Genomic DNA, 115,343 nt, shown 5'->3' on the forward strand with positions numbered 1-115,343 from the left:
TTCCGCCAGCATCCAAAGACCTGCCACCGCCGAACTGACAAACGTCTTTGTCGCCGCAACGCTCAGTTCGGGACCCGCCTGAATGTCGATGGGATGCGCGCCGGCCGAGGCGAGCGGAGAACCGGCGTCGTTTGTCAAAGCGACGGTCAAGGCCCCGTCCCGTCCGGCATTGCGCGCCATCGCAAGGATATCTGGGCTTTGGCCGGACTGCGACACCGCCAGGCAAAGGCTGTTTTGCAGCTTCAAGGGCGCATCATAAATCGACGCGACCGACGGGCCGACCGAGGCTACGGGCACGCCCAGAAGGATCTCGGACGCATATTTCAGATAGGTACACACGTGATCCGACGAGCCGCGCGCAACGGTGGTAATGAAGGTCGGATCAAGGTCGCGCGCGACAGCGGCGACAGTGTATACATCCTTTTGGCCCCGGCTCAGAAGCCGCTCGATGGCCAGTGGTATTTCGTCAATTTCCCGGCGCATCCGGGTGGTTTGCTGTGGCATAGAATGTCCTAGCTGTTGGCCAAGCGCAGTTCTGCGACAAAGTCATACGCATCACCGCGATAGATTGAGCGGGTGAATTCCACGACCCGCCGGTTGGACAGGTACGAGGTGCGCACGATGCGCAGCCCCGCCGCGCCGGGCTGAACGCCCAGAAGGTCGGCATCCTCGCTTTCCAGATTGATCGCCGAAATACGCTGCAGAGCCCGGACAGGCCGGTTCCCGCTGCGCTCCAGCACTTCGTACAGCGAAGATTCCACCTGTTGCGGTTTCGGCAGTATGTCGATGGGCAGCGAGGCCCGTTCAATCGCCATCGGCCTGTCATTCGCACGGCGCAGGCGTGAAATGCGCGCAACGGCTTCCCCGGACGACAGGGCCAGCGCGATCACCTCTTCGGGTGAGGGCGTATGAATGCCCCGATCCAGCCATTCGCTGGAAGAGTCCAGACCGCGCCGCGACATATCCTCGGTAAACGAGGTCAGCCGTGACAGCGACTGTTCTACCTTCGGCGTTCCGTCCGCGACGAAACTGCCCGAACCCTGCCGCTGAATGATAATGCCCCGATCGACCAGATCCTGCATCGCGCGGCGCACCGTTACCCGCGACAAGCCGGTCAGGCTGGCGATTTCCCGTTCCGCAGGCAGTGGCGCGCTTTCGCCCAGCAGTCCCAGTTCGATGCTCTTTTCGATCCGCTTGCGCAGACGCACATATCTGGGACCGGTCGCATCATGCATCCAGCCATTGTCGCCCAGGAAGTTTTCGATGGTGTCCAAAGTCATGCTGCCCCGACCTTTGCCCGTTCGGCCAATCGCCGCGCCAGTTTCAGCGCCCCGTCGATGGCCGTGCCTTGTGGTTCTGTCAGCGCCTGTTGCATCCCGTCCGGCAAATAGCTTGCGTAATGCGGTGCGACGCCACCCACTGCACAAATCGGCTCTGCCTCAGACCAGCCAAGCGCGTGCAACCCGCCGATGATGTAATCGGCGCCCTTTTGCATCAGTGTATCGGCGACCTGGTCGCCCTGCTTGGCCGCAGCGATGATCTGCGGGGCGAGGTCGGCAATATCGGCTGGCCGGGAAGCGCCCGAAAACGCCACGATCTTCATCGGGTAGTCATTGAAACGGGCGCTGATGTCCCGTGTCAGTGGGCTGGGTTGCTCAATCCCGTCGGCAGCAAGAAGAACATGTCGCAGAAGCAGCGTGCCCAGCCAGTTGCCCGAGGCCTCATCCCCGATCAACGGGCCATAGCCGCCGATAAACTGAATGCGTTCGCTTGTTTGCCGCGCCAGAAACGACCCCGTTCCGATGCCGATAAGACAGCCATCCCGATCCCCTAGAGCGCCCACAACGGCGGATCGGCTGTCATCCTCGACCTGCACGATCCGGGACGGCAGGTGCCGCGCGACCTCGGATGCGGTTTCCGCATCAGTGACACCGGCAAGGCCCGCGTAGATCGGAATACCAGCCAGTGCATCCTGCGACAGGCCCGCTTCGCTCATCAATGCCTCGAGGCCCGCGTTCAATGTGCTCAGCGCGGTCTCACGGTCCGAGAACACATTGGCACTGCCAAGGCTGACCGCCGTCCGGCCTGCGGGTGTTTCCAAAGCAAACCGGCAGCGGGTGCCGCCGCCATCAATAGCGATGAGATATGGGAGAGACTCGGCCATATAGATACCTTTACAATACCTTTAGTCCGAAAAAAAGACCTTTGCGCACTATACACGACTATTTCTGTGTTTTTTTGAGCCGAAACGAGAGAAATCAAACAAAAGGTAGACAAAAGGTATTGTATAGGTATTAGATAGGACACCAAAGGGGAATCAAATGCTGCCGCAAACCGAAATGCTGCGTGACGGGGCCGAAGGCCTGGACCTGCGTCCTGACGCCGACATTCTCGCGCGCTTGCTGACTGCGCAGAAAGAGGCATTGGCGGGCCTGGATGCCTGTCTGGCCGACCTGTCGCAGGGAGCCGGGATTCTGACCGCAACGGTAAAAAACAACGGTCGCATCTACTATGCGGCGGCCGGGTCGTCGGGCCTGATGGGGCTTGCGGACGGGGCCGAACTGCCCGGCACCTACGGCCTGTCCCCGGACTCCATCGCGATCTGCATGGCCGGTGGCGTGCCCTCGGGTGCCGCCATGCCCGGCCACACCGAGGACGATGCCGAAGCGGCTGAGGCGGCCACGGCCATGGTCAAACCCGGCGATGCGGTGATCGCCATATCGGCCAGTGGCTCGACCCCCTACCCGCTTCAATTCGCGCGCAAAGCCCGGGCGGCGGGGGCCAAGACCATCTGCATCGCCAATAACGAAAAGGCGCCGCTGTTCGACCACGCCGACTGCGCGATTTTTTTGAATACGCCGCCCGAGATCATTGCCGGTTCAACCCGATTGGGGGCCGCTACCGCGCAAAAGGTCGCCTTGAACATGATGTCCACGCTGATGGGTATCCGGCTGGGGCATGTGCATGACGGGATGATGGTCAATGTCATCGCCGACAACCACAAACTGCGCCACCGCGCCGAAAGCATCATAACGAAAATTACCGGAGTGTCCGAAGCCGAGGCCGGTTCGGCGCTGGACGAGACTGCGGGTGATCTGAAGCAGGCCATTTTGCTGGCGTCGGGAGCCTTTGACACCAAGCAGGCAGAGCAATTGCTCAAACAATCCGACGGGCATCTGCGCCCCGCGCTTCAGGAACTTCAAGAAAATTCAGTTCAATAAGGAGGAAAACCATGAAAAAGACGTCGCTCAGCGCAATTTTGCTGGCCTCATCGGCTTTGGCCACGACCGCCTATGCGGAAACGGAACTGCTCATCGAAAGCTGGCGCAACGATGACCTTGCCCTGTGGCAGGAAAAGATCATCCCGGCGTTCGAGGCGCAGCACCCGGATATCAAGCTCAAGTTTTCGCCGCTGGCTCCGACCGAGTATGATGCCGCCCTGAATGCGAAGCTCGAGGCCGGGTCCGCAGGCGATATCATCACCTGCCGCCCGTTCGACCGCTCACTGGGCCTCTATGATGGCGGGCACCTGTCCGACCTGTCCGATATGCCCGCGATGAGCAATTTCTCGGATGTGGCAAAGGCCGCGTGGCAGACCGACGACGGTTCTGCCACATTCTGCGTTCCGATGGCGTCGGTGATCCACGGCTTTATCTACAACAAAGACGCATTCAACGAGCTTGACATCGAAGTGCCGACGACCGAGGCCGAGTTCTTTGCGGCATTGGACAAGATCAAAGAGGACGGCAGCTATATCCCGATGGCGATGGGCACCAACGACCAGTGGGAAGCGGCCACGATGGGCTATAACAACATCGGCCCGAACTACTGGAAGGGCGAAGAAGGCCGTCTGGGCCTGATCGATGGGTCGCAGAAACTGACGGATGAGCAGTGGGTTGCGCCCTATGAAACGCTGGCCAAGTGGAAAGATTATCTTGGCGACGGGTATGAGGCGCAGACCTATCCGGACAGCCAGAACCTGTTCACGCTGGGCCGGGCCGCGATCTACCCTGCGGGAAGCTGGGAAATCTCGGGCTTCAACACGCAGGCCGATTTTGAGATGGGCGCCTTCAAACCGCCGGTCCGGAATGCGGGCGACACCTGCTATATCTCGGATCACACCGATATTGGGATCGGCATGAACGCGGCCAGCGAGAACGCAGAAGCTGCGCGCACCTTCCTGGCCTGGGTGGCCTCGCCCGAATTTGCGAAAATCTTCGGCAACGCGCTGCCGGGCTTCTTCCCGCTTTCGAATGAGCCTGTCGAACTGGAAGACGCGCTGGCCAAGGAATTCGTAAGCTGGCGCGGCGAGTGCGAGACCACCATCCGCTCGACCTACCAGATCCTGTCGCGGGGCGAGCCCAATCTGGAACTGGAAACCTGGAACGCCTCAGCCAATGTCGTCAAAGGCACGGAAAGCCCGGAAGACGCCGGGAAACGCCTGCAGGATGGCCTGGCGGGTTGGTACGCGCCACATCAGTAAGCCACTCACCCCACCAACGGTTCCGGCCTGACGGGCCGGAACCAACCTGAACTTTCGAGGCATGTTATGGGCACCAGCCGGATCAAATGGCACATCGTGGTCTTTCTTGCGCCTGCTGTGCTTGTCTACTCGGCCGTCATGGTCTTTCCGCTGTTCAACACACTGCGGCTGGCGCTGTATACCGAGGTGGATCAGGCGCGCGTTTTTGTCGGGCTCGAGAATTTCCGCACCCTGTTCGGCGATCCGCTGTGGTCCGATGCGTTCTGGAACGCTCTGGGCAACAACTTCTGGTTCTTCTTCATCCATATGTTGGTCCAGAATCCAATCGGCATCGCACTGGCCGCCATGCTCAGCAACCCGCGCCTGCGGTTTGCCGCCTTCTATCGCTCGGCGATCTTCATCCCGACGATCCTGTCCTTCGTCATTGTCGGCTTTGCGTGGAAACTGATCCTGTCGCCGATCTGGGGCATTGCGCCCGATCTGCTGGCCTCGGTCGGGCTCAAATCGCTCTATTCGCCCTGGTTGGGGAAAGAGGAATACGCCCTGACCACGCTGGCGCTGGTCTCGGTCTGGCAGTTCGTGGGCATCCCGATGATGCTGATCTACGCCGCCCTTCTGTCCATCCCCGAAGAGATTCTGGAGGCCGCCGAGGTCGAAGGCATCACCGGCATGGCCGCCTTCTGGAAAATCAAACTGCCGCTGATCCTGCCGTCGATCGGCATCATCTCGATCCTGACATTCGTGGGCAATTTCAACGCGTTCGATCTGATCTATGCCGCGCAAGGCGCGCTGGCGGGGCCGGATTACTCGACCGATATCCTTGGAACGTTCATGTACCGCACCTTCTTTGGCTTCCAATTGCAACTGGGCGATCCGCATATGGGGTCTGCCATCGCAACGGGCATGTTCTTCATCATCCTGACCGGGGTTTGCCTGTATCTGTTCCTGATCCAGACCCGCATCCGCCGGTATCAGTTCTGAGAGGGCGCGAGACATGAACAAAGCCCGCAGAAACCCGTTCAACCTCGCCGCAATGCATGGCGCGCTGATCCTGTACACGCTGATCGCGCTGTTCCCGGTCTTTGTGATCCTGATCAACAGCTTCAAGACCCGCAAGGCGATCTTCCGCGAGCCGCTGGCCCTGCCGGATGCCGAGACATTCTCGATGATCGGCTACCAGACGGTGATGAAACAGGGTGATTTCTTCCTGTATTTCCAGAACTCGATGATCGTCACCGTGGCGTCGCTGTTCTTCATCCTGCTGTTCGGTTCGATGGCGGCCTTTGCGCTCAGCGAGTACCGGTTCAAGGGCAACACGCTGATGGGGCTCTATCTGGCTTTGGGCATCATGATCCCGATCCGTATCGGCACCGTGGCCATTCTTGAGATGATGGTGGCGACCGGGCTGGTCAACACGCTGATGGCGCTGATCCTCGTCTATACGGCGCAGGGCCTGCCGCTGGCGGTGTTCATCCTGTCGGAATTCATGCGGCAGGTCAGCGACGACCTGAAGAACGCGGGCCGCATCGATGGGTTGAGCGAATACACGATCTTCTTCCGTCTTGTCCTGCCGCTGGTCCGTCCGGCGATGGCAACGGTGGCGGTGTTCAACATGATTCCAATCTGGAACGACCTGTGGTTCCCGCTGATCCTTGCCCCGGCGGAAGAGACCAAGACCCTGACGCTGGGCAGCCAGGTCTTCATCGGCCAGTTCGTGACCGACTGGAACGCCGTTCTATCGGCGCTGAGCATGGCGATCCTGCCTGTCATGATCCTCTATGTCATCTTCTCGCGGCAACTGATCCGCGGCATCACTTCGGGGGCGGTCAAATGATCCGGGTTCTTGTCGCAGGTCTGGGCAATATGGGGCTGAGCCATGCGCTGGCGCATCACCACCACCCGGATGCAGAAATCGTGGGGCTGGTGAACCGGTCGGGCGCGGTCGATCACCCCGATCTGCAAACCTATCCGGTTTTCACCGATTTCCACGCGGCTTTGGCCGAAACCACGCCCGATCTGGCGGTCATCGCCACCTATTCCGACAGCCACGCGGATTACGCCTGCGCCGCGATGGAGACTGGGGCGCATGTGTTCGTCGAAAAACCGCTGGCAACCACCGTCGAGGATGCGCGCCGCGTGGTCGCCAAGGCGGTCGAGACCAACCGCAAGCTGGTCGTTGGCTATATCCTGCGGCACCACCCCTCGTGGATACGCCTGATCTCGGAAGCGCGCGATCTGGGCGGACCTTATGTCTTTCGCCTGAACCTGAACCAACAATCCACCGGCCCAACATGGGAGACGCATAAGGCACTGATGCAAACAACCTCGCCCATTGTCGATTGCGGGGTGCATTACGTGGACGTGATGTGCCAGATTACTGACGCGCTGCCCGTCCGCGTCAACGGCATGGGCCTACGCCTGTCCGACGAAATCGCCCCCGACATGTACAATTACGGCCAGTTTCAGGTTGTCTTCGAAGACGGCTCGGTCGGTTGGTACGAGGCCGGCTGGGGACCCATGATGTCGGAAACCGCGTTTTTCGTGAAAGACATCGTCTCGCCCAACGGGGCCGTGTCGATCACCGAAGGCAACAAGGGCGAGTCGGATGATGTGGACGGCCACACCAAGGTCGGCGGCATTCTGGTGCACAAGCCCGATGGCGACACCCTGATCGAGATGGCGGGTGAGCCGGGCCACCAGCAGCTTTGTGACGCCGAACAGGCCTATATGCTAAAAGCCATTGCCGAAGATGTCGACCTGACCCGCCATATGAACGATGCTGTGCAATCCCTGCACATCTGTCTTGCTGCCGATCACAGCATCCGGACCGGCCAGCCGGTCGACCTGAAGGAGACGTAACGTGACCGCCCTGACCCTCTCCAACGTTTGTAAATCCTTCGGGGACGTCGACGTGCTGAAGAACATCGACCTGACCGTCGAGGAAAACGAGTTCGTGGTGTTCGTCGGCCCCTCGGGCTGTGGCAAATCCACCCTGTTGCGGGTGATTGCGGGGCTTGAGGATGCAACCTCGGGCACCGTGGAAATCGATGGACAGCAGGTGAACACCGTCCCGCCCGCCAAGCGTGGCATTGCCATGGTGTTTCAATCCTATGCGCTTTATCCGCACCTGACGGTTCGGGGCAACATGGCGCTGGGTCTGAAACAGGCGGGCCATGCCAAGGACGAAATCTCGCGCCGCATCACCGAGGCCAGCCGGATGCTGTCGCTGGAGGAATATCTGGAGCGCCGCCCCGCCGAACTGTCCGGTGGTCAGCGCCAGCGCGTTGCCATCGGCCGGGCCATAGTGCGCAACCCAAAGCTGTTCCTGTTCGACGAGCCGCTGTCCAATCTCGACGCCGCCCTGCGCCTGAATACGCGGGTCGAGATTGCCAACCTGCATCGCCAGATCAGCGCCAGCATGATCTACGTAACCCATGACCAGACCGAGGCCATGACGCTTGCCGACAAGATCGTGGTTCTGCGCAATGGCCGGATCGAGCAGGTCGGCACCCCGATGGAATTGTACAACAACCCCGCAAACCGGTTTGTGGCCGAATTCATCGGCTCTCCGGCAATGAATTTCGTTCCGGCCGAGATGATTGGCGGCAATACCGGCACCGTCTTCGGCATCCGCCCGGAATACGCCAGATTGGGCGACGCCGGGCCCTTGTCGGGGACTGTCGTGCATGTGGAAAATCTTGGGGCGGACACCAATGTTCTGGTCAATATCGGCACGGACAAACCCTTCACGATACGGGCCTTCGGCCAGCACCGCGTGTCGCCCGGGGCCGAGGTCGGCATCAGCTTCGAGCAAACCGATATGCTGGCCTTCGACGGCGACGGCCAAAGGCTCTGACTACCGGGGAAGTCGATTGGACGGGCAACTGCATCAGACGTATAGGAGTGGTCCAGACCACCCGTTCGCGGAAGGACCTGCCCCATGAAGGCCGTGCTGTACGAAAAGTTTCAGGAAGCCCCTAAAGTGGTCTCGGTCGACGATCCCACGCCCGAACCCCATGGCGTTGTCCTCAAGGTGGAAGCGACCGGTGTGTGCCGCAGCGATTGGCATGGATGGATGGGGCATGACAGCGACATAGACCTGCCGCATGTCCCCGGCCACGAACTCGCCGGTGTTGTCGAGGCCATTGGCAAGGACGTGAACAACTGGAGCGTCGGCGATCGGGTGACCGTGCCCTTCGTGTGCGGTTGCGGGTCCTGTGCCGAATGCCACGCAGGCCATCATCAGGTTTGTCTTCGGCAGCAACAGCCAGGATTCTCCCATTGGGGCAGCTTTGCCGAATATGTCGCCATCCATCAGGCCGATCTGAATCTGGTGGCCCTGCCGGACAGGATGGATTTTGCCACTGCCGCCAGTCTGGGCTGCCGGTTTGCCACCGCGTTCCGGGCGGTGGTGGATCAGGGCAAAGTCTCTGCCGGTCAATGGGTTGCTGTGCATGGCTGCGGCGGCGTGGGCCTGTCGGCGGTGATGATCGCCAGTGCCGCCGGGGCTAATGTGATCGGGATCGACCTCGACCCCGCCAAGTTGAATCTGGCCCGCGAGCTTGGCGCAGTCGCAACTGTTTCCGGGGCCGAGGCAAATGTTCCCGAAGCGATCCGCGAGATTACCAAGGGCGGTGCGCATGTGTCGCTGGACGCTCTGGGGCATCCCGTGACCATGACCAACTCGATACTTGGCCTGCGCCCCCGAGGCAAGCATGTTCAGGTCGGCCTGATGCTGGGCGATCACGCTGCGCCCGCAGTCCCAATGCCCAAGATCGTCGGGCAAGAGATCGAATTGCTCGGCTCGCATGGGATGCAGGCGCATCGTTATGGCACAATGCTGGATATGGTGGAAAGCGGCAAACTTGACCCCGCCCGCCTTGTCGGGGATCGGATCAGCCTTGACGAAGCACCGAAGGCACTGATGGAAATGGACAAATTCCGCTCAATTGGCGCAACCGTGATCACAAGTTTCTAGGCTTGCGGCCCGAAAGCCGGTCACGCCCGCGGGGCATTTGCCCACCAATGCAGAACCTCTCGGGGATTCTAAATTCGTCACGTCTGAACGCCAACGCCGATTGTCATCAAACATTACCTTGCGTTACCTTGTTCGCATGACCCTGACCCGCCCCACCGGCCTGCAGGCCGGTGTTCTGAGCATCTTCTTGCTGTGCCTGACATTCTGGGCGACGCAGGCCCACGCCTCGGGCCGGGTGGCGTTGCTTATTGGCAATTCCGACTATGCGTCCCCGGACATGGCCCTGCGCAACCCGGTGAACGATGTCACCGCGCTGAGCAGCGCGTTGCAAGATCTGGGTTTTGCCGTAACGGAAGCCACCGACCAGAATGCAGACGCGATGCAGCAAGCGCTGGATCAATTCGGCGCAGCGGCTGAAGGTGCCGAAATGGCGGTGTTCTTCTATGCCGGGCACGGGGTTCAGATTGGCGGCGAAAACCATCTGATCGGCACCGATTTTGCAGGCAGCAATCTGCAGGCGCTCAGGCGCAGTTCGCTGACGCTGGACCGGGTGCGGGATGTGATCACCAAAGCGGGTCCCAAGGTGGGCATCCTGCTGCTGGACGCCTGCCGGAACAATCCGTTCTCGGACCGGGGCATGGTCGAACAGGGCCTTGTCAGAATGCGCGGCGGAGCCGGGCTGCTGATCGCCTATGCCACCGATCCCGGCAACGTGGCCTATGACGGAATTGGCGACAACAGCGTATTTACCTCTGGCCTGCTGGACCATATCGCAACGCCCGATCTGGATGTCCGGCTAATGTTGGGGCGGGTGCGCCAGCAGGTGGTTCTGGAAACCGACGGGCTTCAGATACCCTGGGTCGAGGAATCAGTGCTGGATGAACACAGTTTCGCGCCGGGTCTACCGGGTGAGACCGCCGACGACGAAACCGCAGCCGATCTGGCGCATTGGCGCGGCATAGCCTCCAGTGCGGATGCGTCTGATTTTGAAACCTACCTGCGGGCTTACCCCAACGGGTTGTTTGCCGCTTTCGCCCATGATCGCATCGACGGTCTGAAGGTCGGATCGCCCGGATCGCTGGCCCCGGTCAACGCCTCACTGGCCGAGGCCAACCCAGAGCAGCTTGCGACTGCGCTGGTGGCTCTGGGGCACCTCAATGACGGACAGACACGCGATCTGGGTCCGGCTTTGGACAGTTATCGCCGTCGCCTGCCCGCGCAGGAGGTCGCCTCGGCCGAACGTCTGTTTGAAGACGCGGCGCAGGTTTCGGTCTTTCTGGCCGCGACCACTTTGCAGCGATTGCGCACCGACATCGTGGCCCTGCGCAGCGTCGAGCGCACATTGGGGATCGCCGAGGATGCACTGGCGCAGATCGAAGAGATTGCCCGAACCAACGCTGACGCCCTGCCCGTTCTGCAACAGGCTCGGAACGATGTTTACGATATCTACCGGTCACGCGGCATCATCCTGCGGCGTCTGGACCAGAGCCGCAGTTACTATGACGAAGTGCTGAATCGCTCTGTCATCTTTTTCCCTCCCGACATTGACACGTCGATTATCAGCGCGGCCTCGGGCTCGCGCGACCTGACCTATGCCGATGCGCAGCTGAACAACGACGCCGCCCTGTTTCTGCGGCATGTTGCGCAGGCGGAAGACAGCAAAAAAGGAAGTTACCAATGGCTGGCCGATCTCATACCTCCCGACTAAGCGCGGCATTCATCGCGGTGTCCCTGACCCTTACGGCCTGTGGCGGAGGTAGCGATGAGCCGACAGCCGCGCCCGAGACGACCCCCGGCGGGTCGTCGCAGGCCGAGGCCGATCTGGCCAAACAGGCCGCCGCCATGCAGAAGACCATCCTGCAAGGGGCGGTTGCAGGCGGAGTAACCGGCGGCGCGATCGGGTTTGGACTGGGCGGCAGCGACGATGTCGGCACCGGGATATCCCTGGGCCTAGGGGCCGGGGCGCTGGCGGGAACCTATGTGGCCTATGTTCAGCGGAACTATGCGGGGCGCGAATCCCGTCTGCGGCAGATCAAGAAGGATCTGGACAGCAACGCCAGCGAAATGCAGACGACGCTGAACGTTATGAATCAGGTCCTTGCGGCGCAAAAGGCCGAACTTGACGCGCTGAACGCCGGTGTTGCCGCCGGAACCGTGGACGCGGCCCAGTTGCAACAGGAACTTGCCGAGGCCAACGGCAATCTGACCCAGATGGAGCTTGCCATCGATGGCGCAACCAAGCGGCAGGCCGAGTTCACCGAGGCGCGCAACCTGACCATATCCCGTGGTCAGACGGCATCGCCCATCGACGGCGATCTGGCTGCGCTGTCAAATCAGATCACGCAGATGCGCGGGATCGCCGGCGATCTGGCCTCATCGCTGTGAACGGGGGCCACATGATCCGTTTTGCCGTCTTCCCCTGCCTTCTGCTGACCGCCTGTCAAACCACCACCGACCCGGCAGAGGGCGGCTTCTTCTCCGGGGTCTCGGGCATTGCCACCGGCGCCTATGACGACCGCATCCAAGCCGCCGAAGGCGATGTTGCCGCCGCGCAGGCGCGAAACGATACCCTTGCGGCGCAGATCCGGTCCTCGGAATCGGAACTGGCCCAGCTGAAGCTGAAAATCCTGCAGCAGCGTGACGCCATTGGTGGCGGCGATGCGGCCACCGCATCCCGCATCGACAGGGTTCTGAATGACTCACCCCAAGGGGACACGCCCGATGCAAAGCTGGCCGCCCTGCAGCGCAGCATTTCCGAGGCCCGCGCGCTGAGCGCTGATCTTGCGAAACTGTCCGGTTAAGGCGTTTTGCGGTTTAGCTGAGGCAGTTCCATCGAAATGCGCGTTTGACCTAAGGGATAGGCAGCGTATTTCGATTCAAATCAAACGCAAAACGCTCTGGCCTAGCCCTGACACCCGCCCAAAGCCCAGCGGCGCATGTTGACCTTTAGCCCGCCGCCATAGGGGTGTTGCTTTGCAACATTTCCAGCGGCTGGCCGTTTGACATAGGTCTGGGCCTGATCGCACAGGGTTTCCGCTGTCCACTGATGGCAGTTGGAACATTGCTGGTCTTTCCAAAGCTCTTCTGGCAGCCCTTCCAGCGGTGGAAACTGCGGCGAGCCTGCCACCAGTTCCTTGATTGTCTGGCCGCGCACATAGGCGTTTCCAAAGCTCAGCGGCGTGTCCAGCGTCAGCGTCTCATCCACCGCGATGGCGCCATCGGTTTCCGCCTCGGGTATCTTGGCGGTGGGCTCGGCCTTTCGGGTCACGGTCTCTTCCCCGAGACGGAGCGCGGAAAGCCGTTCGACGGCTTCGTTCGAGAATGCCCCATCCGGGAAGCTGTGCAGATACACCTCGTAGGAATGGACCGTGTCGTCGGCCAGCGCCAGTTCATACATCAACCGGTCGGTTTCTGTCGCCTCAACCACCTGTTCCTGCTGCTCCGGCTGCGAAGCGCCGGATGGCGGAGCGGTTCCGAAGGATTCAGCCAGAACGGTCTGCAACAGGTCGCTTGCCTTGTCGGCGTGAATGCTGTCGGGATAGGCGCGCATGAACAGCATGATCTGCACCGGATCGCGGGTATTGACCGCTTCCTGCCACAGGTCTTCTTCGTTGCGGTGCTGCACGATCTTCGTTTCCGTCTCAATCGCGAAGGCAAAATCCTGTGTCAGCGACGACGTGTCCCAGGGCGTCTGCAGGCCGCGGGTTTCTTCCAGAACATCGACGCGCACTTTCTTGAACAATTGCTCGATCGCCATGCCCGGCGTTTCGATATGTTCCGCCAGGCTCAGCGTGAAGGGGCTGTTGCCCACCTCACCATCCAGGGCAACGCCGCCCGGATCGGTGGCATAGGCCAGAAACGTCCCCGTCGGGGCTTTCATTTCGGCCAGACCGTTGTCGTCCATTTCGGCAAGCTCTTCGAACGGATTGTTCCGGCAGGCATCCAGAATGACGATGTTGGTCTTGTTATGGGCCGAGGCCATCTGATGCAGCACCGACCGCGCCTCGACCGCCATCAGGTCCAGATCAGCCGGATCGTTCAGCGAAATATCCACCGGCAGAAGGTAGTTCGACCCAAAAGACTGCACACCGTGACCGGCATAATAAAACAGGCCCACCGCATCCTCGCCGCCCTTTCGCAGATCACGGCCGAATTGGGAAATGGCGCGTTTCATCTCGATCTGATTGCTGTCCGACAGATGCCGGACCTCGAACCCAAGGCCGGTCAGCTTTTCGGTGATCAGCTTCGCGTCGTTCGCCGGGTTGTCCAGCGCCGAAACGGATCCATAGGCCGAGTTCCCGATGACCAGTGCAATGCGCGGCTCGGCCACTGCCTGAGCGGTCCACAATATCAAGATCATCGCAATCAGAGCTTTTACTTTGCGAAGCACGTCAGATCCTCTGTTTCCGTCATCCCACCGAGCCCCGTGACTCTGGGGCATCATGCCGGTTCGAATTTTACTACACAGCTTTTTTGGCTTTCTTGTGGCCACCGCCTGACATATCCCGAATTAAGGATCAAGCATAGGAACAGGTTCACACATGCCGCGCTCAACCCCAATGCGAAACTTTTTTGCCATAGCCGGATTGCTGCTGGCAAACAGCGCATGGGCCCAAAGCGCCGATCCGTTCGAGCATGGGTGGAAACTGGACGCCGAAGCCTCGGAACTTCAATTTCTGTCGGTGAAGAAAAACTCGGTGGCGGAAAACAGCGGATTCGCCACCCTTTCAGGCGTGATCAGCGCCGAAGGGGCCGCCGATATCCGGGTTCAGATGGACAGTGTCGATACCAGCATCGACCTGCGCAACGTGCGCATGCGGTTCCTGTTCTTTGAAACCTTCAATTTCCCCGAAGCGGTCATTACTGCGCAGCTTCCGCCCGAGGAACTGGTCGATCTGCATCAGACGCGCCACAAAATCATCGACCTGCCATACACCCTATCGTTGCACGGCGTGACCAAGGACAGTGTTGCTCAGGTCGCCATAACATTGGTCGACAATGACCGGGTCGCGGTAGCAAATACCACCCCGATTGCCATCGCCCTGCCCGACTTCAATCTGGAAGAAGGGCGCGGCAAGCTGGAAGAGGCCGCAGGCGTCGATATCCTGCCCTTCGGCTTCATCAGCTTCGGCTTTGTGTTTGACCGCGCCAAGGCCGGAACCCCACCGCAGCTCGAGGTCGCATCTGCTGCACCGGGGGCCGCCGCTCTGGAAACCAAGGGCGATCTGGACCGTGAGGCTTGCGAAGGGCGGATGGAAATTCTGTCGCGCACCGGCAACATCTATTTCAACTCGGGCAGCGCCCGCCTGAGCGACGCGTCTATTCCGCTGCTGGCGAACCTGCACGACATCGTCGACCGCTGCCCGGACCTGACCATCGAGATCGGCGGCCATACAGACAGCGATGGCTCCGACGCCGCAAACCGGGTGCTCAGCGAGCGGCGGGCGCAGGCTGTGAATAACTATCTGGTCGATCAGGGCATCGCATCCGAACGTCTTGTGACCGTGGGCTACGGCGAAAGCCGCCCGGTGGTGTCGAACGATACCGCAGAGGGCAAGCGCCGCAATCGCCGGATCGAGTTTATCCCGGTGAACTGAACCGAACAGGCCGTGGGACGATCAGTTCCCGGCCAGAATGATGGGATCGAACCCACCGCTGCGCCATTGTTGCAGGGCCGATATGAAGTTCGGCCCCGGCACGCCGTCAATGGCGCTGGAATAGTAACCCGCTTTCTGCAGCAGTTTCTGAACCTCCATCACGGTTTCCCGCGACCACTGGTCCGAGGCCAGAGACAGTTGATTCAGGATCGAACCATCGTCTTCGGCAGCCCCACGCAGCAACATACGGGCCGCTTCTAGCGGATCGCTGGGAACGCCGCGGCCTTCATCCAACAGGATCGCGGCGGCCAGATAACCCTGATACTCGCCATTCCGCGCGGCTTTCTGGAAATAGCCAAGCGCTTGTGCCGGTGCCCCGGCAATGCCGTCTTGCGCCAGAACGCCAAGATTGAAGGTCGCCTTGGCCGACCCGCCCTCGGCGGCACTTTGCAGCAGCGTGATTGCCCGCGCCTCATCTTTGGGAACAACCTGACCTTCAAACAGGGTGACCGCCAGATTTATCATAGCGTCGAAACTGCCCCCTGCCGCCGCACGTTCGTACAGGTCCATCGCAGCGTTCACATCCTGCGGCACACCGGTTCCGCTTTCGTGCAGTTGGGCCAGCGATACCATTGCCCGCAAATCCCCCTGATCAGCCGCCTGTTTATAGAGCGTAACGGCCCGATCAACATCCCCTGCTGCAATCGTTGCCCGCGCCAGCAAAGCCACGTAGTGCGACAGATCAGGCGTCTGCGCAGCAGCGGCGCTGCAGGCCTGAATGGCGGTCAGCGCGTTTTCCTGCAGGCGGCTGAACGGCACGCCGGGAATGCTGGCCGTCCGGTCCCGAGGATGCGTGGCCAGACGCTCACAGATACCGCCCGGAGTGCTGTCTTCCGGACGGGGGATCGAGGCGATCAGGCGGCGCGCCTGATCCACATGGTTTCCGTCGGGGTATTGCTCGATATAGAATTCCAGCAAGGGCCGCATCCGGCTGCGCTGCGCCAGTTTCCACAGCCGTTCTGCCTGTTCGTCCTGATCCTCGACCGACAGGGCCCGGGTCAGCGTCTCGCCCTGCCCGGCGCGGTCCAGAAAGGCCACAACCTCGTTCACATGCGCCCCTTGCGGGTAGCGGTCCATATAAAGCTGCATCAGTGACGCATCCTGCGCATTGGCCGCGACCTGCCACAGCAGGGTTTCTTCCGAGGCCGTCACCGGGCTGTTATCAAACCGGAACTGCCGGGTCAGCGATGAGTTGTCCCACGGAATCTGCCGCCCGCCGGTCGAGGCCAGAACATCCTTGCGGACCGAGATCATCAGGTCGGAAATATCCTGCCCCGGCGTGTAGATATGGCTCAGCAGCGCCTCGGTGAAGAAACTGTTCCGCCCGGTGCCGTCATAGGCCACATTGTCGGGCTGCGTGGCATAGGCGAACATGAAATCCGCCGCACTGCCGACCCGCGCCAGCCCGTCGCCGCCGACATCCAGCCCGGTGCCCTCAAAGGGATTGTCGCGGCAGGCGTCCAGAAACACCAGCCGGATACCGTCGGACCGTTCCATCCGGCCAACAAATTCCTGCATCGGTATGGTCTGTTCCGGGATGTCTGCGGGCGTCGAGATTTCCGCATCGACCGGCACCAGATAGTTACGCCCATCCACCTGAAACCCGTGCCCGGCATAAAACAGCAGCGAAACATCGGAAACCGCAGCCGTGGCACCGTAGGATTCCGCCAGCGAAAGCATTTCGTCGCGGTTCAGATCGGTGCCCAGGAAGACCTGAAACCCCAGCCCCTCAAGCGCGATGGCCAGGTCCGACGCGTCGTTGATCGGGTTGTCCAGCGGGCTGACATATGCGTAGTCCGAGTTGCCGATGACAAGCGCGACCCTCTTGTCGGCCAGCGCCATGCAGGCGCTGAACAGCGTCAGGAACAGGGCCGAAAGGCAACGTATTGCAAACACAGGCAAAACTCTCTGACAGATCAAAGGCCGATGGCGCGTGTCAGACCGATTTCGGCTTGTCCGACCGCAGCTACAATCGTGTCTACCTGCTGGTTCTGGATGATGGCAAGTTCCGGATCGCTCGCTCGTATCAATGTGATGGCTTTGCGAATCTCACGCTGGGCATCGCGGATCTGCCGCCGCGCCTGCTGGACCGCCTCACGACGGATCGCGGCGCGTTCCGCCGCCGTGGTGGCCAGCGCCAGCCTCCGGTTGGCGTTCTCGCCCGCCTCGCGAATACCGGCACTGGCCCCGCGAATGATATCACCGATGGATTCCAGCCCCGGCGGCAAGCCGTCCACGATCTGATCGAGGTCGGACGCGTAGTCATCCATCGCATCCGCCAGACAGGCCAGATACTCGCTGACATTGTCACCGCTGCTGGCACAGGACGAAACCTCGCCATCGAAATCCTGCGAGACGTTTTCGACGGTCCCAAGCGCCGTCTTGGCTTCGGTCACGGTGGTGGTGGCCGTACCGCCGACGCCTCCTCCGGTAATCGTAGTGTCAACCGTCGGCGTAATGGTGATCTGCGGGGTCGGGGGAACCGGTATGATGGTCGTTCCACCGCCAATGACCGCAGCACCGGGCAGGGCCGCAACGGTGAAGGTCTGACCGGCCGAGCTGCTGAGGCTGGATGTATCGACCGTATAGGTCGTGGCCCCTGCCGCGGTGTTGGCAAAGTTCAGCGTCTGGAATATCGGCGATGTGTTGAGCGAATCCGATGCCGGACCGAACCTGTAAGAGGCCGGGCCGCCATAGACATTCCCCGTTGCCGTCGCGGTCGATGTTGTTCCCGCAGGAACCGCCAGACTGTCCGGTATGGCAAATACGACGGGCGACGTGGTGTAATTCGCCGGGTTCGTACTGCCGGTGCCGGGGGCCCAGGTGGTTGTGAAATCCCAACCCTGCGCAGAGGCCAGCCGGTAGAATGTCACCGTATCCTGTAGCTGCGCCGTGGTCAGACCCTGCCCCCCACCTGCGCTCGTGGTCAGACCCGATGTGGAGGTGTTCCAGAACGAGCCGTTGACCGAGCCGGTGTTTTGGCCGACCAGACCGCCAAGCGCCGGGGTGTTGCCGCCGGAAAAACCGACAGAACCGGTCGAATAGGTCCGGGTTATCGTTCCGCCGTCGTTGAACCCGACCAGACCACCCAGGCTGGCGGGCTCGGTGGTGGAGGATACCGAATTGCTGCCGAAAACGCTCGCCGTAGAATAGGAATCCCGGATCAGGCCGGTGTTCTCGCCAACCAGCCCGCCCATGGTGAACCTGATAGCATTCGATCCGGTCACGGAACCGGAGCTGTTGGATCGGATGATGTTGCCCGAGTTCTGCCCGACCAGACCGCCGATAAACGCAGTGCTGGATTCAATCGGGTCCACCGACACATCTGCGGTCGAATAGCTGTCGATCACGGTTCCATTGTTGATTCCGACAAGCCCCCCGGCGGGCGCATACCCGCCGCTGAGTATATCACCCGAGACCATGACGCCCGACACCGTACCTGAATTGACGGCGGCCAGAATGCCGCCCTCGCCTACCAGAACATCGGCGTTGGTAATGGACAGGTTCTGAACCGTTCCGCTTAGACTGTTGAAGAGACCACCCGCATTGAAACTGTCGTCTATGAACAGCCCATCGATGGCAAACCGGTTTCCATCCAGCGTTCCCGAGAAATTCATCGGATTGAAACCCCGGAACCAGCTGGTCGTTGCCGAAGCATTGATGTTGTTCACCAACTCATAGTTCAGCGTGGACAGGGCCGAGCCGCCGATCCCCTGCAAGCCGTAGATATCTGTCAACTGATAAGGGTTTGAGCTTGTCCCGCTGCCGCCGGTCACTCGCAGGAAATTGGCCTGTGTATCGATGTCGAAATCTGTTGCCGCAAAGCTAGGCAGACTCGACGATATTTGCCGCCAGAAGCCGGCGACCAGCGAAAAGACCCCGACATTGATGTCACCTCCCGCGCCGGTGGTGATCAGGCCCACGCCATCGACCGCCCCGAGCGCGGTCAGGATCAAGCTGCCGTTGGGGCCGTTGATCGCCCCGTTCAATGTGATGGCATTATCGGCGTTCAGGATAAAATCGTTCGTCGACGTCCAGTCGATATCGGCATTGATCGTGATGTTGCCGGCATCCGGCCCCGAGCCCGAGGTGTCGAGCGTCACGTTCGCCGTGGAAAGCTGGGCTTCAAGCCCGGCTTCGGTAAATGTGCCCGGAACCGTTATGTTCAAAGGGTCAAACAGCAGATCGCCGGTTTTGCCATTGGGTGCGCGCAGGTCGGCAAAGCCGCGATAGACCAGATCGGTTTTGCCCGAAACCTCGACAAACCCGCCATCCCCCGACTGTGCGCCCCCGCGGGCCGAGATATTGCCATGGAATGTCGTCAGGTTGTCCGACCACACGATGATCCGCCCGCCGTCGCCTTCGTCGCCGCCATTCGCGGTCAGCGTTGTGTTTGCATCTGCGCTGGTAGTCTGCGCCGTCTGCAGGTTTCCACCGCCCTGATAATCGCCGCCGACCCGGATCGTACCGCCGTCACCTGCCCCCGCCCCGCTCGCGTTCAGCGTGGCACCGGCCAGAGCGATTGCCTGACCCGTGATCGTGATCGATCCGCCGTCCTGCGCCCGAACTTTGGGCCGGGGCGAACTGGCGACAAGCGTCTTGCGGGCAGAGGTGTCGATGTCACCGCTCACCTTCACGCCGCCACCGCCGCCGCCCAACACAACTGCGCCGGATACACCGCCGACGGACCGGGCCTCGATCACGCCGGACATGTTGATCACCTGCCGCGCTGCATTGCGCGCGCTTGCGGCTTTCAGGTGGACGACCCCTCCGTCCGCTTCGATCCGCCCGGAATTGGTGACAAGCGCCTCCATCGAGGCGTCATCGCTGTTCGACGGCACGGCAACCTGAAGAAACCCATCGCCCGCGACGTCCAGCGTCACCTGCTCTCCGGCACCCAGACCGACCTTGCCCAGCGGCACCCGGATCAGGCCCGAATTGGACACTCTGCCGCCGATCAGCGCCGCATATCCGCCCGGCACGACCGAGATGGTTCCCGCATTCTCAACCGCAGCGGAGTTGCCGTTGCCGTTAAAGCGGTATCGCCCGTTCAGGAAGTCATCGTCCGAGATATCCAGCGTCGAGGCGACAAAGCCCGCCGTGTTCACGTGTCCGTTCGGCCCGATGAAGATACCGTTGGGGTTCACCAGAAAAACCTGACCATTTGCGTTCATCTGGCCGTGGATCTGGCTGGTGGTGTCGCCCGTCACCCGGTTCAGGATCACGCTTTGCTGACCCGGCTGGTAAATACTTACGGTCGAGCCGGACCCGACCGAAAACCCGTTCCAGTTCACAATCGCGGCCCCGGATCCCTGCGTGATGTCCAATTGGGTGCCGCTGGGCTGCGTGATGGTCACATTCCCGGCGGCCACGGCGGCTCCGTTCGGCAAGGACTGCGCCAACGCCGTAGTGCCCATCAGAAACGCCGAGGCCGAAAGCAGCGCGCCCCGGATCAACATTTTCGGGCCTTCAGAACCTGCGACTTGCAACAATGCTGAAACGGTTTCCGTCTTCGCCAAGGTCATCGCGTTCCCCTCTGCCATATTCCACTCGTAACGATCCGGACCGATAGGCCGAATCTTCAATCGTAAACAAATCTGCGCCAATGCCGTAAGCATAGGCTGTGGTCGTGCTTTGCTCAAAGAATGTGGGTTGTTCCAGACCCAACTCGCCATATGCGCCGAACACATAGGGTTTGAAAATCAACGGAAAGCCCGCCACCGAAACCTGCTGCGACCGGCCCGCTTCCGCGCGCACGACCCAACCGTCATCGCCGCGCAGCTCGCCTGCGTCAAAGGTGGACAGCTCGCTGGAACTGGCAATGTTGAACTGTTCCGACGTGACCAGCGGATCACCGAAACTGGTCTGGACACGGCCATTCAGGCTAAGCGACCAGTAGGCGTTCAGCGGGCGCTGATATTGCGCCGACAGGACAAGCTTGGTGAATTCCGCGCTGGCCCCTTGCCGCGACAGCGGGGTGTCGCCCGGCCCCACCGATGTGCTGGCCCCAAAGGCATCCAGCCCGCGCGACAGGATGGCGCTGCCGCGCAGGAAAGACCCGTTTTCGTAGTTCCGCGTGGCGTCCAGAGTTGCGCGCAGCACGCTCAGATCGTCGTCATATATCGGCAGCCGGAACGAGCCCACCAGCAGGTCCTGCGTATCGCTGACCCGGTCCAGGATCAGTTGCGACGACAGGTTGAACTTCCGCGATCGGATCCAGGGGTAATAAAGCCGGATCGACAGCCTTTCGAATTCACTTTCGTTCGGTACAAACACCGAATCCGGGCGGGCTTTACTGGACGTGACCTCGACATTAAACGTCAGGCCGTCATACCCGATCGGGAACACCGTGCCCGCGGCCAGAATCCGGTACTTCGCATCGTCCGAGAAATACCGCGTCGGCGACCCACCCGCGTTGAAATAGAACGTCTCGCCCATCTCAAGCGCGCCGTTGATCTCGAGCCCAAGGTTCAGGTTCACAGGGCCAAGATCATCCGACAGCGTGTTGTCGAAGCCGTAAGAGCCCGTAAACCCTTTGAACTGACCATCCAGCGTCAGCACCGTACCGCCAGCGGCATCGCCCGCGGACAGGGTCGAGGCCAGACGCAGCCCAAACGTATCGCCCGCCACCAACAGCGCCCGCTCGATCTGCTGCAGCTTGATGCCGCGCTTGCCGATCAGGGGCCTGGTGATTTCCACCACCCGGTCCCGGGCCTGCTCGGGAACTTTTTCCGCATCGATCCGTTCGATGAAGCCATCGACCACGACAATTCGCAGGGTCCCGCCATCGCGCAGGGTCTGCTGGGGCAGCACCACGCGGCCCAGGACAAAACCGGCGTTGGTATAGGCGCTTTCCAGCCGGTTGGTCGCAGCGAAGATTTCAGACACCGGAACGCGCTTACCCGACAGTCGTTCGACAAAGGCGGCATTTGCGGCCTCCATCTGTGGCAACGCGCCTTCGATATCGACCTGGCCAACCGTTACGAACAGCTTGTCCGCACCTTCCGGGATCGGCGCACCGGGGTCGCGCGCGACGGTAACAGGTCCCGTACTGCGTTGACTTTGCGGCTGAAATGTCGCCGGGGCAAGGTTTGACGCGCTTTGGGCCAGCGCGGATTCCACCATGCCAAAGCTGGTACCGGCGACAAGCGCGGCTATCAATTTGAAACGTCGGTCATACATCATAGAACAACGGGGTGAGACATCATCAGCCGACCATGGTGGAAGAGTGGAACAGCGCTTAGAAAAGCGCAGCCCGCGCAGCAAAGCAAGATTGTATAGAACATTACCCGGTGCCTGTTGGAATTGTCCCACATCGTATTGAGCGTTTTTACGCCAGCGTCTGTGTCGGACATCACAAATGCCGATCACATCTGCCGCCGCTACAGGAGGCCCTGTTCAAGCCATTCCTCGATCTTGTTGCGGCTAACCTCGAAATGCATCGAATCCTCGCGCCCCCAGGCCGCGCCCCAGACCCAGCCTTCCTGCCGGAAGAAATCGGCGAGGATTGTCAGGCCCAGCTGCGTTTTCCCATCCCCCAGCGTGTCCAGAACACCGTCGATATTCAGATCGACGGCCAGACCATAGGCATGGGCCGAGGCCGAGGATGTCGCCCCGCGAATGCGGCGCACGCACAGCGACCCGGCCGTGTTGATGCGCGCATAAAGGTCTGGATCGGTGCGGCGAATATTCTCGAAGACAGCGCGCAGCGAATCAACCGCAGGTTTTAGCATCCGCACCCGGACCGGCCCGACCTCTTCCAGCACCAGCTTCTCTTCCAGCCGGGGGTTCGTCATCGACTGGCATTCATCCGTCAGATCCTCGCGCGGCAGGCCGAATGTGTTCTTCAGGAAAGACGACCCCGCCAGTTCAAGATCCTTGTTCACGTTGTTTCGGTTGGCGATCAGGACGACCTGCGCATAAGCGTCGATGATCTCATTCGGCGTCGTGCTGTCATATCCGAAGCTGTCCGCATCCTCGTTGCCCTGCTGAAAGATGGGGCCACCGTTTTGCGAACGTGAGATTTCCAGCGACAGTTGTTCCAGCTGGTTGCGCATATCGTCAATCTGCTGGCTGAGCATTTCAATCTCGATCCGCGCGCCCGAGTCGATTGCGGGCCCTTCGAAATTGTCCTCCGTCGGAACGATCAGCGGGAACACATACCAGATGATCGGGGCAAGTATGATCGCCACCCCTAAAATTATCGCCGGAACGATACGCATTTGCCTTGTTTTCCCGTTTCCTGCCGCCTTCGGGCGTAAACCTAGAAGGCGCGGGGCGGGATGTCACGCAATTGCCCCAAAATTGTGCTTCACAAGTGTGACTTTCTTCATTGTCGCCCGTCAGACGCAACGGTACTCTTTGTGTCAAACAGGAAGGACTAAGGTTATGTTCGCACTTTCATCTTTGAAATTCATCGGAGCTTCGGCTTTTGCGGTTGTGTGTACAACGCAGCTTGCGCTGGCCCAGACAAATGAACTGACGGCTGACGAGATCACCGACGCGTTCAACAAGCAAAAGACACGTGGTCTGGTTATCGTGCCCTCGAATACCGGCGACACTACAACGGAAGATACAGCTGAAACAACTGTTGCCGCAGCGCCCACCGAGTATCAGCCGGTGGCTGCGGAAGATCAGGTGAACATCCAGATTCGGTTCGATTTCGCCTCGGCTTCGCTGCGGCCCGATCAGAAACCAAAGCTGAGCTCACTGTGCCAAGCGATGAAAAACGTGGATGTGAGCGTTTTCCAGATCATCGGTCACACTGACAGCGCCGGCTCTGCCGAATACAACCAAAACCTGTCGCTGCTACGCGCGAAAGAGGTCAAGCGCTTCCTCGTCAGCGATTGCGGTATTGCCGAAACACGGCTGGAAGTGCTGGGCGTCGGCGAAGCAGAACCTCTGAACAAGGACAATCCGCGTGCAGACGAAAACCGCCGCGTTGAATTCCAGGCTCTCGGCTGATTTAGTATCTGCTAACCACAAGAATTTCCGAGGGCAGCATGACCGAATCCCGCGCAGGCGACCTGTTTCAGCCGGGCGATCTGGTAAACAATACATATCGGATCGAAGCCATCCTTGGGCGGGGCGGCACATCTGACGTCTACCGGGCCCGCTCTGAAATTTCGGGGCGGCTCGCCGCGTTGAAGGTTCTGAAGGCAGAATTTTCCAGCAATGACGACTATCTGGTCCTGCTGACCCGTGAAGAAGAAATCCGCGACATCCGCCACGACGCGGTTGTCCGCTATTCTGAGAACAACCGCACGGCGGACGGCCATGTCTATCTGGTGATGGATTACGTCGACGGCCCGGGGCTGGACCAGAAGCTCAGCGAAGGGCCGATGTCGGCGGCTGACATTCTGACCGTCTGCAAACGGGTTTGCGAAGGACTTGAAGCCGCCCATGCCCGCAAAATCGTGCACCGCGATCTGAGCCCCGACAACATCATCCTGCGCGATGGCGATCCGGCGCAGGCGGTGATCATCGATTTCGGCATCGCCAAAGACACCAATCCCGGCGCGGAAACCATTGTCGGCGGCGAATTTGCGGGCAAATACGCCTATGCTGCACCCGAGCAATTGTCGGGCAAGACCGACCAGCGCACCGACATCTACTCGCTGGGCGCGCTACTGCTGGCCAATTTCCGGGGCCAAAAAGCCGATGCCGGGCGCAACCTGCTGGAGGTTGTTGAAAACAAGAAATCGCCGCTGGATACGGCCTCTGTCCCGGAGCCGCTGAAATCGATCCTCGACAAGATGACCGCGCCCGATCCCGACGACCGGTATCAGACGGCCAGCGACGTTCTGCGCGCGCTCGCCTCGGCGCGGTCGGGAACGGTCGAGCAAGCCCTACCGGATGTGGACGAAGACGCGACCGTGATTGTGCCTAAAAGCCAGTCCGCGACACCGGAACTGGTCATGGCACAACCGGAACCGGTACAAGGTTCGGAAGCTCCTGCGCCAAAACCGGCCCAACCCGCGCCCAAGACATCGCGCGGTGCGCTTGTGCCCATCCTCGGTGTTCTTGCCGTCGCGGGCATTGGGGCCGGTGGCTATTATTCTGGTGTGTTCGACAGCTTTCTTGGGCCGAATTACCCGGTGGCCGCCCCTTATACGCTGGTGGCCGACAAACGCGATGGACTGCCCCCGCGGGCCGTGGGGTTCGTGCCGTCTGAATCCGCCCGCGACACCATGACCAGCGAGATCACCGCCGAAGGCGGTGAGGTCGATCTGACGCTGGCCTCCGGCGACATTTCGGAAACATGGGGCAGCGCGGTCACCGATGTGATCGGCTCGGTCATGGAGATGGATGAATGGCGGCTTGTGGTGAACGGAAATGACGCCAAGCTGACAGGTCTGACCACGAATGAGGCTTTGCACGCCGAGTTGGAACAGCTCTATTCCGCCGGTCTGCCCGCCGGGTTGCAGGGAACGGTCGAGTTGGACCTTGAACCCCTGTTCCTGTCCGCGGCCGAGATACGGCCCGTCCTGTCCGGGCTGGCCGATTGCGGCGCATTGAAACTGGTCGATGCTCCGGCGACGGGATACGGACCTGAAAGCCCGATACAGGTAGCCGGCACGTTGGCCTCGCAGGACAGCATGGTCGGACTCAGAACCGCACTGACCGCTTTGGCCGGATCGCGGCCGCTGGATTTGGATCAGGTTGCGCTGCTGAACCCGACACTCTGCCTGATCGAGAACTTCCTGCCGAGCGCTCCGGCCAGTGATATCTCGATCGCCTTTTATAACGGTGAACAAGGCAATGCACCGAATCCTGCGGGCGATTTTTTGGTCGGGCAGAACCCGGTCATCGATGTCGATCTGCCGGGTGATGTGCAGGACGGTTTCTTATCGGTGTCAGTGCTGGACGTGTCTGGTAACGTATTCCACCTTCTGCCCAATGTGACGCGCACCGAAAACAATGTCGCAGCACTACGAGACGGGGAAACTGGCCCTGTGTCAGTGCGTGTGGCCTATTCAATCCCCGAAAGTCAGGAAAACGGGGGTATCGCTTTTGAGGTTGACGACTCAACGCTGGGCAAAAGCAAGGTCATCGTGCTGCACACCGACAATCAGCTGTTCGATACCCTGCGCCCCACCACGGAATCCGCCGCCGGCTATGCCGAAGCCCTGCGCGAGCAGGACCGCAATGTCGACACGCAGATCCTGTCGCTCGACAGCCGCATTCTGACCACTCTGGAACAATAGAAACGGGTGGTCCATTTCCCATGCCCTGCTTTTGCAAATCCAACGCGGCGACGCTGTCAAACCTGACGCCAACCGCCAATCTGTCGGTTCAGGCGGTGCCGCCGCAGATGATGAAACTGCTGTCTCTGCTGGGTCTGCAGGGCAACGCCAGCGGTCAGGCGCGGGCGGACCTGAAGCTGAACGCGATGCTGCCCGCGATGACGCCCGATATGTATCTGAAGGCGACGATGGCGGCGAAAGCGCCCAATATCGCCCTGCCGCCGATCCTGCCCGGCGATGGCGGCGGCGCCATTTCGATGATGATGAAACTGGCGGTTGCCGGGTTTCCGCTGGCCGACCCGCGCGCCCTGCTGGCCGAAATCCAGCAGGCGGTTCTAAGCCTGGCTGCAAATGTGCTGCCGCAGGCGCAGGCAATGCCTTCGATCCCGGGACCGCAGCTTCAGAACATGACGCTGGCCGCCAACATGACCCTTGCGCTGCGAGCGCAGGGCATCTGCCCAATGGCGCTGTCCGGGCTGGATTACTCGTTTGAGGCGTCGATGGAGGCGGGTGAGGCCGGAGGGTCGCGCGGCACCTGTTCGGCGGCACTGAACTTCGCGGCCTCATTGCCGCGCATCACCCTGCCCCCGTTTGCCCTGCCGCTGCCGAAACTCAACCTTGCGCGGCAACTGGCGTTGCTGGCCCCGGCAGCAACGGCGCCCGCAGCCATGGGCCTGCCGCCCATGTCCGATCCCAACATGATGAAGGCGCTGATGGGTCAACTGGCCGCCCTGTCGACGGTTCCGGTGCCCAACCTGCCCGTCTCGCTTGAAGACCTGCAGGCCATAGCGGATCAACTCAAGGACCTTGCCACGATACAGGAAGCGTTCGGCCCCGACGCATTGACCCCCGCCGGGGTGGCGCGGGTGAACGCGATGCTCAGCTATATCGCCCGCCTGAACGTGCCCATGCCGCTTGAGGCGCAGGCGCTACAGATGCAACTGGATGCGCTGCCCAAGATCGATGACATCACGCAGGGCGCGAAGGCGGCGCAGAGCGGCGCGGTGAATCTGGCTGCATCGATGAGCGTTCAGCCGCCCGCCGTACCCATTCTGCCAACGCTGCAGTCGCTGGCGAAACTGGCAAAGACCCTGCCAATGGGGCCGTGCGACGCGTGCAACACCGATATCGGAGCGATCAAAGACAGCCTTGCCGGGATGCAGCTGCCACCTGCCCCGCCACTGCCGCCGTTGCCGTCCTTTAGCTAAGTTACAGAATATCCACCACAATCACGGTGATATTGTCCGCACCGCCGCCATCGAGGGCGATCTGGATCAACTGATCCGCCACCGTCTCGATCGGCATCTGGGACAGGGCCTTTTCCAGCATCGGAAACGTGGCGTATTTGCTCAGCCCGTCTGAGCAGATCAGAAACCGGTCGCCCGGTTGAACCTCGCCCCGAATCTTGTCCAGCTCCAGTTCTTCACCCACACCCACGGCGCGGGTGATGGCGTTGGATTGCGGATGCTGTTCGGCCTCGTCCCAGCTCATCTGTCCGGCCAACACCAGATCGGCCACCACGGAATGATCGGTGGTCAGCATCTGTATCTTACCGTCGCGCAACAGGTAAATCCGGCTGTCTCCGGCCCAGAGCCCGACAAAATGCCCATTGGCCAGCATCATGCAGGCCACAGTCGTGCCAATGGTGCCGCCGCCGCGCGCCTCGGCCTCTTGCCGGATCACCGCATGGGCTTTTCGGATCACGTCGCGCAATGTCCCAAGCCGGTCCGACGGCGGCAGACCCGGCGGAATGGCCGCGACCATATCGGCAACAAGGCGGCTGGCGTAATCGCCCGCCTCGTGCCCGCCCATGCCATCTGCCACCAGCCACAGGCTTTCCTCGGGCAGCGCCAGCACCGCGTCTTCGTTGATCTTGCGCTTAAGGCCTACATGGCTGCGCGCGCTGTACCGAACGCGGTGACTTGAATTCATATTGGTCTTGCCTCGGTCCACAATGCGGCATGCAGGTTGAACAAACCTTGCATGTTTGCCCCATCCGGTAAACCTTCGCAGACCATCATCCGGGGCACGCCGCCGATTTCGGTGCTCCAAATGCTGGGAGTGCGATATCTTTGCGACATCAGCCCCGCCGCCAGATCGGGCAGCAAGCTGTCCGACACTTCGCCGCGGGTCAGGACCATTGTTGGGCCGCTGGCGCGCACCGGTGCGGTCGGTTGTTGCATCGGCACAGCCAGTTCCGCCAGCGCGGCTTCCAACCTGTCGCGGGTCATATCGTCCTCGAGCGCCGCCAGGGCCAGGTCTTCCAATTGGCAATACGTCTCGGACGCCCGGAAATGCGCCAGAATGGCCGAGCCTTCGTTTGACACAGGCGCGGCCAGCGTCAGCGGAAAACGCCGCCCGACGCGATCCACCGAGGGCATCAGAACACCCAGCATCTTTTGTGGCCCGGCCAGACCGGGCGACAGGCAGAACCGCCAGATCGGGGCGGACATGTAATGCGCGTCCCAGACCTGACCCAAGCCCTCGGACGCGGCCAGCATGCTGCGCTGAATCCACTCGTCCCAGGGCTGCACAAAGGCCGGTGCCACGCCAAGGCGAAAGAAATCCCCGACCGAGGGCATCTTCCCGAATGCGCCAAACCCGGCCTGTTGCATCAGAACGACTTCGGGCAGCTGAATTTCTGCAGCGCCGGCAGGGCAAAGGGGTTGATCACCGAGCCGGACTGCAACTGGAAGATCGCGATGCGGCCGCCGACATTGAAGATCACCTTTTTGCGGTCCGAGACATTGGTGCGCCGCACCTCGGCCGCGTCCAGCAGGCGGAACCAGGCCCAGGGCCCGTCCTTGGACAGCACGCTTTCGATATTGCGCTTTTCAGGCTCGAAACTGACCCGCGCCAGACCGACCGAACCGGGCCACGTTACGGCCATGGGCGAGGGCAGCCCGCCGCGATGGCGGAAATCCAGCGTCTGGCCGTCGATTTCCAGCTTCACGCCCTTGGCTTTGGGGTCCAGCGCCTCGGGCATGATCTGGAACTGAATCTGCGGCTGCGGGCCAGCGGCAAAGAATGCTTCCTTGATCTCGGCGGCGTTCTGGAACTGGGTCAGAACCGCCTGACTGATGCCCAGATCGGCCTCGTTCACGCCGGATTTCCACGACCACGGCCGGGTGCGCATATCCACATGTTTGGCGAGGTTCTCGTTGAAAAACGTATCGATCAGACCCTGCGGGCCGAACAGTTTGCCGAAATCGCCCATCGCCACGTCCGCGCCCGACCGGCGATTGAACGGATACCGGTCCGAGACGACCTGCTCGCAGAAGGGCAGAACACTGGCCTGCCAGCGCGCGTTGATCGACGACCGGGTGCTGTCCGACGTGATCCCGGACGATCCGTCGATGATCTGCACGGCCCAACGTTCCATCGGGCCGGGAATGCGGGCCGCTTCCTGCTGAAACTGCTGCAGCGCCTGCCCGGTTTGACCGCCAGACACGCCGCTGAACGACATTTTGTTCAGCTCCTGATAGACGCCAGTCAACGATCCCATCAGAAGATCAAGCTGCGAGGGCTGGCCCTCCTGACTGTCCACCAGTTGGTGCAGCCACGAGAACCGATCCTCGACATACTGACCCGGCTGCTGCACCGGTTCGCCGACACCTGCCCCGCTGGACTTCGCCAAAGCCTCCAACAATATCTGCGCCTGCACCGAAGTTGCCGATTGAATCTCAAGGCTGGCCGCATCCGACAGCCCTTCGTTCAGCGCATCTGTGTTGGGCAGCGCCGAGCGGCTTTCGGTCAGCTTGGTTTCGTCCGAAATCGACGTCAGGACATTCACGATGGGCGAGGTCGGGCCTGAGAGCACATTGGTCACTTCAACCGCATGGCTCAGGCTTTCCATCGGCACGATGTCGATATCGCCCAGCATCGCGTCATAACGCGCGATATAGTCGTTGTAATACAGATCGAGCACGTCGCGGCTGAGCGCCGCCAGCGCCTGTTCGGTCTGCTCGGCCTCGCCACGTGGGCCCAGAACCCAGCTTTCCTTCTGCACACGTTTAGCAACGCCTAAAGCCTCGCCAAGGAATACATCGTTGAAGCCCTTATGGGTGAATATTCCCTCAATCCCTGCATTCAACGGCTTGCCCGAGGACCGGACCAGAACCCGGCCCACCGCGGGACCTCCGACATCCGTAATGCGCCATTCCTGCAGAGCGGTTGCCGACGGGCTGGAAACGATGCCGTTATAGACGCGCTGCGCCAGTGGCAATTCCGACAGGATGCCCTGGATCTGTTCCACCATCGGCCCGTTCAGAGCGACCTCCTGCATCGGCTGGCTCAGAAGGGCGTCCAGATGGTCGTTCAGATCGGCGCGGAAGTCTTCTCGCGTGGGTCCGGGGAAGGACACCGTCCAGTCGATATTCATCCATTCCTTGACCAGGTTCTGGTTCATCGGCCCCTGCAGGCCCAGCATCAAATAGACCTTGAGCGCCTCGTACAGCACATCCGGATTGTTGATATTGGCGCTCATCTGCTCTTCCAGACGCAGCAGCAGGCGCGGCAGGAAGCGCTGGTTCAGTGCGGCGCGGTAGGTTTGCGCCGCCTGGGTTCCGATCACGTCACCCTGATACAGACCATAGGTCAGGCGCGTTTCCGGCTCGGGGTCGGACAGGGTCGGGTTGGCGGGCAGGTCGCGCAGCGTGTTCAGCGCCTGCACCACGGGCACCAGATCGGTGTCCCCCACCGGGCTGGGCGGCAGCGTTGCTGCGGCAGCCTGATAGGCCGAGACCCCCTCTTGCGCCTCGGCGATCAGGTCGGAATTGCCCGAGAAACTGCGCACCAGCAGGGTGCCAACGGTGACAGCCGCGACAACGGTTGCGGCGACCGAGACCCATTTGGTGATCCGGTAACGGCGTTCCACCTTGTCATCGGCGCTGACCAGACCGGCCTCGGGAAAGATCACCCGGTCAAACAGGCGGGTCAGGAAATAGGACCGGCCCGAACCCTGCCCCGACCCGATGGCCTGCCGCCCGATCCCGAACGTACGCGCCATGCCCAGCATCAGACGGTCAATCGGCGTGCCTTCCTGCGTGCCGGATGTGAAATACACCCCGCGAAGCATGTGGCGGTGCTGATAGCGGCTGTCCTGAAACACCTCGGTCAGGAACTCATGCGCCACCTTGCGGACCGAGGCCACCTGCATCGGGAACCCGGCAATCAGCGCACGGCGCTGCGGGTCGGTTTCGGTCTGCATCCGCTCCAGCGACTGGGCATTCAGACGGCCCAGCAGCAGCGCGAATTCCTCGTCAAACGCTGCCACAGGCGATTGTTCCGCGCGAGATTTGTCCAGCGGCAGGGTAAAACCCCAGACCTGTTCGCGGTCTTCCTTGCCCAGATTGTCGTAGAACTCGGCAAAGCCCGCGATCAGATCGGCCTTGGTAAACAGGATATAGACCGGGAAGCGCACGCCCAATTTCTCCCGCAGTTCTTCCAGACGGCGGCGCACGGCCTTTGCGTGTTCTTTCTGCGTGATCTCGTCCTGAAGGGACAGGTCAGACAGGGAAATCGCGATCATCGCGCCGTTGATCGGCTGGCGCTTGCGGTATTTCTTGAGCAGGCTCAGGAACCCGATCCAGGCCGCATTGTCGACCTGCGCGTCGCTTTCCTGCGTCGTGTAGCGCCCCGCCGTGTCGATTAGAACCGCGTTCTCGGTGAACCACCAGTCGCAGTTGCGCGTACCGCCGACACCGCCGATGGCGGTCTTGCCCATCTCGTCGGCCAGAGGGAAGTTCAGGCCGGAGTTTACGATGGCCGTGGTCTTGCCTGCGCCCGGCGGGCCGATCATTACGTACCAGGGCAACTCGTTCAGATGCCGACGCCCGTTCTTGGATTTGCGCAGCGCCGCCATTGCGGTTTTCAACTTGCCGCGCAGTTCCGAGATTTCGCTGTCGATCATGTCGCCGCCATCGCTGACGGCCTCGGTGATCTCTTCGGTCAGCTTCTTCTCGCGGCGGCGGCGGACAAAGAAAATGGTCAGCGCGATGCTGAGGAAGACAAAGTAGATGACTCCGCACCAGATCATGCGGGTGCCGACCCCATCCAGCGGACGCCATTCATCCGAACCGATCAGAGGCCCGAAGAAATACAGGCACAAAGACAGCGCCGTCGCGGTGAAAAACAGCACCGTGTAGATCGACAAAAAGACGAATCTCAGAATTCTGAAGAACACGATCAGTTCTCCTCTTGTACCAGCAGGACCTCGATCCGGCGGTTGGTGGCCCGGCCTTCGCGGGTCGAATTGTCGGCAATCGGCTCGCTGTCGGCGCGGCCCTCGGCGCTGAGGCGATCCGGCTTTGCCATCTCGCCCGCCATTTGGTTCATCACAGATTTCGCGCGCGCCAGCGACAGCGCCAGGTTCGATGGGAATCGCGAGGACCGGATCGGCACATTGTCAGAATGCCCGGCCACGATCACCGCGCCGGGTTCCTCGTTCAATGCCACGGCGACCCGGCGCACCGGCTCACGGAACTTGTCCTGCAGATGGTCGGATCCCGAGCCGAACATGCCCGAGCCCTTGATCCGGATGATCAGCGTGTTGCCCTTTTCAAAGACCTCGACCAGACCCTCGTCAATCTCGGGCTTCAGGAATTCCACGACCTTTTCCACCTGCGGCTGGGCCTGCGGCGGCGGAGGCGGCGGAGGCGGCGCGCGGCGCTGCAACTCGGTCACGGGACCTGCGTCGATAACGGACATCTGGCCCACAAGGTTTTCAGTCTTGTTCGACAGCAGATAGGACAGCCCGCCGAACTCGATGATCAGCAACAAGGCCGTGACACCAAGCGCGATCCAGACTGGCTTCCACATGCTGAGCGCGCGGTAGGGTTTATCCACGCCCTGCCAATGGGGGGCCAGATCCCGTTCGACATCGCCGCGCTGTGCCCGGATGATGCGGGCAAGGCCCTGCCGGATTTGCAGATGCTTGTCGGGGCCGCCCTGTTCGACGCGCAACCGGCCTTCGAACCCCAGCGACAGGCACATATAGACGAATTCCAGCAGTTCAATATTGTTTGCCGGGTCCTGTTCCAGCCGCGCCAGCAGATCATAAAACCGGTCGCCGCCCACGGTTTCGCGGTGGAACGTGCCGACCAGAGATTGCGTGGCCCAACTGGATTGCCCGCCCCAGGGCGTGTTCAGGACCACATCGTCCAGCGTCGCGCACAGAGCGTAGCGCGCGACCTTGACGGTTTGCGCCGGAATACCGGCTTGCAAGGCGGCATTCTCAAAGCTGCGGACCTCGGCCACGACGCTTTGGCGCAGCTTGTCCGGGTCCATATGCTGCGCCCGGTTGCGGATGCGGCTGATCAGCGAAAACAGCGAGGCGGCGCAGGCATTCAGCCGGTTCATACCGGTGGTCGCCACATCTTCGGCCCCGCCCTGTGGCGGCTGCGATTGCGGCTGTTGAACAGGCGGCACTCCATATCCCGCCGTGGGGGCGGGCTGTGGTTGCGGCACCTGCAAAGGATCGGGATATCCGGCCGGTTGCTGCGGCGCAGGAGGCTGTTGCGACATGCCGCCGCCCTGACGCCGCCCGCCCGGATTGGGTCGGATCACCGTCTTATCCGTATCGTCCGGTTCGGCAAAAGGATCTTTGTCGGACATCGTCTACCTGCTTCCTCAAGGCCCCCATGTCAGAGTGTGACCCACTTTGGGCAGCCCTATCAAATTGTTTCGCCGCAGCCAGTAATCGTCTTCACATTTACTGGTTGCGGATCGCCCAAAGCTCCATCTGAAGCCCCGGATACTGCCCCGACACATGCACAGCGATCCCGCCCGAAGTGGTCATCTTGGACCAATAGGGGCTGGCTGCATCCAGTTCGAAGTAAACCACCCCCGAATGATAGGGAATCTGGCGCGGCGCGACCGGCAGCGGGCGCAGCGTGATCCCGGGCAGGGCCGAGTTAACTAGCTGGCGGATTTCCTCGACCGGACCGGTCTTGGCCTGACCCGCGAAATGCCGCCGCACATCTTCGGCCGGGATATCGGCGTTGACGGCCAGCACAAAGCCCGCGTTCCCGATCAGCTTGCGGTCGGCGATGACGCCGACGCTGATGCCGTATTTGCGCGGCTCCAGCGGGATCGAGATTGCGGTCTGTTCCAGAACCGAACTCAGGTACTGGCGCAGGGTGCGGATCACCGGCGCGAAGGATTCAGTCAGATTGTCATGCTGATAGGCGGGGAATTGCACCGCTTCTTTCTCGGCGCTCATGAAGGTCGCAAGCTCGCCCGCCATCGCGACACAGACCCGGTAGGCATGTTCCGGGTGCACGTTTTCGATATTGGCGAAATGGCGCACCAGAGGCAGGTTGCGGTTGATGGTCATCAGCAGCAGGAAGTCGGAAATTTCCGCCGCACCCTTGGCGGGGCCACCTTCGGACAAGCGCCCGGCCAGCGCCTGCACCCGGTGCGACAGCATCCCCTCAAGCTCGTTCATGAACCCGGCCAGCGCCGGGGCCGCGCGCACATCGATCACCGAGGGGATGAAGCCGCGGTCCAGTATGATCTCTTTATCCGGGCGCACCTCGATGATCCGAGCGATTGGGATGGCCAGCTTGTCGGCCAGATCGTCCACCGCCAGCGCAAACTGCAGCCGCAGCTTGCCGACACCCAGCGTGACCGGCTTTTTCTGCTGGCTCATCACATCGGTGATTTCCTGTTCCGCCGGGCGCAGGCGGCTGACCGATTGTTCGGCCCCGCTCAGATCCACCTCGGACGCGCCTTGCCGCCGTTGCGGCACGGTCAGGTAGACCACGCAATCCTTGATCGTTTCAGGCACTTCCAACGCGGGCGGGTGGTCTTCGGCCTGCGGTACGCGGAACACCTGCCCGTCCGGCGTCAGGCCCGAGCAGGATTTCAGTGCGAATTGCCCGACCTTCAGAACCTCGTCATCGATCTCAAGCGCGCTCAGCCCCCAGGCATAGGGCGTCACACGGCGCGCCAACCCGGCGACCAGCGCCTCGGTATACCGGTCAGCCTGCTGGAAGTGATGGGGCTGCAGAAACAACCCTTCGGTCCAAAGCACCTTGCTGTCCCAGGACAATGGCTGCCCTCCCTTGTTCTTACCGCCCTAGCCGGGCTTTATTTCAGCTTTTCCAGCTGTTCCTTATAGGCGCGCGCGAATTCCCGGCTGAATAGATCGTGAAAATCATTCTCTGCCTGATCCGAGATATCTGCGTACATCTTCTCATACACTTCCCAGTACTGGGCCTTTTTACCCTTGAAAAGTGACCCAAGTTTGCCGGAACCCTCAATTTTTCCCGCCAATACGTCCGGGTCCAGCCGGGCCAGCACGCCTTTCAGCGCCGCTTCCATACCCGTTACCATGGCGACCTCATGCGCCTTGATGTCATTGAGTGCCTGTTCGGTCGCCTCCTCCGAGGCCAGATAGCCTTTGACGCGGGGTTTCACCAAGGCTTCGATCGCCTGTTCCGGGCTGATCGAAAACTTGAGCGGATTGTTCCCACCCGCGCTGATCATCGTCTGGTCAATGCGGAACTCGGACTTGATCGAGGTGCGGGTCATCAGGATTTCCCGCAGCCCAGTGATCATCGCCCGCAAAACGCGCCCCATCCGGCCCATCGTGGCGGGCAGATCGGCATCGTCGATCTGCAGATCGTCAACCTCAAGCGCTTCAAGCAGCGCGCGCGCGGCGGATTGATCCCCCACGGCTGCGGGCGCAGGTGTCGGAGGCTCCACCTTGGGCGGTTCCTGCGCCGGTTCCGACGTCGGCGCAGGCGCTTCGGCCTGACCGCCAGGCGTCGGTTTTGTCGGTGGCGGCGGTGCGGCAGGCTTTGGGGGCTCCGGCGCAGCAAACGGATCCTGACCTGTGCCACCCGATGGGGACAGCAGGTCGTCGTCCCAGTCATCCGGGATCAGATTGGCCCCGCCACCGGCCTGCGGCGCGGAAAACGCATCCGAGGCCGACGGGTTATGCATCGGATCGCTGGCCCCCATATCCGCATGTGCGTCCTTGGGCTTGGCAAAGAACGGATCGTCATCGTCCAGCGGCGGCAGCAACTCATCCATCGGGTCAGGCGTGGAAATCTGGCCGGGACCCTTGGCATCGCCACCCAGAAGATCATCCAAAAAGTCGCCTCCGGGCCCGGCATCGTCCAGCAAGGCCAGCGGGTCGGGCGCGTTCTGCGACTGGCCCGGCGACACCCCGCCCTGCTGCATCGGCTGCGGGATCATTTCCTCGAAAGTGGGCAGATCGGCCCCGATCTCGACCACCATCTCGTAGCCGCCCGCCGTCAGCACGTCGCCATTGTTCAGCGGCGTGGGCGTCCGGCCCAAAGCGATCTTGGAATAGTTCAGAAAGGTGCCGTTGGTTGACAGATCCACGATCACCACGTTGCCGTTGTGATCCTCGATCACGAAATGGCTTTTGCTCAGCGTCTTTTCGGGGTCCGGCAAGACCAGATCATTGGCCGGGCCGCGCCCCACGGTCAAAGAGCCCCCCTGCATAGACACCGGGCGCCCGTCGCCCGGTACGATACCGGTGGATTGGAATTTCAGAGTGACCGTCATGCGTTTGTCTTCATCCTCCGACCAGTACGGTGGGGCAGCACGGCGGTATGATAAGACCGCCACAGGCGCAGTTATCCGTGACCCGCGCCGCCGGAAGCTTGCTGATCAGCACCGTCGCTGACCCTTTGACGATCGGATGCGGAAACGCGGGCGTCGCCAGATCGGTTATCCGCGCCGCGGGCAGCTTGGAAACCAGAACCGTAGGGCAGCAGGGCGGCATGATCGGCATCGGAACCGGTGCGGGCGGCGGCGGCGCCGGCGGCGGGGCCGGCAGCGTGCACAAGTGCATATCGGTGACGCGGGCTTGTGGAAATCCCATGTCTACTCCTTCATCTCTGAACCGGCCCCGTCGCGGTCCAGCTTACCATTCCCACCCCGAGCAATATCGACGCCGCGATCGATCAGCAACTGCACGTATGCGTCAAAATCGCCTTCGTGGTTGTCCATCGCAACAACATTCATTGCAAAGGCCAGGGTTTCGGCGGCTCCGGGCGGCGCGGGCATGGTCGCCAGATCGCCGGTGCCCAGCGTGCCTTCCGAGTATAACACGCTCATTGCGCAGTTAATCGTCTCGTCATCCGGTTCGGCCAGATCAATGGTTTCCCCGGCTTTTTCGCGGTTTTCCTCGGTCGGGCGGAACACCCATTCCTCGGACGCGGCCAAAGCCGGGGTGTTGTTGTCAGGCGCTTCCCCGATGTAGTCGCGGGCCGCCAGGCACGACCACCACACCCGCTCGCGTGGCGGCAGGGCAACACCCAGCAGGCGCAGAATATCGATGGCCGCGCCTTTTTCATCAAGCTCGCCCAGCACCACGTCCAGCGGCGCGCTGGCCGGGGCGTCCAGCTTGGTGCTCAGCCGCGCGTTGGCGTCCGCCAGCATCCGTGCGGCGGGCACTTGCGGCGTTTTGGTCATCTTGGCAAATCGTTCGCTCATCTCACCAACCCTAGTTGATCATGGTCAGGCCGCCCTTGAGGGTCAGCATGGCATCGCCGTTCACGGTCGTCATCGGGCTTTTTGCGTCCAGTTTCGCATTGGCCTGAACCTTGATCATCGTGCTTTTGACAGTGATGCTGGTCGGATCAAGCTTGATTGACGATCCGCCCACCTTCAACTCGATCGACTGCATCGCGGTGATGGTGATCTTGCCCGACTTGGCATCGACCTGAATATTGCCCGTGTTCACCGTGGTCGTCTTGTTGCCGGTCTTGATGGTTTCGGTATTGTTGCCGGTCACGGTGCGGGTGGACTTGCCTTCGACCGTTTCGGTCTGGTCGGTCTTGATTTCGACCGTCTGGCTGCCGGTTTCGATCTTGAAGGTATGGTCGCCCTCTTTGATCGTCTCATCCACGTTTTTCTTGACCACCTGGCTCAGACAGCCGTCGCCGCCATTGCCGCCCTTGTCCAGCTTGTCATAGCCAACGGTGATGGTGGACATGTTCTTGACCAGTTTTTCATGGTCCTTCTGCGCCTGAAAGCGCACCAGTTCCTCGCCCTTCTTGTCTTCGAACATTAGTTCGTTGAACATCTCGGCGCTGCCGCCTTTTGAGGACCGCGTCTTGATCCCTGTCTGGGTCTGATTGGCAGGCAGCGCATAGGGCGGCATGGTGTCAGCATTATAGAGCATGCCGGTGCAAATCGGCCGGTCCGGATCGCCCTCTTCGAACTGGATTACCACTTCCTGACCGATTCGGGGAATGCTGACCATGCCCCAGTTCTTGCCGGACCAAGGCGTGACGACTCGCACCCAGCAGGTGGTGTTCTCGTCCTTCTTGCCTTCGCGATCCCAATGGAACTGCACCTTGATGCGCCCGTGCTTGTCGGTCCAGATTTCCTCGCCGCTCTTGCCGGTCACAATGGCGGTGTGCAGCCCCGAAATCTCGGGCCACGGCGTGGTCAGGGCCGAGCGGTACTTGACCGATTTCGGCTGCGCCTCGAACTCGATCATGAACATCTCACCGGCGTCATCCGGAAATTCCAGCGCGCCGGTGTCGAGGTCTTGCGAGTTCTTCTCGAACCCGTAGCCCTCGGTCGTCTGCAAGTAATAGGTGGCCTCGGTGATCAGGTAATCGTCGTTTTGCGCCTTTTCGGGATGTTCCTTCAATGTGAAGGTCTTACCCACCTCCATCGCCCGGACCGAGGCGCGGCCCCGGCGGCGGTCGAACCGGGCATCCTCGGCCTCCATCCGGACCTGAGCGCGGGTCGTGCCAAGCTTGGTTTCCTTGTAGTAGTGGCCGGGCGCATCATAAAGCTCATAGCTTTTGTAGTTATGCGTGGCCTTGGTCTTGGTGTTTGCCCGCACGTCCAGCTTGGCGTTCGGAGTGGTGAAATCGAAATCCCGCAGCGACACGACACCCGGCACCACCTCTTGCGAGCTGGCCCATTCCGACACGCAATCGGGCAAGCGCTGCTTGTAGTCATCGCCGGGGCGGTATTCGATCGACGATGTACCTTCGATGGGCTTGTGTGCGGAAACATCGTCGCACAGCACCAGCGTTTCCAGCTTGTCCTCGGCGTTCGCGTAATCGAAATAGTAATAGATGCCCTCTTCCTGCATCAGCCGCGAGATGAAATCGAAATCGGTTTCCCGGTACTGAACGCAGTATTCCCGCTGCTGATAGCTGGCGCTCAGGCTCTTTTTGAAGTCCGAGAATGCGTATTCGCCGAAGATTTGTTCAATAATCTGCACGGCGGTCATATTCTGGAAAATGCGGCTGTCGGTGGTCTGGTCCAGCATCCAGAACCAGGGGCGCAGTTCCGCCAGCAACTGTACAAAACCGTCGCGCAGCGCCAGCCGTTCGACGCGCACAATCGTGCCAGTGAACTTGCGCTCGGCCCCCTTGGCGGCGGCCATGTGGATGGTCATGATCTTGCCCAGCAGCTTGTCCAAAGCGATGGACTTGTCCGGGGACAGAACCTCGACCTGAATATCCGTCAACTCGCCCAGCTTTTCCGTCACGATCGCGCGCCGGATGACAAGTTCGTCTTCGTCATAGCTGTATGAACCGGTGATCCGAAGGGGCCACTCTTTACTTTGCAGACTTTGCGCCATTTACCGTTCCTTCCAAATCTCGTTCCGTACGCCGTTACAGATCAGCCAGCAGGGCAGCCAGTTCCGGGTCCATTTCTTCTTCGCCATCTTCGGACCCATCGCCAAAGTCGACGTCATCATCATCCCCGAAGGACGACAGGAAATCATCCAGATCGCCCGCATCATCTTCGTCTTCGGCGGCGTCGCCGCCGCCCGCCAGATCGGCCATCAGGGCCGCCAGTTCCGGATCATCGTCGTCGTCATCCGCATCATCGTCGCCGAGGTCGAGATCCGAGATGTCGTCGTCCATATCCGTATCCAGATCGAAATCATCCTCATCATCCGATGTATCGTCGGCTTCCGGCTCTGGCGGAACATCCGGTGACGGTTCGGGCACCGGAACGCCGGTCCACGGGCCCAGAATCTCCTGCCCGGCGACCGAGTTGAACGAACCCAGCCGTATTTCGTCCCGTCCCTTGACCGATAGCACCGGCATATAACCGCGCTGCACCGAATGTTCGTGTTTTTCCAACGTGATGTTGCGCTCGGTACAGGGCAGCGCGACCTGATCGCCGTAGCGGTCATTGACGAAATGGTATGGTATGCCGCCAAGGCTCATGACCGAGCCGAGGTTCATCGCCTTGCCATTCTGCCTGAACGAGCGTGCCAGCAGGATCGTCACCAGCACCGCCGGATTGGCCCAGAGCATGCCGCGCAGGCCTTCGGTCTCTGTGAACTCCTCGAAATCGAATTCGTAGATCGGTTCCGACTTGGCCCCATAAGGCCGTCGCAGCAGGAACCGGGGCGAGGCCAGCCCCACATGCCCCGCCTCGGGCATGGCGCGGAACATGTCCCAGGCCTTGACCACCAGCGGGTGGCGATCCTCTTTCTTGATGTCCAGATAGCCCGGCGTGATGGCGCTGATGAAGGGCGCGTCCACATGCGCCGCGACCCGGCCCACGCGGCCCAGCAATTCGGCATGGGGCGGGGTTTCCTCGAACGTATAAAGCCCGATCAACGCCGAATAGCCTCCGCGCCCGTTTTCTTCGTCCAGCGGTTCTTCGGTCAGCAGGCGCACCAGCCCGGTTTTGGCGAGATCTTCTTCCGCTACCAGATCGGCGGCGATTTCTTCTGCGGAAACGTCATACAGGATCACGTCCAGCGTATCGTCATCCTCGACACTGCGTGCGATCAGATCGAGGCTGCGCCACTGCGCCTCAATCGACTGGAACTCGGGGTGGTGCAATACCATCCGCATCGCCGCGCTCAGCGCCTCATCCACCGCCGTCTGGATGGCCGAGACATCGGGGCTGGGCAGCTTGCGGATATGCGGCCCGACCACGCGTTTCAGCAGATCGTCCACCGGAGACGGCTGCGCCAGTTCCCCGCCGGTGTCGCCGATCAGCTTCTGAAAATCGCTCAGTTTCAGATCGGCCCGCACGGTATTGCCGCCGGAAGTTTTACGCGGAGGCACCACCGCCTGTCCGAACTCTTCCCCCCAGGCAATCAGCTGCTTCGCCGCGTGATCAGCGGTGGCCCCGGCGCTGAGCTGGCTTTTCAGACCGGACAATCCATCGAAAAGCTCAACCTTTTCATAGAGTTCATCCGGATGCAGATCGTCAAGTTCCTTGAGCTTGACCTCGATCCCTGCACCGTCCTTGCCGATGGGCAGAACCAGCGTGGTGGCGAAGCTGGAAATCACATCCTCGACCGTATCCGGGTCCAGCAGGATCGGCTTGCGCGCGGCCAGCGCATCCCCGGTTTCAATTTGCCCGCGGGCAGACCGGCCGGTGAAATCACCAAAGATCGCGATACGGAACCGGGTGCGTTTCAGCCGCTCGGGGTCGGGCCTGTCGGCGCTCATCCGGCCAAAGGCGAGCGCAGGCTCTCCGCTTGGCTTCGCGTCTTCTGGCGCGGTGTCCGGTTCCGGGGCTGCATCTTCCGTGTCGTCATCGGACAACAGGTCGTCGAGGTCCAGATCCAGATCGTCCGCAGAAGTTCCGTCCTCATCATCGGTTTCATCCAACAGGCCGTCCAGATCGATATCATCCAGATCAATCTCTTCGGCGGCAGAGTCCGCCTCATCAGACAGCGCGTCATCGCCGAGCAGATCGTCAAGGTCCAGATCGTCCAGATCAATGTCAGACGTTCCTTCGGTTTCCCCGTCGCCGGAGGGCGCATCCACGCCCAACAGGTCGTCGAGGTCTGAATCCAGATCCTCATCCGTGCCCTCGGCCTCGGTCTCTTCGTCCTCATCCAACAGGCCGTCCAGATCTAAATCATCCAGATCAATCTCTTCGGCGGCAGAGTCCGCCTCATCAGACAGCGCGTCATCGCCGAGCAGATCGTCAAGGTCCAGATCGTCCAGATCAATGTCAGAGGTTTCTTCGGTTTCCCCATCGTCGGAGGGCGCGTCCTCACCCAAAAGATCGTCGAGGTCTAAATCCAGTTCCTCGTCCGTACTCTCCGCCTCGGTCTCTTCGTCCGAGGTTTCGTCTTCATCCAAAAGACCATCCAGATCGAGATCATCGAGGCTTGCCTCATCCGCATCCGTTCCAAGATCGCCAAGAACTGACTCCAGTTCATCCTCCTCTGCTCCATCCTCATCCGGTTCTTCGTCGGATGTCAGATCGCCAAGCAGATCATCCAGATCAACATCATCTTCTTCAGCGTCTTCCGGTGCATCCCCGGCCAGATCGCCCAGCAAAGTCTCCAGATCATCGTCGTCTTCGCCACCGTCCTCGGGTGCCGCATCCGCCAGATCGCCCAACACGTCATCGGAGATGTCAACGACCTCATCCGGCTCCGCTTCCGGCATAGAGGCAAGAATGTCGTCCGTGACTTCCGCTTCATCCGAGTCCTCGGGCGCAAGATCGGCCAGATCACCCAAAAGGTCATCCAAATCGCTGTCATCTTCGGCTTCGGCTTCCGGCGTAGCCTCGGCCAGGTCCGTCAGAATGTCCGAATGATCCTCCTCTGCCGTCTCCTCAACGTCCGGCAACGACGACAACGCGTCGGCGGCAGCTGTATCCTCACCCTCCTCCGGGGCAAGATCGGCGAGTTCACCGAGCAGATCATCCAATTCGCTGTCGTCTTCGCCCTCTTCCACCGGCGCGGCTTCGGCCAAACCGGTCAGAATGTCCGAATGATCTTCGTCTGTAGTTTCTTCAACTTCAGGCAGCGATGACAACGCATCCACAGCAGATGTATCCCCCTCCTCCTCCGGGGCCATATCGGCGAGGTCGCCCAGCAGATCATCAAGATCACTGTTGTCGTCGCCGTCATCCTCCGGCGCGGCCTCGGAAAGTTCGGTCAGGATGTCGGAATGATCTTCCTCGACGGTTTCGGCTGTTTCGGGGATCGAAGACAAGGCATCTTCAACCGCACTGTCCTCGGCAACCGGTTCGGGGGCCTGATCCGCAAGACCGGCCAGAATATCGTCGCTTTGATCCTGTTCGTCGCTGTCCTCAACCTCGGGCAGGGAAGACAGCACGTCTGCCGCGGAGGTATCTTCGGCCTCTTCCGGTGCCATGTCCGCGAGTCCGGACAAAATATCGGCCGAACCGTCCGGGGCCTCTTCAACCGCAACTTCTGGAATGGACGACAGCGCATCTTCGACCGAGTTTTCCTGCGGCGCGTCCTCAGGTGCGGTGCTGGCCAGATCGGTCAGGACGTCAGAGGTTGTATCCTCGGTCTCAGCTTCGGGTGCGTCCGGCAGGGAGGACAGAGCATCCTCAAGCGCGGTATCTTCCGGTTCTTCATCCGATGCGCTGGCGGCAAGGTCTGACAGCACGTTGGCCGAGCTTTCCTGTTCTTCGACAGCCTCAACCTCGGGCACCGAGGCCAGCGCATTCTCGACCGAACGATCCTCGGGCGCGTCATCCGGGGCCAGGTCGCGCAGGGCATCCAGCGTTGCCTGCGTGTCGTGACCTTCGACCGGGCTGCTGGCAAGCGCGCCCAGCAGCGCCGGGTCGGCCAGTATTTTCTCGATCAGCGCCTCGGCCCCGGCCTTGCCGTCCATATAGGCCATCAGGGTCGACAGCTGCGTCCGCGCGTCCAGAAGTTTGCGCAACGGTTCAATTTTGGCTGCGATCTGCGCGGGGGAGAAATCGGCCATCTTCTCGAACGTCAGATCGACCGCCAGATTGCCCTCGCCCGTCAGCGTGTTCGGAACCGCAAATTCAACGCGCGGGGCCATCGCCTTCATCCGGTTGTCGAAATTATCGACGTCGATCTCAAGGAACTTGCGATCCGAGACCGTTGGGGTTTCAACCGTTGACTTGCCCGACAGGTCGCTGAGCACGCCCATGACAAAGGGCAGCTGCACCTTTTTCTGAGCGCCGTAAAGCTCCACGTCATATTCGATCTGAACCCTGGGCGCCCGGTTGCGGGCGATGAATTTCTGCGAACTGTCAGCCATCGTCCTGCCCTTTCAGTTCCGCCACTTCGTGGCGCAGGGCTTTGACCTCGACCAGCAGTTCCTTGACGCGGTCGTCGACAACGTCGGTTTCGCTGCGCACAAGCTCGCGCAGATGAGAGAACTCTTCGACCGACTCATCCTCCACCGCCGATTGCATCGTATTGACCAGCAGACCGATGAACAGGTTCAGCACCGAAAACGCGGTGATCACGATGAAGGGCACAAAGAAAATCCAGGCGGTGGGATGCACCTCCATCACCGGTCGGACGATGCCCATCGACCAACTTTCCAGCGTCATGATCTGGAACAGCGAATAGAGCGAGCGGCCCAGCGACCCGAACCATTCGGGGAAATCGGGGCCATACATCAACGTGGCCATGACGGCGAAGACATAGAACACGATCGAGATCATGATGATCACCGCGCCCATGCCGGGCAGCGCATCCAGCAGTGCCTGAACCACCGCGCGCATCTGCGGTATGACCGACAAAAGACGCATCGCCCGGATGACCCGCAACCCCCGCAGGGCGGACAGACCATCGCGGTTGGGCAACAGGCCCAGCGTCACGACCACAAGGTCAAAGATATTCCACGCGTTGTTAAAGAAACTCAGCCGGTAAGCATAAAATTTCACCAGCAGCTCGGCGACAAAGATACCCAGTACAATCGTATCGATGACGCGCAGGATGTGTCCGACATTGGCCTGAATTGACGGAGACGTGGACAGGCCCAGCGTGATTGCATTGAAAATGATCACGCCCAGAATCGTATTGGTCACGGCCCGGCGTTCGACGAATTCCCGGGCACGTTCGCGCAGCGAGGGATCAGGGGCCGTACTGGATTCCAACGGGCTCACTCCTTTGAACGGTACAGACAGCGCCGGATCTGAGCCCCGGCGCTGCCCGCGATAGTCAACTTACTTTACGGCCTTCACAATCTTTGCACCGGATTTAGCCAGCGCCTTGCCCGCGCTGATCATGAAGTTTGCCGTGTCTTCGTGATCTTCCGCGAATTTGATCGCTTTGGACAGCTTGCCGCCATCCCAGATGCCCTTGGTCTCAAGGTCCTTGATGACCTTTGCGGCCTCGGCTTTCAGCTCATCATATTTCTTCTTTTTGGTTTCGAATTTTTCCAGCTTGTAGGCCATTTCCTTCGCAAGACGTTCCGCCTCGGCAGCCTCGGCCGAGATGGCTTTGTCCGGGTGGCCTTTCATCTTGTCGGCGTTTTCGCGGGCTTCATTTGCTTTCACCAGCGCCTCATTCATGTGCTTGCGCATCAGCAGCATGCGCGTGGCACCATCCTCAAGGTGCTTTTTCAGCGATTTCACGTGGCCCGAAGTGCCAGCCATCAGCAGCTTGACCTTTTCCTTCGGCCCCAGCTTGCGGAATTCCGACGCTTTCTTCTTTTTCTCCTGATACTCGACAGCCTTGGTGATTGCGTTGATGTCCTTTTCGATCTTGTCCAGGAAACCCTTGTAGCTGTCATATTCCTTCTTGATGATCTTGCCGCTGGACACCAGCGCCCCGATGCCGGTGCCGATGGCCGCAGCGATTACAACCGCGGCCACGCCGCCGGTCAGAACCGTCGCCGCGATCGAGGCCGCCGCGACCGCCAGCGTGATCAACACCAGCGCGGTGATTTTCAGACCCGTCTTGATCTTCTTGCGGGTCATCTTCTTTTTCAGCTTCTTCTCGACATAGTCATAGACCTGTTCCATGCAGGTCGTCGCCAGCGACTGGACCTCGCTCTGAAAGGTCTTGAGACCCTGCTTGATCAGCTGGTTTGCGGTTTCGATGAACTTCTTTAGCTGGTCTTCCGAATAGTCCTTTTTCTCGATGTCCTTTTCGGTTCCGTCCATTGCCTTTTTGAACTCGGCCGAGCGCTTTTTCTCAAGCTTGGTAAAGTTCTTTTCCCACAGCTTGGCATAGGCTGCGCGAAGCAGCTTGGTTTCGGTCTCGTCCTCGCCCTCGGGCACGGCATGGGCCACGGTGAACTCGCATTTTGGTTGTTTGAACATCTTGCCCTTGTACCCGATGTTCAGTTGCGCGCTTGTTGTGAATGCAGCCATCGTCTCTCTCCTGTTGTGGTATGTGATACGACCTTTGGTTGATCGCCCTTAGTCAAACCCATAACTGAAGTCGCCGTCTGTGACGTCGATCACGACTTTGGCAACTTCTTCACCTTCCATCATTCTTTTCAGAAATTCGGTCGAGATATCGGGCAGCATCGTGTTGGTCACGATGGCATCAATCATGCGCCCACCACTGTCGAGCTCCTGACAGCGGTTGACGATCTCTTCGACCACAGCGTCGGTATATTCGAACGGCACGCCATGGGCCTGGCTGACCCGTTTCTGGATGCGGCCCAGTTGCAGCTTGGTGATCTCGCCCAGCATGTCCGGGCTGAGCGGATAATAGGGGATCGTCACCAGACGCCCAAGCAGCGCGGGCGGAAAGACCTTGAGCATCGGGTCGCGCAGCGCCTTGGCCATGCCTTCGGGGTCGGGCATCAGATCGGGGTCGGCGCACATGTCCATGATCATCTCGGTGCCGACATTCGAGGTCAGCAGGATCAGCGTGTTCTTGAAGTCGATCACGCGGCCTTCGCCATCCTCCATCACGCCCTTGTCGAAGACCTGAAAGAAAATCTCGTGCACGTCCGGGTGGGCCTTTTCCACCTCGTCCAGCAGCACCACCGAATAGGGCTTGCGCCGCACCGCCTCGGTCAGCACCCCGCCTTCGCCATAACCGACATAGCCCGGAGGCGCGCCTTTCAGACTGCTGACAGTGTGGGCTTCCTGATACTCGGACATGTTGATGGTGATGACATTCTGTTCGCCGCCATACAGCACCTCGGCCAGTGCCAGCGCGGTTTCGGTCTTGCCGACCCCGCTGGTACCCGCCAGCATGAAGACGCCGATGGGCTTGTTCGGATTGTCCAGACCGGCCCGGCTGGTCTGCACCCGCTTGGCGATCATCCTCATCGCGTGGTCCTGACCGATCACCCGCTGCGCCAGACGGTCTTCGAGGTTCAGGATCGTGTCGATCTCATCCTTGACCATGCGGCCGACGGGGATACCGGTCCAGTCACCAACCACGCTGGCCACCGCCTGATGATCGACGATAGGCAGGATTAGCGGGCTGTCGCCCTGCACCTGTTCCAGTTCTGCGTTCCTGGCCTTGAGTTCAGCCAGCAGAGCTTCGCGGTCGATGGGTTGCACGTCCGGGGCTTCCTCGGTCGCGGCCTCGCCTTCGGCGGTGCCGGTGCCTTCGACTTCCTGCCCGCCTGCGCGCAATTTGGCCCGCAGGTCGAGGATTTCTTCGACCACCTTCTTTTCGGCGTCCCAGCGCCTTGTGAGTTCGGCCAGCCGCGCCTCTTCCGCCTCTTTCGCGGCATTCACCGCCTCGCGCCGGTCGGCGACGTCATAGCCTGCGGTTTCATCGCGTTCGATGATTTCGAGCTCGGTGGTCAGCGCCTCGATCCGGCGTTGGCTGTCATCGACCTCGGCGGGAACCGCGTGCTGCGAAACGGCAACGCGCGCGCAGGCCGTATCCAGCAGGCTGACCGATTTGTCCGGCAATTGCCGCGCCGGGATATAGCGCGCCGACAGCGTCACCGCCGCCTCGATCCCTTCATCCAGCACCTGTACCCGATGGTGTTTTTCCAGCATCGAGGCGATGCCGCGCATCATCAGAACCGCCTTTGGAATATCCGGTTCCTCGACATGCACGACCTGAAAACGCCGGGTCAGGGCCGGGTCTTTTTCGATGTATTTCTTGTATTCGGCCCATGTGGTCGCGCCGATGGTGCGCAAAGTGCCGCGCGCCAGTGCCGGTTTCAGCAGGTTGGCCGCGTCGCCGGTGCCTGCCGCGCCACCCGCGCCGACCAGCGTATGGGTTTCATCTACGAACATCACAATCGGAGTGGGGCTGGCCTGCACCTCATCGATCACCTGACGCAGACGATTTTCAAACTCGCCCTTCATCGACGCGCCCGCCTGCAGCAGGCCCACATCCAACACCAGCAAGCGTACGTCTTTCAGCGCCGGGGGTACGTCGCCACGCGCGATCCGCAGGGCGAAGCCTTCGACCACGGCGGTTTTACCCACACCGGCCTCACCGGTCAGGATCGGGTTGTTCTGACGGCGGCGCATCAGCACGTCGACGATCTGACGGATTTCCTCATCCCGGCCCACAATTGGGTCAATCTCGCCATTGCGGGCCTGTTCGGTCAGATCGGTGCAGAACTGCTCCAGCGCTTCCCCTTTACCCATCGCGCCGGGGGCCATCGCGCCGCTGGCCTCGCCGGGTTCGGCCCCGCCACCCACATTCGAGCCATCCTGCGCACCCAAGCTGTCCTCGGGCGAGCCATCGGTGGCCTCGGCAAAATTATCAGCCAGATCATCCGCGCCGATCTTGGCCAGTTCCGGCGACATACTGGCCAGAATGTTGCGCAGCGCGGGCGTCTTGAGCATGCCCAAAATCAGATAGCCCGTCCGCACCTTGCTGTCGGAATAAAGCAACGAGCCCCAAACCCAGCCGCGCTCCATCGCGTCCATCAGGTGATCGCTGAGGTCCGAGATCGAGGACGCCCCGCGCGGCAGCATGTCCAGCGAGCGGGTCAGTTCCGAGGCAATCTTGCCCGGGTCCAGATCGTAATGCTGAATGATGCGGTGAATGTCGCTGTCCTGACCGTTCAGGATCTGATGCAGCCAATGCTGAATCTCGACATAAGGATTGCCCCGCATCTTGCAGAACACGGTGGCCCCTTCGATCGCCTGATAGCCCAGCTTGTTCAGCTTGCCGAACAGCGACACACGGCTGATTTCCGTCATCTTCAATACCTCTCGTTGCGGGCCGGTTCTTCGGCCTCAAATTCTTGGTTCATATATCCGGGATAGAGGATCAGATCGTCCGCATCCGGTCGAGTTTCATCGGGGTCGTCGCGGGTCTTGATCCAGCTTGTGTGACCCAGCTGCGTCGTCCCCCCAAGGGACGCGCGCGGGACTTCATCACCGGCGAGAACCAGATTGACCTCCCAATCCAGCGTGTCGCCCACGTAAGTCCGCAGTATAGATTCCAGCCGCTGTTGCGACACGCCGCCGGGCAGCAGTCGCTTGTAATCCGGCAGCGACACCGGCCCGATCCGAATGCGGAACTTGGCCGAGCGCGACCAGACCCGGTTGCCGATGCTGGTCGACTGACCCAGACGCGCCGGGCCGCCCAACTGCCAGGTGTCATCGGGTTCAAGCTCCAGCCACGAGCCGACGAATTGCTGCACATGCGCATCGACCCCGAAATAATCCGAGATGATCGCGACCAGCCCCTCAACCGTCTTGGTGCCCGATCCCAGATGCCCGGCGAAAAACCGGCGCAGCATGTCCGACATCGCGTCGCGGTCGCTGAAATCGCCGCCCTTGAACCCCGCCAAGGCCGCCACGCGCTGCTCGAACGGATCGTCGCCCCGGTCGAAACTGGGCGCCGGCTCGGCGGCCGACCACGCACGATAGAGCAGACTCATCATTCGATGGGTCAGCATGTCGGCAAAAGCGACAAAGGTCGGGTCGCGGTGATTGCGCTGCCGGTCGCGGGCAAATTCCGTCAGATGCAGGGGCAGCGGGCCTTGCGGGCCAAAGAAGCCAAAGAACAGATTGCTCAGCTTGCCGGGTTGAGTGTCCGAGGCCGGTTCGAACCGCGTCAGCGTGTTGGGTGGAAAGGCCAGCGACACGTCCTGACCCAACCGCACCCGGTCTTCGCGCGGGCGGCGGGATTCACCCAGACGCGGCGCATCGTGATAATGCGCCTCGATCACCCGAAGCGCCTGAAAGACGTGATGCCTTTCAGGGTCCGCCGCCAGAGCGGCAAGCAGGCTCAGATGATCCTGCCCAGGCCGGCTGCCGGTCGCCATCTGGCAATCTCTCCCCTTCGTTCGGTTTTCAGCACAGTTTCGGTGAAACTGTTGATCGTCGTGTATTTGCGGAAGAACCGTTCCAGCACAGCACCCAGGACGTAAACGCTTGTCCCTTCGTAAAAACTTTCGTCAAAGCCCAGCGTAATCTCGAGCCCGCGCACGGCGGTGCTGAGCACCTCGTCGCTCATCCGGCGCACGATGGGGCGGCTGGTGACGGACACCACGCCTTCAAGCTGTTTTTCGGTCACGCGGTTGCCCAGCGGGGCGTAGATTCCCAACAACTCGCGCAGCGCCCCAGACCCGCCTTCCCGGCCCTCGCCCGCAATCGACAGGTAATTCAGGCTCAGATGGCTGATCAGCTTCCACGCCGCATCGCCCTGCGCCAGCGTTGCATGGGGCCGCGTGGGCGTGATCGGGGTGCGCACCGATTTGACCGGCCCGCCATCGGGCAAATGGAACACATCCTCGCCGCCTGCCGCCAACAACATGGGCAGATCGCGGTTGGAACATAAGGCTTCAACCGCCAACTGATCCAGCGATCCCGGATAGGGCGCCTGCGCGCGGTCCACCAGCGTCAGATAGACCTCGGAGCCCAGATAAGACGTGCGCACCCCGCGCAGCCGTTCCTTTTCGTTGCGCTGCCGCATTCGGCGCTTGATGGTGTAATAGGCCGAGTGATTGTCGCCCGCCGCCGTCAGATCGGTGTCGCTGTAGAACGGGCGGAAGGGAATATCGCCTTCTTCGTCCGACTGGATGCCCGTCACCCGCTCGATCGAGAAAACCTCATAGTCCAGACCCGCCGTCCGGTTCGGAACGACATGGTGCTGGGTGTCCATCTGGGTGATATGCACCCGGTCGCAGCGGCGGTGGAACAGATTCACCGCAGGCACCGCGTTCAGGGCAAAGGCCGCGGGCGTCACCGCCGGGGCCACGTCGCGCATACTGTCCTGCAACAGGATGTAGATATCGACATCATCGCCCGCCGACTGTTTCAGCGCCGGTTTCAGGCCCGTCAGTTCCACGAACAGGAACCGTTCGGGCATTGCAAAATATTCCTGCAACAGGCGATAGCCGTCAAAGGACTGGCGCGGGGTCGGCAACAGGGCTTCTTCCGGCTCGAACCCTTTGGGAACCACATCGGCATCATGCAGGCGCACGGCCCAGTCCGCCCGCCGGTCTGTCGACCGACCGGTCAGGCCGACGCATTGGGTGCTCAGCAGCTCGTGCAAAGCCCAGGGTTTGCCGCTTTGGGTGTCGAGATGCAGCACCAGGCTGTCCATCTCGAGATCCGCCATCGGTTCGCCGTCGGTGCGGTGCAGGCGCAGGCGGATACCGGCCCGCGCATCGGTTTCCTTGGCCACACCCGCCGCAACCAGTTCACCGCGCCCGTCGATATATTCGGCCTCGGTGATCGCAATGGGCCAGAGCGTCAGGTCCGCCGACGTCGTGAATTCGCACGCCGTCTGTTCTCCTTCCGCCAGATGCGACCGCAAGGTCGAGCCCCGGGCAATCGGATACCCTTCTTTCAGCGCGGCATTGGCCACGTCCGGCTCCAGTTGCGCGATCATCATCGACGGGGTCGGGGCCAGATAATGCGGGTAGACGATTTCCAGCAGGTTCGAGGTGAAGGCCGGGAACTGCATTTCCAGTTCCAGCTGCACCCGCGCGGCCAGAAAAGCGCTGCCCTCGAGCAGCCGTTCCACATAGGGATCGACCACCTCGATCCCTTCCATCCCCAGACGCGAGGCTATCTTGGGATAGGCGCTGGCAAACTCGGCGCCCATTTCGCGCAGAAAGGCCAGTTCGGTTTCGTAATGTTTGAGCAGCCGTGTGTCCATGACTAGCTCCGCTCAATCGCAACTTCGCCGGTGGTCACATCGACCCGGCTGCGCAGATACAGTTCCAACGGCATGGGCTGCGCCCACATCACGGCGCGGATGTCGAATTCCACATGCATCTCGCCCGAGCCCTTTTCGGACCGCAAATCAACTGAGACCGAGCCTTTGACGATCCGGGGCTCGAACACCTCGATCGAATCGGCAATCGACTGCTGGATGCGCTGCGCCTGATACAGGGTGGAAAACGACCCCGAGGTTTCCCGGATGCCGTAATTCAGCACGGATTTTGCCGCATAAGGATAAATCTCTTCATCAATCAGGTCGGATTGATCCGTAGTGTTGAGCAACATGGACAGATCGCGCTGGATGATTTCCCGAAGCCGTCCGACATCGATCACACGTGCATCGCGCCCCTCCTTCAACTGGTCCGGCGCGTCATCGGTCAGCCGGTCAAGAAGCGAAGGTTGCAATCGTTCGGCAAGTGTCTTCTCAGCCATCTCCCGCCGTTTCCCCGGCCTCTGCGGCCACATTCAGTACCAGTTCGCGGATATCCAGCAGCGCGACGTCGGATTTGTCGGTGGCCAGCAGGCGCTGACCCAGGCCCACAAACGTATCCGCCCCGGCATCGACCCAGCTTGTCGCCCGCGCCAGACGCGCGGCATCGTCGCCCCGTTCGGTCGTGCCCGCGTAGCGTGTCGGAATCAGCGCCGCGACCTCGCCACCGCTGGCGACCGTCAGCGTGCAGGCGGTCCAGACCGCATCGCGCAGATCGCTGGGCGCTTCGATATCCAGCCGGACGATCTGCCCAAAAGGCAGCCAGAAATAACGCCCGTTCACGATCACTTCGAGCACCGGACCCAGACGCATATCCGCATCGGCGATCCATTCGAACGCCTCGCCATTCACGGTGCCGGACGTCGCGGGTGCCGCATCGAAGGCCTTGCCGCGCAGCTCGGCCGCCTGATCGAAATGGCCGCCCGCCGTCAGTTTCTGCGCTTCGATCAGATGGGCCAGCCACTCTTGCGGCTCGCCGAAAATCATCGGAGTCTTTTCACCCGCAAAGACCTTTTCGCGATAAACCTCGCAAATGATCGCCTCGCGATAGGTCTTGGCCATCATCGTGGCCGCTTCGTCCATTTCCGCACTCAGCTTCAGCTGCGTGATCGCGCGTTTCCAGTCGCCCATGACGCAGAGCAGCTGAAACAGAAAAATCCGCAGCTTGGCGTCTGCGGGATTGGCGCGGATCTTGTCTTGCAACGTGGCCAGCGTGGCCGCCAGATCGCCTGATTTAAGATGCTCTTCCGGCGTCATGAAACCCTCGTGCAGTCAGGATGAAAATACCAAAGGCTCTGGCGAAAAAACACGCCAGAGCCATTCTTTCAGGCCGGAAATCAGCTGACGTCGCCGGTTTCCAGGTTCCATTTGAATTCGTTGCAATCGCTGAGCTTGCCGGTCTTGAAGTCAGCGATCTTGTACTTGATCGAGATACCGCGATACGCAACCGTCCAGCTTTCGGTCGGGATCGATTCTTCACCACCCGACACCGAATAACTGTCCACGATGGCATCACGCAGGGTCAGGATCAGATAAGGCTCCATGCCTTTCTTTTCATCGTCGCCCGAACGGCACAGGTGGATTGTCATCTCGGCATTGGCTTTGCCCGAAGCGACATAGGTCATCAGTTTTGCCGAGGCTTTGCTCAGCTCAGTGCTCAGCTCGACCTTGCCGAAATTGGCATTGGCATATCCGCGCTGGGTGGTCCCCATGTCGCCCATATCCAGTGTCCGTTCCACATTCCAGCTGATCTCTTTACAAGCGATCCAGTCCGTGTGTCCTTTTTCCCGGGCCTCGCCAGGGAAGTCCATTTTGATGAATACGTTTTCCATTTTCCGTTCCTTTGATGTCTGTAGCTTTGGTTTACGGGAGCACCGTTCGGGCGGCAGTGAAACGCTTCACATGCCACCCATTTTTTTGCGAATTAACCGGCTTTTTCTGACGGAAGTTTCGAAACGAGACGCAGCGAAACCGACAGACCCTCGAGCTGGTAATGCGGACGCAGGAAGAACTTGGACGTGTAATATCCTGGGTTCCCTTCAACGTCTTCAACAACCACTTCGGCCGAGGCGAGCGGCTTGCGCGCTTTCTCTGCTTCGGCAGAGATATCGGCGTTGAAATCCACGTATTGGTTGATCCACTCCTGCAGCCAGGACTCCATGTCCTGACGGCTTTTGAACGAGCCGACTTTGTCGCGCACCATGCATTTCAGGTAATGCGCAAAGCGGCAGGTCGCGAACAGGTAGGGCAGGCGCGCCGCCAGATTGGCGTTCGCGGTTGCGTCCGGATCGTCATACTCGGCGGGTTTATGCAGCGATTGCGCGCCGATGAAGGTCGCCGAATCGCTGTTCTTGCGGTGGATCAGGGGCATCATGCCGTTCTTGGCCAGTTCCGCCTCGCGCCGGTCCGAGATTGCGATCTCGGTCGGGCACTTCATATCCACGCCGCCATCGTCGGTCGGGAAAGTATGCGCCGGCAGGCCTTCGACCGTACCGCCGCTTTCCACGCCGCGAATGCGCGAACACCAGCCATATTCCTTGAACGACCGGTTGATGTTCACCGCCATGCCATAAGCCGCGTTGACCCAGCTATAGCTGTCGCTGTTGGCACCGCTGGTGTCTTCCTCGAACGCAAATTCCTCGACCGGTTCGGTCTTGGAACCATAGGGCAGACGGCCCAGGAAACGCGGCATCGCCAGGCCGACATATTTGGAATCCTCGCTTTCGCGCAGGGACCGCCATGCGGCATATTCCGGGGTCTGGAAGATCTTGGTCAGGTCGCGCGGGTTGGCCAGTTCCGACCAGCTGTCCATCTGGAACAGGCTGGGCTTGGCCCCGGTGATCAGCGGCGCATGCGCTGCGGCTGCGATCTTGGACATCTCGCCCAGCAGCTCGATATCCTGCGGGCTGTGGTCGAAATGATAGTCGGCCACCAGCGAGCCATAGGGTTCACCACCGAACTGGCCGAATTCCTCTTCATAGAGCTTCTTGAAGATCGGCGACTGATCCCACGCGGTGCCTTTGAACTTGCGCAGCGTCTTGTGCATGTCCTTTTTCGAGATGTTCATCACGCGGATTTTCAGCATCTCGTCGGTTTCGGTGTTGTTCACCAGATAGTGCAGCCCGCGCCACGCGCTTTCCATCTGCTGAAAGTCCGCATGGTGCAGGATCAGGTTGACCTGTTCGGTCAGCTTCTTGTCGATCTCGGCGATGATGCCTTCGATCGAACGCAGCGCGTCGTCCGAAATCAGACCGGTATTGGCCAGCGCCTGCTCGGCCAGCGTCTTGACCGCGCTTTCAACGGCGGTTTTGGCCTGATCCGATTTTGGACGGAACTCTTTCGTCAGCAGAGCTTCAAACTCTGAGGACCCAAATGCTGTTGCGCCTTCGGCGGCTTCTACCTTGGCTTCTTCTTCGGCCATCTTTTATTCCTCCTCAGCAGCGTCACCGCCCGGTTTGGGCTGGGCTGCAAGTGTCTTCAGCAGGCTGGGGTCCTGCATGATTTTTGAGATCAGGTCTTCGGCGCCGGTTTTGCCGTCCATATACGTCATCAGGTTCGACAACTGGGTGCGCGCGTCCAGCAATTCCTTGAGAGGCTCAACCTTGGCGGCAATCGCGGCGGGGCTGAAATCGTCCATGCTTTCAAATGTGATATCGACGGCCAGGTTGCCTTCGCCGGTCAGAGTGTTGGGCACGGTGAACGCGGCGCGCGGGGCCATCGACTTCATCCGGTCGTCAAAATTGTCGACGTCGATTTCCAGGAACTTCCGGTCGGCAACCGCGGGCTGTTCGACCTCGGATTTACCGGCCAGATCGCTCATGACGCCCATGACAAAGGGCAACTGAACCTTTTTCTCGGCACCATAAAGCTCGACATCGTATTCGATCTGAACTCTCGGAGCCCTGTTCCGGGCTATAAATTTTTGTGAACTGTCAGCCATCTGATGCTCCTCGATTCATCCATCAGTGTTTGTTTTCAATCCGTTACCAGGGGTTTGCCGTTAACGGATCAGTAATCATCATCGTCGGATTTCAGCCCGCCGATTTGGCGCACCTCATCCAAACCTTCTTTCGCCATATCTTCGATAATCGTCAGAAAATCGGCATTCACAAGCCGCTTGGCCCGTTCCAGCAAAACCGGCAGCGGGCTGGAGGGTTCGCAGCGGGCGTAATAATCCATGATGCGTTCCAGCATCATCGTGACATCATCGGGCGAGTTGATCGCGCCACCGCCGGATGGGGCAGCCGCCGCCGGGGCAGAGGCGGAAACAGGCGCGGCATCTTCGCCTGCGTCTTCAACCGGCATGTCGCCGACATCGGCATATTGGGCCAGAGCTTGCCTGATGCTGGTCAGCGCCTCGGTCAGCGGGTCCAGATTGGGCCCCTCGCCCGGGGTTTTGTCCGAAAAAACCGCATCGATTGCGGCCACATCCTCAATCGCCGAAGCGACGGCCTCGGCATTGGCGGCCAGAACCTCGTCATCGGTATCCTTGAACGCGGCGGCGACGCCGGTGGCGTCGGGAATGACGTCCAGATCTGCCGGCATGTTGATCCGGCCATCGACCACATCCAGATGGCGCAGGGTCATGCTGCCGAAAGTACGGCTGTCGGTCAGACCGGTGCGACGCAGCGCGCGCACCATCCGGTCGGATGAGGCCAGACCGCGCACCGCGTTGATCCGCATCGTCGCATCGCCGTCATCTTCATCCAGTTCGGGATGGCAGGTGTCCCAGAACTCTTCCAGCAGAGATTTCACATAACCGATCGAGGTCGCGAAGGCGGGCAGGCCCTTGGTGTGCAAAACCGCCTCGGCCAGATAAATCGCCGCGCGCAGGTCGTGGCTTTTGTCCATGACAGCCAGCGCTTTGGTTTCGACGTCGCGCCAGTCCTGTTCCTCGGCAGCGACGACCTCGTCACCCATCTGACGTTCTTCACCGGGCTGAGCGGCAATCTCGAGCTCGGTGAAGGCCGGATCGTACTCCAGATTTTCACCGCTGGGGGGTTCTTCACCCCGGGGTTCCAGATAAGAAGTTAGATCCATGTTCTCCCCAATGACGTGTCGCCCGTTGGCCGTCTGTTGTTCTTGTCGCTTCGCTTAGCGCAGTGTTCATGATCACGTGTATGAATTACTTCACATGATCGCCGAACTGGCAAACAAATCGCGTTTCTTCGCGGCCTATGTGATGAATCAGCCGCATACCCGGTGCAAAGTCAAACCCAATAAATACGTTTTTTTTGCGACATAGGTTCCCTAGCGACACCTGCGGGGCAGAATAACGTCCGACAAGGCGGCACAAGCCGCGCGCATCGCCCGATTTTTTTCTTCGCGCTTGGGGTCAGATGCTGCAATGATCGCAGTCAAACCAATCCGGTCCGACATCCCGTCCGGGGCTGTTTCACGCCGGGGCCAAAATCAGACATTCGAGACTACGAACAGGGGACAACGCATGAAAACAGGCATTATTGGAGCGCTTGCACTGGCTCTGTCAGCGGTCAACGCGCAGGCAGACGAAGGGAAGCTGTCCATCGAGCTGAACAAGTTCGAGGCCGGAGAGACGGGCGGGTGCCGCGCGTTCTTTCTGTTTCGCAACCAGACCGGTAACAGTTTCGAAGAGTTCGAAATGTCGCTTGCGATCCTCGACACCAACGGCGTGATCGACCGGTTGCTGTCCATCGACGCCGCCCCCCTGCCCGTTCAGCGCACCGTGCTGAAACTGTTCGAAATCCCCGAAATCGATTGTGCGGATATCTCCGAGGTGCTGCTGCATGACCTGCCCGCCTGCAAGCCGCAGAATGCCGAGCCCCTGGATTGCTTCCCGCTGTTGGTGCTGGACAGCAAGACCTCAGCCGGTCTGGCGCAGTAAGCCATGCCGGGGTTGGAAAATCTGGGCACCGGCGGCCCGATCATCGCCGTTCTCGCGCTGCTGTCCGTGTTGTCGCTGACGCTGATCGTGGTCAAAACCATTCAACTGGCTCCGGTTCGGTCCGGCGGGCCCGAGCGGGACGCGGCCTTTGTCAAATGGGCGGGCGGCGACCGCCAGCCCGCTCAAGCTGCGTTGGCGGCGGGCAAATCCCCGGCGGACCGGGTCTGCGCCTATGCGATGCAGGCGCTGATCGACGGGTTCAGGGGCCCGGCGCTGATGACGGAACTCACGCGGCGCGGCAATCTGGAATTCGCAGCGATGAGCACCTGGATTCGCGTCCTTGAACTGATTGCCATGATCTCACCCCTGCTGGGGTTGCTGGGCACCGTGACCGGGATGATCCAGTCGTTTCAGGAACTGGAACTGGCGCAGGGGGCGGCCAATGCCTCGGTCCTGGCGGGCGGAATCTGGCAGGCGTTGCTGACAACCGCTGCCGGGTTGCTGGTGGCCATTCCCGCCGCCATCGGGGCCTCTTTGCTTTCGGGCCGGGCCGAGGCGGGGGCGCAGTCGATCGAAAACGCGGTGGGCCGGCTGATGGTCATCGAAGAGCGCGGTGCACATTAGGGAATCGTCGATGTCCAGCGAGTTGAGCCTGAGCAGACGCAAGCCGACGCGACCGTTGATCTCGCTGGTGCCGATGATCGACGTGATGCTGATTCTACTGGTCTTTTTCATGGTCACATCGACCTATCTGAACCTCGACATGATCCCGGCGCTGGCCCAATCCGACCGCCCTGTGCCTGCGCAAGGTGCGGCAAATGACGCGCCCTCCGGTGCCCTGCTGATCCGCATCGGTGCGGATGGCGCGCCCTATTTTCAGGGCCAACCCATGACCGCGGATGACCTGGCAAGGTTACTGGCCGACCGCCTGGCACAGGAGCCCGCCAGCCAAGTCATCATCCTGCCCACCGGCGGCGCGGTGTTGCAGTCGCTGGTGTCGGTCATAGATGTGGTCACCAGCGCCGGGGCCACCAACATGCGTGTCGTCCGGCTCGAGGCCCGCCCATGAGGATCACCCGCCCCGCCCCGCGTCACCACCCCGAGACCATCATTGCCCTGATCGATGTGGTGTTCTTCCTTTTGGTGTTCTTCATGCTGATCGGTCGGATGGACGCCACAGCACCGTTTGACGTCACCCCGCCGACAGCGCAGACCGGCGCCGACATGCCTGCGGGTGGTATGACCCTGTCTGTGGGGGCGGATGGAACGCTGGCGCTGGATGGGGTGGTACTGTCGCCGGATGAGGCCACCCGGCAGGTTCAATCGGTACTTGAAACCCAGCCCGACACCCTGATCCGGATCAACGCCCATCGCGACGCCGTGCTGCGCAACATCCTGCCCCTGATCGCGCAGTTCGAAGCACTGGGCGCGCGCGAGGTTGTGCTGGTCGTAACCCCTTCGGGACCAGTGCGGTGATCCGGGGGCCGCTGATATGGGGTTTGGGGCTGACCGGATCGCTTGCCCTGCATCTAGGGGCCGCCGTCTTTCTGATCTGGACCGTCGAGCCAGAGCCGGTGGTCGAGCAGCCGGTGCCGGAAACACGGATGCAGCTATCTGCCCATCAGGTAAAGCAAAGTCAGGCTGTCGAGGCACGCCTCGACCGCGACACCGCCCGCGCCCAAGATGCCACGGGCGCGCGGCTGGATCAGGGGGTGATCCGTCAATCGACGGCCACCGCCGCGCAGCTTCCGCAGCAGGCGATTGCGACGTCCCGGCCCAACAGCAACACCTTGCCCCCCTTGGATCAAATCGCGCAAAGCATCGAACCCCTGATCGCCGAGGCCGACGCATTGAAGGAAACCCCTGACGCGAATCAGACCGTGCAGGCCGCAGACGTATCACCAACCCTCCTCCCCTCTTCTGTGTTGCAGGCCAACCCGGTCCGAACAGAGGTCGCCCCGACGCAGGCTGTCGCACTTGCGAACCCGACCTCGGATCTGGCCAGACCGCTGCAGCCCCAGCCCGTCGCGCTGACCCAAACCCTGCCCGACATTCCCAAAGCCAGCGCATCCGAGGTGTTTTCGACCACCGGCGACGGCCCAATCGACCCCGTCTCGCTGGCCGCGATTCAAAGCTTCATGCGCCCCGAGGATGCCGGTCAAACCGCGCAGGACCTGCGGGACGGCATTGATGGGTTGCTGTCGCAAATCCCCTGCTCTCGCCTGCAGGTTCAGTTCCAGCCCGACACCAACACGCTGGAAGTTATTGGACATATCCCCGAGGACGGATTGCGCGCGCCCACGCTGAATGCCCTTCAAGCGCAAATGGGTGAGAATATCCGTATCGCCGATAACCTGCTGATCCTGCCCCGCCCGCAATGCGGGGCGCTGAGCCGTATCGCGGATGTGGGGTTGCCGCAATCGACCGATCAGATCACCAACCCGTTGCTGATCGGCGAGGACGTGCACGCCCGCGAGTTCCGCTACACTCAAGGCCAGCAATTGATTCTGGACCTGACCGGCGCGGATTACGACGCCTATGTTTATGTCGACTATTTCGATGCCGAGGGTCACGTGATTCACCTCAGCCCGAACACGTCGACGCCGCTGGAGCTGACCCGGGCGAAAACGGCTTTGCGGGTCGGGGCGGCGGCACCGGGTGATTCCGGCCTCTACATCACGATCGGGCCGCCTTATGGGCAGGAAATCGCCGTCGCCTTTGCGGCCTCGGAGCCGTTGTACCAAGGCGACCGCCCGCTGGTCGAACCTGCCGAGACCTATCTGAGTTTCCTCAAATCCCGCATTTCAGCCGCGCGGGCCGAAAGCCAGGATTTCAAGGGCGAATGGGTTTACTTCTTCATCACGACCTCCGAGCGGTGACGGGTCCTGCGGGTCAGGGATAGGAAGCCCTATTCCGGTTTCGTCGGCGCAGATCCCTGCGGATCAATGAACTGCCCCAGATCGACGCCCTGATTGGCGGCGCTCGCCATCACGGCTTTGCGCAGGGACTTACTGCGCTGGATCAATCTTCGGAACCTCTCTTCATCCAGAACCAATAGCGTGGTGGGCGCGATGGCCCGGACCGAGGCCCGGCGTCGTTGGCGCAGCAGCAGTTCCGTCTGCCCGAAGATATCGCCCCGACCCAGTCGCCAGCTTTGCCCCGCCATCTCAAGCTCGACGGCGCCCGAGGCGATGAAGTAGACGCTTCGGGCGGGCGCGTCTTTCTGGATGATCCTCTCTCCGGCCTCCGCATAGCGGGTTTTCAAGGCGCGGGCGAGACGGCGCAGACCCCCCCGGTCGAGGTCCGAAAACACGGGCAAACGCCGGACAAGCTCGGTCGCGCGGGGGGCCACATCGATCATCGGGCGTTCTTCCGCTTCGATGCGCTTCTCGGTGACGTCATGCAGCAGCACCGAATAGAGCTCGGCGCTGATGAACCCCTCGTCATACAGTTCAGCATACTCCCGCTCTTCCAGACGCAGGGCGATGCGGCGGATGAACCGGCGCTGCACCTCGTCCGCGAAGCCCGGATACTGAAGCTGAAGGCCGTCCAGCGCGGTGTCCACAAACTCGGCGCGCCGGTCGATGAGTTCCCTCAGAATCTCGGCCACGCGCCGACCATGGATGCGGCGAATACGCTGGTCTGCGAACCGGTACACGTCGCGCAGCACCAGCCGTTGCGCAAGCAGCACCTCAAACCGATGCGCGGTCATGCGGGCAAGGGGCCGGCGCAATCGCAGCCTGTCGTTCAGAAACGCCGCGACCCGGAACAGCGGGCCATAAGCGACGGTGCGCCGCGCGGCCCGCAAATACCCGGTGCGCCCCTGCAGGCGGGTTCCTTCAATAAGCCGGTCAATGTCCAGCAGCGCCCGGTCCGCCAGCCGCGTCGACAGCGATCTGTCGCGCATGTGGCTGAGGACAAAGTTACGCTCGGCCCCGGCCAGCGCGATAAGGCCAAGGGTCACGCGGTCCCGGTCCAGAATGCCCTTGCGGGCTTCGGCAGAGTGCACTGCCGTATCCAGCCTTTGGCCGAACCGGACCGCCTCGGACCGGATGATATCGGGGTTCAGCTCATAGCTGGCCGTCATGTGCTTGACGTCCTCGCGTACGGTTTGCAGCGACACCGCAACGACCTGCTGTGACAGCGCCTCATCCAGCGGCGAAAGCGCGTCGAGGCCCAGACGGCGAATGACCGGGCGCAGGGTCGGCCCCTGAACCAGCAGCGTGAACAAGGTGAATCCCGTCGCCAGAATACCTACGGCTCGTTGCGTTTCCGCCGGGATCTGGGCGTTTTCCGTCACGGCCAGTGCCAGAGCCAAAGTCACCGCCCCCCGCATGCCGCCCCAGAGAATTGCATAACGAAACGGTCGGTCCACGGATGGTGACACCCGTATCAGGGTCAGAAACGGCAGGAAGCCAAACAGAATGACCGCACGGGCAAAAACGGCTGCAAGGGTCACTACCAGGATCAGTCCGAAATCCGTCCACCGCACACCGCTAAGCAGTTTCGGGATCAAAAGCGCCGCAAGGACAAAGATCAAGGCCCCGGCCCAATGGGCCAGAACGCCCCAGACATCCGACAGGCGGCTCCAGGCCTGCGGGGTCAGGCGACCGGGGGCGGACAGGTTCAAGGTGATCCCAGCCACGACAACCGCGATCACGCCTGACGCGCCTATGCTCTGCTCGGCGATGACATAGGCCAGATAGGGCAAGGCCAGCGAGATCGAGACCTGCGCCAGCTCAAAGCCTTCGATCAGCGACATGAGCCACAGGCTGGCGCGCGCCAGAAACCATCCCGTGACCGCCCCGCCCAGCAAAAGCAGAGGAAACTGAATGAGGGCATCCCGGGGTTGCGGATCCGGCGCGCCAACCATGACGAAGCCGACAAACAGCCCGAACAGCGCGATGGCGGCGGCGTCGTTCAAAAGGCTTTCCCCTTCGATGATCCGCGACAATCTTTGCGGCGCAGCGATTGAGCGAAAGATGCTGACAACAGCCGAAGGGTCCGTTGTTGAAATAATCGCACCCAGCAGAAGGCAAGCCATCACAGGCAGCGAGCTGACGGCGGACAGGGCAAAGCCAACGGTGAATGTCGCAACAAACACCGCGACGATGGCCAGCACAAAGATCGGCACCCAGTCGTCCAGCATGCGCCGCAGGTTCATCCCCAAAGTCGCCTGAAACAGCAGCGTGGGCAGGAACAGGTACAGGAACACATTCGCGCGGATGGGGAAGCCGAGGATGGCCTCGGCCACCGGGTTCATCACCTCGGTCAGATCGGTTTGCAGGAAAAAGGTGGCGGCGGCACCGATCACGATCCCCAGAACTGCCAGCACGACGCTGTAGGGAAAGCGCAGGCGCGCGGCGACCGGTTCGGCCAGCCCTATGACGACAAAAAGCGATGCAACAACAGTGGTTACAAGAACAATATCCATAGCACTGTTATAGACTCAGCTTGACGGCAGACGCACGGACAGTCTCGCAACCCGGCGGCCAAAAGGCCATCAATTGCCGGGGACACGGGCCGCAACCCGGATGTCCCACCCGGTGCCAATTTTCCGAAAGGTTCGGACGGCGTCCGTCGCGCCGAAGCTCAATCCGCCGCGCGAAGGCGCTTGAGCAGCGCCGAGGTATCCCACCGCCCGCCGCCCAGCTTCTGAACATCCTTGTAGAATTGATCGACCAGCGCGGTCACAGGCAGGCTGGCCCCGGTCTCGTTCGCGGTATTAAGGCAAATACCCAGATCCTTTCGCATCCAGTCCACCGCGAAGCCGTGGTCGAAGTGGTCGTCCAGCATCGTCTCGTACCGGTTCGCCATCTGCCAGCTTCCGGCGGCGCCCTGGCTGATCACCTCGACGACCGAACGGCCATCCAGACCCGCCTTCTCGGCAAAATGCAGGGCTTCGCTGAGGCCCTGCACCAGTCCTGCAATTGCAATCTGGTTGCACATCTTGGTCATTTGGCCTGCGCCGCTGTCCCCGATCCGGCGGCAGATTTTCGAATAGACCTGCATGATCGGTTCGGCGGCATCATACGCGGCCTGATCACCGCCACACATTATTGAAAGAACAGCGTTTTCCGCCCCGGCCTGCCCGCCGGAAATCGGCGCATCCACAAAGGCGAGGCCTTGTTCCTTGGCAGCTTCGAACAACTCGCGCGTGACCTTGGCCGATACGGTCGTGTGGTCCACAAGCGTTGCCCCCGCAGACATGCCGGCAAACGCGCCATCCGGGCCGGTGCACACGCTGCGCAGATCATCGTCATTGCCGACGCAGGTCATCACGAATTCTGCGCCCTCGGCGGCTTCGCGCGGAGTGACGCCCATGCCGCCGCCATGCTCGGCAACCCATGCGTCGGCCTTGGCCGGGGTCCGGTTGTAAACGGTCACATCATGGCCTGCGGCCTGAAGGTGGCCCGCCATCGGATACCCCATGACGCCAAGGCCAAGAAATGCAAGTTTTGCCATTGTAATTTTCCTCTACAAAAGGTCTCGCGGGGTTTGCCCAGCGAAGAATGCGTCTAGGTTGTCCAACGCGCGAAAGCCCATCGCATCGCGGGTTCTGGTCGTAGCGCTGCCGATATGCGGCAGCATGAAGATATTCTCATGCGCTGCAAAACCGGGATTGCCGCCCGGTTCCGTCTTGAAGCAATCAAGGCCCGACGCCGCCAGTTTTCCGCTTTCGACGGCGCGCAGCAGCGCGTTCTCATCCACAAGCGCGCCGCGGGCAGAGTTCACCAAAATGGCCCCGTCGGGCAGGGACGCGATCCGCTCGGCATTCATCAAGTCCATCGTTTCGGGCGTTGCCGGGCAGTGAAGCGACAGGAAATCGGCGACCGGCAGCAGGCTTTCGACGCTTTTGTGATAAAACGCGCCTTGTTCCTGATCCGGCGACAGGCGGGTCCGGTTGAAATAGTGGATTTCCATGTCGAACCCGCGTGCTTTTGCGGCAAATGCGCGACCGACGCGCCCCATTCCGATGATGCCCAGACGTGCGCCTGTAACCTGTTTGCCCACCATGAAAGACGGGCTCCAACTGTCCCACGTGCCGGTGCGCATCAAACGGTCCCCCCGGACCGCATGCCGCGCGGCACCCAGCATCAGCAGCATGGCCAGTTCTGCGGTCGCATCGGACAGAACGTCAGGCGTGTTCGTCACCATGATCCCCCTGGCCGCCAATGCGGGCAAATCGCAGTGATCCACGCCAACCGAATGGTTCGCGACGATTTTCAGGCGCGGGTCAAGGCGGGCCACAACCTCGGCCGAGAACGGCTCGGAATGGCAGGGCATCATCGCGTCGACCTGCGCGCTCATCGCGACAATCTCATCTGGCGTGCCCGGCGTATCGGCTTCGTTCAGGATCACGTCATAGTCGCGGCGGGCGCGCTCAACCGTGGCATCGGAAACCCGGCGGGGAAGCCAGAGGACCGGTTTGTCGCTCATGAGGTCAGTCCTTTTTGATGGCGTCTTCCCAGAAGTTGTAAAGCGCAAGCCCGATCACGAAAAACGCGATGCACATGAACGGAAAGCCGCCCCAGAACCCGGCGAACCCGGTCGAGATGCTGTGTGAAAGACCCAGAACAAAGACTGTCATCAGGCCGACGCCGATGATGCCCATGATGATGTTGGTCATTCGCGACATGTGTTTCCCCTTTCCCTTATTCCTGAGCGCCAAGGCTGCGCTGAACCCATGCGGCTGTGCGCAACAGGCGGCCATCTTCTTCCGCCGCGCCGATCAGTTGCACCCCGACCGGCAGATCGTTGCCCCCGACCAGCAAAGGCAGCGTCAGGCTTGGAAGCCCTGCCAATGTCCAGGTCAGGCAAAAGACCGAATCCCCGGTATGCCCCGCATCCAGAGACGGGGCTTCACCCGTGGCCGATGGGGCCAGAATGGCGTCGAATTCATTGAAATACTCGGCAAAAAAGCTCTGCGCCGAGGCCATCACCGCCAATGCGTCCTGATACTGTGCCTCGCCGATCTCGGCCCCGCGATGGATCGCCGCCTGCATTTCAGCGCTGAGGTCGGGCCCATGATCTTTTGAAATCCCCCCCATGTTCTGGCGGATTTCGTAATCGTAGATCGTTTTGTGCACATTGATGAGGTCGGCCAGTTGCGGCGAAGCCGAAAACCGCTCGACCCGCCCGCCCAGACCGTCGATCACGGCATCTATGCCCTCTACGGTGTCCGGGTCCAGACGGTCATGGAACGGGAAATCCAGCCACGCGATGTTCGGCTCGACCGGAGCGTCAGCGCGGGCACCGGCCAGCATATCCGCGCGGGGCCGTGCGAAACTGGCCGGGTCGGTTTGGTCGTAGCCGGACACCACGTCCGTGAGCAGCGCGATGTCTTCCAGCGAATTGGCAAACCCGCCGATGTGATCCAGAGACACAGATGTCCGGAACACGCCGCTGCGCGAAATTGTACCGCGAGTAGGTTTGAAGCCGTAGACCCCGCAGAACGAAGCCGGGCGGATCACCGACCCCCCGGTTTGCGTGCCAATCGCCAAGGGAACATGCCGGGCCGCCACCGCCGCCGCCGAGCCGCTGGACGACCCGCCCGGCGTGCGAGTCTGATCAGAGGGGTTGGTGGTGTCGGTCGGATGCATGTAGGCGAATTCCGTAGTCTTGGTCTTGCCCATGATCACCGCACCCACCTCGCGCAGATGTTCGACGATCCGCGCGTCCGCCTCGGGCTGGCGGCCCGCGAAGATGGGCGTGCCGCGTTGCGTGGGCATGTCTTTGGTGTCCACGATATCCTTCAGGCCAACCGGTACGCCGTGCAGCGCCCCTGTCGCGCGCCCCGCCTTGCGAATACGGTCCAGTTCCCGCGCCTGATCCAGCGCGACGCCTGCGTCCAGGTAGGCCCATGCCTTGACGGTACCTTCGGTGTCCTCGATCCGTTTCAGGCAGGCCTCGACCAGCGCCTCGGACGTGATGCGCCCTTCACGAATAGCCTCGGCGGATTGAACCGCCGAGAACAGGGACAGGTCGTGTTTCGTCATGGCACCCACACACCGAACAGGTAATCCGGCAGCCACAGCGCAATACCCGGGAACTGGTACATCAGCACCATGCACAGGATCACGATGGCGAGGTATGGCATCAAACCTTTGAAAATCTCCATCAACTGGATCTGATTTTTCAGCACACCCTTAAGGTAATAGGCCGACATCGCCATAGGTGGCGTCAGGAACGAGGTCTGCAGGTTCAGTGCCACCAGCATCGCGAAGAAATACGGGTTCACGCCAAATGTATCGAGCATCGGCAGGAAGATCGGCACGAAGATGATCAAAATCTCGGACCACTCCAGCGGCCAGCCCAGAAGGAAGATGATCAATTGCGCCAGAACCAGGAACTGCCAGGGCTGCAGGTTCATGCCCACCACCCAATGCTCGATCACGTCATGCCCACCGAGATATGAGAAGATCGACGCAAAGGTCCACGAGCCGACGAACAGCCAGCACACCATGGCCGTGGCCTTGGCCGTCAGAAAGACGCTTTGCTTGACCTTGTCCCAGGTCAGCGACCGATAGAGCACCGCCAGCACCAGACCACCCAAAGCGCCCATCGCTGCCGCCTCGGCCGGGGTTGCCAATCCGCCGAGGATCGAGCCGAGCACCAGCATAATCAACACGGTCAGGGGCACGAAGGACACCAGCAGATCAAGGTAAATCTGCCGTTTGGGCGGAATGTCATCCTCTTGCGGTTTCGGGGCCAGAGACGGGTTTATCCACACGCGGATCATAACGTAGACGATGTACAGCCCCGCCAGCAGAAGCCCCGGGAACACCGCCGCCGCATAAAGCCGCAGGGGCGACAGTTCGGCAATCGCGGCATAAACGATCAGCATGATCGACGGCGGGATCAGAATGCCCAAGGTCCCGCCCGCGCAGATCACGCCCGAGGCAAAGCTGCGCTGATACCCGGCATTTGCCATCGCCGGATAAGCCAGCAGCCCCATCAGCGTGACCACCGCGCCCACAATCCCGGACGCGGTCGAAAACACCGCACAGGTCAGCAGCGCCGCGATGGCCAGAGACCCGGGCAGGTTCCGCGCCGCCATGTAAAGCGAGAAGAACAGGCGATCGACGATATTCGCCCGCTCGACCACATATCCCATGAACAGGAATAAGGGTATGGCGACAAGCGTATCATTCTCCATCACCGAATAGGTGTTTTGGTTCAGCAGATAGAAGATGTTGTTGTTGAAAATGTCCGAAATGCTTTCGGGCGCGGACTGGTAGTAGGCGTAATAGCCAAACCCCACACCCATCGCCAAAAGCGTGAACGCAATCGGAAAGCCCAGAAGCACCAGCACAATGAACAGGCTGAGCATCAAGATGGCGACCTGAGGATCAGTCATTGCGGCGCCCTCCGTCCTTGGTGCCGGTTGACTGGATGCGGTCCACAGTGGCGTCCATCAACATGTCTTCCGTCTCGCGCACGTCATCCAGACGGTCGAGCCAGACACCGTTTTTCATCGCCAGCCAGCAGCGCGCCATTTCCGCAAGGCCTTGCAGCATCAACAGAAATCCAGCGACGGGGATCAGCGTTTTGAAAAAGTAAATCTGAATGCGTGCTGGGCTGTTCCAGCTGACCTCTTCATAGCGCCAGCTGTCTTTGGCGATCTCCCACCCGTACCAGAACAGGGCAAACATGCCGGGGAAGAAAAACAGGATGTACAGGATGAAATCAACGCGCGCCTGCCAGCGGACCGAGAACAGCCGGTACAGAACATCGCCGCGCACATGCGCGTCTTGGGCCAAAGCGTAGGCGCCAGCCATCAGGAACAATGCGCCGTACATCTGGACCATCATGTCGAACGCCCAGACGGTTGGCTTGTTCAGCACGTAGCGGACGAACACTTCGTAAGACACCGAAAGTGTCAGAATGAGGATGCACCATCCGAAGGCTTTGCCGACCCATTGGCTTAGCCCTTCGATGGCGTGGATTGTCTTGATCAAGGTGATTTCCCCGCCTGTTCTGCCCGCAGATCAGGATGCCGCGCAGCGCGCGACATCCCCTTTCAGAAAGGTTTCAGACCTCAGCTGAAATAGTGCTTGTAGGCCAGTTTGTAGTCCGGCTGGTTCAGGTTCAGGTAGTTCATCACCGTCTGCGCATAGGCTTTCTGGCTTTCGATGACCTTGGCAAAGAACGGATCTTCGTTTGCGATCCGCTCGACCACAACATCCCACGCGTCCAGCTGCGCCTGCATCACGCTGTCGGGCGTACGGTAGACGTTGACGCCCTGCTCGTTGGCCAGTTTCACAAGGTCGTCGGCATAGCGCTTGGTGTTGTTCCAGTAGAAGTTGGAGTTCTCGGCCTCGGACGCATATTTCAGGATCGCCTTCAGCTCGGGCGCAAGCGCTTCGTACTTGTCCTTGTTGAAGGTGACCTCGAAGAATTCCTGGCTCTGGTGGAACGAGGCCAGATGGTAGTGCTTGGACACGTCCTGCATACCGAAGTCACGGTCCGAGGTCGGGTTGTTGAACTCCGCCGCATCAATCAGGCCGGACTTCATCGCGGGCTGAATTTCACCGCCCGGCAACTGCACAACGGACATCCCCATCTCAAGCAGAACGTCCGCAGCCAGACCAACGGTCCGGTACTTGAGGCCGTTCATCTGATCCGCGCTTGTGATCTCTTCCTTGAACCAGCCAAGCGGCTGCGCCGGCATCGGCGAGTTGAAGAACGACACGACGTTCAGGCCCAGAATGCCCATCAGCTCGTCGAACAGTTCCTGTCCGCCGCCATAGTTCACCCAGCCCAGAACTTCCTGGCTGGACCAGCCAAAGCACGGGCCGGTGCCGAACAGCGAGGCCGTCTTGGATTTCGAATACCAATAGGCCGGAACGTAATGCGCCGCATCCAGAACGCCGCGGTGAACCGCGTCCTGCATCTGGCTGGTTTTGACCACCGAGTTCACGGGCAGCAGTTCAATCGTCAGTTTGCCACCCGACATCTCGTTGACGCGGTTCACATAAGACTGCGCGTTTTCAAGAAAGATGCCGCCTCCCCAGGCGGCCTGCATCTTGAAGTTGGTTCCTTCTTGTGCATGGACAGCAGGTGCAGCAAGCGCACCAGCGCCCACAACAGCCGAGCCACGCAGAAAGCTTCTGCGGTTCAAAGATTTTGTCATGTTTCCTCCCTTGACTGGTCCCTTGCCTATTTGTTTTCGGCACGGGCACCAATCCGCCCTGCAGCGGATGCAGATAACGATAAGCCAGAAAATACAATTTGCAAAATTTTTTGGAAACTCTCTCACGAATAATTCAAAAATAACCACAAACATATGAAATTATTTGTATTTTAATTTTCATTTTTTTTAACTCCCAGACGGGCTAGACTCTGAGAATAGAAATCCGAGCATTGGTTGCCCCTTTATGACTGAACAAATCGCCGCCTCACGCCGGGGTCGTCCGCGCCTTCCGTCAAAACAGGACAAGTCAGGCAGTTCGCCTGTGGTTGCGCTTGACCGTGGCATTCGCGTGCTGATTTACCTCGCCGAGTCTAGGGCCGCGAGCCTCGCAGAGATTTCCAAGGACACGGCGATACCAGCGGCAACTGCGCATCGGATACTGAGCACACTCCAGCATCGCGGAATGGTCGCTCACGACGCGGATCACGGCAAATGGCGGATAGGGCCCCAGGCCTACCGCATCGGAAACGCATTTGAAGAGGGTTCAAACCTGCTTGAAGTTGCGCCAGCGGTGATGCGGATGCTTTCCAAGGAAACCGGCGAGACGGCAAATCTGGCGGTCGAAGACGGCGGCAAACTGCTGTATCTTGTTCAGGTCGAATCCGAAAATCCGATACGGGCGTCGATCAAGAACGGGACCGACGCGTATTTCCACACCTCCGGTGTGGGCAAGACCATTATGGCGTTCATGGAGGACGACGAACTTGACCGGTTTCTCGAGCCGCTGTCGCTGATGCGTCAGACATCGAACTCGATTACCGACAAACAGCAACTGAAGACCGAGCTGAAAAAATCCCGGCAGCGTGGATGGGCGCTGGATGATGAGGAACGTTCGCTGGGCATGCGGTGCATTGCGGCGCCGGTCTTTGATTCTTTGGGGAATCTTGTCGCCGGCGTTTCGATCTCGGGACCAATCACGCGGTTTCCGAACGACAAACTGGACGCGCTTGCGATGTCCGTCATCCGGGCTGCGAATGAGATTTCCAAGAGGCTCAGCAACACGCCTGCCGTGAACTGACCGGGCTGCCGGCCAAACAAGTTTGCCACGCCTTCGCCGGTCTACCCTCTCGGTCCCCACGAAAATTTATGACGGCGCATCACAGAAACGGGCCCTTCTCGCTTGGGTCGCCGGGCCTCTTCCGGTTTGCGGCGCGACCTTGCCCGATTATCAGAAACGGCACCAAAAAAGATCGCGTTCAGTACGCCGTGTGACGGTGATATGCGGCGGGTCATGGCAAGGTCCTTTTTTGCTGTTCGGGTCCAACCTGTCTGTTCACCCTCAGCGCGACCACCGCCATGATCCGCAGGAAACCGTAAGTCACCCGTAAGTCGCTTGGGCAAAACCCCCTTTTCAGGCATAGTGACCAACACCCGCCCCGCCATTTCGGAGGCTCCATGACCAGGTGTTCATCCCTTTTTGCCGACAAGCTCCGCAGCTTTCGCACGCAAAACGGCGCGCATGGCCGGATGACGCAGGAACAGCTTGCGGACCTGCTGGGTCTGAGTGTCGACGCAATCGGCAAGTACGAACGCTCGGTCTCATTCATGCGCGGCGATCTGGAGCATCGGCTGGTCGAAAAACTCGGCTGGACACGGGATGAGGTCATCGCCTGCCGCACGGATTGGGAGAGCCGCGAGACCGCCCACGGGACGGTCTATCGCGTGTTTCGCGAACACGATGTCGCGTCGGAATTGGGGTCCGTCGAAGAGGCTGACATCGCCGTACAGGCACTGGAACGCGCAGGCGCGCATGAATTTCCCGACGGGTTTTCCGCCAGCGCTCCGATCTGGAAGGACATCCTACGCGACGGGGCCATGTGCGGCGTCTATGTCACCTGCGGCGGGGGTCTGGCTGCGCATATCTCACTGGTATTTCTGAATGATGCGTTAGAGGCACGGTTCCGCGACAGGCGTCTTGTTGAAACCGAATTCAGTCTCGATGCGCTTCGGCGTCCCCTGCTTCCCGGCAACTATTTCGGCTATTGCGCCGGGGTCTATATCGCGCAAGGGCATCAGAAAGCCGCGCTTCCCCTGCTGACGGGATTCGTTGGCGTTCTGGAAACTCTGGCAGAGCAAGAGGTGTTCTTGCGGGATTTGTCTGCAATCGCTGCCAGCCCAATCGGGCATCAATTGTGCAGCGATCTGAACTTTCAGTTCATCGGCCCGCATGTCGATGGATCAAACCTCGAGTTCTGGTGTTTTGCCGGAGAGGAAATGCCAACCTCGCTGTTTGCCCGCCGCAGCCCGTCCTTGCGGCAGGCCTATTCAGATCACTTCCGCACGGACTAACCCACGTCCATTGTCGGCACGCATTGTTTATCCCAGCTTTGCATTTGCATACAGAGAATTTTTTATTTGTACACAAATTGAATATTCGTTATCACAGCGACGCTGCGCAGGCGAATCTCAAGTCGCCACCGCGTATGATTTCCTGGCGGGAGGTTCAGGTATGAAAGACGCCGCACGGCTCAAGAAAACAAAGCTCTACGAGCACCTGAAAACGGCGGTACTGACGCAGAGGTTGAAGCCAAGTGAAGACTTGGACGAAACAACCCTGTCGGAAGAATTCAATCTGTCGCGTACCCCCCTGCGCGAGGTGTTCCGCCAACTGGCCGGTGAGGGTTACCTTGAGCTGCGCGAGAACCGCGGGGCCCGGGTGTCGGGGATGTCCTACACCACGCTGCGCGACTTTTTCCTGGCCGCGCCCATGATCTATGGCGCCATTCTGCAGCTTGCGGCCAAAAACGCGAAACCCCACCAGATCGACCTGTTGAAACAGGCGCAGGAGTGTTTCAAAGCCGCTTTGCGGTCCGGATCGGGCGCGGATCGGGCAATGACCAACAATCGCTTTCACGAGATTACCGGGGACATGGCCGATAACATCTACCTGCTGCCGTCGTTCAAGCGGCTGCTGATCGACCATGCCCGGATTAGCATGACATTCTACTGGCCTCAGGATGCCGCCATGGCCAAGAACCTGCCGCAGGCCAGCACGCAGCACGACGCCATCATCGCCGCCATCGAGGCGGGGGATGAGGCGGCGGCTGCCCAGCTGGCCATCGATCACTGGAACCTGTCCCGCGACCAGATCGAGCTGTTCGTCACGCCCGCCGGGCTTGATGTGCCGCTTGGAACCATGGCGCGCAAAACCCCTGCATGAGGATGTAAATGACCCCCCTGTTCAAATTCGAAGGGATCTACACGCCCGTCGTGACCCCTTACAACGACGATGGCAGCGTCAATTGGGACGCGCTGTCGGATGTGATCGAGTATCTGATCGAAAACGGCGTGCACGGCCTGATCTCGGGCGGCTCGACCGGCGAGAACTATTCCCAGACCGTGACCGAGCGCCTGGAACTGGCCAGGTTCACCCATGAACAACTGAAGGGCCGGCTGCCTCTGGTCGTTGGCACCGGCGCGATGATGACGCCGGATTCCACCGCTCTGGCCGCTGGCGCGCGAGAGATCGGCGCGGATGCGATCCTGCTGGCCAGCCCCGCCTATTCCGTGCCCACCGACCGGGAAAACGCGCTGAACGCGCTGGCCATCGACAAGGCCGCCGATCTGCCGGTGATGCTGTATAACTATCCGCACCGCACCGGCACTATGATGGGCGCGGAATTCCTGGACCGAGTGGGCCGCAGCCGCAATTTCTGCGGCATCAAGGAAAGCTCGGGTGATATCAACCGCGTGCACCTGCTGGCCCGCGATTATCCGCATATCCAGCTGGGCTGCGGTATGGACGATCAGGCGCTCGAGTTCTTTGCATGGGGATCACGGTTCTGGGTCTGTGGCGGGTCGAACTTCCTGCCGGCTGAACACGTGGCGCTGTACAACGCCTGTGTGGTCGAAGGCAATTTCGACAAGGGCCGCCGCATCATGTCGGCCATGCTGCCGCTGATGCATGTGCTGGAACAGGGCGGCAAATTCATCCAGACCATCAAGCAGGGCGTCACCATGAACGGCATCGACGCAGGGATAATGCGCCCGCCGCTGCGGGGTCTGAACAAAGATGACAAGCGCGCGCTGGAACAGGTGACGCGCGTGCTGAAACGCAAAATAGCCGACATATTGGCAGAAGGATAAGACACATGGCTCTGCTGACACAGGACGAATACAAATCCATCGCCGCGGGTCTGGACCTGCCCACCGGCGCTTTCATCGACGGCTCTTTTCGCCCCGCGATATCCGGCGCAACCTTCACCAGCATCAACCCGGCCACCGGCGAGACCCTGGCCGAGATCGCGGCCTGCGACTCGGAAGACGTGGATTTTGCAGTCGAAAAGGCGCGCGAGGCGTTTGACGATGGCCGCTGGTCGAAACTGCACCCGTCCGAACGCAAGGATGTTCTGATCCGTCTGTGCAAACTTCTAACGCGCAACGCGCGCGAGCTTGCGGTGATGGAAAGCATTGACAGCGGCAAGACCATCTACGATTGCGAGACCGTGGATGTGCCCGAGACGATCCACTGTCTGAAATGGCACGCCGAGGCGATCGACAAGATCTATGATCAGGTGGCCCCGGCCAGCGACGATCACATCGCCATGGTCGTGCGCGAACCGATTGGCGTTGTCGGTCTGGTGCTGCCGTGGAACTTCCCACTGCTGATGCTGGCGTGGAAGATCGGCCCGGCGCTGGCGGCGGGCTGTTCGCTTGTGATCAAACCTGCCAAGGAAACCACCCTGACCGCACTGCGCGTGGCGGAACTGGCGATGGAAGCCGGTATTCCGGCAGGTGTTCTCAACATCCTCCCCGGCGGTGGTTCCGAGGTGGGCGAGCCCATCGGCCGTCATATGGATATCGACATGGTGTCCTTCACCGGCTCGACCGTGACCGGCAAGAAGTTCCTGACCTATTCGGCGGAAAGCAATGCCAAGGAGGTCGTACTGGAAATGGGCGGCAAGAACCCCGCCATCGTGATGGATGACGCCGAGAATCTGGACCGTGTCGCTGCGCATGTGGTGAACGGAGCGTTCTGGAATATGGGCGAGAACTGCTCGGCCTCGTCCCGCCTGATCGTGCACAAGGACGTCAAGGCCGAACTGCTTGAACGCATCGCCCATCACACCAAACAGTGGAGTATCGGTGATCCGCTGGACCCGGAAACCCGCATGGGCGCGCTGGTCAGCGAAGGCCATTACAACAAGGTCTGCTCTTATCTTGAAAAGGCCGAGAATGTTGTGATCGGCGGCAAGGCCAAGGACGGGTTTGTCGAGGCCACCGTGGTCGAGGTCGAAAACAACACCGCCCTGCTGGCCCGTGAAGAGATCTTTGGCCCGGTTCTGTCGGTCATTGAAATCTCGGGCTTTGACGAGGCGATTCAGATCGGCAATGACACCGAATACGGTCTGTGTGCGTCGATCTTCACCGCCAATGCCAAACGCGCCATTCGCGGCGCCCGCGCCCTGCGCGCCGGGACCGTGACGGTAAACAGCTTTGGCGAGGGCGATATCTCGACCCCCTTTGGCGGCTTCAAGCAGTCGGGCTTTGGCGGTCGCGACAACTCGGTCCACGCTCATGATCAGTACACCCAGCTGAAAACCATCTGGATCGATCTGGCCGATGACGCCGACGAGGCCGTGAGTTGACGCGGTACAGCGCAAATTCCCTGCCGGTTCAACACGGGCCGGCAGCCTGGAATGCCATTCTGGGAGCGCAGGCTCCTGCGAAAGTGCTGGAGGATGACCTGAGCGCCGATTTTGTCGTGGTGGGGGCCGGGTTCGCGGGCCTGAGCGCGGCACGGCGCATCACGCAACTGGAACCCGAGGCAATGGTTGTTGTGATCGACGCGGGCCGGGTGGCCGAGGGCGCTGCGGGCCGCAACTCGGGCTTCATGATCGACCTGCCCCACGATCTGGCCTCGGACGATTATGCCGGCAGCGGCGATGACCACAAGATGATCGACCTGAACCGGCAGGCTATTGGTTTTGCCCGCGCGGCGGTCGAGGAATACCAGATCGACCCGAATTACTTCGACCCGGTCGGCAAGGTCAACGGCGCGGCCAGCGAAGCCGCCGAGGCCCACAACAAAAGCTATGCCCGGCATCTGGCCTCGCTGGGCGAAGACAGCCAGCCGCTGGACCCACAGCAGATGTATGACCTGACCGGCTCGCGTCATTACATCTCGGGGCTTTACACGCCGGGCACGGTGGTATTGCAGCCCGCAGGCTATATCCGGGGTCTAGCGGGCGGGCTGGCCGGGCAAGGCGTGCAAATCTTTGAAAACAGCCCCGTCACCCGCTTTGAACGCGAGGGCGCAGGCTGGCGGGTGCAGGCGGAAAAGGCTGCCGTAACCGCATCGAAGGTCATTCTGACGGTCAACGGCCATCTGGAAAGCTTCGGCATCGAACGCGACCGGCTGATGCAACTGTTCCTGTTCGCCGTCATGACGCCGGAACTGGATCGCGACTCGCTGGCAAAGCTGGGCGGGCAATCGCGCTGGGGCATTACCCCTTCGGATCCGATGGGCACCACCATGCGCCGCATCGATACCGGTCAGGGCGGCAACCGTGTCGTAACCCGCACCTGCGCCGCCCTGCGCCCCGGCATGGCCCCCAAACAGGGCGACTTGAAGCGCGCCGCCCGCGTCATGCAGCGCAAATTCGACCAGCGCTTTCCGCAACTGGCGGGGATGCAGATGGAATACCAATGGGCCGGTCACCTGTGCCTCAGCCTCAACGGTGTCTCGGTCACCCGCGAGATCGACACCGGCGTCTATTCAGGCTGCGTTCAAAACGGGCTGGGCACCGCACGCGGCACCCTTACCGGCATCGCCGCAGCAGAACTGGCCTGCGACCACAGCTCAGCCATTTCCAGCCACTTCTCCGCCGAAGCCCAACCAAAACGCCTGCCACCGCAACCCTTCCGGGAGATCGGCGCGAACGCAATCCTCAGATGGAAAGAGTGGAAAGCCCGAAAAGACTGACCGAGACAGGTTCCGCTTGCCCATGCGCCCGCTGTCCGAGGTTGCTGTCCAAAGATAAATATCCCGCGCTCAAACGGGTTTGGGCACACCGAGTAAATCGCGGGCCTCTCTTACGTCTGGTGACGTCTCTCCTGCGGTGATCGACTTAAGAGCGGCGCCAAGGTCAGATGCCGCAGCGGGTTTGCGCCCAAATTTCCTGCAATGCCTGACATAGTCCACCGCCGTTCGAAGTTCGAACATATTCGCGCGCTGTCGGCGGGCGGTTTCGAAAGCCGCGTGGAACTCAGCTTCGGCGGGCCCGCTCTGCGAGCTTGCGAGGGCGTGAACCCGGTCCGTTTCGGCCTGCGCCCAGCCTTCATTCGTCAGGCTCTGGTGTTCGCGGGCTTCAGCCAGAAAGTTCAAAGACCCTTCCCGATCCCCAGTTCGCAGGGTCAATTCAGCAATCAGGGTCAAAAAGAAGGGTTTGTAATTCCCCGCCCCGCTCGCCCACCAGGCCTGCGCTGCGTGTAGCAGCGCAGGGATCGTTTCGGGTCCGGGGGCGACGTAGGCCTCCACCCAGCTTCGCCACATCCTTGCTGTCAACGACATGAAGGTAAAGGAATGCTCGGCAGACAGAGCCTCAAGCTGGTCGACAACCTCAACCACTTTTTCGGGTTCGCGGCGCAGAAGGTGCAGCATGCACAGGTAGGTGAGCGACTGCGCGATGCTATGGGCATGCGCAAGCGTTCGTGCGCCCGAAACCGCCTGACTTTGAATTTCTAGTGCCCTGTCCGGCTGTCCGCGCATCCAGACGGCCAGACTTAGGAAACAGGATGTAATGGCTGCATGATCGGACCCGTAGATAAACGCCAGATGCCCGTCACGGTCCGGGCTGTAGAGGTCCAGCGCGTCTTGCAGGTGATCATGGGCCGGCCCCAGCTCCCCGATATGGAACAGAACCGCCCCCATTGCCCGATGCGCCACCATCTGATGCTGGGTTTCGCCGGTCGTTTCCGCAAGTTCCAGCAGTCGCCCGGCGACCGTGCGGGCCAGGTCATATTCGGCACGCACCAGATGAAAGGAATACAGGCCGTTCAGGATCGGGAACAGGTGCCCGGTTTCTTCGACGCGCTCGCATAGGTCCCGGATGCGCGAATAAACCGATCCGGTTTCATCCGCAGCAATCCCCGCCGTCGAGCGCAAAACGCCCGCGCGAAGGACCTGAATCTCAATCTCTTTCCGATCCCGCTCGGGGCTGCTGTTCTGCTGGCTAAGCTGCTCGATTGCCAGGCCGAGTTGTGTGTTCGCCTCGATATTGGCCGACCTTTTGACCGCGCGCTGGCCGGCGAGGTATCGGCAGTCGATTGCCTCGGTTGCCATTCCGGCCAGCGTGTAGTGGTGCGCCAGAATCTCGGGGCTGGCATCGCCGATATGGTTGGATTTGTGGCTTAGCGTCTGCGCAACGCGCGCATGCAGAACCCGGCGCTCGCTTTTCAGAAGGCTGTTATAGGCGGTGTCCCGAATAAGGGCATGACGGTAGCTGAAGGATTGCGGATCGTCTGAGTCGGAAATCGTGACGATACCCGCATCGACCAAAAGCTCCAGACCGGCCCGCAACGCTTTTTCCCCAAAGCGGGACACTTTGGCGATCAGCGGATAGGAAAACTGCGGCCCGATAACCGCACCGATCTGTGCCACCTCCTTGGCTGAACTCAGACGGTCCAGGCGCGCCATCAGCGCATCATGCAAGGTGCTGGGCACCGAACTGGCCGGGGATGCGTCGCCTATTTTGAATGTCTCGGCTTCCCCCATCAGAAGCCCCGATTCAACCAGGTCTTTCGTGACCTCTTCGACATAAAGCGGCACGCCATCGGATCGGGCGGCAATCAGTTCATACATCTCGTCCGAGATCCCGTCGCATTTGGCGACCTCGTTCACAATGCCTTTGACCTGACCAAAATCCAGTTGCCGCAACGCGACCTTCGTCAGGTTCGACTGCAAGGCCCAACCGGGATCAAACTCGGGCCTGAATGTCATCACCACAAGAACCGGAAGGTCCTTGATCTGATCAGCGATCCGGTCCAGCAGCAGCTTGGTCGTCGGATCAACCCAATGAGCATCCTCAAACAACAGCAGCACGGGCGCTTCCCTGGCCCTGGCAACAAGCGTGTCAATCAGCAGCCCCAGCGTCTGGTCCATGACCTGCTGCGGTGTCAGGTCCAACGGCCCCAGTTGATCTTCGAAAGGAACCGAAAGAAGCGATGCCGCCAGCTTCAGGGTCCGGCTGCCATCATCCCCAAGAACCGAGGAAATCTTCTTCAGCTTCACGTCGTTTGCATCATCGGCGCGAAGGTCAGCGGCGGTTTCGAGTTGGCGAATGGCCGGATAAAACGCGCTGGCATAATGGTAAGGCGAGCACTGATACCGAATTTGGGCGTGCGATGCCCCGGCAATGTTCTGGCTGAGCTCTTCGACCAGCCGGGACTTGCCAATGCCCGCCTCACCCGACACCAGAACAACCTGCCCCTGACCGCCACAGGCCAGTTTCCACCTGTCTCCCAGCGCCTCGTATTCCGTCGTGCGACCGACCAATGGACCAAGCGAAACGCTGTCGGTGGCCATGAACCGGCTGATGGTTTCGCGCGTCCCAGTCACCTGCCAGGCTTCGACCTCTTTCGCGAACCCCTTGAGCTTGAAGACCCCGCGCAGAACGTATTCAAAGGCGTTCCCGGCCAATTGATGTGTGCTCGGGGCGACAATCAGCGTGCCGGGGTCCGCCATGGCCTGCAAACGTGCGGCCAGATTGGGCGTCTCGCCCATGGCGGTGCCATCCTCGAACATCTTTTCGCCGCGCAGATCGCCAACGACAACCAGCCCAGTCGCTATCCCTATCCGAACGTTCAACTTCGCATGGGTGCGGATTTCCGGGATTTCCTTGATGATCCGCAGTCCTGCTCGAACGGCGCGTTCCGGGTCGTCTTCATGGGCATGAGGGAAGCCGAAAAACACCATGATCCCGTCACCGTAATAACTGGCGATATGACCATCAAAAGCTGCGACCGAGGCGGCACAGCTTTCCTTGAACAGCCGCAGGACCTCGGCCAGGTCTTCCGGATCGACCCGCTGGGACAGCTCAGTTGACCCCACCAGGTCGATGAACATAACGGTCAGTTGCCGCCGCTCGGCAACGATCGACGGACCCAGAGCGGTGTTTTGCGGGCGGTGATCCCCATCGACACTGGCGCGAACGGCTTTCATGAAACGCCGCCGCGGACCGAGCGGCAGCCCAATGGTGACAAGGTCTTCGTCCGTCAGTTCGGTTAAGTCACCAAGTTCGATTTCGTGTTCTGAAAAGGCCGGGGCATATTTGGACAACCCGTGTTTTTCAAGCCAGAGCGCGATATCGGACATTCATTCGTTTCCCATACCGTTGCGGTCGGCTCGATGGCTCATCCCAACGGCAGGCATCTCCCTGCTTAAATTGTTGTCTCAGGACAGCCGGTGACCATTGCCGAATGCCTTGAGCTGCCTGGCCTCAATGAAAACGACGCGTATTGCGCGGTCAAGGGCTTCGTCCACAGCCCGCAAAACTCACTGGACGGAGTTTCGTCAAATGCGGGTTGCCAACCATCGCGTCAATTGCTGGCCTCGACCTTCTGGCGCTGAACACCCAGACCCCCGATCCCCAACTCCATGACATCGCCGGGCTTTAGGTAAACCTCGGGTTTTTGTCCCAACCCAACACCCGGCGGCGTCCCGGTCGAGATCACATCGCCGGGGTGCAACGACATGAACTCCGACAGGTGCGAGATAACGGTCGCTACATCGAAATGCATCGTTCTGGTCGATCCGTTCTGATAGCGGTGACCGTTCACCTCAAGATACATCGGCAAGTTCTGCGGGTCCGGCACCTCGTCGCGGGTCACCAGCCAGGGGCCGATTGGGCCAAACGTGTCGGCGGATTTGCCTTTGACCCACTGGCCCGAGCGGTGCATCTGAAAGTCCCGCTCGGACAGGTCGTTGACCACGCAATAGCCCGCCACGTAATCCAGCGCACCTTCAACCGAGACGTATTTGGCGTGCCTGCCGATCACCACGCCCAGCTCGACTTCCCAATCGGTCTTGACCGAGCCGCGAGGGATTTCAACCGTGTCATCGGGGCCGATGATGGACGAGGTCGCTTTGAAGAAGATCACAGGCTCATCCGGCAGCGCCATGCCGGATTCGGCAGCGTGATCGGCATAGTTCAAACCGATGCAGATGAATTTACCCACCTGACCGACGCAGGCCCCGATGCGCGGCGCGCCTTCGACAACAGGCAGGCTGTTCACATCCAACGCGCGCAAGGCGGCAAGGCTGGCATCCGACAGCGCCTCGCCCGCGATATCGCCGACGACGCCCGACAGGTCACGGATGGTGCCGTCATTGTCCAGAAGCCCCGGTTTTTCCTGACCCACAGGGCCGTAACGCAGCAGTTTCATGTCAAATATCCCTGATCAAACGGTCCAGCCGCCATCGATGGCGAAAGTCTGTCCGGTGGTGAATGCGGTCTCGTCGCTGGCCAGATAGACGGCCAGCGCGGCGATCTCGTCAGCGTGGCCGATGCGGCCCATGGGCTGGCGTGCGATGAACTCCTTCATGGCCTGTTCATAGTCACCGGTGGCGCGCAGGCGGTCGTGCAGGCTGGGGCTGTCGACGGTACCCGGGCAGATGGCGTTGCAGCGGATACCCTGCGTTATGAAATCCGCAGCGATGGATTTGGTAAGCCCGATCACCGCCGCCTTCGAGGCGCAATACGAAAACCGGTTCGGCACACCTTTGATCGACGAGGCGACCGAGGACATGTTGATGATCGATCCGCCGCCGTTTTCCAACATGCCGGGCAGCACCAGCTTGGCCAGCCGGTACATTGCCTTGACGTTCAGGTCGAAGCTGAAATCCCACTGATCCTCGTCGCATTCAAGGATCGAGCCCGCGCCGACGAAACCTGCACAGTTGAACAACACGTCCAGCGTGCCTGCATCTTCAACGACCCGGGCCACCGCATCCGCGTCGGTGACGTCCAACTTCTCGGCAGTGACACCGTCGATTTCGTCCAGTTCCGCCAGCGTTGCGTCGTTGATATCGCAGGCCACGACCCGAGCACCCTCGGCCACGTATTTTTCGACGCCGGCGCGGCCAATCCCCTGCCCCGCAGCGGTTACAAGCGCTTTCTTTCCGGCCAGACGGCCCGTTTGCTGTGTCATGTCGTCCTCAATCCGAGTGGAATGCCTCTGTCATCATTGCCCCGTGTTCACCTGGTCTGCGGGTTTTCGCTGAGATCGAGGCAACTCCTGCGTCCAACCGTCAGTTTCACCTTCGAAATCAGAGTGCTCTGCTGCCGACAGCCGATCAACCGCTTTTCCGCCTCATCGATTTGTATGTAAAACACTTATTTACTTTTAAATCAACATTGACTTTGCCCTGCATCTTGCCCCACGATTTCGAAAACCGCCATCACACGGTTTGGGAGGGCAGATTGACCGAAACCACCGAGAAATACCGCGCCCCGGCGCTGGAAAAAGGTTTGGACATTATCGAGCTGCTGTCGCTTCACGCCGACGGTCTGGCGCAGGGCGATATCGCACGCGCGCTGGATCGGTCCCAAAGCGAGATTTACCGCATGCTGACCACGCTGGTGCGGCGCGGCTATGTCATGCGCTCGTCCGAGGATGATCTGTATTCGCTGACACTGAAGATGTTCGCGGTCTCGCAACGCCACCCACCCCTGGAACGATTGCTCGAGCTTTCGACGTCAAAGATTCGGGCCGTCACCCGAAAGGCCTGGCAATCCTGCCATATGGGCATGGAAAGCAACGGCGACATTGTGGTCGTCGCATCAGTCGCGTCGCCCGGAAACTGGGGGCTTGCTTTGCGGGTTGGTACGGTGATCGGGCTGGGCAACACGGGAACCGGCCGCGTTCTGGCGGCGTTCCGCAGTGACGCGGACTTGGACGAGTTGCTGGACAAGCACCGGCTGGCACAGGGCGAGCCGGAACTGGACCCCGTCGAATTCAAAGAACACGTCGCGCGTATTCGCGAATGGGGGTACGAGCGGATGCCGTCAGCCACCGCTGTCGGGGTCACGAACCTCGCCTACCCTGTGCTGGACCACGAAGGCCGCGCGATCAGTGTCGTGAACTGCCCCTTCCTAGAACGGATCGACCAGTTTGAGGTTCCGGGCATCGAAGAGGTGCACGAGATGCACAAGGCGCTGGCGGACTATCTGACGGATTTCTACGCGGGCAGGCAGAGCTGATCGGCGGGGCTGTCTTGAGTAACCCCTGCGGATTGACTAGCCTTTCGCGAAGCCACGGTCCCGCGCCGGACTGACACAATGTGAAACGGTCGGGAACAACGCGACGGAGATACGCATGTATCGTTTCGACGACTTTGAGCTTGATGTTGACCAGTTCGAGCTTCGCCAGTTCGGGCAACCCGTGCATGTGGAGCCGCGTGCGCTGGAATTGGTGTGTTTGTTGATTGAAAGCCGGGATCGCGTCATCGACCGGGACGAGATCATCAAAAAACTCTGGGACGGGCGTGCCGTGTCGGATGCCGCCGTGTCCACCTGTCTGAAAAGCGCGCGCCGGGCCGTTGGGGATGACGGGAAATCCCAGGCCCTGATCAAAACGGTACACGGGCGCGGGTTCCGGTTTGTTGGCCGGGTCGAAGACCACACTCTCACCGTTTCGCACTCCGTGTCTGCCAGGGTCTCGGACCTACCCTCGCTGGTCATTCTGCCGATGCAGGTGTTTGGCGATTCTCCGGACCTGCAGGGGGTTGCAGACGGGCTGGTCGAGATGCTGACGACCGTGCTAACCCGCGTGCCGTTCCTGTCGATCATTTCCCGCGCCGCCAGCTTTGCGATGCAGGACAGCGCGATCGACCTTGCCACGGTCCGTGACCGGTTTGGCGTCTGGTACATGTTGGAGGGCAGTCTGCAGGAAACCCCTGCCGGGGTTCGGGCGAATTTCCAGCTGATCGATGTGGCCAGCGGCCATCACCACTGGGCGCGGCGGATCGAGCAGGCGCGCGACGAAGACATCAGCGAGGGGCTGCTGAACGCCGCGCTGCCGGTGCTGGAACCCCAACTGGTGCGGGCGATGATGAAGGACCTCAGCACCGCAACCGCCGAAGGGTCTGCCCCGGCGCTGACACTGGAAGCCATCGGTGTTCTGTCCCTGAAAGGATGGAACCGCGCGTCGTGCGGGAATGCCCGGCAGTTGCTGGAACGCGCCATCTCGTTGCAGCCCGATCTGGCGCTGGCCCATGCCTATCTGGCGCTGGTTCTGGGCATCGGGCACCGCGTCGGCATTCTGGAAGAGCGTCAAGCGTTGTTTGACCGCGTGAACGCTCTGGTGGACACCGCGATGGATATTGACGGGATGGACTCGACCATTCTGGGCATGACCGGCTGCGCACTGGCCGATATCGGAGACCGCGACCGGGCCCTGCCGATCCTGCGCACGGCGCTGGAATTGAACCCGGACAATGCGCAGGCACGAACGGCGCTTGGGGCCGCGCATCTGCTGGCCGGCAACTTCCCCGAAGCGGTGCGCGAACTCGAAGACGGCATCCGCGTCAGCCCGATGGACCCGCGCCGCGCCGTCTGGGGCGCTGCACTTGCAACGGCAGCCCTGCTGAGCGGTGACGTGGAAAAAGCCCGGGCCGAGGCCACCAAGGCCTGCGATGCGGACCACCGCAACCACATCCCGCGCGTCGTTCTGGCCGCTATCGGTGTGGTTTGCAAAGACCTCAAGATGGCGCAATCGGCGCTGACTTCGGCTTTCAGGATCAGACCCGATCTGTCCGACACAGAAATCCGGGCGGTCGTCGGCAAAGAGATTCAGATCCACCTGTCCTCGCTGGTTGAAGCCATTCGCGCGCAAAGCACGCCCTAGCTGTCCTCCAGAAGAAACTCGGTGATCAGCCGGCTGCACCGATGCCAGGCTGGGTCCGTCTCGGGCAGAATGTGGTTAGAGGTTTCCAGCGGCACAAATCTGGCCCCCGGAATACCCGCTGCCAGCGCCTGCCCCTGCCGAAAATTGATGGCGGTATCCTCACGCGCGTGCAGAACCAGCGTGGGGACCGAGACCTGGCCTAGAATCTCGCGCACATCCACCTCTCCGATGGCAGCAATGAGCTTTGCCGCGTTGCGCCCGTTAGATGACTGCGCCTGCAACTCGCTGAACCATTTCAGGTATTCCGCCGGCGCATTGGGCATGAACGTGCCGCTGAACATCTGCTGCACGGCCCCCGCGCCGCCCCAGACGCTTTCGATCAGGGCAATCGCAGCCTCGGTCGCCTTGATACGCTTTTCGCTGCCGTGATGCCGCCACCCGCAGGCATAGCCTGCATAAAACGCCATCCTCGAAACGCGATCCGGGTTCTTGACGCAATAGGCAACGCTGACCGCAGCCGCCTGCGAAATCCCAAGTATCGGAAATCGCTCAAGGCCAACGGCATTGGCGACTGCCTCCAGATCCTCGACCTGCCGCTCCAGCGAGAAATCCTCGACCTCCCATTCGCTCAGCCCGTTGCCGCGTGGATCGTAGCGGATAAGCTGATGGGTCTGGGCAAAATGGCGGTGGACATGCCTCCAGACCGGGCTGTTCCAGTCCAGTTCCACATGGGTCAGCCAGTGCGAGGTCTTGATCAGCGGCGGTCCTTCTCCGGCGATGGAATAGGCGATCCGCGTGCCGTCCTTGCTGTGACAAAAATAGATGTCCTGCTCGGGCTTGTCGTCAGTTTGTGCGGCGGGTCCGGCGCCGCTTTCCACGGTGGATGCGATAAAGCGGAAGCCGCGACCGTGGATCGTCTTGACCATGTTCTGCGTCGCGCCGCTGTCGCCCACGGTGTTTCGCACGGCGTAAATCGCCGAGGACACGGCCGCGTCCGAGATAAACCGCCCTTCCCAGATCGTGTCGATCAACTCGTCCCGTGTGACCACGCGATCGCGGTTTTCGACCAGATGGATCAGGATTTCCAGAACCTTGGGCTCGATGGAAACCGGCGCACCCCGCGCGCGCAGCTCCAGCCCGGCGGTATCAAGGGTAAACTCTCCGAAACTGTAATTCATGCCGGAAGCCTAGCGGCGTGGGCCGGATTTGTCATCTGAGGGCACATTTTCCGCGTATCAGCGGTTTCCCCAAGAATTCCCCAAGAAACCCCAAGATCCTCCTCAAGCTTCACCTCTGCGAGGCCGCTAAGCCTGTGGGTACAGGGCGATCATGCCCAAACCTGATTGGAGAAGAAGATGAACATGACACAGCAAATGACCCAGGCCGACAACGGCGTGAATGTCGAAGCCCTGATGGGTGCCCGCGAAGCGCTGACCGACATGCCCGCAGCGGCTGAATTCACATGGCGCGCCGAATGCGAATGGATGAACGGGGTGCACAGCCGCTCGACCGTCAAAGGGTTCTTTGGCCTTGGCGAAGAGCATGAGCATTCTGAGACATTCACCTTTGACGCCGACCACCCGGCCTGTTTCGCAGCCGAGGATCGGGGCGCGACCCCGGTCGAGATCGTCCTGTCCGCGCTGGCAAGCTGCCTGTGTGCGGGCGTGGCCTCGGTCGCGCAGAACCGGGGCATCCAGCTGAACTCGGTGATGGCAAAGGTCGAAGGCGACATGAGCCTGCACGGCATCCTCGGGATCGACCCGGATGTACGCAATGGCTTCAAAGCCATCCGCGTAGCCTTCGATATCGATGCCGACGCCACGCCGGATGAAATCGCCGCAGTCGTGGCGCAAAGCCAAAAACGTTCGGCCGTTTTCGACATCATCACCAACCCGGGCAACGTGCGGGTGTCTGTCACCTGACGGCGTCCCGCGCATCATCCCAAAAAGGAATTTCATTATGTTTACGATCGCCGCTTTTTCCGCAATCGCCGCTGGCCTTGTCGCAGTCATCAACAAAGTCTCGCGCCCGCGCACCGCGCACAGCCCCGCGAGCGTGCTGAGTGACCGGTTGCTGACCGATATCGGCCAGCACCGGTACCGCGAGGTGCGAAAGGCCGCCTCGGCCCTGTCCCATCGCGGCGGTCGTTTTCCCTTGTAAATCCTGCGGACCCCGCATGCCGGGTCCCCCATTTCAAACCCTTTGACCCAGAGGCCCAAGATGCTTTCAACAACCACCCTGATCATCGGGGCGGGCCAGTGCGGCCTTGCCATGAGTTTCGAACTGAGCAAACGCTCGATCGACCACCTGGTTCTGGACGCCGGACGCGCCGGTGAAAGCTGGCACAGCCGCCGCTGGGAATCGCTGCGCCTGCTAACCCCCAACTGGATGAACACGCTGCCGGGCCAGAGGCACGGTCCCGGTGATCCTGATGGGTTTGCCACCGCCAAAACCTTTGCCGGTGAAATCGCCAGATGGGTGTCGCGCAATGCCCCGCCCCTGCTGCCCAATACGTCTGTCATTGCCCTGACGCGGTTGGGCGACGGGTATCTTGCCGAGACACCCCGCGGTCCGATCCGCTGCCAATCCGTGGTCATCGCAACCGGCGCCTGCGCACGGCCCAAGGTTCCGGCCTTTGCGCAGACCCTGCCCCATCGCATCGAACAGTTTTCCCCGATCTCCTACCGCAGCCCGTTGGAACTGCGCGCGGGTGGTGTGCTGGTGGTGGGGGCCTCGGCCTCTGGCCTGCAGATCGCGCAGGAATTGGCCTGGTCCGGTCGCAAGGTCACGCTGGCCGTTGGCAGCCACGGGCGTTTGCCGCGAAGCTATCGCGGAGCCGACATTCTGCAATGGATGCATCTGGCCCGCGTGTTTGATGAGCCCTTCACCAAGATCGACGATCTGGACCGGGTGCGCCGCACGCCCTCGCTGCCGCTGATCGGAACGCCTGAACGCGCCGACCTGAATCTGGATGTTCTGCAGGCGCGGGGCGTCGAACTGGTTGGGCGGATGATGGATATCCGCGACGGCAAGGCGCTGTTCTCGGGCAGTTTATTCAATGCGGCGGCGTCCGCCGACCTGAAAATGAACCGGCTGCTGGACCGGGTGGATAGCTGGGTCAGCAACCATGGCTTCGACGATCTGGTGGCGCCGCCCCAGCGCTTTGCGCCGATTTCGGTGCCCTCCGATCCGCGTCTGAGCATCGATCTGTCCGAATTCGACACCGTGATCTGGGCGACCGGGTTCAATCCCGATCATCGCTTTGTCCAGATGCCCGTCTTCGACCGCAAGGGCCGTATCCAGCATCACGGCGGCATCGTCGAACCCGGCCTTTATGTCATGGGCCTGCCGTATCTGCGCACCAGCCGTTCGGTGCATATCGACGGCGCGGCGCGCGACGCAAAGGCACTGGCCCGTCAGATCACCCGTCAACTCAACCAACCTTTGGCCGCCTGAAAGGAGCCTATCATGCAACCGCAGAGATTTGATGCAATCGTAATCGGCGCCCGCGTGGCCGGGGCCTCGACCGCCATGGCTCTGGCGCGGGGCGGCGCGCGTGTCCTGATGGTGGATCGCGAAGCCGAGATCGGTGACACGCTGTCGACCCATGCACTGATGCGCCCGGCGGTTCACCTGCTTGCGCATTGGGGGGTTCTGGACCGGATCAAACCCTCGACCCCGGCGGTCAGAACGACGCAATTTGTCTATGGCGACGAGGTCGTCGATATCCCGGTCAGACCCGACATCGGGTATGAGGGGCTGTTTGCGCCCCGCCGCTGGCTGCTGGACAAAACGCTGGGCGATGCCGCGCAAAAGGCCGGGGTTGAACTGCGGACCGGCACCATCTGCTGCGATATTGTCCGTGGCCGCGACAACCGGGTGACGGGCGTTGTCCTGATGGACCGGGACGGCAAGACCTATCAGGTCAACGCCGATCTGGTCATCGGCGCGGACGGGCGGAATTCGACCCTTGCCAAACTGGTCGGCGCACACGACATTGTCCGGTCGAACACCCGCTCGGCCTGCGCTTACGCCTATGTCCGGGGCCTGCCGAATGCCGGATACCGCTGGTTTCATGACCACAATATCGCGGCGGGGTTGATCCCCACGACCGATGGTCAGCATTGCGTGTTCGCCGCCTGCCGACCCGAGGATTTCAAGGCAAGGTTCGGCACGGATATCCGTGCGGGGTTGCGCGATCAGCTGCGGCGATGGGATGGTCATGCGGCGGACCAACTGGACCAACGCTCCTTTGCCGAAAAACCCAGACGGTTTCCGGGCGCGGCGGGCCATATGCGGCAATGCGCGGGTGCGGGATGGGCTTTGGTCGGGGATGCGGGATACTTCAAGGACCCGCTGACCGCCCATGGCATCACCGACGCCTTGCGGGACGCACATATCCTTGCCGAAACAGCTTTGACGCAGGGGTTTGATGATCTGTCCGATTACCAGCGCACGCGCGACCGGTTGTCGGCAAAGCTGTTCAGCCTCACGGTAAAAATCGCGTCTTTCGACTGGACGTTGGAGCAGCTCAAAACCCTCCACATGCACCTGAATGCCGAGATGAAGGCCGAATTTGCCCATCTGGTCGGGTCGCTCGAAACATCTGAGCAGGCACCCACCCCGGTTCTTCCGGCAATTGCTCAGGGCTTTGAAGCGCCCTCATACGCGCGCAGCGCGCGGCCATGATCGGGCGTGTCACGAGCCCAGACCAATGGCCCGCAGCCCGGCCTCGGCGCATGTGATGTCGTCGGGGCCAGCGGCACCGGATACGCCAATCGCGCCGATCAGGATGCCGTTCTCCAATATGGGCAGCCCGCCGTCCCAGGCGCACAGGTCGGGGCGGTTTGCCAGGCCAAGCTGCAACGCAGGCTCTGACAACATCCGCTCGGCAAATGCGCGGGTGGTTTTGCCCAACACGGCAGTCCGCGCCTTGTCCAGCGCAAATCCCGAGACCGCAGCAGGCGTGCCATCCATGCGCCCTGCGGCAACCATGTGACCGCTGGGGTCCACGACCACAGCCGAAACCTGCCAGTCATTTTCGGCGGCGTGGCTCAGGGCGGTCTGAACCGCACTATTGGCCGAGGCCTGTGTTATGACGCGTCTGGTGAAGGAAACAGGCATCTTGTCCTCTTGCTCTCAAACTGTTGCCGCGCGTTGGTCACAGGTCGAAGATCAGCTCATTCGTGCCCTGCTGGACCCTTTGATCCTCCTGATTGAAGACATCGAACCGGAAGGAGATGATCCCGCGTCGACCGGACGAGGTATCGCGTTTCGACACGACATGCAGTTCGGCCCGGATCGTATCCCCGGCCAAAACCGGCTGCTCGAACCGCCAGTTCCACCCCAGCGAGGCAAGCCCGTCCGGGCGCGCGCTGGACTGGAATTTCAACCCATCGACAACCGACAGGATCAGCAGCCCATGCGCCACACGCGCCTTGTATCCAAGCTGCTTTGCGACCTGATCATCCAGATGCAACGCGTATTTGTCGCCGGTCAGGTCGGCAAAACCCGCGATCAGGTCTGCCGTGATCTCGGCAGACCCGGTTTTCATCACATCCCCAACCTGCAGGTCGTGATAGCCGTAGATTCCAGCACTCAGAGGGGTTGCGGTCATTCCGGAACAGGGGCGTCTTCGCGCAGCAGACCCTTGGCTTTCAGGTCGGCCCAGAACTCTGCCGGGATGTCATGGCTGAACCAGTTCAGATTCTGCTCCAGCTGCTCGACCGTGCGGGTGCCCGCCATGAAGGTCGGCACCGCCGGATGGGCAACCACAAACTGCAGCGCAGCGGCTGGCAGGGGCACGTTGTACTCGGCGCAGACCGCCTCGATCTTGCGGACCTTGTCCATGATATCGGCAGGGGCCGGGGCGTAGTTGTACTTGGCCCCTTCCTTGGCCCCCGTCGCCAGAATGCCCGAGTTGAAGCCGCCGCCGACAACCACCGCCGCGCCGCGTTCTTCGCAAAGCGGCAGGAACTGATCCAGCGCGTCCTGTTCCAGCAGGGTGTACCGGCCAGCCAACAGGAAACAATCGAAATCGCGCTGTTCCAGCGCGGCGTGGCAGACCTCCCACTCGTTCACGCCGACGCCGATGGCTTTGACAACGCCCTGATCGCGCAGGCTTTCCAGCGCTTTCCAGGCCCCGTCCATCGCCTGCTTGAACACCTCGGGCTGTTCGTCACCACGGGTGAACACGTCGATATCGTGGATGAAACAGATATCCATGTGCTCCAGCGCCATCCGCTGCAGACTGTCTTCGAACGAGCGCATGATCCCGTCATAGCTGTAGTCGAAATGCATGGTGAAGGGAGCGGCGTTGGTCCAGGGCTCAAAGTTGATGTCCTGCCGACGCCCGGGCTTCAGGATCCGGCCAACCTTGGACGACAGGATAAAGTCATCGCGGTCCTTCCAGCGCAGGCTGTGACCTGTCCGCATCTCGGACAGACCGTGGCCATACATCGGGGCAGTGTCGAAATACCGGACCCCCTTGTCCCAGGCGTGCTGGATCATGGCGTTCGACGTTTCTTCGTCAATCTCGCGGAAGATGTTGCCAATCGGCGCAGTGCCGAAGCCAAAGGCGGATACGTTCAGATCCACCCGGCCAAATTTGTTCTTCGTGTTCGGATTCATGCGAGCCTCCCAAATGCAAACCGGACCGCCGATTTTTTCGTTTCAATTAAGTAACTGATTGGTTATTTATAGCATATGCCGAAACCGATCAACCCACTTGACGAACCGGCCTTGCGGAGCGTACTAGTAACTGATTGGTTACATTATGAGGCGCTACGATGTTCCTGACGGAAACCCACATCCAGGTTCGCGACATGACCCGCCAGTTTGCCGAAGGTGTCATCCGCCCCGCCGCGGAAGAGCTGGACCGGGATTCGCGCTTTCCCGCTGAAATCTATGACCAAATGGCCGAGCTCGGCCTGTTCGGCATCGGCGTCCCGGAAGAGCTTGGCGGGCCCGGATTCGACACCGTCACCTACGCTCTGGTGATGGAGGAATTGTCGCGCGGCTATGCCTCGATCGCGGATCAATGTGGGTTGCTGGAACTGGTCACGACACTGCTGGTGCGCCACGGAACGCCGCAACAGCAGGGCAAATGGCTGGGTGATCTGCTGGCGGCCAAACTTCGCCCGGCCTATTGCATCACCGAACCCGAAGCGGGCACCGATGTCTCGGGCATTCGCACTACGGCAGTTCGGGACGGCGACGGATGGGTGCTGAACGGCGGCAAGATCTGGATCCACAACGCACCGGTCGCGGATCTGGGTTTTGTTCTGGCCCGCACCGACCCCGAGGCCGGGCATCGCGGCATGTCGATTTTTGTGGTCGATCTGCATGCCGACGGCGTCACACGCGGCCCGAAAGAGATCAAGATGGGCCAACGCGCCAGCCAGGTCGGCCCGCTCTCCTTTGACGATGTGCGCCTGCCCGCCGATGCCTTGCTGGGCACCGAAGGGCGCGGCTTTCACATGATGATGAGCGTTCTGGACAAGGGCCGCGTCGGCATCGCCGCGCTGGCGGTCGGCATCGGTCAGGCGGGGCTCGAGGCCGCGACGGACTATGCCCAGCAGCGCAAGCAATTCAGCAAACCCATCGCCGATTTTCAGGGCGTTCAGTGGTTGCTGGCCGATATCGCCAAGGATGTTGAGGCCGCCCGGCTGCTGGTCCACTCTGCCGCCTACAAGATCGACACCGGCCAAGATGCCACCAAGGCTTGTTCGATGGCCAAGTGCTTTGCCGGGGATATGGCTGTTCAGCGGTCCTCGGACGCGGTGCAGGTGTTTGGCGGGTCGGGCTATATTCGCGGGTTCGAGGTTGAGCGCCTGTATCGCGACGCAAAAATCACGCAGATTTACGAAGGAACCAACCAGATTCAGCGTATGATCATCGCCCGAGAACTTCTGTCGAAAGGGGCTGCCGCATGAGCCGTCACGCAGCATTTGTTACCGGGTCTTCCCGTGGGATCGGTCTGGCCGCCGCCATTGCATTGGCGCGCGAAGGCTTCGCCATCGCGGTAAACGGCCCGCAGATGGACGATGAACTGCAGGGTGCGCTGGACAGCATCCGTGCCCTTGGCGTGCCTGCGGTTGCGGCGGCTTTTGACGTCTCGGAAATCGGAACCCATGACGACCAACTGGCCGCAATCGAAGCCGAGATTGGCCCGCTGACAACGCTGGTGAACAACGCGGGCGTCGGCGTGATGCAGCGCGGTGATCTGCTGGAGGTCACCGAGGCCAGTTATGACCGCTGCATGGCCGTCAACACCAAGGCAATGTTCTTCCTGTCGCAGGCTTTTGCCAAGCGGCTGGTTGCCCGCGACCGCGATCCCGACCTGTTTCACAGCATCGTCAACGTAACATCCTCGAACGCGGTGGCGGTGGCCGCCCCCCGCGCCGAATATTGTGCCTCCAAGGCGGCGGCGGCGATGATCTCTAAAACCTTCGCCGTGCGGCTGGGGCAGGAAGACATCGCCGTCTATGACGTGCAGCCCGGCCTGATCGCAACCGACATGACCGCCCCGGTGATCGAGATGTATGACCAGCGCGCCAGGGACGGGCTGACCCTGTTCCCCCGCGTCGGCCAACCCAAGGATATGGGCCGCATCATCGCATCACTGGCCAGTGGCAAACTTCCCTACACGACCGGTCAGGCCATCTCAGCGGATGCCGGACTGCTTGTTCCCCGTTTCTAAGGTAAATCCATGAAAATTCAGCTGCCTGATACCACCGGAAAACTGCATGACTATGCGCTGGTCGGCATGCCGGTCGCCCCGTCGAAGCTGACACCGAACTCGGCCCGGGTTCTGTATTCCGCCGCCCATGTTGTGGCAGACCCGTTTGGCGACCATGACCCGACCGGCCCGGCGCATGTCGACTGGGCAAAGACAATGGATTTCCGCCACTATCTGGCCGGAATGGGCATGGGCATTGCCGAGGCGATGGACACCGCCCAACGCGGCATGGGGCTGGACTGGACCGGCGCATTGGAGCTGATCCGCCGCACCCGCGAGGAACTGCCCGACGCGCTTGTCGCCAATGGCTGCGGCACCGATCATCTGGACCCGGCGGATGCAAAAACGTTGGACTATGTACGCCGGGCCTATCTTGAACAGGTCGAGGCCATTCAAAAGCTGGGCGGGCGGATCATCCTGATGGCATCGCGCGCCTTGGCGAAGGTGGCGACCGGGCCGGATGATTATATCTCGGTCTACAACGATGTGCTGGCGGCCTGCGATGAACCCGTCATCTTGCATTGGCTGGGTGCGATGTTTGACCCGCAGCTTGCCGGGTACTGGGGTTCGGACAATTTCGACGATGCGCTGGAAACCGTGCTGGCGGTCATAGGTGCAAATGTGGACAAGGTGGACGGGATCAAAATCTCGCTGCTGGATGCCGAGAAAGAGGTCATCATGCGCCGCCGGTTGCCCGAGGGCGTCAGGATGTATACCGGCGACGATTTCAACTATCCCGAACTGATCGAGGGCGACGATCAGGGATATTCTCACGCACTTCTCGGCATCTTCGACCCGCTCGCCCCCGCCGCCGCTTATGCGGTCAGCAAATTGAGCGAGGGTGACGCCAGGACCTTCCGCGACACGCTGGACCCGACGGTTCCGCTGGCCCGCCATATCTTCCGGGCGCCGACACAGTATTACAAAACCGGCGTGGTGTTTCTGGCCTGGCTGAACGGGTTTCAGGACCATTTCATCATGCTGAACGGCGCGCAGGCGGCGCGGTCCCTGCCCTATTTCACCGACTGTTTCAAAATGGCCGATGAATGCGGGTTGTTGCGCGATCCGGATCTGGCGGTCGCGCGCATGGGGCATATGCTGAAACTTTACGGGGTCTGAGGCTTGCGCGATTTCTCGAACGATCATTCCGCATTGGCGCTGAACACGGCGACGCTGGGCCATAATCTGGACGGCCACGGCGCGGGCTGGTCGCCCGAGCAGGTGATCGACGCCTGCGCCGCGCGCGGTTATGGCGGAATCACCTTCTGGCGGCGCGAGTTGGACGGGCGCGCGGCCGAGATCGGCCAACGTGTCCGCGCCGCCGGGATGCAGGTTTCCGGCCTGTGCCGCACGCCGTTCCTGACCGGCCCGCTGGCGCTGCCATCGGATCAGCAGATCATGGACGATTTTCACCTGTCCATCGATCAGACCGCCGCGCTGGAAACCGAGGTTCTGACCATCGTGACCGGCGGGCCCGAACCGGGCACCAAAGGCGTTATGGAAAGCCAGAAAACCCTCGCCGACCGCGTGGCCCGCGCCGCCCCTTACGCGGCCGAACGCGGTGTGAAACTGGCGTTGGAGCCGCTGAACCCCGCAACCGCAGGCAATCGCACCTGCCTGATGACCGCCGCAGATGCGCTGAATGTCTGCGATGCGGTCGGGGCAGAGAATGTGGGCGTTGCGATCGATGTCAATCACGTCTGGTGGGACACGACGCTGGCCGGCACCCTCGCGACCCGCGCCAACGGCCGCATCTATGGCTATCACCTGTGCGACTGGCTGGCCGATACGTCGGACATCCTTCTGGACCGGGGGATGATGGGCGACGGCGTCGCCGATCTGTACGCCCTGCGCGCCGCCGTCGAAAACGCCGGCTATGACGGCCTGTGCGAGGTCGAGATATTCTCGGCCGAAAACTGGTGGAAGCGCGACCCGCACGAGGTTCTGGACATCATTGTCGAGCGGTTCAGGACCTGCTGCTAAAGCGTTTCGGGTTTTACCCGACTCATTTTGCGGCGCGAATGTCCCGAGAACGCCGTAGGCGTGGCAGGGTATTCGTGCCTCTAGTTAAACCCGAAACGTTATTGGGTCAGACCTCGATATCGCAGACAAAAACGCCGTCCGGACCGCCAACGGTTTTGGCAACGATCCGCCCGCCGATTTCCTGATGGGTTGGATCGACCAGATAGACGTCGCGCACGGCGGCATCGCGAAAATCGAACCAGAACATATCGTTGAAATCGCGCACAAGGTCGGTTTCGACGGACACGTTGCTGCGGCTCTGGAAATCGAGAATGCCGTCGATATGGCCCTTCAACCCCTCCAGATCCTTGTAAAGCGCGGATTTCTCAGCCTCGGAAACATCGCCTGCAAAGCGCAGATGTACCAGATGACGTATCATTTCACTCTTCCTTCCCCGAGGTGATTACCAGAAATCCGCTTTCTTGCGGTCTTTGAACGCGGCCAGCCCGACTTGTAGTTCGCTATGCGACGCGGCGACCCGGCCTGCCAAGGCCTCGAACACGCGCTCGCGCTCTTCGCCTTCGGCGGCGTTGATCAGCATCTTGGTCAATTCGATTGCAACCGGTCCGCGATGGCGCATCCGGTTGGCCAGTTCCTCGGCTGCGGCAACGCCCTGCCCTTGTTCGGCAACCTGATCGACAAGGCCAAACGTCAGCGCGTCACTGGCCGAGAACTGCTCGCCAAAAATTGCCATGCGCCGCACCAGTTGCGAGCCGAACCGGCGCACGGTGCGCTGCGTGCCGGACCAGCCGGGAATAATGCCAAGCGCCGGTTCCGGCTGCCCAATGCGGATATGCGATTCCGCGATGCGGTAATCGGCGCAGGCGGCCAATTCCAGCCCACCGCCCAGAACATGGCCGTTCAGAACCGCGATCACCGGCTGGCGAAGGCGCGTCAACGCGTCCAACGCCTGATGCCCATCGCGCAGCCAATGCCGCCCGAACCCATCCGGGGAGCGTGCGGCCCAGGCATCGATGTCGCCACCGGCACAGAACGCCTTACCCGCCCCGGTCAGGATCGCCACATGCACGTCCCCGGCATGTTCGATCTGGCGACAAAGGGTCATCAGATCCTCCATCATCGGCTCGGTCAGCGCGTTCAGCCGCTCGGGTCGGTTGACCGTCAGACGGGCGATGCCGTCGCTGATATCCAGCAGAAAGTGATCCATCATGCCGCCGTCAGGGTCAGACCCATCGGCGTGGGATCAAACAGGGCTCCATCCATCACTTTCAGATCCTCCGACACCAGCAACGGGGTCGCTGCCTGATCCAGAACATCCCGCTGCAGATCAAGACCGGGCGCAATTTCCGTGACCATCAGCCCCTGATCGGTCAGCCTGATCACACAGCGCTCGGTCACATAGGTCACATCCTGCCCGGTTGCCGTAGCGCGCTTGCCCGAGAAGGAAATCTGATCGACCTCATCCACAAACTTGGCAACCTTCCCCTCTTGCAGGATTTTGAGTTGACCGTTTTCGACCGTCATCTTTGCCCCGGCATTGAAATTGCCCGAAAACACGATCTTGCGGGCCCGCGCGGTGATGTCAACGAAGCCCCCGGCCCCGGCGGTGCGGTGCGGGATTGCAGACAGGCGCGAGACATTGACCGAGCCGTTCTTGTCCACTTCCAGAAACGACAGAAGCGAAGCATCAAACCCGCCCGCCTGAAAATAGCAGAACTGATGCGGTGAGGGCACAAAAGCCTCGGCATTGGCGGAACAGCCGAATTTGAAATCGAGCAAAGGCACACCACCGACAGCCCCTTGCTCGATCATCCAGGTGACCGAGCCGTGAAGCCTTTCCTCGACCAGAATGCGAGGGACATTGGCCGATATGCCAAAGCCGATATTGACCGCCCAACCCTGTTTCAGCTCTTGCGCGACGCGGCGCGCGATCACCTTGCCGACATTGAACTCGGCCGTGCTGAAGCTTTCAATCGGGCGGGTCAGTTCGCCCGAAATCGCCGGATCATATTCGGTTGCCGTGGTCTGCAACTGGTCCGGGGCTTCGACGATGACATCGACCAGAATCCCCGGCACGTGCACGTCATGCGGACGGATGCTGCCCGCTGCGGCAACACGCTTGGCCTGAGCAATCACCACACCGCCATTGTTGCGCGCGGCCAGCGCCATTTCCATCGCGCCCAGATAGGCCCCTTCATGTTCAAAGCTCAGGTTGCCTTTTTCATCCGCCGTGGTCGCGCGGATGATGGCCACGTTCGGGGCCATGGACTTGAAATACAGCCAGTCTTCGCCCTCGAACTCCATGCGTTTGACGATGGGCTCGGCCCGCGCCGCGTCGTTCATGGCGCAGCCTTCAATTTCGGGATCGACAAAGGTATCCATGCCAACCTTGGTCAGCACGCCCGGACGCTTGGCGGCGGATTCGCGCAGCATGTCGAAGATAATGCCCGAAGGCACATTATAGGCGCGCACCTGTTCTGCGGTGATCATCTGCCAGATCATCGGCGGTTTGGCCTTGCTGGGCCCCGACGGGTACGACCCCCCGATGATCCGGGTCAGCAGCCCCGGCTTGGCGATGTGATCCACCCCTTTGGTGCCGAACATGTCTCCGGCAGCGATGGGATGGATCGTCGTCAGGTTCCGCGGCGCGCCTTCGTCGTCAAAGCGTTCGCCCAGACCTTTCAAGACCGCATCCGGACAGCACAGGCCGCTTGACGAATTCACCGCCACGACCGCCCCGTCAGGCACAAGATTTGCTGCTTCGCGCGCCGTCATTTGCCTGGTCATGCGATCCTCACAGAAGTAACTAAACAGTTATAACTTTATGCCCCGGAGGCTTGCCTAAATCAACAGGAATCTAGACAAAGACGGAATTGACGTGAGATTAAGTAACCATTAAGTTACTTGCAAACTTGTCCCTTGGGAGGATCGCAATGAACATTTATTTCCAGAATACCAACCAGCGCACATTCGGTACATTCCCCCTGACCGGAAGTGAGTTGCGCGACGCCATGATGATCGCTGCCGATGTTGGCTACCGGTCATTCGATACCGCGCAAATGTATGAAAACGAGAAAGAAACCGGTGACGCACTGGCCGAGCTTGGCTTCGCAAGGGACGAGATTTGCGTAACCACAAAGGTTCATCCCGACAATTTCACGGAACAGGCGTTCATCCCTTCGGTCGAAGAAAGTCTGAAGAAGCTGCAGCTGGATTACGTTGACGTCCTGCTGCTACACTGGCCCCCGATCGGCGGAGATATCGCACCCTCGCTGAAACTGCTGGAACAGGCCCACGCGAAAGGGCTGGCGAAGAATATCGGGGTGTCGAACTACACCGCACAGATGATGCGCGATGCGGTCAAGATCATCGACACGCCGCTGGTCACAAATCAGGTCGAATTCCATCCGCTTCTGAATCAGGACGCGCTTCTGGCGGCGGCGACCGAAACCGGCATTCCCCTGTCGTCCTACTGTTCCGTCGCGCGTGGTGAGGTCTTCAAGCATTCGATCTTCGACGAAATCGGCCAGACCTATGGCAAGACAGCGGGCCAGGTCGTTCTGCGCTGGATTTTGCAGAAAGGCGTTTCGATCAACACCATGTCGACCAAACGCGCCAATATCGATGCCAACTTCGACGTTATGGATTTCACCCTGTCCAGTAGCGACATGGATCGGATCGACGCAAAAACCCATACCGGCTTTCGCATCGTTGGTGAGGATCTGGTGCCCTGGGCCCCCAAATGGGACTGAACGTAAAAAGGCGGTGCCTCTGTGGCACCGCCTTACTAGGGGCAACCGTATGAGCCGTGAGAGCGTAATCGCTCAGTGATTGCCCCGGATCATGTCGGATGCTTTCTCGGCCATCATGATCGTTGGCGCATTGGTGTTTGATCCGATCAGGCTGGGCATCGCCGAGCTGTCGCAAATCCGCAAACCATCAATCCCCCGCACCCGCATCTGAGGGTCGACCACGGCCATTTCATCCACACCCATCTTGCAAGTACAGGTCGGGTGGTACGAGGTCCGGCCGTATTGGCGCGCATAGGCCTCGTAATCGGCTTGCGTCTTGACGCTGTCATCCGGGAACCGGATTTGGCGGATGTATTTCTGCAGGCTGTTCTGGCGGAAAATCTCAACGCTGTGTTTGACCCCCTCGACCGAGGTTTTCAGGTCATCCGGATGCCCGAGGAAATTTGGATCGACCAACGGCATATCTTCGACCCGGTTTGACCGCAGCCTGACCGTGCCCCGCGCCTTGGGCCGCAACGTGTAAGAGTTCAGCGTGATGCCCGAGCTGCCCTTGGGAACGCTGGGCACCCCGGCCTCGGCCCCTGCCCCGGCAAGGAAATGGAACTGAAGATCCGGCACGGGCGCATTGGCATCGGCGTACCAGAAGGCCCCGCCTTCGACCACGTTCGAGGCAACAGGCCCGGACCCAAACAGATAATACTGCATCCCGGCCCATGCGGCCCAATGCGGTTTGTTATACTTGTCCAGACTTTGGTGCCCGTTCAACTCGGCCACGATGTCGATGCCGAAATGGTCGGTCAGGTTTTCACCGACGCCCGGCAGGTCGTGCTGCACTTCGATCCCATGCTCACGCAGATGCGCCGCGGGTCCGACACCGGACAGCAGCATCAGCTTGGGCGTGCCGATCGCGCCCGAGGTCACCAGCACCTCCTGATCTGCCGTGACGGTGTGAACCTCTCCGCCCTTGTCATAGGCAACGCCGGTGGCCCGCCCGCCTTCGATCACGACCCGGTGCACCTGACACCCGGTCTCGACCGTCAGGTTCGGACGCGACAGGACCGGTTTGAGATACCCGACCGCAGCCGAGCAGCGTTTCGCATTCCACGTTGTCGTCTGATAGACCCCGGCCCCCTCCTGCCTGGGGCCGTTGAAATCGGGATTGTAGGGCAGCCCGGCCTCCTGACAGGATCGCACAAACACGCGGGTCATCTCTTGTGGTTCAAGGTTGGACACACCCAGCGGACCGTCGGTGCCGTGCCACTCGCCGGACAGTATCGCGTTGCGTTCGGACCGGATGAAGTACTGGCGGACTTCGTCAAAGGACCAGCCTTCGCAGCCTTCCTCATTGGCCCAGCGGTCGTAATCGACGGGGTTGCCGCGGGTGAACACCTCGGCATTGATCGAGCTGCCGCCGCCCAGTACCCGGCCCTGCGCATAGGGGATTTCGCGGTTGTTGGCATGTGTCTGGGGCACCGTGTCAAAACCCCAGGTGTGCGGTCCGGCGGTCATCTTGGCGAAACCCACGGGCATGTGGATCAGCGGGTGGCTGTCCTTGCCGCCCGCTTCCAGCATCAGCACCCTTACGCTGCTGTCTTCGGTCAGGCGATTGGCCAGAACGCAGCCCGCCGAACCGCCGCCGACGATCACATAGTCATATCCGTTTGCCGCCATCACTCCACCCAATGCGACCGTTTGCCGATCTCGACATGGATCGACTTGATCTGCGTATATTCCTCGACCCCGTGCATCCCGGCTTCGCGCCCCCAGCCCGAGGCTTTGAACCCGCCAATAGGCAATTCGGGGCCACCGGCCAGCGTCGTGTTGACCCAGAACCGCCCGGCCCGAACCCGGCGCGAGATCGTCAGCGCCTTGTCGATGTTCTTGGTCCAGACACTTGCCGCCAGCCCGTATTCGGTATCGTTGGCAATCGCGATCGCCTCGTCAATCGTGTCAAACGGGATCACCACCAGAACGGGTCCGAAAATCTCTTCCCGCGCAATCGCCATGTCGTTGGTCACACCCGTGAACACGACCGGATCGATATACTGCCCGCCCGAGATTTCGGGCGTGGTGCCGCCGGTCAGCAGGGTCGCGCCCTCTTCCTGACCCTTCGCGATGTAGGACAGGATGGTGCGGTTCTGCGCATCCGTGGTGATCGCACCGGCCTGTGTGCGCTCGTCCAGCGGATCGCCCACGCGGACCTTGCGCAGTTTCCCGGCCACCATTTCGGCGAACCGGTCCGCGACCGAGCGCTCCACCAACAGCCGGGCGCCGGACACGCAGCACTGTCCGGTGTTGAAAGCGATTCCAAAGGCCACACCGTCGGCGGCGTCTTCCAAATCCGCATCGGCAAACACGACCTGTGGGTTCTTGCCCCCAAGCTCCAGCCCCAGCTTCTTGAAGTTGCTCTGACCTGCAGCGGCAACAACCGAGCGCCCTACGGCGGTCGAGCCGGTGAAGGACAGCATGTCCACATCCATATGCTCGGCCAGTTTCTGACCGATCACGCTGCCCGATCCGGTGACCACGTTGAAGACGCCATCGGGCAGCCCCGCCTCGGACAGGATTTCCGCCAACAGCAGCGTCGTGGCGCTGGTCACTTCGGAGGGTTTCGAGACGATGGTGCAGCCCGAGGCCAGGATATAAGGCACCCGTTCGCACAGGATCAGGAACGGGAAATTCCACGGGGTGATCAGGCCGACAACGCCAACCGGTTCGCGGGTGACGATGCCCATCGCGCCGTCACCGCTGTTGTTGAAACTGTCCCCATGCAGCGCCCGCGCAAGACCTGCGGCGAACTCGAACATGCCAACACAGCCCTGAACTTCGGCCCGCGCCTGCGCGATGGGCTTGCCGTTTTCCAGCGTTTCCCAATAAGCGATCTCATCCGTGCGCTTGCGGATCAGGTCCGCCGCTTTCAGCAGCACCGCCGCGCGGTCGGCCCCGGACAGGCCACACCATCGGCGGTCATCAAACGCCCCGCGCGCCGAGGCGACCACGGCGTTCAGATCCTCCTCGGTGCAGCGCGGAATGCGCGTGACCGGCACGCCATGCCCCGGCGAAGACCGTTCGAACACGTCGCGATCCCCGGTGGGCACCCAGTTGCCGTCCATGAAGAACCCGAACGCGCGCGGCTCGGATGGGGGTGTCAGAATCTGGCTGTTTTGGTCCATCAAAAAGGCTCCGATATTAGGGCGGTGGGCTACGCTGAGGCGTCCAGCCCGTCGCGGAAATCATTCCAGCCGCCATCCACCGAGGACGGCGCGTCATGCCATTGATGCAGAACATCGCCGGTCGCAGGGTCCTTGTCAGGGATCGGCAGCATCATGATCCGCTTGACGGCGGCCTGAAACATCTCGGGCGTCAGAAACGCCTCTTGAATGTTGTCCCAGTCCCGGCCCGCCGCATAGCCGCCGACCATCATGATATCGTCGGACCGGCCGACCATCTCGTGGCTGACCCCTGCGGGCATAACGATGACATCGCCTGCTTCGATCCGGACGCGGGTCCAGCCTTCGACGGACAGGTTGAACTCCATCCAGCCCGCCGCACAGCCAAGGCATTCATGCGTCGTCGAGTGGAAATGCGGGTACTCATACACACCGGGATATTCCCAGTTGTTGCCCCAGCCATTGGCGCGAAACCGGGCCTTGACGGCATCGACACCGCCGCCCGGAATGGCCCCGCGATGGATCAGCAGAGGAAAACGGCTGTTGGGGATCATTCCTTCCGGTTTCGACGTATAGACTTCGACGGTCATGCTGAGTTCCTCCCTCTCTGGCGATTACGTCATAACGATCTGCGTTTTCAGGTCGGCGGGGCGATCCGGAAAACTGTCGAACGCCTCCTGAATGCGGTCCAGCGGATACGCCGCCTGCGTGAAACGTTCGGTCCTGATGCGGCCATGGCTCAGCAGGGTCAGGGCGTCATGCATATCCTGCCCCATCCCCGCGACAGAACCCTTGATGGAGTTCTCCTGCAGGATGGTCTGCAGAATGTCGACGGGCAAAGTCTCGCCTGTGCCGGTAAGGCCAAAGGCCGCGATATGCCCGCCTTTGCGGATCAGGCGGGTGGCCTGTTCATAAAGCGCGGGATGTCCGACACTTTCAATCACCACATCCGCGCCGCGCCCGCCTGTGTGGCGTAGAACGGTTTCTTCCAGCTGAGCCGGGTCGGTCACACCCACATCTGCGCCGCCCTCCAGCGCCATCTGCACCCGGTCGCCGGACAAATCCGCCACGATGATCGGGGCGGCCCCGATGGTGCGCAGCAACTGCACATGCAGGTTGCCAATCGGTCCCGCGCCCAACACCACGACGGATTGGCCGAAGGTGATATTGGCCTTGCGCGCGCAGCGCACCACGCAGGCCAGCGGCTCGGTCAATGCCAGCACATCCGGCGTTGCATCCTGCGGCGCAGGGATCACAAGGCGGGCGGGAACCGAGATGTATTCGGCAAAAGCCCCATCCATGGTGATGCCCATCTGCTGCATCTCGGGACAGTTCAGGATCTCATTCCGGCGGCACCAATAGCAGGTGCCGCAGCCGATATTCATATCGACCACCACCGGCGCGCCCATGGTCAGGCCCGACACGCCTTCGCCCAGTCCGGCAATCGTACCGGTGAACTCATGTCCTGGAATCAGCGGCAGGTGTTCAGCGGCGTAATGACCATTGAAGATGTGCATATCGGTGCCGCAAATGCCGACGCGTGATATACGCACCAGAACTTCATCCCGGCCCGGCTCGGGGCGGGGCACGTCCTGCACCTGAAACTGACCCGGCTTGACCAGCACCGCAGCTTTCATGGTCTGCGTCATTTGACGACCCTCAGCTTGGTGCGGTCGATGGTCAGCGCAATCGCTCCGATCAGGATCAGGCCGAACACCATCTGCTGCTGTGTGGCATCGACCTCGAAATACAGCATGGACGAGCGGATCACCGCCACGATCAGCGTGCCGATCAACGTGTTGATCACCCCGCCGACACCCCCGGTCAGCGGCGTGCCGCCGACCAGAACCGCGACGATTGCAGGCAGCAGGAACCCGTTCGCCAGTGTGGGAGAACCACCAGAGAGTTTCACCGAGAACAGCAGCCCCGCAATCGCCGCCAGCCCACCGGACAGGGCGAAAGCAATGATCTTGATCCGGTTCACGTTCAGGCCCGAGGCAACAGCAGCCGGTTCCCCCGCCCCCACCGCTTTGAGCGCGCGGCCGAACGTGGTGCGCGATTGCAGGAACCATGCGCCCAGAACCAGCACAGCAGCGATGATCAGTTCGGCGGGCAAACCGGCGACCGAGCCTGTCATCCAGCCAAAGGTCGAATCCCGCAGCGTGGCATCCATGAACAGCGCCCGCTGGCCCGACATATACTGCGCCGCCGAAAAGGCGATGCCGCCCACCGCAAGCGTCGAGATAAAGGACGGCACATAAAGCCGCGTCGTCACATAGCCCGAGATACTGCCCAGCACGGCACCGGACAGGATACAGATCAGCGCGGTTCCGATCCCGAAGGTCGGCAGGGCAATCGTGGCCACCACGGTGGTCATGTTCGCCACGGATTGCGCCGACAGGTCGATGCCGCCGATATAGATCGCAAAGGTCATCCCCAGCGCCATGATAAACAGCGGCACAATGTCGGCCATCATCGAGATCAGGTTGGCAGGCCGCAGAAAGTTCGCATCCGCCAGACCGACCGCCAGCACAAGCGCCAGCAGCGTGATCCAGGGCAGATGGGGTTTGATACGTTCAAAACTCATGGGTCCGGCCTCAGATCATGTGGTGGACAAGGTCGTACAGCGACGGCTTGTCCCCCGGGCTGCAATCGAAACGTTTCTGCGCGACACCGTCTTTCAGGACGATGATCGTGTGGCTGAGGCCAATGGCCTCTTCCAGCGTGTCCGCCACCAGAATGATGCCGACGCCGTCATCCGACATCTCGCGCACCATGTCATAGACATCTTCCTTGGCGCCGATATCCAGTCCGCGCGTCGGGTGGTCCAGCAGGATGATATCCGATCCGGCGGAGCGCCACTTGGCCAGCACCACCTTTTGCTGATTGCCCCCCGACAGCCCGCCGCAATCCTTGTAAACGTCGGGTGTCTTGATCGCCAAACGGTCGATCCACCGGGTCGCCAGTGATTTCTCCTCGCCAATGCGTAGAACGCCCGAATTGGCATAGTTGCCCATCTGGCTCAGCGTCATGTTCTCATAGACATTCATCCCCGCCACGATGCCCTCGACCTTACGCTCGCGCGGGATGTAGCCCACGCCGCTGCTCACACCGGTCTGCGCGTTGAACCTGCCAACCACCTGTCCCTTGAGCGTCACCGTGCCGGACGAGGGCGTTTCCAGCCCGAAGATCGTGCGCAGGATCGCCTCGCGACCCGAGCCTTCGGTGCCGACGAGGCACAGAACCTCTCCGGGATGCAGGTCAAACGAGATGTCCGCGTATTTACCGTCTGCCGAGACCGCATCGAAAGCCACCAGCGGCTGCGCGTCAGACTGAAAAGGCTTCTGCTTCTGCTCGCGGTAATATTCCTTGTCGACGTCGCGGCCCACCATCTTGTGCTGGATCGCATCCACATCGGCGTCGTCATGGGCGACCACATCCACCACCTCGCCATCTTTCATCACATAGATGCGGTCGGACAGGTCCAGAACCTCGTCCATGCGGTGGCTGACAAAGATGAACGAGGCGCGTTTGGTCAGTTCGCGTACAAGGCTGAACAGCAGCTCGACCTCTTCCTTGGCCAACACGCTGGTCGGTTCGTCCAGCAGAATGACCAGATCGCCGTCGATCCGTTCTTCCAGCGTCAGCACCTTGGCCAGTTCCACCAGTTGGCGCTGCGCAAAGGACAGTTTCGAAGTCGTGGTCGCCGGATCGATATCCAGTTTGACCTTGGTCAGTTGCGCGGCGGCGGCCTCGGCCATGGCTTTCCAGTTGATTACGCCATAACTGACGAATTGCTGTTCGAAGCCCAAAAAGATGTTTTCCATCACGGTCAGGTTGGTGATCAGGGATTGTTCCTGAAACACCATGCCGATGCCGTGATCCATCGCCTGACGCGGGTTCTGAAAGCGGACCTTGGTGCCGTCGATGGTGATGTCGCCGCCATCGGGCTGATAGGCGCCGTAGATCACTTTCATCAGGGTCGACTTACCCGCGCCGTTTTCGCCAACCAGACCCACGATCTCACCCCGCCCGATCTGGAAATCCACGGATTTCAGAGCGTGGACGCCGGGGAATTTCTTGTCGACATTGATCAGTTCATACATCTGCCCGCCCCTATTTCACGAAGGTTACGGATTTGCGGTCGGTCGACAGAACCACCGCGGCAATAACTAACACGCCCAGAACGCCGTCCTGCACGTAGCCGGGCAACCCAATCACAACCATGCCGTTGTTGATGACATTGACGATCAGCACCCCGATTAGCGTGTTCCAAACACCACCGATCCCGCCCCACAGCGCGGTGCCGCCGACCACCACTGACGTGATCGACACGAACATGAAATTCGACCCCGTTGCGGTTTCCGCAATCCCGATCCGCCCAACCGCCAGCAGCGCGCCGACAGCATAGAACACCCCCGCCAGAGCAAACCCCATGATCCGCACGCGGTTGACGTTCAGGCCCGAGGCATGGGCCAGTTCCTCGCCTCCACCCACGGCATAGAAGTTACGGCCCAGCGTGGTGCGCGACTGGATGAACCAGGCGATCAGCAGGAACAACAGCGCCACGTAACACATGATCGGAAAGCCGAACCAGCGCTCGGTCAGCAGCGCGCGGAACAGATCGTCTTCGACCCGAATCCGGTCGCCACCGGTCAGCAGCAAAGCAAATCCGGTGCCCACAAACCCCATCGCCAGCGAGGCCATGAAGGACGGGATTTTCAGCAACACATGCACAAGCCCGTTCACCAGCCCGATTGCAGCCCCCACCAGCAGGGCCAGCGGGACGGCCAGCCACGCCCAGGACGCCAGCGTGCCCCCAAGGCCGATAAAGGCAAAGGCAAACACCACCGCACAGACGGACACCGTGCCTTCCATCGACAGGTCGATCGACCCCATGATGATGATGAAGGTCACACCGATCGCGACCATCAGGGCCGGCGCTGACGAAATCCCGATGCGCGCGAAATTGCGCAGCGAAAAGAAACGGGGCTCCATCGTTGTGAAAAACAGGACCAGAACCAAAAGGACGATCAGGGGCGCCCATTTGATCAGCACATCCCGTGTCAGCACATTGCTCACGTGCTTCCTCCCACTGAGTGAATTGGCGGGGTTACGGCTGCCGCAGACCCGGGTGCGCGGGCCGGTTCCGAAAACCGGCCCGCGTTCACTTTACTTGTATTGGATCTGACCGTTCGACGTGGACCAGAAATCCTTCCAGTCATAGGTTGGAACGCTGTCCAGATACTCGGCCTTGAAGGCTTGCGCATCTTCCGGGCGGACCATGATGGTCGGGCCGTAGAATTCGCGGTGCTCGTTGGGCTCTTCCGAAGGTTTGAAATGGCCGGTGGCCGCATAGTAGGCCAGTGCCGCAGTGATGCCGCCGCCCCAATGCGGGTTGGTAAAGACGGTGGCCAGGATCTTGCCCTCGCCGACCAGCTCAACGGCCTGCGGGTTGCCGTCATAGGATACGATGGGCATATCCTCTATCCCTTCGGCACGAAGAGCTTCCAGCACGCCATAAGCGATGGTGTCATTGGCACAGTGCACGCCCTTGATCTCATCCCCGTAGCGGGTGAGGAAGGCGCTCATGACCTGGTTGGCCTTTTGGGTGTCCCAATCGGCAGGCTCGGCCGCCAGAAGCTCGCAATTCGGATAGTCTTTCAGCGCGTTCTTCAGACCGGCCAGACGTTCGATGGCCGGGTTGTTCGAGGCGATACCGCCCAGATGCACAACCCCACCCGAGCCGCCCATGGCATCCAGCAGAATACGCGCTGTCTGCTCGGCCGGGCCTTCGTCGGACCAGCTCATGTGGCTGACATAGTGATCGCCGAAATCCCACGGATGCAGGTCGTCGGTCTTGTTCCACAAGGTCGAGACATAGGCACCCGCCTCGGCGCAGCTTTCCACCACCGGGCGCGCGTTAGGCGCGTCGTTGGTGTCAATCGCCAGCGCCAGTTCGCCATTGGTCTTCGACAGCAGCGCCTTGACATCTGCCAGCGACTTCTCGGACGAGCCTTCGTTGATCAGATGGGTCAGGAAATCCTTGGGCTTACCCAGGCTTTCGACAAACGCCTCACCGCCCGAGACGATTTCGTTCCAGTACGGGTTCGTCCGGTTGCGGTATGACCATGCAACCGTCGGGTCCGTGATCGCCGCGCGCGCCATTCCCCCCAGCATGCTCGAAACCGCGACGCCACCGACGCCATAGGCCGAGGCGAGCAGCAGGTTACGACGGGTTATCGTCTCCTGTTCGATGTATTTCTTGATGAATGACATGACGTCCTCCCTTTTTCCATCAGCACATGGGATCAAAGGCGTTCGCGTATCGGCCCCTCCCCGGCGACGATCCCGCACTGCGGTACTGTGCGCCCATAATGCACTAACTAGTTACTTCTTTACGAAACGATGTGTCAAGCGTTAAGACTGGGACAGGGGCAGTCGAAAACGGCGGCTGGCAGGGAAGTGTTGAAGAACCCCGGCCATATGTGCGAAATGCTCTGACCAGATGAGCTGCGCCCGGACAGCTGCACGAAAAAGGAGGTGGCTGTGGTCGAAAAGACGATCAAAAAGAAAAGAGATGCTGAAGCAACCAAGGCGCGCATCCTGCAGGCCGCCAAGAAGGAATTTGCGAAACACGGGCTCGGCGGCGCGCGCGTGGATGAAATCGCCGAACGCGCCAATGCGAACAAGCGCATGCTTTACCACTATTTTGGCAGCAAAGAGGGGCTGTTTCGCACGGTACTGGAAGCCGCCTATCTCGACATCCGAAGCGCCGAACGCAAGCTGAACCTCGAGTCGCTGTCGCCATCAGAAGCGCTGGAATCGCTGGTTCGTTTCACGTGGAAATACTATCTGAAGAACCCCGAGTTCATCACTCTGGTCAACAGCGAGAACCTGCACCGCGCCCGGCATCTCAAGTCTTTGCCCAGCCTGCCCGAATCCACCCGCGGGCTGGTCGAGATGGTTGAAGGCATTCTGAAACGGGGTGAGGAAAGCGGCGAGTTCCGTCCGGGCATTGACGCGACCCAGCTGAACATTACCATCGCCGCCATCGGGTATTATTATCTGACCAACCGGTTCACAGGATCCTATCTGTTTCAACGCGACATGATGGATAAGCAGGCCCTGGACGAGCGCCTGAACTTCAACGTCGAAAGCATCATGCGCATCGTGCGCAAGGACTAGCCTATCACGCCGCGGGCCCGGTCTTCCACCCGTCGATAAGCGCCGCCACCGCCTCGGCGTAGCTTTGCGGAAACTGGTCCGAGGTCCGGGCTTTCATGATCGTGTGAAGGCCCAGCAAAAGGCCGATCAGCACCTTTGCGGCCTCGGCGGGATCGACCTCGGACCGGATGGTTCCGTCTGCCTTGGCCCTGCTCAGTATCGCCGCGAACCGCCCTTCCAGCGCGGTCAGGTAACGCTCGATTCGCGCGTTGACTTCGAGGTCTGAGCGGTCGAATGAACTGATCGAGTTGAAGGCAAGGCAACCGGCATCCTCGATCCTTGGCATGCGTTCTGCCGAGGCGATGCCCCTGATCCAATCGCCCAGATCATCCAGCGAACAGCTGTCGGGGTCGGGAAAATGCCGGGCCTCGGCATTGTCCAGATAAGTGTCCAATGTCTTTAGGAAAAACTTCTCTTTCCCGCCATAGGTGGTCTGCAGCGTGAACCGTGTCAGTCCCGTCTGCTGCTCCAGTTCTCGCGTGCTGGCACCGTGGTATCCCCTTCGCCAAAACAGGTCCAAGGCACCCGCCACGGCACTATCGTGATCCGTCTTGCGTTTGCGCGCCACAGATTTCTCCTTGCTTTTTCTATCCATGTGGATAGTTATTAATTCCTATCCACATGGATAGCATTGCGGGCGCGCGGCAGCAAATGCTGCATGCCCCCAACTGAAACGGAGACCTGACATGACCGCCATCGACCCGACAACCGGGGCGTCAAAGCCCGTCACCCTGCGCGTGATCTTCATTCTGAACGCGCTGAAAATCCTACTGGCCTTTGGCTTCTTCACCGCTTTCAGGTTCTACGGCCTGCAGGTCGGAGAGTTGGCCGGCCCGCAAGCCGCCAACCTGATGCTTTATACGATGCTGGGATACATGGTGACGTTTTCCTGCATCGTCGCATCGATCCTCAAGCGCAACATGATCGGTATCCGCGCAGCGATTGCCGTTGATTTTCTGGTCTCGATCCCGGCGACGGCGGTTGTCGGCTTTATCATCGCGATCATCAGCATGGGCCTGACCTTTACCGCCCCGGTCCGCGCGTATTTTGCTTATCGCGGCTGACATGAGCACTCCGATGGACCACATTAACGGCCAATGCATCTGCGGCGCGGTGCGCTTTCGCGTGCAGGACAACATTGCTGCGTTCAAACTCTGCTATTGCAGCTTCTGCCAAAAGGCCTCGGGGTCGGCCCATGTTGCGAATGCCTTCACCACGCCCGACCAGATCGAGTGGCTGCAAGGCAAGGACATGCTGACATCCTTCGATGTGCCCGATTCTCAGGTCCGCCGGGTGTTTTGCCGCACCTGCGGGACGACCCTGCCGTTCGAAACGCAGAACGGAAAGTTTCTTGTCGTCCCCGCCGGCAGCCTGTCCCGCCCGCCATCCGGGCCCGTCTCCGCGATTGCCGGCTGGGCGTCCCGACCCGCGTGGTATGATGAGGCGCTGGGTTTGATCGAAAAGACCTGCACTGCAGAAAGGGCCGCTCAATGACGACCGAACATGGGATTTCACCCGACTTCCCGTTTGACTCGAAATATGTCGAGGTGAACGGACAGCGCATCCACTATGTCGACGAAGGCGAAGGCGCGCCGGTTCTATTTCTGCACGGCAATCCGACCTCGTCCTACCTGTGGCGCAACATCATTCCCTATGCCGCCAGACAGGGCCGCGCCATCGCGATGGATCTGATCGGCATGGGCAAATCGGACAAGCCGGATATTCCCTACCGCTTTGTAGATCACGTCCCCTTCGTGGACGGGTTCATCAAGGCGCTGGGGCTGAAGGATGTCACGCTGGTCATCCACGACTGGGGCTCGGCACTGGGGTTTCACTATGCTCACCGGCACCCCAAGAGCATACGTGGCATTGCGTTCATGGAGGGCGTCATTCGCCCGATGTCCTGGGCCGGATTCCCGCCCGATTTCCGCGTCGGGTTTCGCATGATGCGGACGCCGGGTCTGGGATGGATGATGATTTCGGGCCTGAACATGTTCGTCGAGAAAATCCTGCCAAGCGCCATCGTGCGCGACCTGATCCCGCAAGAGATGGCGCAGTACCGCGCCCCCTTCCCCACCGCGCGCAGCCGCAAACCGGTTCGGGTCTGGCCCTGCGAAATTCCGATCGATGGCACGCCATCTGACGTACATCAGATCGTCAGCGCCTACAGCCGCTGGCTGGGTGAAACGGAAACCCCGATGCTGATGTTTCACGCCACGCCCGGAGGAACCATTGGCCCAAAGGAGGTTGCATGGTGCCGCCAGACCATCCGCAATCTCGAAGTGGTGGATATCGGCAAGGGCATTCATTTTCTTCAGGAAGACAATCCGCATCTGATCGGAGAAAAACTGGAAGAGTGGCTGCGCTTGATGCCAATGTGAACCTTCCCGCCGGATCAAGCGATTTCGGTGAAACACGGTTATCAAGAGAACTCTGTAAGAGCCCGGCGCTGGCGTTAGGGCTCTAAAAATCTGCGCGGCCAAGTGAATTGAAATGTAAGTCGCCAGCAATGAAAATCTGGCGATCAAGTCGGTGCTTTTTCGCCTCTGCCTCACCCCCGGAACTTCATAAGTTTTGCCTATGATATGGAAGGTAGAAACGATTTTTCTTAACTCACAAACCTGTCAGACTGCTTTCATACAACCTTCAAACCAGAAACGCCGCGAAAGAAAGGCGTCAGCGTCACAATAAAACCAACAGAGGAAAACATGAAAAACGCCACATCCAAGTTTGCTGCAATCGTTGCCGGAGTCCTGTTGGCCACCGCAGCCGCCGCCGAAACCGAGCTGACTGTTTACACTGCGGTCGAAGCTGAAGACCTGGCCCGCTACGCCGAACAATTCAACGCCTCGCACCCGGACATCAAGATCAACTGGGTCCGCGATTCCACCGGCATCATCACCGCCAAACTGCTGGCTGAGCGCGACAATCCGCAGGCCGATGTGGTCTGGGGTCTGGCCGCGACCTCGCTGCTGCTGCTGAAATCCGAAGACATGCTCGAGCCCTACGCGCCGGTTGGCGTTGACAAGCTGGACCCCAAATTTGTTGATGACGGCGACGTGCCCAGCTGGGTTGGCATGGACGCCTGGGTGGCGTCGGTGTGCTATAATACGGTCGAGGCTGAAAAGGCCGGTCTGACCCCGCCGACCTCGTGGAAAGACCTGACCGACGCGCAGTACAAAGGTCAGGTCATCATGCCGAACCCGAACTCGTCGGGCACAGGCTTCCTGGACGTGTCCAGTTGGCTGCAGATGTTCGGTGAAGACGGCGGCTGGGAATATATGGACGCGCTGCACAACAATATCGCGCGCTATACCCATTCGGGCTCCAAGCCCTGCAAGCTGGCCGCTGCCGGTGAAATTCCGATCGGTATCTCGTTTGCCTTCCGTGGTGCCAAGTCCAAGGCTGCTGGTGCACCTCTGGAAATCATCGTGCCCAGCGAAGGCGTGGGTTGGGACATGGAGGCAACCGCGATTGTCGCGGGCACAGCCAATCTGGAAGCCGCGCAGAAGCTGGTTGATTTCTCGGTAACCAAGGAAGCCAACGAGATGTACAACACCGGGTACGCCGTTGTCGCGATGCCGGGTGTTGCCAAACCGGTCGAGCATTTCCCCGACGGTCTGCTGGACGCTATGATCGAAAATGATTTCGAATTTGCTGCCAATAACCGTGCCGCCATCCTGAAGGAATGGCAGTCGCGTTACGACGGCAAATCCGAACCCAAAGAGTAAACCACTCACATAGGAGGGGCTTACCGCCCCTCCGGCCTTTGGATAACATCTCTCTCACATCGCATGTGACCGGTGCGGCGACATTCTGGCCAGTCTTTTGGTATGGCTGCTGCGCAAAGCTCAAGGACAACTCCCAGTGCTAAAGAAAACCTCTCCCGGTGATCTCTATCTGAGCATCCAGAACCTGTGGAAAGCTTTTGGTGATTTTCTCGCGCTCCGGGACATTTCGCTGGACATCAACGAAGGCGAATTCATCTGTTTTCTGGGCCCGTCGGGCTGCGGCAAGACCACGCTGCTGCGCGCGATTGCCGGGCTGGACCTGCAGACCAAGGGCACGGTCATGCAGGATGGCAAGGATGTCTCGAACCTGCCCCCGTCCGAACGTGATTTCGGGATCGTGTTCCAGTCCTATGCGCTGTTTCCGAACCTGACGATTGAAAAGAACATCGCCTTCGGGCTTGAAAACACCGGCCGCAGCAAATCCGAGATTGCGGTGCGGGTCGCCGAACTGCTTGATCTGGTCGGCTTGCCGGATCAGGGCCGCAAATACCCCGCCCAGCTGTCGGGTGGTCAGCAGCAAAGGATCGCCCTGGCGCGCGCGATTGCCACCAGTCCCGGCCTTTTGTTGCTGGACGAGCCGCTCTCGGCGCTGGATGCCAAGGTGCGGGTGCATTTGCGGCATGAGATCAAAGAGCTGCAGCGCAAACTGGGCGTGACCACCGTCATGGTGACACATGATCAGGAAGAGGCGCTGGCCATGGCCGACCGGATCGTGGTGATGAACCATGGCGTGATCGAGCAGGTAGGGACACCCACCCAGATTTACCGCCACCCGGCGAACCTGTTCGTGGCCGATTTCATCGGCGAAATGAACCAGTTGCCCGCCGTCGCAGGCGATGCCGAGAGGCTGGAACTGGGCGGCTCGGTCCTGAAATGCAGGGCGCATGACCACCAAAAAAGCAACCGCATCGTCGCAGCAATCCGCCCCGAAGACGTCATCCCGCATGGCGAAGGCGCCCCGTCGCCCGACGCGCCGGATGTCATCACCACACCGGAAAACGCGTTCGAAGTGCTGATCACGGAAATGGAGTTTCTGGGCTCGTTCTGGCGCTGCCGTCTGTCGCACAAAACCTTCGGCGACGAAGCGCTGATTGCCGATTTCTCGATCAACGCAGTGCGCCGCCTCGGGCTTGAGGAAGGCGGGCAGATGATGATCGAACTGCCGCGCAACAGGCTGATGGCCTTCTCTCCGGCGGGGGAAGGCTGATGACCGACACAACCTCTCTGCCCGCTGGCCCGGTGATCAAGGGAAAGCTGAGCCGCGATGACCTCATCATGCGCGGCGGCATGATGGTCATCGCGCTGTATCTGGTCGTAACCCTGGCCTTTCCGCTTTGGGCGATGCTGTCCAAATCGTTCTCGACCTACCACATGGACCTGTCGCAATACGAGTTTCAGGTCAGCGACGAAAACGGCGTCTTTAGCGGCACCATCCTGAACGGGGCGCAACTGAACGCCGAAACCGGGGCCTATAGTGATCAGGAACTTTCGACCGGCTCTGACGGGCGGTTGTCCGTCACGCCCTTCTTTCCCGATTTCAGCTTCCGCAGCCCGGTGATGTACCAGATCCGGAACACGGTTCCGGATGGCCGATTCCTGATCGGATCGACCCTGCAAAAGG

At 60.8% G+C, this 115,343-nt stretch carries 99 protein-coding genes and 1 pseudogene (2 of these 100 only partly in view); 43 read left to right on the forward strand and 57 right to left on the reverse strand.

Annotation, left to right across the window (positions count from 1 at the left end; translation table 11 throughout):
- The 3 genes in view from ACR0EZ_RS05730 to ACR0EZ_RS05740 are tightly spaced (at most 8 nt apart) and all read right to left on the reverse strand, a layout consistent with a single transcriptional unit that may run on beyond the window.
- On the reverse strand, positions 1 to 504 hold the beginning of the coding sequence (locus ACR0EZ_RS05730; RefSeq protein ID WP_480611660.1) for an SIS domain-containing protein. It extends 528 nt beyond the left edge of the window; 504 of the gene's 1,032 nt are visible here — the first part of the coding sequence; it begins with the start codon at positions 502 to 504; its stop codon lies off the left edge, out of view.
- Between the two features lie 8 nt (positions 505 to 512).
- The gene (locus ACR0EZ_RS05735; RefSeq protein ID WP_480611661.1) at positions 513 to 1,280 is read right to left on the reverse strand and encodes a GntR family transcriptional regulator; all 768 of its coding nucleotides are present in this window, start codon (positions 1,278 to 1,280) and stop codon (positions 513 to 515) included.
- On the reverse strand, positions 1,277 to 2,164 hold the full coding sequence (locus ACR0EZ_RS05740; RefSeq protein WP_480611662.1) for a glucosamine kinase nucleotide-binding domain-containing protein: 888 nt from the start codon (positions 2,162 to 2,164) through the stop codon (positions 1,277 to 1,279). The genes ACR0EZ_RS05735 and ACR0EZ_RS05740 overlap by 4 nt, the downstream gene beginning before the upstream one ends.
- 157 nt (positions 2,165 to 2,321) lie before the next feature.
- On the opposite strand from ACR0EZ_RS05740, the gene ACR0EZ_RS05745 reads away from it, so the two are divergent.
- The 10 genes from ACR0EZ_RS05745 to ACR0EZ_RS05790 all read left to right on the forward strand — a co-directional run bounded on the left by ACR0EZ_RS05745 (position 2,322) and on the right by ACR0EZ_RS05790 (position 12,262).
- On the forward strand, positions 2,322 to 3,221 hold the full coding sequence (locus ACR0EZ_RS05745; RefSeq protein WP_480611663.1) for an N-acetylmuramic acid 6-phosphate etherase: 900 nt from the start codon (positions 2,322 to 2,324) through the stop codon (positions 3,219 to 3,221).
- A gap of 11 nt (positions 3,222 to 3,232) precedes the next feature.
- Positions 3,233 to 4,483, forward strand: a complete 1,251-nt coding sequence (locus ACR0EZ_RS05750) for an ABC transporter substrate-binding protein (RefSeq protein WP_480611664.1) — start codon at positions 3,233 to 3,235, stop codon at positions 4,481 to 4,483.
- A gap of 66 nt (positions 4,484 to 4,549) precedes the next feature.
- Positions 4,550 to 5,464: a carbohydrate ABC transporter permease gene (locus ACR0EZ_RS05755; protein WP_480611665.1), complete on the forward strand. Its 915-nt coding sequence runs from the start codon at positions 4,550 to 4,552 to the stop codon at positions 5,462 to 5,464.
- Positions 5,465 to 5,477: 13 nt separating this feature from the next.
- Positions 5,478 to 6,317 carry a carbohydrate ABC transporter permease gene (locus tag ACR0EZ_RS05760; protein WP_480611666.1) on the forward strand — a complete coding sequence of 280 codons (840 nt, stop codon included), beginning with the start codon at positions 5,478 to 5,480 and terminating at the stop codon, positions 6,315 to 6,317.
- Positions 6,314 to 7,342: a Gfo/Idh/MocA family protein gene (locus ACR0EZ_RS05765; protein ID WP_480611667.1), complete on the forward strand. Its 1,029-nt coding sequence runs from the start codon at positions 6,314 to 6,316 to the stop codon at positions 7,340 to 7,342. Before ACR0EZ_RS05760 ends, ACR0EZ_RS05765 begins: the two co-directional genes overlap by 4 nt.
- Position 7,343: 1 nt before the next feature.
- Positions 7,344 to 8,339 carry an ABC transporter ATP-binding protein gene (locus tag ACR0EZ_RS05770; protein ID WP_480611668.1) on the forward strand — a complete coding sequence of 332 codons (996 nt, stop codon included), beginning with the start codon at positions 7,344 to 7,346 and terminating at the stop codon, positions 8,337 to 8,339.
- A gap of 84 nt (positions 8,340 to 8,423) precedes the next feature.
- Positions 8,424 to 9,461 (forward strand): zinc-dependent alcohol dehydrogenase family protein, encoded by a 1,038-nt coding sequence (locus ACR0EZ_RS05775; protein WP_480611669.1) that lies wholly within the window; start codon positions 8,424 to 8,426, stop codon positions 9,459 to 9,461.
- Positions 9,462 to 9,597: 136 nt separating this feature from the next.
- A complete protein-coding gene (locus ACR0EZ_RS05780; protein WP_480611670.1) occupies positions 9,598 to 11,169 on the forward strand; it encodes a caspase family protein in 1,572 nt (523 codons plus the stop codon).
- Positions 11,139 to 11,846 (forward strand): hypothetical protein, encoded by a 708-nt coding sequence (locus ACR0EZ_RS05785; RefSeq protein WP_480611671.1) that lies wholly within the window; start codon positions 11,139 to 11,141, stop codon positions 11,844 to 11,846. The genes ACR0EZ_RS05780 and ACR0EZ_RS05785 overlap by 31 nt, the downstream gene beginning before the upstream one ends.
- An 11-nt stretch (positions 11,847 to 11,857) precedes the next feature.
- Positions 11,858 to 12,262, forward strand: coding sequence for a hypothetical protein (locus ACR0EZ_RS05790; protein WP_480611672.1), 405 nt, complete (start codon positions 11,858 to 11,860; stop codon positions 12,260 to 12,262).
- A 101-nt stretch (positions 12,263 to 12,363) separates the two neighbouring features.
- On the opposite strand, the gene ACR0EZ_RS05795 is transcribed toward ACR0EZ_RS05790, so the two are convergent.
- Positions 12,364 to 13,821 carry a caspase family protein gene (locus ACR0EZ_RS05795; protein WP_480611673.1) on the reverse strand — a complete coding sequence of 486 codons (1,458 nt, stop codon included), beginning with the start codon at positions 13,819 to 13,821 and terminating at the stop codon, positions 12,364 to 12,366.
- Positions 13,822 to 14,020: 199 nt separating this feature from the next.
- Here ACR0EZ_RS05795 and ACR0EZ_RS05800 point away from each other — a divergent pair, with 199 nt between their 5' ends.
- Positions 14,021 to 15,058, forward strand: coding sequence for an OmpA family protein (locus ACR0EZ_RS05800; RefSeq protein ID WP_480611674.1), 1,038 nt, complete (start codon positions 14,021 to 14,023; stop codon positions 15,056 to 15,058).
- 21 nt (positions 15,059 to 15,079) lie between these two features.
- On the opposite strand, the gene ACR0EZ_RS05805 is transcribed toward ACR0EZ_RS05800, so the two are convergent.
- From ACR0EZ_RS05805 to ACR0EZ_RS05820, 4 genes are all read right to left on the reverse strand, one after another.
- Positions 15,080 to 17,014 (reverse strand): caspase family protein, encoded by a 1,935-nt coding sequence (locus ACR0EZ_RS05805; RefSeq protein ID WP_480611675.1) that lies wholly within the window; start codon positions 17,012 to 17,014, stop codon positions 15,080 to 15,082.
- Between the two features lie 20 nt (positions 17,015 to 17,034).
- Positions 17,035 to 20,643, reverse strand: coding sequence for a two-partner secretion domain-containing protein (locus ACR0EZ_RS05810; RefSeq protein WP_480611676.1), 3,609 nt, complete (start codon positions 20,641 to 20,643; stop codon positions 17,035 to 17,037).
- A complete protein-coding gene (locus ACR0EZ_RS05815; protein WP_480611677.1) occupies positions 20,588 to 22,300 on the reverse strand; it encodes a ShlB/FhaC/HecB family hemolysin secretion/activation protein in 1,713 nt (570 codons plus the stop codon). Before ACR0EZ_RS05815 ends, ACR0EZ_RS05810 begins: the two co-directional genes overlap by 56 nt.
- Before the next feature lie 200 nt (positions 22,301 to 22,500).
- On the reverse strand, positions 22,501 to 23,310 hold the full coding sequence (locus ACR0EZ_RS05820) for a M15 family metallopeptidase (RefSeq protein ID WP_480611678.1): 810 nt from the start codon (positions 23,308 to 23,310) through the stop codon (positions 22,501 to 22,503).
- Here ACR0EZ_RS05820 and ACR0EZ_RS05825 point away from each other — a divergent pair.
- Genes ACR0EZ_RS05825 through ACR0EZ_RS05835 form a run of 3 tightly spaced genes read left to right on the forward strand, consistent with a single transcriptional unit; the run spans position 23,300 to position 27,572 of the window.
- Positions 23,300 to 24,082, forward strand: coding sequence for an OmpA family protein (locus ACR0EZ_RS05825; RefSeq protein ID WP_480611679.1), 783 nt, complete (start codon positions 23,300 to 23,302; stop codon positions 24,080 to 24,082). The genes ACR0EZ_RS05820 and ACR0EZ_RS05825 overlap by 11 nt on opposite strands.
- A gap of 38 nt (positions 24,083 to 24,120) precedes the next feature.
- Positions 24,121 to 26,325, forward strand: coding sequence for a serine/threonine protein kinase (locus tag ACR0EZ_RS05830; RefSeq protein ID WP_480611680.1), 2,205 nt, complete (start codon positions 24,121 to 24,123; stop codon positions 26,323 to 26,325).
- Positions 26,326 to 26,345: 20 nt separating this feature from the next.
- Positions 26,346 to 27,572, forward strand: coding sequence for a hypothetical protein (locus tag ACR0EZ_RS05835; protein WP_480611681.1), 1,227 nt, complete (start codon positions 26,346 to 26,348; stop codon positions 27,570 to 27,572).
- 1 nt (position 27,573) lies between these two features.
- On the opposite strand, the gene ACR0EZ_RS05840 is transcribed toward ACR0EZ_RS05835, so the two are convergent.
- The 22 genes and pseudogenes from ACR0EZ_RS05840 to tssA form a co-directional block, all read right to left on the reverse strand.
- A complete protein-coding gene (locus ACR0EZ_RS05840) occupies positions 27,574 to 28,296 on the reverse strand; it encodes a PP2C family protein-serine/threonine phosphatase (RefSeq protein WP_480611682.1) in 723 nt (240 codons plus the stop codon).
- On the reverse strand, positions 28,293 to 28,979 hold the full coding sequence (gene tagF, locus ACR0EZ_RS05845) for a type VI secretion system-associated protein TagF (RefSeq protein WP_480611683.1): 687 nt from the start codon (positions 28,977 to 28,979) through the stop codon (positions 28,293 to 28,295). The genes ACR0EZ_RS05840 and tagF overlap by 4 nt, the downstream gene beginning before the upstream one ends.
- Positions 28,979 to 32,548 carry a type VI secretion system membrane subunit TssM gene (gene tssM / locus ACR0EZ_RS05850; RefSeq protein WP_480611684.1) on the reverse strand — a complete coding sequence of 1,190 codons (3,570 nt, stop codon included), beginning with the start codon at positions 32,546 to 32,548 and terminating at the stop codon, positions 28,979 to 28,981. Before tssM ends, tagF begins: the two co-directional genes overlap by 1 nt.
- A gap of 2 nt (positions 32,549 to 32,550) precedes the next feature.
- Entirely contained in the window at positions 32,551 to 33,978 is a 1,428-nt protein-coding gene (icmH, locus tag ACR0EZ_RS05855; RefSeq protein WP_480611685.1) for a type IVB secretion system protein IcmH/DotU, read from the reverse strand.
- Between the two features lie 97 nt (positions 33,979 to 34,075).
- Positions 34,076 to 35,416, reverse strand: coding sequence for a type VI secretion system baseplate subunit TssK (tssK, locus tag ACR0EZ_RS05860; RefSeq protein WP_480611686.1), 1,341 nt, complete (start codon positions 35,414 to 35,416; stop codon positions 34,076 to 34,078).
- Positions 35,417 to 35,454: 38 nt separating this feature from the next.
- Positions 35,455 to 36,903 (reverse strand): type VI secretion system-associated FHA domain protein TagH, encoded by a 1,449-nt coding sequence (gene tagH, locus ACR0EZ_RS05865; protein WP_480611687.1) that lies wholly within the window; start codon positions 36,901 to 36,903, stop codon positions 35,455 to 35,457.
- 10 nt (positions 36,904 to 36,913) lie between these two features.
- A complete protein-coding gene (locus ACR0EZ_RS05870; protein WP_480611688.1) occupies positions 36,914 to 37,222 on the reverse strand; it encodes a PAAR domain-containing protein in 309 nt (102 codons plus the stop codon).
- Between the two features lie 2 nt (positions 37,223 to 37,224).
- Positions 37,225 to 37,836: a DUF6931 family protein gene (locus tag ACR0EZ_RS05875; protein ID WP_480611689.1), complete on the reverse strand. Its 612-nt coding sequence runs from the start codon at positions 37,834 to 37,836 to the stop codon at positions 37,225 to 37,227.
- A gap of 10 nt (positions 37,837 to 37,846) precedes the next feature.
- Complete coding sequence (locus ACR0EZ_RS05880) at positions 37,847 to 39,952, reverse strand: type VI secretion system Vgr family protein (RefSeq protein WP_480611690.1); 2,106 nt, start codon at positions 39,950 to 39,952, stop codon at positions 37,847 to 37,849.
- Positions 39,953 to 39,986: 34 nt separating this feature from the next.
- Positions 39,987 to 43,463 (reverse strand): type VI secretion system contractile sheath domain-containing protein, encoded by a 3,477-nt coding sequence (locus tag ACR0EZ_RS05885; RefSeq protein ID WP_480611814.1) that lies wholly within the window; start codon positions 43,461 to 43,463, stop codon positions 39,987 to 39,989.
- A gap of 387 nt (positions 43,464 to 43,850) precedes the next feature.
- Positions 43,851 to 44,351 (reverse strand): annotated as a pseudogene (tssB, locus tag ACR0EZ_RS05890) (type VI secretion system contractile sheath small subunit); the annotation flags it as partial.
- A complete protein-coding gene (locus tag ACR0EZ_RS05895) occupies positions 44,344 to 45,198 on the reverse strand; it encodes an ion transporter (RefSeq protein ID WP_480611692.1) in 855 nt (284 codons plus the stop codon). The gene ACR0EZ_RS05895 and the pseudogene tssB (ACR0EZ_RS05890), both read right to left, overlap by 8 nt.
- Before the next feature lie 69 nt (positions 45,199 to 45,267).
- Positions 45,268 to 46,419, reverse strand: coding sequence for a hypothetical protein (locus ACR0EZ_RS05900; RefSeq protein WP_480611693.1), 1,152 nt, complete (start codon positions 46,417 to 46,419; stop codon positions 45,268 to 45,270).
- Positions 46,420 to 46,467: 48 nt separating this feature from the next.
- Positions 46,468 to 49,185 (reverse strand): type VI secretion system ATPase TssH, encoded by a 2,718-nt coding sequence (gene tssH, locus ACR0EZ_RS05905; protein WP_480611694.1) that lies wholly within the window; start codon positions 49,183 to 49,185, stop codon positions 46,468 to 46,470.
- A gap of 2 nt (positions 49,186 to 49,187) precedes the next feature.
- On the reverse strand, positions 49,188 to 50,258 hold the full coding sequence (gene tssG / locus ACR0EZ_RS05910; protein WP_480611695.1) for a type VI secretion system baseplate subunit TssG: 1,071 nt from the start codon (positions 50,256 to 50,258) through the stop codon (positions 49,188 to 49,190).
- Positions 50,222 to 52,099, reverse strand: coding sequence for a type VI secretion system baseplate subunit TssF (gene tssF / locus ACR0EZ_RS05915; RefSeq protein ID WP_480611696.1), 1,878 nt, complete (start codon positions 52,097 to 52,099; stop codon positions 50,222 to 50,224). The genes tssG and tssF overlap by 37 nt, the downstream gene beginning before the upstream one ends.
- Before the next feature lie 2 nt (positions 52,100 to 52,101).
- Complete coding sequence (gene tssE, locus ACR0EZ_RS05920) at positions 52,102 to 52,596, reverse strand: type VI secretion system baseplate subunit TssE (protein ID WP_480611697.1); 495 nt, start codon at positions 52,594 to 52,596, stop codon at positions 52,102 to 52,104.
- Positions 52,589 to 53,410, reverse strand: a complete 822-nt coding sequence (locus ACR0EZ_RS05925) for a type VI secretion system accessory protein TagJ (protein ID WP_480611698.1) — start codon at positions 53,408 to 53,410, stop codon at positions 52,589 to 52,591. Before ACR0EZ_RS05925 ends, tssE begins: the two co-directional genes overlap by 8 nt.
- Before the next feature lie 80 nt (positions 53,411 to 53,490).
- Positions 53,491 to 53,985: an Hcp family type VI secretion system effector gene (locus ACR0EZ_RS05930; protein WP_480611699.1), complete on the reverse strand. Its 495-nt coding sequence runs from the start codon at positions 53,983 to 53,985 to the stop codon at positions 53,491 to 53,493.
- A gap of 92 nt (positions 53,986 to 54,077) precedes the next feature.
- A complete protein-coding gene (gene tssC, locus ACR0EZ_RS05935; RefSeq protein WP_480611701.1) occupies positions 54,078 to 55,574 on the reverse strand; it encodes a type VI secretion system contractile sheath large subunit in 1,497 nt (498 codons plus the stop codon).
- A gap of 3 nt (positions 55,575 to 55,577) precedes the next feature.
- Positions 55,578 to 56,093, reverse strand: coding sequence for a type VI secretion system contractile sheath small subunit (gene tssB, locus ACR0EZ_RS05940; protein ID WP_039526464.1), 516 nt, complete (start codon positions 56,091 to 56,093; stop codon positions 55,578 to 55,580).
- A 68-nt stretch (positions 56,094 to 56,161) separates the two neighbouring features.
- Entirely contained in the window at positions 56,162 to 57,193 is a 1,032-nt protein-coding gene (gene tssA / locus ACR0EZ_RS05945; RefSeq protein ID WP_480611702.1) for a type VI secretion system protein TssA, read from the reverse strand.
- A 406-nt stretch (positions 57,194 to 57,599) separates the two neighbouring features.
- Between tssA and ACR0EZ_RS05950 the strand changes: the two genes are divergently transcribed.
- From ACR0EZ_RS05950 to ACR0EZ_RS05970, 5 genes are read left to right on the forward strand one after another with little or no spacing between them, the layout of a single operon-like run.
- On the forward strand, positions 57,600 to 58,016 hold the full coding sequence (locus ACR0EZ_RS05950; RefSeq protein WP_480611703.1) for a hypothetical protein: 417 nt from the start codon (positions 57,600 to 57,602) through the stop codon (positions 58,014 to 58,016).
- Positions 58,017 to 58,019: 3 nt separating this feature from the next.
- On the forward strand, positions 58,020 to 58,640 hold the full coding sequence (locus ACR0EZ_RS05955; protein ID WP_480611704.1) for a MotA/TolQ/ExbB proton channel family protein: 621 nt from the start codon (positions 58,020 to 58,022) through the stop codon (positions 58,638 to 58,640).
- Between the two features lie 10 nt (positions 58,641 to 58,650).
- The gene (locus ACR0EZ_RS05960) at positions 58,651 to 59,085 is read left to right on the forward strand and encodes an ExbD/TolR family protein (protein ID WP_480611705.1); all 435 of its coding nucleotides are present in this window, start codon (positions 58,651 to 58,653) and stop codon (positions 59,083 to 59,085) included.
- On the forward strand, positions 59,082 to 59,492 hold the full coding sequence (locus tag ACR0EZ_RS05965) for an ExbD/TolR family protein (protein ID WP_480611706.1): 411 nt from the start codon (positions 59,082 to 59,084) through the stop codon (positions 59,490 to 59,492). The genes ACR0EZ_RS05960 and ACR0EZ_RS05965 overlap by 4 nt, the downstream gene beginning before the upstream one ends.
- Entirely contained in the window at positions 59,489 to 60,895 is a 1,407-nt protein-coding gene (locus tag ACR0EZ_RS05970) for a DUF4384 domain-containing protein (RefSeq protein WP_480611707.1), read from the forward strand. Before ACR0EZ_RS05965 ends, ACR0EZ_RS05970 begins: the two co-directional genes overlap by 4 nt.
- A gap of 29 nt (positions 60,896 to 60,924) precedes the next feature.
- Here the strand turns inward: ACR0EZ_RS05970 and ACR0EZ_RS05975 are convergent, their stop codons facing one another.
- From ACR0EZ_RS05975 to ACR0EZ_RS06010, 8 genes are all read right to left on the reverse strand, one after another.
- Positions 60,925 to 63,450: a cation:proton antiporter gene (locus ACR0EZ_RS05975; protein WP_480611708.1), complete on the reverse strand. Its 2,526-nt coding sequence runs from the start codon at positions 63,448 to 63,450 to the stop codon at positions 60,925 to 60,927.
- Positions 63,451 to 63,608: 158 nt separating this feature from the next.
- A complete protein-coding gene (locus tag ACR0EZ_RS05980; protein ID WP_480611709.1) occupies positions 63,609 to 64,481 on the reverse strand; it encodes an NAD(P)-dependent oxidoreductase in 873 nt (290 codons plus the stop codon).
- A 12-nt stretch (positions 64,482 to 64,493) separates the two neighbouring features.
- Positions 64,494 to 65,456, reverse strand: coding sequence for a 2-hydroxyacid dehydrogenase (locus ACR0EZ_RS05985; RefSeq protein WP_480611710.1), 963 nt, complete (start codon positions 65,454 to 65,456; stop codon positions 64,494 to 64,496).
- Positions 65,457 to 65,460: 4 nt separating this feature from the next.
- Complete coding sequence (locus tag ACR0EZ_RS05990) at positions 65,461 to 65,655, reverse strand: hypothetical protein (protein WP_480611711.1); 195 nt, start codon at positions 65,653 to 65,655, stop codon at positions 65,461 to 65,463.
- A 16-nt stretch (positions 65,656 to 65,671) separates the two neighbouring features.
- Positions 65,672 to 67,015, reverse strand: a complete 1,344-nt coding sequence (locus tag ACR0EZ_RS05995) for an amidase (RefSeq protein WP_480611712.1) — start codon at positions 67,013 to 67,015, stop codon at positions 65,672 to 65,674.
- Positions 67,012 to 68,376: a TRAP transporter large permease gene (locus ACR0EZ_RS06000; protein ID WP_480611713.1), complete on the reverse strand. Its 1,365-nt coding sequence runs from the start codon at positions 68,374 to 68,376 to the stop codon at positions 67,012 to 67,014. The genes ACR0EZ_RS05995 and ACR0EZ_RS06000 overlap by 4 nt, the downstream gene beginning before the upstream one ends.
- Positions 68,369 to 68,977, reverse strand: a complete 609-nt coding sequence (locus tag ACR0EZ_RS06005; RefSeq protein WP_480611714.1) for a TRAP transporter small permease subunit — start codon at positions 68,975 to 68,977, stop codon at positions 68,369 to 68,371. The genes ACR0EZ_RS06000 and ACR0EZ_RS06005 overlap by 8 nt, the downstream gene beginning before the upstream one ends.
- Positions 68,978 to 69,057: 80 nt before the next feature.
- Complete coding sequence (locus ACR0EZ_RS06010) at positions 69,058 to 70,152, reverse strand: TRAP transporter substrate-binding protein (protein ID WP_480611715.1); 1,095 nt, start codon at positions 70,150 to 70,152, stop codon at positions 69,058 to 69,060.
- A 244-nt stretch (positions 70,153 to 70,396) separates the two neighbouring features.
- Between ACR0EZ_RS06010 and ACR0EZ_RS06015 the strand changes: the two genes are divergently transcribed.
- The 6 genes from ACR0EZ_RS06015 to ACR0EZ_RS06040 all read left to right on the forward strand — a co-directional run bounded on the left by ACR0EZ_RS06015 (position 70,397) and on the right by ACR0EZ_RS06040 (position 77,137).
- Positions 70,397 to 71,230, forward strand: a complete 834-nt coding sequence (locus ACR0EZ_RS06015) for an IclR family transcriptional regulator (protein ID WP_480611716.1) — start codon at positions 70,397 to 70,399, stop codon at positions 71,228 to 71,230.
- A gap of 377 nt (positions 71,231 to 71,607) precedes the next feature.
- Entirely contained in the window at positions 71,608 to 72,501 is an 894-nt protein-coding gene (locus ACR0EZ_RS06020; protein WP_480611717.1) for a helix-turn-helix domain-containing protein, read from the forward strand.
- Between the two features lie 160 nt (positions 72,502 to 72,661).
- Positions 72,662 to 73,372, forward strand: a complete 711-nt coding sequence (locus ACR0EZ_RS06025; protein WP_480611718.1) for a GntR family transcriptional regulator — start codon at positions 72,662 to 72,664, stop codon at positions 73,370 to 73,372.
- 8 nt (positions 73,373 to 73,380) lie between these two features.
- Positions 73,381 to 74,298 carry a dihydrodipicolinate synthase family protein gene (locus tag ACR0EZ_RS06030; RefSeq protein WP_480611719.1) on the forward strand — a complete coding sequence of 306 codons (918 nt, stop codon included), beginning with the start codon at positions 73,381 to 73,383 and terminating at the stop codon, positions 74,296 to 74,298.
- A 5-nt stretch (positions 74,299 to 74,303) separates the two neighbouring features.
- Complete coding sequence (locus tag ACR0EZ_RS06035; protein WP_480611720.1) at positions 74,304 to 75,800, forward strand: aldehyde dehydrogenase; 1,497 nt, start codon at positions 74,304 to 74,306, stop codon at positions 75,798 to 75,800.
- Entirely contained in the window at positions 75,797 to 77,137 is a 1,341-nt protein-coding gene (locus ACR0EZ_RS06040) for an NAD(P)/FAD-dependent oxidoreductase (RefSeq protein WP_480611721.1), read from the forward strand. The genes ACR0EZ_RS06035 and ACR0EZ_RS06040 overlap by 4 nt, the downstream gene beginning before the upstream one ends.
- Positions 77,138 to 77,206: 69 nt before the next feature.
- Here the strand turns inward: ACR0EZ_RS06040 and ACR0EZ_RS06045 are convergent, their stop codons facing one another.
- The 3 genes from ACR0EZ_RS06045 to ACR0EZ_RS06055 all read right to left on the reverse strand — a co-directional run bounded on the left by ACR0EZ_RS06045 (position 77,207) and on the right by ACR0EZ_RS06055 (position 82,362).
- Positions 77,207 to 80,527: an AAA family ATPase gene (locus ACR0EZ_RS06045; protein WP_480611722.1), complete on the reverse strand. Its 3,321-nt coding sequence runs from the start codon at positions 80,525 to 80,527 to the stop codon at positions 77,207 to 77,209.
- 224 nt (positions 80,528 to 80,751) lie between these two features.
- Positions 80,752 to 81,597, reverse strand: coding sequence for a fumarylacetoacetate hydrolase family protein (locus ACR0EZ_RS06050; RefSeq protein ID WP_480611723.1), 846 nt, complete (start codon positions 81,595 to 81,597; stop codon positions 80,752 to 80,754).
- 15 nt (positions 81,598 to 81,612) lie between these two features.
- Entirely contained in the window at positions 81,613 to 82,362 is a 750-nt protein-coding gene (locus tag ACR0EZ_RS06055; RefSeq protein WP_480611724.1) for an SDR family oxidoreductase, read from the reverse strand.
- 272 nt (positions 82,363 to 82,634) lie between these two features.
- Here ACR0EZ_RS06055 and ACR0EZ_RS06060 point away from each other — a divergent pair, with 272 nt between their 5' ends.
- Both ACR0EZ_RS06060 and ACR0EZ_RS06065 read left to right on the forward strand, forming a co-directional pair.
- Positions 82,635 to 83,414 (forward strand): IclR family transcriptional regulator, encoded by a 780-nt coding sequence (locus ACR0EZ_RS06060; RefSeq protein ID WP_480611725.1) that lies wholly within the window; start codon positions 82,635 to 82,637, stop codon positions 83,412 to 83,414.
- Positions 83,415 to 83,529: 115 nt separating this feature from the next.
- On the forward strand, positions 83,530 to 85,059 hold the full coding sequence (locus ACR0EZ_RS06065) for a winged helix-turn-helix domain-containing protein (protein ID WP_480611726.1): 1,530 nt from the start codon (positions 83,530 to 83,532) through the stop codon (positions 85,057 to 85,059).
- Here the strand turns inward: ACR0EZ_RS06065 and ACR0EZ_RS06070 are convergent.
- The gene (locus ACR0EZ_RS06070) at positions 85,056 to 86,237 is read right to left on the reverse strand and encodes an alpha/beta hydrolase (protein WP_480611727.1); all 1,182 of its coding nucleotides are present in this window, start codon (positions 86,235 to 86,237) and stop codon (positions 85,056 to 85,058) included. The two genes, ACR0EZ_RS06065 and ACR0EZ_RS06070, sit on opposite strands and share 4 nt — an antisense overlap.
- 177 nt (positions 86,238 to 86,414) lie before the next feature.
- Between ACR0EZ_RS06070 and ACR0EZ_RS06075 the strand changes: the two genes are divergently transcribed.
- From ACR0EZ_RS06075 to ACR0EZ_RS06090, 4 genes are read left to right on the forward strand one after another with little or no spacing between them, the layout of a single operon-like run.
- Positions 86,415 to 86,981 carry an OsmC family protein gene (locus ACR0EZ_RS06075; RefSeq protein ID WP_480611729.1) on the forward strand — a complete coding sequence of 189 codons (567 nt, stop codon included), beginning with the start codon at positions 86,415 to 86,417 and terminating at the stop codon, positions 86,979 to 86,981.
- 37 nt (positions 86,982 to 87,018) lie between these two features.
- Positions 87,019 to 87,219: a hypothetical protein gene (locus ACR0EZ_RS06080; protein ID WP_480611731.1), complete on the forward strand. Its 201-nt coding sequence runs from the start codon at positions 87,019 to 87,021 to the stop codon at positions 87,217 to 87,219.
- Positions 87,220 to 87,279: 60 nt separating this feature from the next.
- Positions 87,280 to 88,515 carry a flavin-containing monooxygenase gene (locus tag ACR0EZ_RS06085; RefSeq protein WP_480611732.1) on the forward strand — a complete coding sequence of 412 codons (1,236 nt, stop codon included), beginning with the start codon at positions 87,280 to 87,282 and terminating at the stop codon, positions 88,513 to 88,515.
- A gap of 12 nt (positions 88,516 to 88,527) precedes the next feature.
- Positions 88,528 to 89,748 (forward strand): NAD(P)/FAD-dependent oxidoreductase, encoded by a 1,221-nt coding sequence (locus ACR0EZ_RS06090; protein ID WP_480611733.1) that lies wholly within the window; start codon positions 88,528 to 88,530, stop codon positions 89,746 to 89,748.
- Between the two features lie 9 nt (positions 89,749 to 89,757).
- On the opposite strand, the gene ACR0EZ_RS06095 is transcribed toward ACR0EZ_RS06090, so the two are convergent.
- The 3 genes from ACR0EZ_RS06095 to ACR0EZ_RS06105 are packed head-to-tail and all read right to left on the reverse strand — an operon-like array spanning position 89,758 to position 91,689.
- On the reverse strand, positions 89,758 to 90,183 hold the full coding sequence (locus ACR0EZ_RS06095) for a GlcG/HbpS family heme-binding protein (RefSeq protein ID WP_480611734.1): 426 nt from the start codon (positions 90,181 to 90,183) through the stop codon (positions 89,758 to 89,760).
- A gap of 37 nt (positions 90,184 to 90,220) precedes the next feature.
- The gene (locus tag ACR0EZ_RS06100) at positions 90,221 to 90,676 is read right to left on the reverse strand and encodes a MaoC family dehydratase (protein WP_480611735.1); all 456 of its coding nucleotides are present in this window, start codon (positions 90,674 to 90,676) and stop codon (positions 90,221 to 90,223) included.
- Positions 90,673 to 91,689: an aldo/keto reductase gene (locus tag ACR0EZ_RS06105; RefSeq protein ID WP_480611736.1), complete on the reverse strand. Its 1,017-nt coding sequence runs from the start codon at positions 91,687 to 91,689 to the stop codon at positions 90,673 to 90,675. The genes ACR0EZ_RS06100 and ACR0EZ_RS06105 overlap by 4 nt, the downstream gene beginning before the upstream one ends.
- Before the next feature lie 158 nt (positions 91,690 to 91,847).
- On the opposite strand from ACR0EZ_RS06105, the gene ACR0EZ_RS06110 reads away from it, so the two are divergent.
- The 4 genes from ACR0EZ_RS06110 to ACR0EZ_RS06125 are packed head-to-tail and all read left to right on the forward strand — an operon-like array spanning position 91,848 to position 95,782.
- Positions 91,848 to 92,993 (forward strand): acyl-CoA dehydrogenase family protein, encoded by a 1,146-nt coding sequence (locus tag ACR0EZ_RS06110; RefSeq protein ID WP_480611737.1) that lies wholly within the window; start codon positions 91,848 to 91,850, stop codon positions 92,991 to 92,993.
- Positions 92,990 to 93,760 carry a 3-ketoacyl-ACP reductase gene (locus ACR0EZ_RS06115; protein WP_480611738.1) on the forward strand — a complete coding sequence of 257 codons (771 nt, stop codon included), beginning with the start codon at positions 92,990 to 92,992 and terminating at the stop codon, positions 93,758 to 93,760. The genes ACR0EZ_RS06110 and ACR0EZ_RS06115 overlap by 4 nt, the downstream gene beginning before the upstream one ends.
- A 9-nt stretch (positions 93,761 to 93,769) precedes the next feature.
- On the forward strand, positions 93,770 to 94,918 hold the full coding sequence (locus ACR0EZ_RS06120; RefSeq protein WP_480611739.1) for a dihydrodipicolinate synthase family protein: 1,149 nt from the start codon (positions 93,770 to 93,772) through the stop codon (positions 94,916 to 94,918).
- A 3-nt stretch (positions 94,919 to 94,921) separates the two neighbouring features.
- Positions 94,922 to 95,782: a sugar phosphate isomerase/epimerase family protein gene (locus ACR0EZ_RS06125; protein ID WP_480611740.1), complete on the forward strand. Its 861-nt coding sequence runs from the start codon at positions 94,922 to 94,924 to the stop codon at positions 95,780 to 95,782.
- 106 nt (positions 95,783 to 95,888) lie between these two features.
- On the opposite strand, the gene ACR0EZ_RS06130 is transcribed toward ACR0EZ_RS06125, so the two are convergent.
- The 3 genes from ACR0EZ_RS06130 to ACR0EZ_RS06140 are packed head-to-tail and all read right to left on the reverse strand — an operon-like array spanning position 95,889 to position 98,569.
- A complete protein-coding gene (locus ACR0EZ_RS06130) occupies positions 95,889 to 96,200 on the reverse strand; it encodes a Dabb family protein (RefSeq protein ID WP_480611741.1) in 312 nt (103 codons plus the stop codon).
- Positions 96,201 to 96,224: 24 nt separating this feature from the next.
- Positions 96,225 to 96,992, reverse strand: coding sequence for an enoyl-CoA hydratase/isomerase family protein (locus tag ACR0EZ_RS06135; RefSeq protein ID WP_480611742.1), 768 nt, complete (start codon positions 96,990 to 96,992; stop codon positions 96,225 to 96,227).
- The gene (locus ACR0EZ_RS06140) at positions 96,989 to 98,569 is read right to left on the reverse strand and encodes an acyl CoA:acetate/3-ketoacid CoA transferase (protein ID WP_480611743.1); all 1,581 of its coding nucleotides are present in this window, start codon (positions 98,567 to 98,569) and stop codon (positions 96,989 to 96,991) included. The genes ACR0EZ_RS06135 and ACR0EZ_RS06140 overlap by 4 nt, the downstream gene beginning before the upstream one ends.
- Positions 98,570 to 98,715: 146 nt before the next feature.
- Between ACR0EZ_RS06140 and ACR0EZ_RS06145 the strand changes: the two genes are divergently transcribed.
- Entirely contained in the window at positions 98,716 to 99,534 is an 819-nt protein-coding gene (locus ACR0EZ_RS06145; RefSeq protein WP_480611745.1) for an aldo/keto reductase, read from the forward strand.
- A 72-nt stretch (positions 99,535 to 99,606) separates the two neighbouring features.
- On the opposite strand, the gene ACR0EZ_RS06150 is transcribed toward ACR0EZ_RS06145, so the two are convergent.
- From ACR0EZ_RS06150 to ACR0EZ_RS06185, 8 genes are all read right to left on the reverse strand, one after another.
- The gene (locus tag ACR0EZ_RS06150) at positions 99,607 to 101,205 is read right to left on the reverse strand and encodes a GMC family oxidoreductase (RefSeq protein ID WP_480611746.1); all 1,599 of its coding nucleotides are present in this window, start codon (positions 101,203 to 101,205) and stop codon (positions 99,607 to 99,609) included.
- Positions 101,205 to 102,707: an aldehyde dehydrogenase family protein gene (locus ACR0EZ_RS06155; protein ID WP_480611747.1), complete on the reverse strand. Its 1,503-nt coding sequence runs from the start codon at positions 102,705 to 102,707 to the stop codon at positions 101,205 to 101,207. The genes ACR0EZ_RS06150 and ACR0EZ_RS06155 overlap by 1 nt, the downstream gene beginning before the upstream one ends.
- A gap of 29 nt (positions 102,708 to 102,736) precedes the next feature.
- Positions 102,737 to 103,294: a hypothetical protein gene (locus tag ACR0EZ_RS06160; RefSeq protein WP_480611749.1), complete on the reverse strand. Its 558-nt coding sequence runs from the start codon at positions 103,292 to 103,294 to the stop codon at positions 102,737 to 102,739.
- A 24-nt stretch (positions 103,295 to 103,318) separates the two neighbouring features.
- Complete coding sequence (locus tag ACR0EZ_RS06165) at positions 103,319 to 104,353, reverse strand: zinc-dependent alcohol dehydrogenase (protein ID WP_480611751.1); 1,035 nt, start codon at positions 104,351 to 104,353, stop codon at positions 103,319 to 103,321.
- Positions 104,350 to 105,291, reverse strand: a complete 942-nt coding sequence (locus ACR0EZ_RS06170; protein WP_480611752.1) for an ABC transporter permease — start codon at positions 105,289 to 105,291, stop codon at positions 104,350 to 104,352. The genes ACR0EZ_RS06165 and ACR0EZ_RS06170 overlap by 4 nt, the downstream gene beginning before the upstream one ends.
- Before the next feature lie 10 nt (positions 105,292 to 105,301).
- On the reverse strand, positions 105,302 to 106,810 hold the full coding sequence (locus tag ACR0EZ_RS06175) for a sugar ABC transporter ATP-binding protein (protein WP_480611754.1): 1,509 nt from the start codon (positions 106,808 to 106,810) through the stop codon (positions 105,302 to 105,304).
- A 10-nt stretch (positions 106,811 to 106,820) separates the two neighbouring features.
- Positions 106,821 to 107,786, reverse strand: a complete 966-nt coding sequence (locus tag ACR0EZ_RS06180) for an ABC transporter permease (protein ID WP_480611755.1) — start codon at positions 107,784 to 107,786, stop codon at positions 106,821 to 106,823.
- 90 nt (positions 107,787 to 107,876) lie between these two features.
- Positions 107,877 to 108,983, reverse strand: a complete 1,107-nt coding sequence (locus ACR0EZ_RS06185) for a sugar ABC transporter substrate-binding protein (protein WP_480611756.1) — start codon at positions 108,981 to 108,983, stop codon at positions 107,877 to 107,879.
- A 270-nt stretch (positions 108,984 to 109,253) separates the two neighbouring features.
- On the opposite strand from ACR0EZ_RS06185, the gene ACR0EZ_RS06190 reads away from it, so the two are divergent.
- Positions 109,254 to 109,892, forward strand: coding sequence for a TetR/AcrR family transcriptional regulator (locus ACR0EZ_RS06190; protein ID WP_480611758.1), 639 nt, complete (start codon positions 109,254 to 109,256; stop codon positions 109,890 to 109,892).
- A gap of 4 nt (positions 109,893 to 109,896) precedes the next feature.
- On the opposite strand, the gene ACR0EZ_RS06195 is transcribed toward ACR0EZ_RS06190, so the two are convergent.
- Positions 109,897 to 110,499 carry a TetR/AcrR family transcriptional regulator gene (locus tag ACR0EZ_RS06195; RefSeq protein WP_480611759.1) on the reverse strand — a complete coding sequence of 201 codons (603 nt, stop codon included), beginning with the start codon at positions 110,497 to 110,499 and terminating at the stop codon, positions 109,897 to 109,899.
- A gap of 118 nt (positions 110,500 to 110,617) precedes the next feature.
- Between ACR0EZ_RS06195 and ACR0EZ_RS06200 the strand changes: the two genes are divergently transcribed.
- The 6 genes from ACR0EZ_RS06200 to ACR0EZ_RS06225 all read left to right on the forward strand — a co-directional run.
- The gene (locus ACR0EZ_RS06200) at positions 110,618 to 110,995 is read left to right on the forward strand and encodes a hypothetical protein (RefSeq protein WP_480611760.1); all 378 of its coding nucleotides are present in this window, start codon (positions 110,618 to 110,620) and stop codon (positions 110,993 to 110,995) included.
- Positions 110,996 to 111,008: 13 nt separating this feature from the next.
- Positions 111,009 to 111,425, forward strand: coding sequence for a GFA family protein (locus ACR0EZ_RS06205; RefSeq protein ID WP_480611761.1), 417 nt, complete (start codon positions 111,009 to 111,011; stop codon positions 111,423 to 111,425).
- Positions 111,422 to 112,312 carry a haloalkane dehalogenase gene (locus ACR0EZ_RS06210; protein WP_480611763.1) on the forward strand — a complete coding sequence of 297 codons (891 nt, stop codon included), beginning with the start codon at positions 111,422 to 111,424 and terminating at the stop codon, positions 112,310 to 112,312. The genes ACR0EZ_RS06205 and ACR0EZ_RS06210 overlap by 4 nt, the downstream gene beginning before the upstream one ends.
- 327 nt (positions 112,313 to 112,639) lie before the next feature.
- Positions 112,640 to 113,662, forward strand: coding sequence for a putative 2-aminoethylphosphonate ABC transporter substrate-binding protein (locus ACR0EZ_RS06215; RefSeq protein WP_480611764.1), 1,023 nt, complete (start codon positions 112,640 to 112,642; stop codon positions 113,660 to 113,662).
- 136 nt (positions 113,663 to 113,798) lie between these two features.
- Complete coding sequence (locus ACR0EZ_RS06220; RefSeq protein ID WP_480611765.1) at positions 113,799 to 114,929, forward strand: putative 2-aminoethylphosphonate ABC transporter ATP-binding protein; 1,131 nt, start codon at positions 113,799 to 113,801, stop codon at positions 114,927 to 114,929.
- On the forward strand, positions 114,929 to 115,343 hold the beginning of the coding sequence (locus ACR0EZ_RS06225; RefSeq protein WP_480611766.1) for a putative 2-aminoethylphosphonate ABC transporter permease subunit. It continues 1,595 nt past the right edge of the window; only the first 415 of its 2,010 coding nucleotides appear in the window; the start codon lies at positions 114,929 to 114,931; its stop codon lies beyond the right edge, outside the window. Before ACR0EZ_RS06220 ends, ACR0EZ_RS06225 begins: the two co-directional genes overlap by 1 nt.

The organism is Ruegeria sp. AK4 (assembly GCF_056541025.1).

Excerpts from the sequence above, each read along its gene's own strand:
- ACR0EZ_RS05765 (WP_480611667.1), top strand. The coding sequence starts at position 6,314 with ATGATCCGGGTTCTTGTCGCAGGTCTGGGCAATATGGGGCTGAGCCAT.
- ACR0EZ_RS06120 (WP_480611739.1), top strand. The coding sequence starts at position 93,770 with ATGAAAATTCAGCTGCCTGATACCACCGGAAAACTGCATGACTATGCG.
- ACR0EZ_RS06050 (WP_480611723.1), bottom strand. The coding sequence starts at position 81,597 with ATGAAACTGCTGCGTTACGGCCCTGTGGGTCAGGAAAAACCGGGGCTT.
- ACR0EZ_RS06090 (WP_480611733.1), top strand. The coding sequence starts at position 88,528 with ATGCAACCGCAGAGATTTGATGCAATCGTAATCGGCGCCCGCGTGGCC.
- ACR0EZ_RS05840 (WP_480611682.1), bottom strand. The coding sequence starts at position 28,296 with ATGAATTCAAGTCACCGCGTTCGGTACAGCGCGCGCAGCCATGTAGGC.
- ACR0EZ_RS05790 (WP_480611672.1), top strand. The coding sequence starts at position 11,858 with ATGATCCGTTTTGCCGTCTTCCCCTGCCTTCTGCTGACCGCCTGTCAA.
- ACR0EZ_RS06145 (WP_480611745.1), top strand. The coding sequence starts at position 98,716 with ATGAACATTTATTTCCAGAATACCAACCAGCGCACATTCGGTACATTC.
- ACR0EZ_RS06175 (WP_480611754.1), bottom strand. The coding sequence starts at position 106,810 with ATGTATGAACTGATCAATGTCGACAAGAAATTCCCCGGCGTCCACGCT.
- tssB (WP_039526464.1), bottom strand. The coding sequence starts at position 56,093 with ATGGCTGACAGTTCACAAAAATTTATAGCCCGGAACAGGGCTCCGAGA.
- ACR0EZ_RS05780 (WP_480611670.1), top strand. The coding sequence starts at position 9,598 with ATGACCCTGACCCGCCCCACCGGCCTGCAGGCCGGTGTTCTGAGCATC.
- ACR0EZ_RS06205 (WP_480611761.1), top strand. The coding sequence starts at position 111,009 with ATGGACCACATTAACGGCCAATGCATCTGCGGCGCGGTGCGCTTTCGC.
- ACR0EZ_RS06170 (WP_480611752.1), bottom strand. The coding sequence starts at position 105,291 with ATGAGTTTTGAACGTATCAAACCCCATCTGCCCTGGATCACGCTGCTG.
- ACR0EZ_RS06165 (WP_480611751.1), bottom strand. The coding sequence starts at position 104,353 with ATGACGCAGACCATGAAAGCTGCGGTGCTGGTCAAGCCGGGTCAGTTT.
- ACR0EZ_RS05775 (WP_480611669.1), top strand. The coding sequence starts at position 8,424 with ATGAAGGCCGTGCTGTACGAAAAGTTTCAGGAAGCCCCTAAAGTGGTC.
- tagH (WP_480611687.1), bottom strand. The coding sequence starts at position 36,903 with ATGACGGTCACTCTGAAATTCCAATCCACCGGTATCGTACCGGGCGAC.
- tssE (WP_480611697.1), bottom strand. The coding sequence starts at position 52,596 with ATGGCTGAGAAGACACTTGCCGAACGATTGCAACCTTCGCTTCTTGAC.
- ACR0EZ_RS06070 (WP_480611727.1), bottom strand. The coding sequence starts at position 86,237 with ATGAATTACAGTTTCGGAGAGTTTACCCTTGATACCGCCGGGCTGGAG.
- ACR0EZ_RS05810 (WP_480611676.1), bottom strand. The coding sequence starts at position 20,643 with ATGACCTTGGCGAAGACGGAAACCGTTTCAGCATTGTTGCAAGTCGCA.
- ACR0EZ_RS05755 (WP_480611665.1), top strand. The coding sequence starts at position 4,550 with ATGGGCACCAGCCGGATCAAATGGCACATCGTGGTCTTTCTTGCGCCT.
- ACR0EZ_RS06140 (WP_480611743.1), bottom strand. The coding sequence starts at position 98,569 with ATGACCAGGCAAATGACGGCGCGCGAAGCAGCAAATCTTGTGCCTGAC.
- ACR0EZ_RS05985 (WP_480611710.1), bottom strand. The coding sequence starts at position 65,456 with ATGAGCGACAAACCGGTCCTCTGGCTTCCCCGCCGGGTTTCCGATGCC.
- ACR0EZ_RS06100 (WP_480611735.1), bottom strand. The coding sequence starts at position 90,676 with ATGACCGCAACCCCTCTGAGTGCTGGAATCTACGGCTATCACGACCTG.
- ACR0EZ_RS05990 (WP_480611711.1), bottom strand. The coding sequence starts at position 65,655 with ATGTCGCGAATGACCAACATCATCATGGGCATCATCGGCGTCGGCCTG.
- ACR0EZ_RS05930 (WP_480611699.1), bottom strand. The coding sequence starts at position 53,985 with ATGGAAAACGTATTCATCAAAATGGACTTCCCTGGCGAGGCCCGGGAA.
- ACR0EZ_RS06055 (WP_480611724.1), bottom strand. The coding sequence starts at position 82,362 with ATGACACAGCAAACGGGCCGTCTGGCCGGAAAGAAAGCGCTTGTAACC.
- ACR0EZ_RS06215 (WP_480611764.1), top strand. The coding sequence starts at position 112,640 with ATGAAAAACGCCACATCCAAGTTTGCTGCAATCGTTGCCGGAGTCCTG.
- ACR0EZ_RS05740 (WP_480611662.1), bottom strand. The coding sequence starts at position 2,164 with ATGGCCGAGTCTCTCCCATATCTCATCGCTATTGATGGCGGCGGCACC.
- ACR0EZ_RS06105 (WP_480611736.1), bottom strand. The coding sequence starts at position 91,689 with ATGAATCCGAACACGAAGAACAAATTTGGCCGGGTGGATCTGAACGTA.
- ACR0EZ_RS05870 (WP_480611688.1), bottom strand. The coding sequence starts at position 37,222 with ATGGGATTTCCACAAGCCCGCGTCACCGATATGCACTTGTGCACGCTG.
- ACR0EZ_RS06075 (WP_480611729.1), top strand. The coding sequence starts at position 86,415 with ATGAACATGACACAGCAAATGACCCAGGCCGACAACGGCGTGAATGTC.
- ACR0EZ_RS05750 (WP_480611664.1), top strand. The coding sequence starts at position 3,233 with ATGAAAAAGACGTCGCTCAGCGCAATTTTGCTGGCCTCATCGGCTTTG.
- ACR0EZ_RS06210 (WP_480611763.1), top strand. The coding sequence starts at position 111,422 with ATGACGACCGAACATGGGATTTCACCCGACTTCCCGTTTGACTCGAAA.
- ACR0EZ_RS05835 (WP_480611681.1), top strand. The coding sequence starts at position 26,346 with ATGCCCTGCTTTTGCAAATCCAACGCGGCGACGCTGTCAAACCTGACG.
- tagF (WP_480611683.1), bottom strand. The coding sequence starts at position 28,979 with ATGCAACAGGCCGGGTTTGGCGCATTCGGGAAGATGCCCTCGGTCGGG.
- ACR0EZ_RS05830 (WP_480611680.1), top strand. The coding sequence starts at position 24,121 with ATGACCGAATCCCGCGCAGGCGACCTGTTTCAGCCGGGCGATCTGGTA.
- ACR0EZ_RS06135 (WP_480611742.1), bottom strand. The coding sequence starts at position 96,992 with ATGATGGATCACTTTCTGCTGGATATCAGCGACGGCATCGCCCGTCTG.
- ACR0EZ_RS05885 (WP_480611814.1), bottom strand. The coding sequence starts at position 43,463 with ATGGCACCGGAAGAGGCCGAAGATACCTCCGCGGCAGACGTGCTGTCT.
- ACR0EZ_RS06080 (WP_480611731.1), top strand. The coding sequence starts at position 87,019 with ATGTTTACGATCGCCGCTTTTTCCGCAATCGCCGCTGGCCTTGTCGCA.
- ACR0EZ_RS05795 (WP_480611673.1), bottom strand. The coding sequence starts at position 13,821 with ATGATCTTGATATTGTGGACCGCTCAGGCAGTGGCCGAGCCGCGCATT.
- ACR0EZ_RS06150 (WP_480611746.1), bottom strand. The coding sequence starts at position 101,205 with ATGGCGGCAAACGGATATGACTATGTGATCGTCGGCGGCGGTTCGGCG.
- ACR0EZ_RS06025 (WP_480611718.1), top strand. The coding sequence starts at position 72,662 with ATGAAAGACGCCGCACGGCTCAAGAAAACAAAGCTCTACGAGCACCTG.
- ACR0EZ_RS05965 (WP_480611706.1), top strand. The coding sequence starts at position 59,082 with ATGAGGATCACCCGCCCCGCCCCGCGTCACCACCCCGAGACCATCATT.
- ACR0EZ_RS05825 (WP_480611679.1), top strand. The coding sequence starts at position 23,300 with ATGATCGCCACCCCTAAAATTATCGCCGGAACGATACGCATTTGCCTT.
- ACR0EZ_RS05745 (WP_480611663.1), top strand. The coding sequence starts at position 2,322 with ATGCTGCCGCAAACCGAAATGCTGCGTGACGGGGCCGAAGGCCTGGAC.
- ACR0EZ_RS05735 (WP_480611661.1), bottom strand. The coding sequence starts at position 1,280 with ATGACTTTGGACACCATCGAAAACTTCCTGGGCGACAATGGCTGGATG.
- ACR0EZ_RS06155 (WP_480611747.1), bottom strand. The coding sequence starts at position 102,707 with ATGGACCAAAACAGCCAGATTCTGACACCCCCATCCGAGCCGCGCGCG.
- ACR0EZ_RS05875 (WP_480611689.1), bottom strand. The coding sequence starts at position 37,836 with ATGAGCGAACGATTTGCCAAGATGACCAAAACGCCGCAAGTGCCCGCC.
- ACR0EZ_RS06095 (WP_480611734.1), bottom strand. The coding sequence starts at position 90,183 with ATGCCTGTTTCCTTCACCAGACGCGTCATAACACAGGCCTCGGCCAAT.
- ACR0EZ_RS05815 (WP_480611677.1), bottom strand. The coding sequence starts at position 22,300 with ATGTATGACCGACGTTTCAAATTGATAGCCGCGCTTGTCGCCGGTACC.
- ACR0EZ_RS06115 (WP_480611738.1), top strand. The coding sequence starts at position 92,990 with ATGAGCCGTCACGCAGCATTTGTTACCGGGTCTTCCCGTGGGATCGGT.
- ACR0EZ_RS06160 (WP_480611749.1), bottom strand. The coding sequence starts at position 103,294 with ATGACCGTCGAAGTCTATACGTCGAAACCGGAAGGAATGATCCCCAAC.
- ACR0EZ_RS05880 (WP_480611690.1), bottom strand. The coding sequence starts at position 39,952 with ATGGCGCAAAGTCTGCAAAGTAAAGAGTGGCCCCTTCGGATCACCGGT.
- ACR0EZ_RS05950 (WP_480611703.1), top strand. The coding sequence starts at position 57,600 with ATGAAAACAGGCATTATTGGAGCGCTTGCACTGGCTCTGTCAGCGGTC.
- ACR0EZ_RS06085 (WP_480611732.1), top strand. The coding sequence starts at position 87,280 with ATGCTTTCAACAACCACCCTGATCATCGGGGCGGGCCAGTGCGGCCTT.
- tssF (WP_480611696.1), bottom strand. The coding sequence starts at position 52,099 with ATGGACACACGGCTGCTCAAACATTACGAAACCGAACTGGCCTTTCTG.
- icmH (WP_480611685.1), bottom strand. The coding sequence starts at position 33,978 with ATGTCCGACAAAGATCCTTTTGCCGAACCGGACGATACGGATAAGACG.
- tssG (WP_480611695.1), bottom strand. The coding sequence starts at position 50,258 with ATGGCGACCGGCAGCCGGCCTGGGCAGGATCATCTGAGCCTGCTTGCC.
- ACR0EZ_RS06110 (WP_480611737.1), top strand. The coding sequence starts at position 91,848 with ATGTTCCTGACGGAAACCCACATCCAGGTTCGCGACATGACCCGCCAG.
- ACR0EZ_RS05975 (WP_480611708.1), bottom strand. The coding sequence starts at position 63,450 with ATGGATATTGTTCTTGTAACCACTGTTGTTGCATCGCTTTTTGTCGTC.
- ACR0EZ_RS05900 (WP_480611693.1), bottom strand. The coding sequence starts at position 46,419 with ATGGCTGCATTCACAACAAGCGCGCAACTGAACATCGGGTACAAGGGC.
- ACR0EZ_RS06065 (WP_480611726.1), top strand. The coding sequence starts at position 83,530 with ATGTATCGTTTCGACGACTTTGAGCTTGATGTTGACCAGTTCGAGCTT.
- ACR0EZ_RS06030 (WP_480611719.1), top strand. The coding sequence starts at position 73,381 with ATGACCCCCCTGTTCAAATTCGAAGGGATCTACACGCCCGTCGTGACC.
- ACR0EZ_RS06015 (WP_480611716.1), top strand. The coding sequence starts at position 70,397 with ATGACTGAACAAATCGCCGCCTCACGCCGGGGTCGTCCGCGCCTTCCG.
- ACR0EZ_RS06200 (WP_480611760.1), top strand. The coding sequence starts at position 110,618 with ATGACCGCCATCGACCCGACAACCGGGGCGTCAAAGCCCGTCACCCTG.
- ACR0EZ_RS05980 (WP_480611709.1), bottom strand. The coding sequence starts at position 64,481 with ATGGCAAAACTTGCATTTCTTGGCCTTGGCGTCATGGGGTATCCGATG.
- ACR0EZ_RS06130 (WP_480611741.1), bottom strand. The coding sequence starts at position 96,200 with ATGATACGTCATCTGGTACATCTGCGCTTTGCAGGCGATGTTTCCGAG.
- tssC (WP_480611701.1), bottom strand. The coding sequence starts at position 55,574 with ATGGCCGAAGAAGAAGCCAAGGTAGAAGCCGCCGAAGGCGCAACAGCA.
- ACR0EZ_RS06035 (WP_480611720.1), top strand. The coding sequence starts at position 74,304 with ATGGCTCTGCTGACACAGGACGAATACAAATCCATCGCCGCGGGTCTG.
- tssA (WP_480611702.1), bottom strand. The coding sequence starts at position 57,193 with ATGGATCTAACTTCTTATCTGGAACCCCGGGGTGAAGAACCCCCCAGC.
- ACR0EZ_RS06010 (WP_480611715.1), bottom strand. The coding sequence starts at position 70,152 with ATGACAAAATCTTTGAACCGCAGAAGCTTTCTGCGTGGCTCGGCTGTT.
- ACR0EZ_RS05785 (WP_480611671.1), top strand. The coding sequence starts at position 11,139 with ATGGCTGGCCGATCTCATACCTCCCGACTAAGCGCGGCATTCATCGCG.
- ACR0EZ_RS05995 (WP_480611712.1), bottom strand. The coding sequence starts at position 67,015 with ATGACGAAACACGACCTGTCCCTGTTCTCGGCGGTTCAATCCGCCGAG.
- ACR0EZ_RS05925 (WP_480611698.1), bottom strand. The coding sequence starts at position 53,410 with ATGACGCCGGAAGAGCATCTTAAATCAGGCGATCTGGCGGCCACGCTG.
- ACR0EZ_RS05760 (WP_480611666.1), top strand. The coding sequence starts at position 5,478 with ATGAACAAAGCCCGCAGAAACCCGTTCAACCTCGCCGCAATGCATGGC.
- ACR0EZ_RS06185 (WP_480611756.1), bottom strand. The coding sequence starts at position 108,983 with ATGTCATTCATCAAGAAATACATCGAACAGGAGACGATAACCCGTCGT.
- ACR0EZ_RS06020 (WP_480611717.1), top strand. The coding sequence starts at position 71,608 with ATGACCAGGTGTTCATCCCTTTTTGCCGACAAGCTCCGCAGCTTTCGC.
- ACR0EZ_RS05800 (WP_480611674.1), top strand. The coding sequence starts at position 14,021 with ATGCGAAACTTTTTTGCCATAGCCGGATTGCTGCTGGCAAACAGCGCA.
- ACR0EZ_RS05955 (WP_480611704.1), top strand. The coding sequence starts at position 58,020 with ATGCCGGGGTTGGAAAATCTGGGCACCGGCGGCCCGATCATCGCCGTT.
- tssH (WP_480611694.1), bottom strand. The coding sequence starts at position 49,185 with ATGACGGAAATCAGCCGTGTGTCGCTGTTCGGCAAGCTGAACAAGCTG.
- ACR0EZ_RS06000 (WP_480611713.1), bottom strand. The coding sequence starts at position 68,376 with ATGACTGATCCTCAGGTCGCCATCTTGATGCTCAGCCTGTTCATTGTG.
- ACR0EZ_RS05960 (WP_480611705.1), top strand. The coding sequence starts at position 58,651 with ATGTCCAGCGAGTTGAGCCTGAGCAGACGCAAGCCGACGCGACCGTTG.
- ACR0EZ_RS06045 (WP_480611722.1), bottom strand. The coding sequence starts at position 80,527 with ATGTCCGATATCGCGCTCTGGCTTGAAAAACACGGGTTGTCCAAATAT.